Source organism: Duganella radicis (genome assembly GCF_009720825.1).
Classification (GTDB): Bacteria; Pseudomonadota; Gammaproteobacteria; order Burkholderiales; family Burkholderiaceae_D; genus Rugamonas; species Rugamonas radicis.
Window position 1 is genome coordinate 55,231 of record NZ_WNKY01000010.1, and the last position, 109,789, is coordinate 165,019.

117 protein-coding genes, 1 pseudogene and 1 riboswitch (2 of these 119 running past the window's edge) are annotated in these 109,789 nt (G+C 63.2%); of the genes and pseudogenes, 77 read left to right on the forward strand and 41 right to left on the reverse strand.

Annotation, left to right across the window (positions count from 1 at the left end; all coding sequences use genetic code 11):
- Window positions 1–605, forward strand: partial view of a 2-polyprenyl-3-methyl-6-methoxy-1,4-benzoquinone monooxygenase gene (gene coq7, locus GM676_RS11605; protein WP_155463728.1) — the 3' portion only. It extends 37 nt beyond the left edge of the window; 605 of the gene's 642 nt are visible here — the last part of the coding sequence; its start codon lies off the left edge, out of view; it ends in the stop codon at window positions 603–605.
- Here coq7 and GM676_RS11610 read toward each other — a convergent pair.
- Complete coding sequence (locus GM676_RS11610) at window positions 596–922, reverse strand: hypothetical protein (protein ID WP_155463729.1); 327 nt, start codon at window positions 920–922, stop codon at window positions 596–598. The two genes, coq7 and GM676_RS11610, sit on opposite strands and share 10 nt — an antisense overlap.
- 6 nt (window positions 923–928) lie before the next feature.
- Entirely contained in the window at window positions 929–1,354 is a 426-nt protein-coding gene (locus GM676_RS11615) for an OsmC family protein (RefSeq protein WP_155463730.1), read from the reverse strand.
- 221 nt (window positions 1,355–1,575) lie between these two features.
- Here GM676_RS11615 and rplM point away from each other — a divergent pair, with 221 nt between their 5' ends.
- The 4 genes from rplM to erpA all read left to right on the forward strand — a co-directional run bounded on the left by rplM (window position 1,576) and on the right by erpA (window position 4,042).
- Complete coding sequence (rplM, locus tag GM676_RS11620) at window positions 1,576–2,004, forward strand: 50S ribosomal protein L13 (protein WP_056157909.1); 429 nt, start codon at window positions 1,576–1,578, stop codon at window positions 2,002–2,004.
- Between the two features lie 9 nt (window positions 2,005–2,013).
- Window positions 2,014–2,406: a 30S ribosomal protein S9 gene (rpsI, locus tag GM676_RS11625; RefSeq protein WP_092279325.1), complete on the forward strand. Its 393-nt coding sequence runs from the start codon at window positions 2,014–2,016 to the stop codon at window positions 2,404–2,406.
- Between the two features lie 162 nt (window positions 2,407–2,568).
- Window positions 2,569–3,606: an N-acetyl-gamma-glutamyl-phosphate reductase gene (gene argC / locus GM676_RS11630; RefSeq protein WP_155463731.1), complete on the forward strand. Its 1,038-nt coding sequence runs from the start codon at window positions 2,569–2,571 to the stop codon at window positions 3,604–3,606.
- A gap of 85 nt (window positions 3,607–3,691) precedes the next feature.
- Window positions 3,692–4,042, forward strand: a complete 351-nt coding sequence (erpA, locus tag GM676_RS11635) for an iron-sulfur cluster insertion protein ErpA (RefSeq protein ID WP_155463732.1) — start codon at window positions 3,692–3,694, stop codon at window positions 4,040–4,042.
- 61 nt (window positions 4,043–4,103) lie between these two features.
- Here erpA and GM676_RS11640 read toward each other — a convergent pair whose 3' ends face one another.
- On the reverse strand, window positions 4,104–4,622 hold the full coding sequence (locus GM676_RS11640; protein WP_229262643.1) for an FAD-dependent oxidoreductase: 519 nt from the start codon (window positions 4,620–4,622) through the stop codon (window positions 4,104–4,106).
- 51 nt (window positions 4,623–4,673) lie between these two features.
- Between GM676_RS11640 and GM676_RS11645 the strand changes: the two genes are divergently transcribed.
- Window positions 4,674–5,249 (forward strand): TetR/AcrR family transcriptional regulator, encoded by a 576-nt coding sequence (locus GM676_RS11645; RefSeq protein ID WP_371866202.1) that lies wholly within the window; start codon window positions 4,674–4,676, stop codon window positions 5,247–5,249.
- A 30-nt stretch (window positions 5,250–5,279) separates the two neighbouring features.
- Here GM676_RS11645 and GM676_RS11650 read toward each other — a convergent pair whose 3' ends face one another.
- The gene (locus GM676_RS11650) at window positions 5,280–6,377 is read right to left on the reverse strand and encodes an anhydro-N-acetylmuramic acid kinase (protein ID WP_155463735.1); all 1,098 of its coding nucleotides are present in this window, start codon (window positions 6,375–6,377) and stop codon (window positions 5,280–5,282) included.
- Window positions 6,378–6,482: 105 nt separating this feature from the next.
- Here GM676_RS11650 and GM676_RS11655 point away from each other — a divergent pair, with 105 nt between their 5' ends.
- The gene (locus GM676_RS11655; RefSeq protein WP_155463736.1) at window positions 6,483–7,556 is read left to right on the forward strand and encodes a DUF4351 domain-containing protein; all 1,074 of its coding nucleotides are present in this window, start codon (window positions 6,483–6,485) and stop codon (window positions 7,554–7,556) included.
- A gap of 32 nt (window positions 7,557–7,588) precedes the next feature.
- Here GM676_RS11655 and GM676_RS11660 read toward each other — a convergent pair whose 3' ends face one another.
- Complete coding sequence (locus tag GM676_RS11660; protein WP_155463737.1) at window positions 7,589–8,980, reverse strand: M23 family metallopeptidase; 1,392 nt, start codon at window positions 8,978–8,980, stop codon at window positions 7,589–7,591.
- 159 nt (window positions 8,981–9,139) lie between these two features.
- Here GM676_RS11660 and tyrS point away from each other — a divergent pair, with 159 nt between their 5' ends.
- The 9 genes from tyrS to ruvA all read left to right on the forward strand — a co-directional run bounded on the left by tyrS (window position 9,140) and on the right by ruvA (window position 16,282).
- Complete coding sequence (tyrS, locus tag GM676_RS11665) at window positions 9,140–10,393, forward strand: tyrosine--tRNA ligase (protein WP_155463738.1); 1,254 nt, start codon at window positions 9,140–9,142, stop codon at window positions 10,391–10,393.
- Window positions 10,390–10,836 (forward strand): D-aminoacyl-tRNA deacylase, encoded by a 447-nt coding sequence (gene dtd / locus GM676_RS11670; protein WP_155463739.1) that lies wholly within the window; start codon window positions 10,390–10,392, stop codon window positions 10,834–10,836. The genes tyrS and dtd overlap by 4 nt, the downstream gene beginning before the upstream one ends.
- 1 nt (window position 10,837) lies before the next feature.
- Window positions 10,838–11,257 carry a YbhB/YbcL family Raf kinase inhibitor-like protein gene (locus GM676_RS11675; RefSeq protein ID WP_155463740.1) on the forward strand — a complete coding sequence of 140 codons (420 nt, stop codon included), beginning with the start codon at window positions 10,838–10,840 and terminating at the stop codon, window positions 11,255–11,257.
- On the forward strand, window positions 11,254–11,904 hold the full coding sequence (locus tag GM676_RS11680; RefSeq protein ID WP_155463741.1) for a histidine phosphatase family protein: 651 nt from the start codon (window positions 11,254–11,256) through the stop codon (window positions 11,902–11,904). Before GM676_RS11675 ends, GM676_RS11680 begins: the two co-directional genes overlap by 4 nt.
- A 122-nt stretch (window positions 11,905–12,026) precedes the next feature.
- Complete coding sequence (gene dusB / locus GM676_RS11685; RefSeq protein ID WP_371866203.1) at window positions 12,027–13,043, forward strand: tRNA dihydrouridine synthase DusB; 1,017 nt, start codon at window positions 12,027–12,029, stop codon at window positions 13,041–13,043.
- Window positions 13,044–13,152: 109 nt separating this feature from the next.
- Complete coding sequence (locus GM676_RS11690) at window positions 13,153–13,386, forward strand: helix-turn-helix domain-containing protein (protein WP_072788986.1); 234 nt, start codon at window positions 13,153–13,155, stop codon at window positions 13,384–13,386.
- A gap of 94 nt (window positions 13,387–13,480) precedes the next feature.
- Entirely contained in the window at window positions 13,481–15,067 is a 1,587-nt protein-coding gene (gene purH, locus GM676_RS11695; RefSeq protein WP_155463743.1) for a bifunctional phosphoribosylaminoimidazolecarboxamide formyltransferase/IMP cyclohydrolase, read from the forward strand.
- A gap of 70 nt (window positions 15,068–15,137) precedes the next feature.
- Complete coding sequence (gene ruvC, locus GM676_RS11700; protein ID WP_155463744.1) at window positions 15,138–15,689, forward strand: crossover junction endodeoxyribonuclease RuvC; 552 nt, start codon at window positions 15,138–15,140, stop codon at window positions 15,687–15,689.
- A gap of 14 nt (window positions 15,690–15,703) precedes the next feature.
- Window positions 15,704–16,282 (forward strand): Holliday junction branch migration protein RuvA, encoded by a 579-nt coding sequence (ruvA, locus tag GM676_RS11705; protein WP_155463745.1) that lies wholly within the window; start codon window positions 15,704–15,706, stop codon window positions 16,280–16,282.
- A 116-nt stretch (window positions 16,283–16,398) separates the two neighbouring features.
- Here ruvA and pdxR read toward each other — a convergent pair whose 3' ends face one another.
- Window positions 16,399–17,895 (reverse strand): MocR-like pyridoxine biosynthesis transcription factor PdxR, encoded by a 1,497-nt coding sequence (gene pdxR / locus GM676_RS11710; protein ID WP_155463746.1) that lies wholly within the window; start codon window positions 17,893–17,895, stop codon window positions 16,399–16,401.
- 98 nt (window positions 17,896–17,993) lie between these two features.
- On the opposite strand from pdxR, the gene GM676_RS11715 reads away from it, so the two are divergent.
- Genes GM676_RS11715 through GM676_RS11730 form a run of 4 tightly spaced genes read left to right on the forward strand, consistent with a single transcriptional unit; the run spans window position 17,994 to window position 22,274 of the window.
- A complete protein-coding gene (locus tag GM676_RS11715) occupies window positions 17,994–19,259 on the forward strand; it encodes a 4-aminobutyrate--2-oxoglutarate transaminase (RefSeq protein WP_155463747.1) in 1,266 nt (421 codons plus the stop codon).
- 13 nt (window positions 19,260–19,272) lie between these two features.
- Window positions 19,273–20,724, forward strand: coding sequence for an NADP-dependent succinate-semialdehyde dehydrogenase (gene gabD, locus GM676_RS11720; protein WP_155463748.1), 1,452 nt, complete (start codon window positions 19,273–19,275; stop codon window positions 20,722–20,724).
- 42 nt (window positions 20,725–20,766) lie between these two features.
- Complete coding sequence (gene ruvB / locus GM676_RS11725; protein WP_155463749.1) at window positions 20,767–21,822, forward strand: Holliday junction branch migration DNA helicase RuvB; 1,056 nt, start codon at window positions 20,767–20,769, stop codon at window positions 21,820–21,822.
- Window positions 21,822–22,274, forward strand: a complete 453-nt coding sequence (locus GM676_RS11730; protein ID WP_155463750.1) for a YaiI/YqxD family protein — start codon at window positions 21,822–21,824, stop codon at window positions 22,272–22,274. Before ruvB ends, GM676_RS11730 begins: the two co-directional genes overlap by 1 nt.
- 71 nt (window positions 22,275–22,345) lie before the next feature.
- On the opposite strand, the gene GM676_RS11735 is transcribed toward GM676_RS11730, so the two are convergent.
- Window positions 22,346–23,332 carry an aldo/keto reductase gene (locus tag GM676_RS11735; RefSeq protein WP_155463751.1) on the reverse strand — a complete coding sequence of 329 codons (987 nt, stop codon included), beginning with the start codon at window positions 23,330–23,332 and terminating at the stop codon, window positions 22,346–22,348.
- 94 nt (window positions 23,333–23,426) lie between these two features.
- Here GM676_RS11735 and GM676_RS11740 point away from each other — a divergent pair, with 94 nt between their 5' ends.
- On the forward strand, window positions 23,427–24,353 hold the full coding sequence (locus GM676_RS11740) for a LysR family transcriptional regulator (protein ID WP_155463752.1): 927 nt from the start codon (window positions 23,427–23,429) through the stop codon (window positions 24,351–24,353).
- On the opposite strand, the gene GM676_RS11745 is transcribed toward GM676_RS11740, so the two are convergent.
- Window positions 24,298–24,684, reverse strand: coding sequence for a YbaN family protein (locus GM676_RS11745; protein ID WP_155463753.1), 387 nt, complete (start codon window positions 24,682–24,684; stop codon window positions 24,298–24,300). The genes GM676_RS11740 and GM676_RS11745 overlap by 56 nt on opposite strands.
- Before the next feature lie 69 nt (window positions 24,685–24,753).
- On the opposite strand from GM676_RS11745, the gene GM676_RS11750 reads away from it, so the two are divergent.
- The gene (locus tag GM676_RS11750) at window positions 24,754–25,515 is read left to right on the forward strand and encodes a ThuA domain-containing protein (protein ID WP_155463754.1); all 762 of its coding nucleotides are present in this window, start codon (window positions 24,754–24,756) and stop codon (window positions 25,513–25,515) included.
- A gap of 76 nt (window positions 25,516–25,591) precedes the next feature.
- Window positions 25,592–25,960: a DUF3060 domain-containing protein gene (locus GM676_RS11755; protein WP_155463755.1), complete on the forward strand. Its 369-nt coding sequence runs from the start codon at window positions 25,592–25,594 to the stop codon at window positions 25,958–25,960.
- A gap of 42 nt (window positions 25,961–26,002) precedes the next feature.
- Here GM676_RS11755 and GM676_RS11760 read toward each other — a convergent pair whose 3' ends face one another.
- Entirely contained in the window at window positions 26,003–26,443 is a 441-nt protein-coding gene (locus GM676_RS11760; RefSeq protein ID WP_155463756.1) for a DUF2147 domain-containing protein, read from the reverse strand.
- Window positions 26,444–26,602: 159 nt separating this feature from the next.
- On the opposite strand from GM676_RS11760, the gene GM676_RS11765 reads away from it, so the two are divergent.
- From GM676_RS11765 to GM676_RS11775, 3 genes are read left to right on the forward strand one after another with little or no spacing between them, the layout of a single operon-like run.
- Window positions 26,603–26,860, forward strand: coding sequence for a hypothetical protein (locus GM676_RS11765; RefSeq protein ID WP_155463757.1), 258 nt, complete (start codon window positions 26,603–26,605; stop codon window positions 26,858–26,860).
- Between the two features lie 37 nt (window positions 26,861–26,897).
- Window positions 26,898–27,524 carry a helix-turn-helix transcriptional regulator gene (locus GM676_RS11770; RefSeq protein WP_155463758.1) on the forward strand — a complete coding sequence of 209 codons (627 nt, stop codon included), beginning with the start codon at window positions 26,898–26,900 and terminating at the stop codon, window positions 27,522–27,524.
- 17 nt (window positions 27,525–27,541) lie between these two features.
- Window positions 27,542–28,507, forward strand: a complete 966-nt coding sequence (locus tag GM676_RS11775; RefSeq protein ID WP_155463759.1) for a threo-3-hydroxy-L-aspartate ammonia-lyase — start codon at window positions 27,542–27,544, stop codon at window positions 28,505–28,507.
- A 92-nt stretch (window positions 28,508–28,599) separates the two neighbouring features.
- Here GM676_RS11775 and GM676_RS11780 read toward each other — a convergent pair whose 3' ends face one another.
- Entirely contained in the window at window positions 28,600–31,395 is a 2,796-nt protein-coding gene (locus tag GM676_RS11780; RefSeq protein WP_155463760.1) for a valine--tRNA ligase, read from the reverse strand.
- 115 nt (window positions 31,396–31,510) lie between these two features.
- Here GM676_RS11780 and GM676_RS11785 point away from each other — a divergent pair, with 115 nt between their 5' ends.
- The 4 genes from GM676_RS11785 to GM676_RS11800 all read left to right on the forward strand — a co-directional run bounded on the left by GM676_RS11785 (window position 31,511) and on the right by GM676_RS11800 (window position 34,025).
- Entirely contained in the window at window positions 31,511–31,732 is a 222-nt protein-coding gene (locus tag GM676_RS11785) for a hypothetical protein (protein WP_155463761.1), read from the forward strand.
- A gap of 163 nt (window positions 31,733–31,895) precedes the next feature.
- On the forward strand, window positions 31,896–32,711 hold the full coding sequence (locus GM676_RS11790; protein WP_155463762.1) for a crotonase/enoyl-CoA hydratase family protein: 816 nt from the start codon (window positions 31,896–31,898) through the stop codon (window positions 32,709–32,711).
- A 3-nt stretch (window positions 32,712–32,714) separates the two neighbouring features.
- On the forward strand, window positions 32,715–33,392 hold the full coding sequence (locus GM676_RS11795) for a hypothetical protein (protein ID WP_155463763.1): 678 nt from the start codon (window positions 32,715–32,717) through the stop codon (window positions 33,390–33,392).
- A 99-nt stretch (window positions 33,393–33,491) separates the two neighbouring features.
- Window positions 33,492–34,025, forward strand: a complete 534-nt coding sequence (locus GM676_RS11800) for a TetR/AcrR family transcriptional regulator (RefSeq protein ID WP_371866205.1) — start codon at window positions 33,492–33,494, stop codon at window positions 34,023–34,025.
- On the opposite strand, the gene GM676_RS11805 is transcribed toward GM676_RS11800, so the two are convergent.
- Window positions 34,026–37,094, reverse strand: coding sequence for a ligand-binding sensor domain-containing diguanylate cyclase (locus GM676_RS11805; protein WP_170304280.1), 3,069 nt, complete (start codon window positions 37,092–37,094; stop codon window positions 34,026–34,028). It abuts the gene before it with no gap.
- A 90-nt stretch (window positions 37,095–37,184) separates the two neighbouring features.
- A riboswitch (TPP riboswitch) is annotated at window positions 37,185–37,287 on the forward strand.
- A gap of 74 nt (window positions 37,288–37,361) precedes the next feature.
- On the opposite strand from GM676_RS11805, the gene thiC reads away from it, so the two are divergent.
- From thiC to GM676_RS11860, 11 genes are all read left to right on the forward strand, one after another.
- Complete coding sequence (thiC, locus tag GM676_RS11810; RefSeq protein ID WP_155463765.1) at window positions 37,362–39,245, forward strand: phosphomethylpyrimidine synthase ThiC; 1,884 nt, start codon at window positions 37,362–37,364, stop codon at window positions 39,243–39,245.
- Between the two features lie 5 nt (window positions 39,246–39,250).
- Entirely contained in the window at window positions 39,251–39,454 is a 204-nt protein-coding gene (gene thiS, locus GM676_RS11815; protein ID WP_155463766.1) for a sulfur carrier protein ThiS, read from the forward strand.
- A 12-nt stretch (window positions 39,455–39,466) separates the two neighbouring features.
- Window positions 39,467–40,246 carry a thiazole synthase gene (locus tag GM676_RS11820; protein WP_155463767.1) on the forward strand — a complete coding sequence of 260 codons (780 nt, stop codon included), beginning with the start codon at window positions 39,467–39,469 and terminating at the stop codon, window positions 40,244–40,246.
- Window positions 40,243–41,061: a bifunctional hydroxymethylpyrimidine kinase/phosphomethylpyrimidine kinase gene (thiD, locus tag GM676_RS11825; RefSeq protein WP_155463768.1), complete on the forward strand. Its 819-nt coding sequence runs from the start codon at window positions 40,243–40,245 to the stop codon at window positions 41,059–41,061. The genes GM676_RS11820 and thiD overlap by 4 nt, the downstream gene beginning before the upstream one ends.
- 18 nt (window positions 41,062–41,079) lie before the next feature.
- A complete protein-coding gene (thiE, locus tag GM676_RS11830; protein ID WP_155463769.1) occupies window positions 41,080–41,697 on the forward strand; it encodes a thiamine phosphate synthase in 618 nt (205 codons plus the stop codon).
- Window positions 41,698–41,767: 70 nt separating this feature from the next.
- Complete coding sequence (locus tag GM676_RS11835) at window positions 41,768–42,400, forward strand: ANTAR domain-containing response regulator (protein ID WP_155463770.1); 633 nt, start codon at window positions 41,768–41,770, stop codon at window positions 42,398–42,400.
- A gap of 206 nt (window positions 42,401–42,606) precedes the next feature.
- Window positions 42,607–43,059 carry a response regulator gene (locus GM676_RS11840; protein WP_155463771.1) on the forward strand — a complete coding sequence of 151 codons (453 nt, stop codon included), beginning with the start codon at window positions 42,607–42,609 and terminating at the stop codon, window positions 43,057–43,059.
- Between the two features lie 100 nt (window positions 43,060–43,159).
- Window positions 43,160–44,092: a Gfo/Idh/MocA family protein gene (locus tag GM676_RS11845; protein WP_155463772.1), complete on the forward strand. Its 933-nt coding sequence runs from the start codon at window positions 43,160–43,162 to the stop codon at window positions 44,090–44,092.
- Between the two features lie 36 nt (window positions 44,093–44,128).
- Window positions 44,129–45,235, forward strand: a complete 1,107-nt coding sequence (locus GM676_RS11850; protein ID WP_155463773.1) for an S-(hydroxymethyl)glutathione dehydrogenase/class III alcohol dehydrogenase — start codon at window positions 44,129–44,131, stop codon at window positions 45,233–45,235.
- 81 nt (window positions 45,236–45,316) lie between these two features.
- A complete protein-coding gene (locus tag GM676_RS11855; protein ID WP_155463774.1) occupies window positions 45,317–47,395 on the forward strand; it encodes a M56 family metallopeptidase in 2,079 nt (692 codons plus the stop codon).
- 27 nt (window positions 47,396–47,422) lie between these two features.
- The gene (locus tag GM676_RS11860; RefSeq protein WP_155463775.1) at window positions 47,423–49,717 is read left to right on the forward strand and encodes a UvrD-helicase domain-containing protein; all 2,295 of its coding nucleotides are present in this window, start codon (window positions 47,423–47,425) and stop codon (window positions 49,715–49,717) included.
- Here GM676_RS11860 and GM676_RS11865 read toward each other — a convergent pair.
- Genes GM676_RS11865 through GM676_RS11875 form a run of 3 tightly spaced genes read right to left on the reverse strand, consistent with a single transcriptional unit; the run spans window position 49,714 to window position 51,868 of the window.
- Window positions 49,714–50,484, reverse strand: coding sequence for a BPSS1780 family membrane protein (locus tag GM676_RS11865; protein ID WP_155463776.1), 771 nt, complete (start codon window positions 50,482–50,484; stop codon window positions 49,714–49,716). The genes GM676_RS11860 and GM676_RS11865 overlap by 4 nt on opposite strands.
- Window positions 50,484–51,440, reverse strand: coding sequence for a homoserine kinase (locus tag GM676_RS11870; RefSeq protein ID WP_155463777.1), 957 nt, complete (start codon window positions 51,438–51,440; stop codon window positions 50,484–50,486). The genes GM676_RS11865 and GM676_RS11870 overlap by 1 nt, the downstream gene beginning before the upstream one ends.
- A 26-nt stretch (window positions 51,441–51,466) precedes the next feature.
- Window positions 51,467–51,868, reverse strand: a complete 402-nt coding sequence (locus GM676_RS11875) for a hypothetical protein (protein WP_155463778.1) — start codon at window positions 51,866–51,868, stop codon at window positions 51,467–51,469.
- Between the two features lie 108 nt (window positions 51,869–51,976).
- On the opposite strand from GM676_RS11875, the gene polA reads away from it, so the two are divergent.
- Both polA and GM676_RS11885 read left to right on the forward strand, forming a co-directional pair.
- On the forward strand, window positions 51,977–54,742 hold the full coding sequence (polA, locus tag GM676_RS11880; protein ID WP_155463779.1) for a DNA polymerase I: 2,766 nt from the start codon (window positions 51,977–51,979) through the stop codon (window positions 54,740–54,742).
- A 177-nt stretch (window positions 54,743–54,919) separates the two neighbouring features.
- Window positions 54,920–55,672, forward strand: coding sequence for a ZIP family metal transporter (locus GM676_RS11885; protein ID WP_371866209.1), 753 nt, complete (start codon window positions 54,920–54,922; stop codon window positions 55,670–55,672).
- Between the two features lie 6 nt (window positions 55,673–55,678).
- On the opposite strand, the gene GM676_RS11890 is transcribed toward GM676_RS11885, so the two are convergent.
- Together GM676_RS11890 and GM676_RS11895 are read right to left on the reverse strand one after the other, a co-directional pair.
- Window positions 55,679–57,043: a fibronectin type-III domain-containing protein gene (locus tag GM676_RS11890; protein WP_155463781.1), complete on the reverse strand. Its 1,365-nt coding sequence runs from the start codon at window positions 57,041–57,043 to the stop codon at window positions 55,679–55,681.
- Complete coding sequence (locus GM676_RS11895; RefSeq protein ID WP_155463782.1) at window positions 57,040–58,818, reverse strand: S8 family serine peptidase; 1,779 nt, start codon at window positions 58,816–58,818, stop codon at window positions 57,040–57,042. Before GM676_RS11895 ends, GM676_RS11890 begins: the two co-directional genes overlap by 4 nt.
- A gap of 297 nt (window positions 58,819–59,115) precedes the next feature.
- Between GM676_RS11895 and GM676_RS32175 the strand changes: the two genes are divergently transcribed.
- Both GM676_RS32175 and GM676_RS32180 read left to right on the forward strand, forming a co-directional pair.
- Window positions 59,116–60,030, forward strand: coding sequence for a PEP-CTERM sorting domain-containing protein (locus tag GM676_RS32175; RefSeq protein WP_229262645.1), 915 nt, complete (start codon window positions 59,116–59,118; stop codon window positions 60,028–60,030).
- On the forward strand, window positions 60,027–60,890 hold the full coding sequence (locus GM676_RS32180; RefSeq protein WP_155463783.1) for a PEPxxWA-CTERM sorting domain-containing protein: 864 nt from the start codon (window positions 60,027–60,029) through the stop codon (window positions 60,888–60,890). Before GM676_RS32175 ends, GM676_RS32180 begins: the two co-directional genes overlap by 4 nt.
- Here GM676_RS32180 and GM676_RS11910 read toward each other — a convergent pair.
- The 3 genes from GM676_RS11910 to GM676_RS11920 are packed head-to-tail and all read right to left on the reverse strand — an operon-like array spanning window position 60,887 to window position 63,784.
- On the reverse strand, window positions 60,887–61,741 hold the full coding sequence (locus GM676_RS11910; protein ID WP_155463784.1) for a sulfurtransferase: 855 nt from the start codon (window positions 61,739–61,741) through the stop codon (window positions 60,887–60,889). The two genes, GM676_RS32180 and GM676_RS11910, sit on opposite strands and share 4 nt — an antisense overlap.
- 9 nt (window positions 61,742–61,750) lie before the next feature.
- Window positions 61,751–62,674 (reverse strand): DMT family transporter, encoded by a 924-nt coding sequence (locus GM676_RS11915; RefSeq protein ID WP_155463785.1) that lies wholly within the window; start codon window positions 62,672–62,674, stop codon window positions 61,751–61,753.
- Window positions 62,675–62,683: 9 nt separating this feature from the next.
- Window positions 62,684–63,784 (reverse strand): aromatic ring-hydroxylating oxygenase subunit alpha, encoded by a 1,101-nt coding sequence (locus GM676_RS11920; RefSeq protein ID WP_155463786.1) that lies wholly within the window; start codon window positions 63,782–63,784, stop codon window positions 62,684–62,686.
- Window positions 63,785–64,014: 230 nt separating this feature from the next.
- Between GM676_RS11920 and GM676_RS11925 the strand changes: the two genes are divergently transcribed.
- The 3 genes from GM676_RS11925 to dxs are packed head-to-tail and all read left to right on the forward strand — an operon-like array spanning window position 64,015 to window position 67,031.
- Window positions 64,015–64,272 carry an exodeoxyribonuclease VII small subunit gene (locus tag GM676_RS11925; protein ID WP_155463787.1) on the forward strand — a complete coding sequence of 86 codons (258 nt, stop codon included), beginning with the start codon at window positions 64,015–64,017 and terminating at the stop codon, window positions 64,270–64,272.
- A complete protein-coding gene (locus GM676_RS11930; RefSeq protein ID WP_155463788.1) occupies window positions 64,269–65,159 on the forward strand; it encodes a polyprenyl synthetase family protein in 891 nt (296 codons plus the stop codon). The genes GM676_RS11925 and GM676_RS11930 overlap by 4 nt, the downstream gene beginning before the upstream one ends.
- A complete protein-coding gene (dxs, locus tag GM676_RS11935) occupies window positions 65,160–67,031 on the forward strand; it encodes a 1-deoxy-D-xylulose-5-phosphate synthase (protein WP_155463789.1) in 1,872 nt (623 codons plus the stop codon). It abuts the gene before it with no gap.
- Here dxs and GM676_RS11940 read toward each other — a convergent pair.
- Window positions 67,018–67,191: pseudogene (locus GM676_RS11940) on the reverse strand (SGNH/GDSL hydrolase family protein); the annotation flags it as partial. The gene dxs and the pseudogene GM676_RS11940 sit on opposite strands and share 14 nt — an antisense overlap.
- A gap of 158 nt (window positions 67,192–67,349) precedes the next feature.
- Here GM676_RS11940 and GM676_RS11945 point away from each other — a divergent pair.
- Window positions 67,350–68,087 carry a M48 family metalloprotease gene (locus GM676_RS11945; RefSeq protein ID WP_371866206.1) on the forward strand — a complete coding sequence of 246 codons (738 nt, stop codon included), beginning with the start codon at window positions 67,350–67,352 and terminating at the stop codon, window positions 68,085–68,087.
- On the opposite strand, the gene GM676_RS11950 is transcribed toward GM676_RS11945, so the two are convergent.
- Both GM676_RS11950 and GM676_RS11955 read right to left on the reverse strand, forming a co-directional pair.
- Window positions 68,084–68,638, reverse strand: a complete 555-nt coding sequence (locus GM676_RS11950; protein ID WP_155463790.1) for a cob(I)yrinic acid a,c-diamide adenosyltransferase — start codon at window positions 68,636–68,638, stop codon at window positions 68,084–68,086. The genes GM676_RS11945 and GM676_RS11950 overlap by 4 nt on opposite strands.
- A 6-nt stretch (window positions 68,639–68,644) precedes the next feature.
- The gene (locus tag GM676_RS11955; RefSeq protein WP_155463791.1) at window positions 68,645–69,202 is read right to left on the reverse strand and encodes a suppressor of fused domain protein; all 558 of its coding nucleotides are present in this window, start codon (window positions 69,200–69,202) and stop codon (window positions 68,645–68,647) included.
- Window positions 69,203–69,303: 101 nt separating this feature from the next.
- Between GM676_RS11955 and GM676_RS11960 the strand changes: the two genes are divergently transcribed.
- From GM676_RS11960 to glcF, 3 genes are read left to right on the forward strand one after another with little or no spacing between them, the layout of a single operon-like run.
- The gene (locus GM676_RS11960) at window positions 69,304–70,782 is read left to right on the forward strand and encodes an FAD-linked oxidase C-terminal domain-containing protein (RefSeq protein WP_155463792.1); all 1,479 of its coding nucleotides are present in this window, start codon (window positions 69,304–69,306) and stop codon (window positions 70,780–70,782) included.
- 2 nt (window positions 70,783–70,784) lie between these two features.
- Window positions 70,785–71,840, forward strand: coding sequence for a glycolate oxidase subunit GlcE (gene glcE, locus GM676_RS11965; RefSeq protein WP_155463793.1), 1,056 nt, complete (start codon window positions 70,785–70,787; stop codon window positions 71,838–71,840).
- Entirely contained in the window at window positions 71,830–73,047 is a 1,218-nt protein-coding gene (gene glcF, locus GM676_RS11970) for a glycolate oxidase subunit GlcF (protein WP_155463794.1), read from the forward strand. The genes glcE and glcF overlap by 11 nt, the downstream gene beginning before the upstream one ends.
- On the opposite strand, the gene GM676_RS11975 is transcribed toward glcF, so the two are convergent.
- From GM676_RS11975 to GM676_RS11990, 4 genes are all read right to left on the reverse strand, one after another.
- Entirely contained in the window at window positions 73,039–75,534 is a 2,496-nt protein-coding gene (locus GM676_RS11975; RefSeq protein ID WP_229262646.1) for a putative bifunctional diguanylate cyclase/phosphodiesterase, read from the reverse strand. The two genes, glcF and GM676_RS11975, sit on opposite strands and share 9 nt — an antisense overlap.
- A gap of 164 nt (window positions 75,535–75,698) precedes the next feature.
- On the reverse strand, window positions 75,699–76,184 hold the full coding sequence (locus tag GM676_RS11980; protein WP_155463795.1) for a glutathione peroxidase: 486 nt from the start codon (window positions 76,182–76,184) through the stop codon (window positions 75,699–75,701).
- The gene (locus GM676_RS11985; protein ID WP_155463796.1) at window positions 76,184–77,320 is read right to left on the reverse strand and encodes a PilT/PilU family type 4a pilus ATPase; all 1,137 of its coding nucleotides are present in this window, start codon (window positions 77,318–77,320) and stop codon (window positions 76,184–76,186) included. Before GM676_RS11985 ends, GM676_RS11980 begins: the two co-directional genes overlap by 1 nt.
- 150 nt (window positions 77,321–77,470) lie before the next feature.
- On the reverse strand, window positions 77,471–78,514 hold the full coding sequence (locus GM676_RS11990; protein WP_155463797.1) for a type IV pilus twitching motility protein PilT: 1,044 nt from the start codon (window positions 78,512–78,514) through the stop codon (window positions 77,471–77,473).
- A 60-nt stretch (window positions 78,515–78,574) separates the two neighbouring features.
- Between GM676_RS11990 and GM676_RS11995 the strand changes: the two genes are divergently transcribed.
- The gene (locus tag GM676_RS11995) at window positions 78,575–79,279 is read left to right on the forward strand and encodes a YggS family pyridoxal phosphate-dependent enzyme (protein WP_155463798.1); all 705 of its coding nucleotides are present in this window, start codon (window positions 78,575–78,577) and stop codon (window positions 79,277–79,279) included.
- 3 nt (window positions 79,280–79,282) lie between these two features.
- Window positions 79,283–80,107, forward strand: coding sequence for a pyrroline-5-carboxylate reductase (gene proC / locus GM676_RS12000; RefSeq protein ID WP_155463799.1), 825 nt, complete (start codon window positions 79,283–79,285; stop codon window positions 80,105–80,107).
- On the opposite strand, the gene GM676_RS12005 is transcribed toward proC, so the two are convergent.
- The 6 genes from GM676_RS12005 to GM676_RS12030 form a co-directional block, all read right to left on the reverse strand.
- Window positions 80,108–81,247 (reverse strand): SO2930 family diheme c-type cytochrome, encoded by a 1,140-nt coding sequence (locus GM676_RS12005; protein WP_155463800.1) that lies wholly within the window; start codon window positions 81,245–81,247, stop codon window positions 80,108–80,110.
- Complete coding sequence (locus tag GM676_RS12010; protein WP_155463801.1) at window positions 81,244–82,506, reverse strand: parallel beta-helix domain-containing protein; 1,263 nt, start codon at window positions 82,504–82,506, stop codon at window positions 81,244–81,246. Before GM676_RS12010 ends, GM676_RS12005 begins: the two co-directional genes overlap by 4 nt.
- A 68-nt stretch (window positions 82,507–82,574) precedes the next feature.
- Window positions 82,575–83,069: a hypothetical protein gene (locus GM676_RS12015; RefSeq protein WP_155463802.1), complete on the reverse strand. Its 495-nt coding sequence runs from the start codon at window positions 83,067–83,069 to the stop codon at window positions 82,575–82,577.
- Window positions 83,070–83,119: 50 nt separating this feature from the next.
- A complete protein-coding gene (locus GM676_RS12020) occupies window positions 83,120–83,458 on the reverse strand; it encodes an ElaB/YgaM/YqjD family protein (RefSeq protein ID WP_155463803.1) in 339 nt (112 codons plus the stop codon).
- A gap of 73 nt (window positions 83,459–83,531) precedes the next feature.
- Window positions 83,532–84,386, reverse strand: coding sequence for a 4-hydroxybenzoate octaprenyltransferase (gene ubiA / locus GM676_RS12025; protein ID WP_155463804.1), 855 nt, complete (start codon window positions 84,384–84,386; stop codon window positions 83,532–83,534).
- A 55-nt stretch (window positions 84,387–84,441) separates the two neighbouring features.
- Entirely contained in the window at window positions 84,442–85,377 is a 936-nt protein-coding gene (locus GM676_RS12030; protein ID WP_155463805.1) for a hydrogen peroxide-inducible genes activator, read from the reverse strand.
- Window positions 85,378–85,486: 109 nt separating this feature from the next.
- Between GM676_RS12030 and GM676_RS12035 the strand changes: the two genes are divergently transcribed.
- The 5 genes from GM676_RS12035 (at window position 85,487) to GM676_RS12055 (ending at window position 89,262) form a co-directional block, all read left to right on the forward strand.
- Entirely contained in the window at window positions 85,487–86,668 is a 1,182-nt protein-coding gene (locus GM676_RS12035) for a PilT/PilU family type 4a pilus ATPase (RefSeq protein WP_155463806.1), read from the forward strand.
- Between the two features lie 2 nt (window positions 86,669–86,670).
- Complete coding sequence (gene rfaE2, locus GM676_RS12040) at window positions 86,671–87,150, forward strand: D-glycero-beta-D-manno-heptose 1-phosphate adenylyltransferase (protein WP_155463807.1); 480 nt, start codon at window positions 86,671–86,673, stop codon at window positions 87,148–87,150.
- On the forward strand, window positions 87,147–87,434 hold the full coding sequence (locus tag GM676_RS12045; RefSeq protein WP_155463808.1) for a hypothetical protein: 288 nt from the start codon (window positions 87,147–87,149) through the stop codon (window positions 87,432–87,434). Before rfaE2 ends, GM676_RS12045 begins: the two co-directional genes overlap by 4 nt.
- Window positions 87,435–87,506: 72 nt before the next feature.
- Window positions 87,507–88,244 carry an AraC family transcriptional regulator gene (locus GM676_RS12050; protein WP_155463809.1) on the forward strand — a complete coding sequence of 246 codons (738 nt, stop codon included), beginning with the start codon at window positions 87,507–87,509 and terminating at the stop codon, window positions 88,242–88,244.
- A 58-nt stretch (window positions 88,245–88,302) separates the two neighbouring features.
- Entirely contained in the window at window positions 88,303–89,262 is a 960-nt protein-coding gene (locus tag GM676_RS12055; protein WP_155463810.1) for a DMT family transporter, read from the forward strand.
- Here GM676_RS12055 and trmL read toward each other — a convergent pair.
- Both trmL and GM676_RS12065 read right to left on the reverse strand, forming a co-directional pair.
- The gene (trmL, locus tag GM676_RS12060) at window positions 89,244–89,714 is read right to left on the reverse strand and encodes a tRNA (uridine(34)/cytosine(34)/5-carboxymethylaminomethyluridine(34)-2'-O)-methyltransferase TrmL (RefSeq protein WP_155463811.1); all 471 of its coding nucleotides are present in this window, start codon (window positions 89,712–89,714) and stop codon (window positions 89,244–89,246) included. The two genes, GM676_RS12055 and trmL, sit on opposite strands and share 19 nt — an antisense overlap.
- A gap of 16 nt (window positions 89,715–89,730) precedes the next feature.
- Entirely contained in the window at window positions 89,731–90,657 is a 927-nt protein-coding gene (locus GM676_RS12065) for a ComFC family protein (RefSeq protein WP_229262647.1), read from the reverse strand.
- 96 nt (window positions 90,658–90,753) lie between these two features.
- Between GM676_RS12065 and GM676_RS12070 the strand changes: the two genes are divergently transcribed.
- From GM676_RS12070 to GM676_RS12095, 7 genes are all read left to right on the forward strand, one after another.
- Window positions 90,754–91,677: a methyltransferase domain-containing protein gene (locus tag GM676_RS12070; protein WP_155463812.1), complete on the forward strand. Its 924-nt coding sequence runs from the start codon at window positions 90,754–90,756 to the stop codon at window positions 91,675–91,677.
- 343 nt (window positions 91,678–92,020) lie between these two features.
- Window positions 92,021–93,244 (forward strand): cytochrome c oxidase subunit II, encoded by a 1,224-nt coding sequence (coxB, locus tag GM676_RS12075; RefSeq protein WP_155463813.1) that lies wholly within the window; start codon window positions 92,021–92,023, stop codon window positions 93,242–93,244.
- A 16-nt stretch (window positions 93,245–93,260) separates the two neighbouring features.
- Window positions 93,261–94,850, forward strand: coding sequence for a cytochrome c oxidase subunit I (gene ctaD, locus GM676_RS12080; protein WP_155463814.1), 1,590 nt, complete (start codon window positions 93,261–93,263; stop codon window positions 94,848–94,850).
- A 2-nt stretch (window positions 94,851–94,852) separates the two neighbouring features.
- Window positions 94,853–94,960: a cytochrome oxidase small assembly protein gene (locus GM676_RS31815; protein ID WP_211923214.1), complete on the forward strand. Its 108-nt coding sequence runs from the start codon at window positions 94,853–94,855 to the stop codon at window positions 94,958–94,960.
- A 1-nt stretch (window position 94,961) separates the two neighbouring features.
- Complete coding sequence (locus tag GM676_RS12085) at window positions 94,962–95,498, forward strand: cytochrome c oxidase assembly protein (RefSeq protein WP_155463815.1); 537 nt, start codon at window positions 94,962–94,964, stop codon at window positions 95,496–95,498.
- Window position 95,499: 1 nt separating this feature from the next.
- Window positions 95,500–95,694: a DUF2970 domain-containing protein gene (locus GM676_RS12090; RefSeq protein WP_155463816.1), complete on the forward strand. Its 195-nt coding sequence runs from the start codon at window positions 95,500–95,502 to the stop codon at window positions 95,692–95,694.
- 21 nt (window positions 95,695–95,715) lie between these two features.
- Window positions 95,716–96,585 (forward strand): cytochrome c oxidase subunit 3, encoded by an 870-nt coding sequence (locus tag GM676_RS12095; RefSeq protein ID WP_155463817.1) that lies wholly within the window; start codon window positions 95,716–95,718, stop codon window positions 96,583–96,585.
- Between the two features lie 41 nt (window positions 96,586–96,626).
- Here GM676_RS12095 and GM676_RS12100 read toward each other — a convergent pair whose 3' ends face one another.
- The gene (locus GM676_RS12100) at window positions 96,627–96,833 is read right to left on the reverse strand and encodes a twin transmembrane helix small protein (RefSeq protein WP_155463818.1); all 207 of its coding nucleotides are present in this window, start codon (window positions 96,831–96,833) and stop codon (window positions 96,627–96,629) included.
- A 33-nt stretch (window positions 96,834–96,866) separates the two neighbouring features.
- Between GM676_RS12100 and GM676_RS12105 the strand changes: the two genes are divergently transcribed.
- From GM676_RS12105 to GM676_RS12125, 5 genes are read left to right on the forward strand one after another with little or no spacing between them, the layout of a single operon-like run.
- A complete protein-coding gene (locus tag GM676_RS12105; protein WP_371866210.1) occupies window positions 96,867–97,595 on the forward strand; it encodes an SURF1 family protein in 729 nt (242 codons plus the stop codon).
- Window positions 97,579–98,196, forward strand: coding sequence for an SCO family protein (locus tag GM676_RS12110; protein WP_371866207.1), 618 nt, complete (start codon window positions 97,579–97,581; stop codon window positions 98,194–98,196). Before GM676_RS12105 ends, GM676_RS12110 begins: the two co-directional genes overlap by 17 nt.
- A gap of 4 nt (window positions 98,197–98,200) precedes the next feature.
- Window positions 98,201–99,355, forward strand: coding sequence for a COX15/CtaA family protein (locus GM676_RS12115; RefSeq protein WP_229262648.1), 1,155 nt, complete (start codon window positions 98,201–98,203; stop codon window positions 99,353–99,355).
- Window positions 99,356–99,368: 13 nt separating this feature from the next.
- A complete protein-coding gene (cyoE, locus tag GM676_RS12120) occupies window positions 99,369–100,265 on the forward strand; it encodes a heme o synthase (RefSeq protein WP_155463820.1) in 897 nt (298 codons plus the stop codon).
- 13 nt (window positions 100,266–100,278) lie between these two features.
- Window positions 100,279–100,842: a hypothetical protein gene (locus GM676_RS12125; RefSeq protein ID WP_155463821.1), complete on the forward strand. Its 564-nt coding sequence runs from the start codon at window positions 100,279–100,281 to the stop codon at window positions 100,840–100,842.
- Here the strand turns inward: GM676_RS12125 and GM676_RS12130 are convergent, their stop codons facing one another.
- Complete coding sequence (locus GM676_RS12130) at window positions 100,843–101,166, reverse strand: hypothetical protein (RefSeq protein WP_155463822.1); 324 nt, start codon at window positions 101,164–101,166, stop codon at window positions 100,843–100,845.
- A gap of 1 nt (window position 101,167) precedes the next feature.
- Window positions 101,168–101,434 carry a hypothetical protein gene (locus GM676_RS12135; protein ID WP_155463823.1) on the reverse strand — a complete coding sequence of 89 codons (267 nt, stop codon included), beginning with the start codon at window positions 101,432–101,434 and terminating at the stop codon, window positions 101,168–101,170.
- 76 nt (window positions 101,435–101,510) lie between these two features.
- Here GM676_RS12135 and GM676_RS12140 point away from each other — a divergent pair, with 76 nt between their 5' ends.
- Together GM676_RS12140 and GM676_RS12145 are read left to right on the forward strand one after the other, a co-directional pair.
- Window positions 101,511–102,104, forward strand: a complete 594-nt coding sequence (locus tag GM676_RS12140) for an SCO family protein (RefSeq protein ID WP_155463824.1) — start codon at window positions 101,511–101,513, stop codon at window positions 102,102–102,104.
- A gap of 3 nt (window positions 102,105–102,107) precedes the next feature.
- Window positions 102,108–103,145, forward strand: coding sequence for an AI-2E family transporter (locus tag GM676_RS12145; protein ID WP_155463825.1), 1,038 nt, complete (start codon window positions 102,108–102,110; stop codon window positions 103,143–103,145).
- Here GM676_RS12145 and GM676_RS12150 read toward each other — a convergent pair.
- The 3 genes from GM676_RS12150 to nhaR all read right to left on the reverse strand — a co-directional run bounded on the left by GM676_RS12150 (window position 103,142) and on the right by nhaR (window position 106,378).
- Window positions 103,142–103,942 carry a substrate-binding periplasmic protein gene (locus GM676_RS12150; RefSeq protein ID WP_155463826.1) on the reverse strand — a complete coding sequence of 267 codons (801 nt, stop codon included), beginning with the start codon at window positions 103,940–103,942 and terminating at the stop codon, window positions 103,142–103,144. The genes GM676_RS12145 and GM676_RS12150 overlap by 4 nt on opposite strands.
- A 29-nt stretch (window positions 103,943–103,971) precedes the next feature.
- Window positions 103,972–105,309 (reverse strand): hemolysin family protein, encoded by a 1,338-nt coding sequence (locus GM676_RS12155; RefSeq protein WP_155463827.1) that lies wholly within the window; start codon window positions 105,307–105,309, stop codon window positions 103,972–103,974.
- A gap of 166 nt (window positions 105,310–105,475) precedes the next feature.
- A complete protein-coding gene (gene nhaR, locus GM676_RS12160; RefSeq protein ID WP_155463828.1) occupies window positions 105,476–106,378 on the reverse strand; it encodes a transcriptional activator NhaR in 903 nt (300 codons plus the stop codon).
- A gap of 102 nt (window positions 106,379–106,480) precedes the next feature.
- Between nhaR and GM676_RS12165 the strand changes: the two genes are divergently transcribed.
- From GM676_RS12165 to GM676_RS12180, 4 genes are all read left to right on the forward strand, one after another.
- A complete protein-coding gene (locus GM676_RS12165; RefSeq protein WP_155463829.1) occupies window positions 106,481–107,530 on the forward strand; it encodes a DUF475 domain-containing protein in 1,050 nt (349 codons plus the stop codon).
- Window positions 107,531–107,614: 84 nt separating this feature from the next.
- A complete protein-coding gene (locus GM676_RS12170; protein WP_155463830.1) occupies window positions 107,615–108,190 on the forward strand; it encodes a TerD family protein in 576 nt (191 codons plus the stop codon).
- Window positions 108,191–108,213: 23 nt separating this feature from the next.
- On the forward strand, window positions 108,214–108,912 hold the full coding sequence (locus tag GM676_RS12175; RefSeq protein ID WP_155463831.1) for a TIGR00266 family protein: 699 nt from the start codon (window positions 108,214–108,216) through the stop codon (window positions 108,910–108,912).
- Window positions 108,913–108,921: 9 nt separating this feature from the next.
- A complete protein-coding gene (locus GM676_RS12180) occupies window positions 108,922–109,503 on the forward strand; it encodes a TerD family protein (protein ID WP_155463832.1) in 582 nt (193 codons plus the stop codon).
- Window positions 109,504–109,567: 64 nt separating this feature from the next.
- On the opposite strand, the gene GM676_RS12185 is transcribed toward GM676_RS12180, so the two are convergent.
- On the reverse strand, window positions 109,568–109,789 hold the final stretch of the coding sequence (locus GM676_RS12185; protein WP_155463833.1) for a porin. It continues 1,098 nt past the right edge of the window; only the last 222 of its 1,320 coding nucleotides appear in the window; its start codon lies beyond the right edge, outside the window; the stop codon is at window positions 109,568–109,570.

The window sequence follows — 109,789 nt, forward strand, 5'->3', positions numbered from 1 at the left end:
TTGCCAGCGCCGACAAAGCGTTGCGCGTGGTGGCTGGCGTCGCCTCCGCCTCGCGACCGACGCCGGCGGCGCACGCGGCCGATGCGGAGATGAGCGAGACCGAACGCCGCCATGCGGCCGGCCTGATGCGCGTGAACCATGTAGGTGAAGTGTGTGCGCAAGCGCTGTACAACGCGCAGGCCCGCTTCGCCCGCACCGGGCAGATCCGTGAGCAGTTCGAGCATTCAAGCCGTGAGGAAGAAGACCATCTGGCGTGGACCGCGCAGCGGCTGGAAGAACTGAACTCGCACATCAGCGTGCTGAATCCCTTGTTCTATGCCGGCGCTTATGCGCTGGGCACGGTCGCCGCCGTGCTGGGCGATGCACGCAGCCTGGGTTTTGTGGTGGAGACCGAGCGCCAGGTGGAAGCGCATCTGGAAAGCCATCTGGACAAGCTGCCGCCGCAGGACGCCAAGTCGCGCGCCATCGTCGACCAGATGCGCATCGATGAAATCGAACACGGCGCCGCCGCCCAGCGCCTGGGCGCCGCCCATGTGCCGGCGCCGGTGCAGCAGGCGATGTCGGTCATGGGCAAGGTCATGACCAGCACCGCCTACTACATCTGAACCTTGAGCTTGTGCAGGACCAGTTGGGCAATCGGGTGGGGCCATGACTCAAAGTTGTCGGCCGTGCTGCCATCGGCCACGTACGCGAGCGATTTCACGGTGCCGTCTTCGACCTGCACGCGCAAGCCGAAACTGTCCCCTTTATACAGGTAGACGGCGCCGTTATGCACAAACGGCACCTTGCCGATGGGGTACTCCGCGTAGTGCTCCTTATCGACATGCAGCCGCAAGGTAAACGGCTCGCGGAACACAACCTCATCGGCCGCCAGCGCAGTACCGGCAGTGGCAGCAAGCAGAATGGCGCATGGCAGCTTCATTCGGGATCAGACGACGTCGACGATTTCGAAGGAGTGGGTGATTTCGGCGGTCTTGCCCAGCATGATCGATGCGGAGCAGTATTTGTCGTGCGACAGGGTGATGGCGCGTTCGACTTGTTCCGGTTTCAGGCCTTTGCCGGTTACCACGAAGTGGAAGTTAATCTTGGTGAACACTTTCGGTTCGGTGTCGGCGCGTTCGGCTTTCAGCACGCATTCGCAGCCGCGAATGTCGGCGCGGCCTTTTTTCAGGATCAGTACCACGTCGTAGGCGGTGCAGCCGCCGGTGCCCAGCAGTACCATCTCCATCGGACGCGGCGCCAGGTTGTTGCCGCCGCCCTCGGGCGCGCCGTCCATGTTGACCAGGTGGCCGGAGCCGGTCTGGGCCAGGAAACTCATGCCCGACGGGCCATTCCAGCTAACTTTGCATTCCATTGCATTCTCCGTGTGAAAAACTTTGTCCATATTGTAATGGACCGCGCAAACCCTGTGTTTGCGCGGTCCCGATGCCAAACCAGGCTTGACGCGCAGCCGCCGGGGCTGTTATGATCGTGGGCTTTCCATTCGCTCAGGAAAGTAAATAAAAAGGCCGAGTCCGCTGTTTCTGTGGCGGAACCACCATATGAGCGGTAATTTCTAATTTAGAAAGTCATCACATGAAAACTTTTTCCGCTAAAGGACATGAAGTCCAGCGCGACTGGTTCGTGATTGACGCGACGGACAAAGTCCTCGGACGTGTTGCCAGCGAAGTGGCACTCCGACTGCGCGGCAAGCACAAGCCTGAGTTCACCCCTCACGTCGATACCGGCGATTTCATCGTCATCATCAACGCAGGCAAACTGCGCGTGACCGGCACCAAAGCAACCGAGAAGACCTACTACCGTCACTCGGGCTACCCAGGTGGCATCTACGAGACCAACTTCCTGAAAATGCAACAGCGTTTCCCAGGTCGTGCTCTGGAAAAAGCCGTCAAGGGCATGCTGCCAAAAGGCCCACTGGGCTACGCAATGATCAAGAAGCTGAAAGTGTACGCCGAAGGTTCGCACCCGCACGCTGCTCAGCAACCTAAAGCACTCGAAATCTAAGGAACTGACATGATCGGTAACTACAATTACGGCACCGGCCGTCGCAAGAGTGCAGTAGCTCGTGTGTTCATCAAAGCTGGCACTGGCCAAATCATCGTCAACGGCAAACCTGCGTCGGAATACTTCTCGCGCGAAACCGGCCTGATGGTTATTCGTCAACCACTGGAACTGACCGGCAACGTTGAACGTTTCGACATCAAAGTCAACGTCCACGGCGGCGGCGAGTCCGGCCAGGCAGGCGCAGTTCGCCACGGCATCACCCGTGCTCTGATCGACTACGATTCGGGCCTGAAAGGTGACCTGGCACGCGCTGGCTTCGTCACCCGCGATGCACGTGAAGTTGAACGTAAAAAAGTTGGTCTGCGCAAAGCACGTCGCGCAAAACAATTCTCGAAGCGTTAATTTTCACGCTCTGGTGCGCTGCTTGCGGCGCACTGCAAAAAAAGCCGCCGGCCTTGTGTCGGGCGGCTTTTTTTCCATCTGGCAGGCGTAATACGCCTGTAGCCATTGCCTGATAAAATGGCACCCATTTCTCCACGCATCCCCTCACTTCAAGGAAAGAACATGATCAAAGTTGGCATCGTCGGCGGCACCGGATACACCGGGGTGGAACTGCTGCGTTTGTTGGCAGTCCACCCGAATGTGGAACTGACGGCAATCACCTCGCGCAAAGAGGACGGCTTGCCAGTGGCTGATATGTTCCCATCGCTGCGCGGCCGCGTGAACCTGAAATTCTCCTCGCCGGAAAACGCCGACCTGACCCAGTGCGACGTGGTGTTCTTCGCCACCCCGCACGGCGTCGCCATGGCACAGGCGCCTGAGCTGCTGAAAGCCGGCGTCAAAGTCATCGACCTGGCGGCCGACTTCCGCATCAAGGACAAGGCCGTCTTCGAGAAATGGTACAAGATCGACCACACCTGCCCGGAACTGCTGGAAGAGGCGGCCTACGGTCTGGCCGAACTGAACCGCGATAACATCAAGAACGCCCGTCTGGTGGCCAATCCGGGTTGCTACCCGACCACCATGCAGCTGGGTTACTACCCGCTGCTGAAAAACGGCGTGGTCGATGCCGGCTCGCTGATCGCCGACTGCAAGTCGGGCGTGTCGGGCGCCGGCCGCAAGGCGGAAATCGGCACCCTGTTCTCGGAAGCCTCGGACAACTTCAAAGCTTACGGCGTGGCAGGTCACCGCCACACGCCGGAAACCTCGGCCCAGCTGCAAAAGTTCACCGCCGACAAGGTCGGCCTGATCTTCACGCCGCACCTGGTGCCGATGATCCGCGGCATGCACTCGACCCTGTACGCGCGCCTGACCAAGGACATCAGCAACGAAGACTTGCAGAAACTGTTTGAAGACCAATATATGGACAGCGCCTTCGTCGACGTGATGCCGTTCGGCTCGCATCCGGAAACCCGCTCGACCCGTGGCTCCAACATGCTGCGCCTGGCGCTGCACCGTCCGGACAACGGCAACACCGTGATCGTGCTGGTGGTGCAGGACAACCTGGTCAAGGGCGCGTCTGGCCAGGCTGTGCAGTGCATGAACCTGATGTTCGGTCTGGAAGAAACCCTGGGCTTGACGCAAATCGCCCTGTTGCCGTAAAACCCGCTGTTTTTGCGGGGTGCGGAGCATAAATCACACCAAGGGTCTATAATGGACCCTAACTGTTTTCTCGTAGGAGTTAGAAATGAATGCTGTTGCCGAAATGCCAGCACCTATCGTCTTCACCGATAGCGCTGCTGAAAAGGTCGCCCAACTGATCGAAGAGGAAGGCAATCCCGACCTGAAACTGCGCGTATTCGTGCAGGGCGGCGGCTGCTCCGGCTTCCAGTATGGCTTCACCTTCGACGAAATCGTCAACGAAGACGACACCACCATGGTCAAGAACGGCGTCCAGCTGTTGATCGATTCGATGAGCTACCAGTACCTGGTCGGCGCGGAAATCGATTACAAGGATGACCTGGAAGGCGCCCAGTTCGTGATCAAGAACCCACAGGCCACCTCGACCTGCGGTTGTGGTTCCTCGTTCTCGGTATAAGTTTTCGGATGCGTCCCCAAAAACGGCGGCCTGCGGGCCGTCTTTTTTTTATGGATCGCAGCTACTGTGTGAACATTTTCACCAGACTGTGCTGGGACTGCGCGCCGTAGAGGATGTCGTTGACTTCCTCGGCTTCCTGCGCGGCCTTGGTGCTGCGGGGGAAGAGCTGTTGTTCGTAGACGGTCAAAGCGGCTTCGAGGTCGTCAGGATGGGCGATGATGGCTTTGGCCAGTTCGGCGCCGTCGTACATGGCGAGGTTGGCGCCTTCGCCGGAGGGCGCCATCAGGTGGGCGGCGTCGCCCAGCAGCGTGACGCCCGGCACGCGCGGCCTGCAATGTTCTTGCGGTAGCGAATGGATCAGGCGCAGTACCGGGGCGCTGTCGCTGTCGGCGATGAACGCGGTCAGCGCTGGCGCCCACCCTTCAAATTCCGCCGCGATACGGACCTTGGCGGCTGCTGCATTGTTGAAGTCGATCTCTCCCAGCCATTCCTCAGACCGCCGCAATGCGATGTAAGCGTGCACCACGCCGCCCGGCTCACGGTGCGACAGGATGCCTTTGCCCGGCGCCAGGGCGAACATTGAGCCGCCGCCTGCCGCTGCCGCGCTGGCAGGATGGCGCAGGTCGGCGTCGTGCAGCCAACTTTCCGCTCCCTGTCCGAACGGCTGGCGACCGGGGCGGGGGCGATCTACTGGCATGTCGCCAACAAGAACGATTTGCTGACCGCCGCCTGCGACGCCATGGTGGGGCACGCGCTCGGCCAGCCGGTGACCGACGCCTCGCCGCACGAGACGATCCGCGCACTGGCCCTGAGCTTGTTCGATACCATCGATGCCCATCCGTGGGTAGGCTCGGCGCTTACGCGCTCGCCCTTGCAAATGCCGGTGGTGCGCATCCTGGAGCGGTTAGGCCAGCAGGTGAGGGCGATGGGGGTGGCGGAGGCTGGGCAGTTTGCGGCCGTGTCGGCGCTGCTGAGTTACATCGTTGGGGTCAGCGTGCAGAACGCGGCCAACGCGCAGATGGGCCGCGCGCTTGGTGGTGATCGTGAGGCGATTCTGGCGGAGGCTGCGCAGGCATGGTCGGCGCTGGATGCGGATGCGTTCCCGTTCGTGCGCAGCATTGCCGCGCAGTTCCCGGCGCATGATGACCGCGCGGATTTCCTCGCCGGGATCGACTTGATCCTGCGCGGCTTGTCGTCAAGGGTCTGAGACGAAAGCGATGCCGATCGCTCGCCGATCTTAGCGAGGGTAGAGCGCGCCGAGGACCCGCCCCCCGCTGGCGCCGGTGACGGCTGGCAGATTGCCCGCCAGCCGTTCGCTGAAGCGGTATCCCAGCCACGCAAACGCCAGCGCCTCCACGCGGTTGGGCGCCACGCCCAGCGCCTGTGTGGACGCGACCAATACCTGCTTGCCCAGTTCCTGCGCCAGCGCGTCCATCAGCATGCTGTTGTAGGCGCCGCCGCCGCAGATGTAGACCGCATCCGCGCCGCCCCCGCAGGCCTTGATCGCATCGGCCAGCGTGACGGCCGTGTACTGCGTCAAGGTGCGTTGCACATCCTCCGGCGCGGCCGTCGCGTGCACAGCGAGGCGTGCATCCAGCCAATCCAGATGGAAAAAATCGCGCCCCGTGCTTTTGGGCGCGGGCAGCGCCAGATAAGGTTCCTTGAGCAGCTCGGCCAGCAAATCGGGAAGCACCTTGCCGCTGGCGGCCCAGGCGCCATCGGCATCGTATTCCTGCTGGCGGTGGCGGCCGATCCAGCCGTCCATCAGCACATTGCCCGGCCCCGTATCGAAACCAGTTACGCGGCCATCGCCGCTGAGCACACTGATGTTAGAGATGCCGCCAATATTGGCCACCACGCGCGCCTGCCCGGGCTTGCCGAACAATGCCTGATGAAACGCCGGTACCAGCGGCGCACCCTGGCCGCCGGCCGCGATATCGCGGCTGCGGAAATCCGCGATCACATCGATGCCGCACAGCTCGGCCAGCAAAGCGGGATTATTGGTCTGGCGCGTGAAGCCCAGTTCAGGACGATGGCGTATGGTCTGGCCGTGCACAGCAACGGCGCGCACATCCTGCGGCTGCTTGCCCGATTCGCGCAGCAGTTCCGCCACGCAGTGTGCGTAATGCTGCGCCAATTGGTTGGCAGCCAACGCCTCGCGCTCGATCTCATTGACGCCGGCCGCCTGCAACGCCATCAATTCCGTGCGCAGCGACGGCGGGAACGCAACGTAGGCGGCTGCAATCGTGGTGATGCTGTCGCCAGTGAACTGCGCCAGCGCACCATCCACACCATCCAGGCTGGTGCCCGACATTAAACCGATATACAAAGCCATAGCGCCCCCCCCCAATGATTCACGAATTATAGTTCAGAGCATAACAAGGAGAGCGCTTGCATTTCCTCAATACGGCAGAGCAGGAGGGAACGGTAAACTGCAACGATGTCGAACATCGCCTATCCTGCCCGCTACGACTTGCCTTGGAAGACCTTACTGTCGCATGCCTTTCGGCCGTTCCTGGATTTCTTCTTTCCTGGTTTTAGTTCTCATATCAACTGGAAGCAGCGGCCTCGCTTCCGCGACAAGGAATTGGCGGGCGTTGGCTTAGGCGCCGGGCCGGACGTCATGGTGGTCGACAAGCTGGTCGAGGTTGGCCTTTGCAAAGGTCGTGTGCGCTCGGAGTTGATACACATCGAAATCCAGGCGCAGCGTGACCCGGCCTTGGCGCGACGCGTCTTTGACTATAACTGCCGGATTTGCAGGGAGTCCGATCTGCCCGTGGTCAGTCTCGTCGTACTGGCAGACGATGACCCGAACTGGCGTCCAACGGCTTATCGCAAGCGTGCTTGGAGCACGATGACGACGTTTTCCTTCCGCATGGTCAAGCTGCTTGACTATGCAGCTGACCTGGATGCATTGGAGGCCTCGCACAATCCCGCCGCCTGGGTCACGTTGGCCCATGTGCGTACATTGCTGGCCTGTCATGATCCGGACAAACTCTTTGCAGCCAAACTTCATTTGGCCCGGTTACTGTTCAAACATCGTTGGAGCAAGAAGCGCATAATCATTTTATTCAATGTGCTTAACTGGATGATGGTCCTGCCTGAGCTGTTACAGGAACGCTTTTTGGAGCAAGTTTTCCAGCAAAATAAGGAGAACGAGATGGCAGAGAAAGAACTCACTCCGTTTGAAGAATTAGAACAATGGTTTGCCAGAAAAATGGAGAAGCAATACAGGGAAAAATACCTGGGCGAAGGTCTTCTACAACGTGAGGAAAGTCGCCGACAAGGTCTTGAACAAGGTCTTGAACAAGGTCTTGAACAAGGCCGGGATGAAGGCCGGGAGGAAGGGCGCAAAGAAGGCGCGACCGCGTTGTTGGAGAGGCAGTTGGTTCGGCGCTTCGGGCCGTTGCCGCAAACGGTTCGGAAGAAGCTGGCCAAGGCCAGCCTGTCACAAGTGGAGGCCTGGAGCGATGCGCTTCTCGAGGTCACATCCTTGAAAGAAGTGTTCAAATAAAAAACAGGCCAGTCTAAGCTGGCCTGTGATGTTTATTTCGCTGCGACGCGGGTTGGTGTGCCGCCTCCGCCTGCCGGACGCAACAGCGCGAAGCGGTGCATCATGTCGTTGGCGTAGACTTTGAAGCGGCTCATCTCGGCCGCCGTCAGCGGCGCCTGGGCCTGCACGTTCATCGTGCTTGGGTCCCTGGCCTCGCCGCCCACGCGGAACTCGTAGTGCAAGTGCGCGCCGGTCGACCAGCCGGTGGTGCCGACGTAGCCGATCACATCGCCCTGGCTTACCTTGGCGCCTTTTTTCATGCCATTGCCAAAGCGGCTCATGTGCGCGTAAGCCGTGGTGTAATTGTTCCAGTGCTTGATGATGATGAAGTTGCCGTAGCCGTTCATGGTGCCGGCGAAATCGATCACGCCATCGCCCGCCGCGCGGATCGGGGTGCCGGTCGGCGCCGGGAAGTCGATGCCCTTGTGCGCTTTCCACTGGCCCGAGATCGGGTGCACGCGCATCGCGAAGCCGGACGAAATCCGCGAGAACTCCACCGGCGATTTCAGGAAGGCTTTTTTCAGCGACTTGCCGTCGAAGCTGTAGTAGCCGCCGCCTTGCTTGCTTTGCGGATCTTCAAACCACACGGACTGGTAGGTGGTGCCCTTGTTGGTGAACTCGCCCGCCAGCACGCGGCCGGCGCGCACGAACTCGCCGTCCTGCCAGAAGGTTTCGTACACCACGTTGAAGCTGTCGCCGCGTTTCAGGTCGCCGCGGAAGTCGATGTTGGTCGAGAACATCTCGATGATCTGCTTGACGATAGTGTCCGGCAGCTTGGCGCCGTCTTCGCTGGAGTCGGTGGCCGCGTACAGCGAACCCGAGCGGATGGTACGGGCGTGCATCTCGACGCGGCGTTCCAGCTTGGCCGGTTCGGCGGTCGCGACAAAGCCGTCGCCCTTGCGGGTGATCTTGATGTTGGTGACGGGATCGTCCTTGCCATCGACCACGGTGGCGCGCAGCCATTGCAGGTTGCCCTCATCGTCGGTCTGGGCTTGTACGCGCTTGCCGGTCTTGAGCTGCATCACGCCTTTCGCAACCTTATCTTTTTTGATAAAGTTCTCGGCTGCCTCGTCATCCACACCCAGGCGCGTCAACAGCGTCGCCAGCGTGTCGCCAGCGCGGATCTTCTCCTCGTGCACAAAATGCTCATTGGAAGACTGTTGTTCCAGCACATTGATCTGTGCGCTCAGGTCGGGTGCGACCACCGCTTCCTGTACCGTTTTCACTGGCAAATCAGACGCGTCAGGGGCGAGCGGAGCTACGCCGGCGGCACCAAAAGCACATACTGCGAGAAACAGGGCAGACGCGCTGATGATGCGCGCCTTGCGCGTAGAACCTAGCAGACTGAACAAGCGTGAGCTTGTGAATTTATGTATTTGGTTCATGCAATCAGTTAAAATTTGCCGCTTGAACTATTCAGGAACGTTTTATTTTTTCTAATTATGTGTTTGGTTAGTTTTCGTGCGGCAAGATTGATCGATCGAGGATTATATCAAACTCCTGAAGCTGTCCCCCTTTTTCTGAAAAAAACCGTTTAAAAAATGATGACTACCTCTTCTTCGATACCGCCGGCTCCCTCCAAAGCGTTGCCGTTATCCGACAACGTGCAAGAGGCGCTCGCCATCACCAAACGCGGTGTCGACGAGTTGCTGATTGAAAGCGAGTTCGCCCAGAAGCTGGCGCGCTCGGAACAAAGCGGCGTGCCGCTGCGCATCAAGCTGGGCCTGGACCCGACCGCGCCCGACCTGCACCTCGGCCACACCGTGGTGCTGAACAAGATGCGCCAGTTGCAGGACCTCGGCCATCAGGTGATCTTCCTGATCGGCGACTTCACCTCCATGATCGGCGACCCGTCGGGCCGCAACGCCACCCGTCCGCCGCTGACCAAGGAACAGGTCGAGCAAAACGCCATGACCTACTTCAAGCAGGCCTCGCTGGTGCTGGACCCGGCCAAGACCGAGATCCGCTACAACTCCGAGTGGTGCGACCCGCTGGGCGCGCGCGGCATGATCCAGCTGGCCTCGCGCTACACCGTGGCGCGCATGATGGAGCGCGACGACTTCACCAAACGCTTTAAAAACGGCACGCCGATCGCCGTGCACGAATTCCTCTATCCGCTGATGCAGGGGTACGACTCGGTGGCCCTGAAGTCGGACCTGGAGCTGGGCGGCACCGACCAGAAGTTCAACCTGCTGGTCGGCCGCGAGCTGCAAAAGGACTACGGCCAGGAGCCTCAGTGTATTTTGACCATGCCGCTGCTGGAAGGTTTGGACGGCGTGGAAAAAATGTCCAAGTCGAAGAACAACTACATCGGCATCACCGAGCCGGGCAACACCATGTTCGCCAAGATCATGAGCATCTCGGACGACATGATGTGGAAATACTTCGATCTGCTGTCGTTCCGTTCGATCGCCGAGGTCGCCGCGCTGAAAGCCGAAGTGGCCGGCGGCCGCAACCCGCGCGACGCCAAGGTCGCCATCGCGCAAGAGATCGTGGCGCGCTTCCACTCGCAGCAGGCGGCGGAAGATGCGCTGGCCGACTTCGTCAACCGCTCCAAAGGCGGCATCCCGGACGACATCCCGGAAGTGACGCTGGCCGGCGCGCCGCTGGGCATCGCCCAGTTGCTCAAGCAAGCCAACCTGTGCGCCTCGACCTCGGAAGCGATGCGCATGGTGGAGCAGGGCGGCGTACGCCTCGACGGCACCGTCATCAGCGACAAGGCGCTGAGCGTGCAGGCCGGCACCTTCGTGCTGCAAGTGGGCAAGCGCAAGTTCGCGCGCGTGACCCTGTCCGCATGATCGGCCTGCTGCAACGCGTAAGCAGCGCCAGTGTGGTGGTCGATGGCGTTACCATAGGCGCCATCGACGCCGGCTTGATGGTGCTGGTGTGCGCCGAGCGCAACGATACGGAAAAGGATGCGGACGCGCTGCTCACCAAGCTGCTCGGTTACCGCGTGTTCGCCGACGATGCCGGCAAGATGAACCGCAGCGTGACCGATACGCAAGGCGGCCTGCTGCTGGTGCCGCAGTTCACGCTGGCGGCCGACACCAAGTCCGGCACCCGTCCGTCGTTCACGCCGGCGGCCGCGCCTGCCGACGGCCTGCGCCTGTTTAATTACTTTGTCGAACAGGCGCGACTGAAACATGCAACGGTGCAGACCGGCCAGTTCGGCGCCGACATGAAAGTTTCGCTGACCAACGACGGACCGGTCACCTTCTGGCTGCAAACCAACGCGAAATAAGATGAATCTCACCAGCGACAGTTTCCGCGAGCATGGCGCCATCCCGGCGGTCCGCAGCCCGCAACTGAGCTGGGACGAGGTGCCGGCCGGCACCGGCTCGCTGGCGCTGGTCTGCCTGGACGCCGATGCGCCAGCCGATTTCTTCCTGTGGTGCGTGGCCGACATTCCGCCCATGCTGACCTGGCTGGACGAGGGCACCGGCCTGGCGCTGCGGCACGGCCTGAACGATTATGGCGGCTTCGGGTATCATGGCCCCCGGTTGGCGCCGAACCAAACGCATCAGTATATTTTCCGCCTCTACGCGCTGGATGTGGTGCGGCTGGAGTTACCGGCGCGCTTCACCGGCGGCCAGTTGTTGGACGCCATTTACGGCCATATCATCGACGAAGCGCAGCTGATAGGCGCTTATACGCAAACATGAATCACACCACAATTTTGCTGATCCGCCATGGCGAGACGGCCTGGAACGCTGTGCGCCGCCTGCAAGGCCACATCGACATCCCGCTGAACGCCGAGGGCGAGCGCCAGGCCGCCGCGCTGGCGCGCGCGCTGTCCGCCGAGAAGCTGGACGCCATTGTCTCCAGCGACTTGCAGCGCGCCATGCAGACCGCGCAGGCGGTGGCCGCCCAGCATCGCACGCTGACCCTGCGAACCGACGCCCAGTTGCGCGAGCGCGCCTACGGCGTGTTCGAAGGCATGCTCTACCAGGACATTCAGCAGCAATACCCGGACGACTTCGCCCGCTGGCAGGCGCGCGATATCGAAGCCGTGATGCCGGCCGGCGAGCGCGTGGCGGAAAGTTTTCACCAATTCTATGACCGCGCCATCAAAGGCTTGCACGCGGTGGCCGCGCGCCATCCGGGCCAGACCGTGGCGGTGGTGGCCCATGGCGGCGTGCTGGAGTGCGCCTACCGCGCCGCGCGCGGCATCCAGCTCGACAGCCCGCGCGACTTCCAGGTCAAAAACGCCAGCATCAACCGTTTTACCGTCGCCGGCGGCAGACTTGTGCTGGACAGCTGGGGCGAGGTCGATCACCTGGCACTGGCGGCCATGGACGACGTCATTTGAACGCCGCCGTTCATAACGACCAGAATGCACATTTGCCGAATTCATAAAAAATAGTGCTTATTAATTGAGCAGGGCTTCGGTTAAAATAGAAGGTTCCTTCTCACCCCTTTCAGGTATTGCCAGTGCAAATCGGCCCTCATTTACTGCGTAACAACGTTTTCGTCGCTCCCATGGCGGGCGTCACGGATCGTCCCTTCCGCCAGCTGTGCAAGGAGCTGGGTGCGGGTTACGCGGTGTCTGAAATGGCGGCTTCCAACCCGCGCCTGTGGGCCACGGAAAAGAGCTCGCGCCGCACCGACCACACTGGCGAGATGGAGCCGAAAGCCGTGCAGATCGCCGGCGCCGACCCGCAAGACCTGGCCGACTGCGCGCGCTTCAACGTCGAGCGCGGCGCCCAGATCATCGACATCAACATGGGCTGCCCGGTCAAGAAAGTCTGCAACGCCTGGTGCGGTTCGGCCCTGCTGCAAGATGAAGAACTGGTCAAGCGCATCGTCGATGCGGTGGTGGGCGCGGTGGACGTGCCGGTCACGCTGAAGTTCCGCACCGGCTGGGACCGTGAGCATAAAAACGCCCTGAACATCGCGCGCATTGCCGAAGACGCCGGCATCGCCATGCTGACCCTGCATGGCCGCACCCGCGCCGACGGCTACAAGGGGGACGCCGAGTACGACACCATCGCCGCAGTAAAGAAATCGGTTTCAATTCCAGTGGTGGCCAACGGCGACATCACCTCGCCGGAAAAAGCCAGATACGTGCTGGACTACACCGGCGCCGACGCCGTCATGGTGGGCCGCGCCGCCCAGGGCCGACCGTGGATCTTCCGCGAGATCGACCACTACCTGCGTACCGGCAAGCACTTGCCGGCCCCGTATGTGGACGAAGTGCGGGCGCTGATGGATGAACACCTGCGCGCCCACTACGCCTTCTACGGTGACTACCTCGGCGTGCGCACCGCCCGCAAACACATCGGCTGGTATGTGCGCGACCTGCAAGGCGGCGAGGAATTCCGACAGCGCATGAACCTGCTGGAATCCACTGAGGAACAACTGCTTGCCGTGGACCAATTCTTCGAATCCCAGTGGCGTTACGGCGAACGGTTACAATACCGCCTCGCCGAAGAATTGCAGGCCGCTTAGGGCGGCACGAGAGAGTACTAAAAAAGTTACATTATCAGAAGGGCAAACGTTTCCAGCCACAAGCCGGAACGATTTGCCAGCTTCATAGAACACAAAGCGAACGACAAAAATGAGCAAAGAAAGTATCCAGGAAGTAGTCCAGAAGAGCCTCGAAGAATACTTCGCAGACCTGGGCGAGCAACAGGCATCGAACATCTACGACATGGTTGTGCTGACCGTTGAAAAACCGATACTGGAAGTGGTCATGACCCGTGCCGACGGCAACCAGTCGCACGCCGCGCAGATGCTGGGCATCAACCGCAATACCTTGCGCAAGAAGTTACAAGAACACGGCCTGCTGTAAAAGCGCCCGTACCATCCGGCAATGAAGTGGCTGGGGACGGCCGCTGTTGTTGGCCGGCCGACCGAATATTCAACCACCTAGTCTTTTCATCGCCATGATTAAACAAGCTCTCATCTCCGTATCCGACAAAACCGGTGTGCTGGACTTCGCGCGCGCGCTGTCCGCCATGGGCGTCAACATCCTGTCGACTGGCGGCACTGCCAAACTGCTGGCCGACAACGGCGTGCCCGTGACCGAGGTTGCCGACTACACCGGTTTCCCGGAGATGCTGGATGGCCGCGTCAAGACCCTGCACCCGAAAGTCCACGGCGGCATCCTGGCCCGCCGCGACTTCCCGGAGCATGTGGCCAAGCTGGAAGAGCACAACATCCCGACCATCGACATGGTGGTGGTCAATCTGTACCCGTTCCAGGCCACCGTTGCCAAGGACACCTGCACCCTGGACGACGCCATCGAGAACATCGACATCGGCGGCCCGGCCATGCTGCGTTCGGCTGCTAAAAATCACAAGGACGTGGTGGTGATCTGCGATCCATCGGACTACGGCGTGGTGCTGGCGGAAATGAAAACCACCGACAACGCCCCGGGCTACGTCAGCTACGACACCCGCTTCACGCTGGCCACCAAGGTCTACTCGCACACCGCGCAGTACGACGGCGCCATCGCCAACTACCTGACCAGCCTGGACGCGACCCGCGCGCACGGCAGCCGCAGCGCCTATCCGGCCAAGCTGAACGTGGCCTTCGAAAAAGTGCAGGACATGCGCTACGGCGAAAACCCGCACCAGTCGGCCGCCTTCTACCGCGACGTGGTGACCACCCCGGGCGCGCTGGCCAACTACAAGCAGCTGCAAGGCAAGGAACTGTCGTTCAACAACATCGCCGACGCCGATGCGGCATGGGAATGCGTGAAGAGCATGGGCGGCTTCGACCAGAGCGCCGCCTGCGTGATCGTCAAGCACGCCAACCCGTGCGGCGTGGCCCTCGGCGCCAACGCGGCCGATGCCTACCAGCGCGCGCTGCAAACCGATCCGACCTCGGCGTTTGGCGGCATCATCGCCTTCAACGTCGACGTGGACGCGGCGGCCGCCACCGAACTGGCCAAGCTGTTCGTGGAAGTGCTGATCGCGCCATCGTTCACCGCTGAAGCCAAGCAGATCCTGTCGGCCAAGCAGAACGTGCGGTTGCTGGAAATCCCGCTGGGCGACGGCGTCAACGCCATGGACTTCAAGCGCGTGGGCGGCGGTCTGCTGGTGCAGTCGGCGGACTCCAAGAACGTGCTACTGAACGACGTGCGCGTGGTCAGCAAGAAACAGCCTACCCAGCAGGAACTGCAAGACATGATGTTCGCGTGGCGCGTGGCCAAGTACGTCAAGTCGAACGCCATCGTCTTCTGCGGCAACAACATGACGCTGGGCGTGGGCGCGGGCCAGATGAGCCGTATCGACTCGGCGCGCATCGCCTCGATCAAGGCGCAGAATGCCGGCCTGTCGCTGGCGAACTCGGTGGTGGCGTCGGATGCGTTCTTCCCGTTCCGCGACGGCCTGGACGTGGTGGTGGATGCGGGCGCTACCTGCGTGATCCACCCGGGCGGCTCGATGCGCGACCAGGAAGTGATCGACGCGGCGGACGAGCGTGGCGTCGTGATGGTGTACACCGGTACCCGTCACTTCCGTCATTAATCTGCGCTTTCTTGCCGATTAAAACGCCCGCTCGCTTGCGGGCGTTTTCTTTAGTGCATACAATTCCCCAATGATAATTCTCGGCATCGACCCCGGCTTGCGCACCACTGGCTTTGGCGTCATACAAAAGCATGGCGGCAAGCTGCGCTACATCGCCTCGGGCACCATCAAGAGCGGCGAGGGCGACTTGCCGACGCGGCTCAAGGTGATACTCGACGGTGTGGGCGAAGTCGCCCGAACCTACGGCCCGGACTGCGCCGCGATTGAACAAGTGTTCGTTAACGTCAACCCGCAATCGACCTTGCTGCTGGGGCAGGCGCGTGGCGCGGCCATCTGCGCCCTGGTGTCGGCCGAGCTGAGCGTGGCTGAATATTCCCCTACCCAGATCAAGCAAGCCGTGGTCGGCACCGGCCGCGCCGTCAAGGCGCAGATGCAGGACATGGTGGCGCGTCTGCTGCAACTGCCGGGCCTGCCGGGCACCGATGCGGCCGATGCGCTGGGCATCGCCATCTGCCACGCGCACAGCCGCGAAACCCTGACCCTGATTGCCGGCGGCACCAATGCCACGGCCAACGGCCCGCTGGCCGGCCTGCGCATGAAGCGCGGCCGCCTGGTCGGCTAACTTAAAGGAACAACATGATCGGACGTCTCTCCGGCATCCTGCTGGAAAAAAATCCGCCGCAACTGCTGGTGGACGTGGGGGGCGTCGGCTACGAAGTCGACGTCTCGATGAGCACCTTCTACAACCTGCCGGGGGTGGGCGAGAAAGTGGTGCTGTTCACGCACCAGGCCATCCGCGAAGACGCACACCTGCTGTACGGCTTCGGCAATGCCGAAGAGCGCGCCGTGTTCCGCCAGCTGATCAAGATCACCGGCGTGGGCGCGCGCACCGCGCTGTCGATTTTGTCCGGCATGTCGATCGCCGACCTGGCGCAAGCGGTCACGCTGCAAGAGGCCGGGCGTCTGGTGAAAGTTCCCGGCATCGGCAAAAAAACCGCCGAACGCCTGCTGCTGGAACTGAAAGGCAAGCTGGGCGCGGACATCGGCGCGGGTGGCGCGCATGCCGCACCGGACTCGCAGTCCGACATCCTCAACGCCCTGCTGGCGCTGGGCTACTCCGACAAAGAAGCGCTGCTGGCCCTGAAAACCGTCCCCGCCGGCGCCTCGGTGTCGGACGGCATCAAACAAGCCCTCAAAGCCCTCTCCAAAGGCTAAAGTTCAGGGTCAGCTCTGTCATTTGGACACGCAGTGTCAAAGTTTGATCTTGCTCAAGACATTGCGCGGCCGGCGTCGTTGCAGCCTTACTTTTGCGTATTGAGCTTCGTCAAAGGTCAAGTGTGTGTGTCCGAATGACAGAGCTGACCCCGAATTTCTTCGGCGAGTTGGCCAAAGAGGACGGGGATGCGCTCGGTCGGGACGGCGGCGTAGCCTAGCATCAGGCCGGGGCGGGCGGAGCTTGGTTCGGCGTAGTAGGCCGACAGCGGCCGGGTCAGGATGCCTCGGGACTTCGCGGCCTGGCTGATGGCGGTGTCGTTGGCGCCAGCTGGCAGGCCGAGCGCCAGGTGCAGGCCGGCGTCGCCGCCGGAGGGGAGGGCGATGCCGCCCAGCTCGGTGTGGATGGCGGCTTGCAGGCAGGCCAGCCGTTCGGCGTACAATTGCCGCATTTTGCGCACGTGCGATGAGAAGTGACCTTCGTGCATGAAGTCCGCCAGCACGGCGTGCAGGAAGCTTTGGCCGTCGCGGAACAGCTCGGCATTGGCGCGGGCGAAGCGCGAGGCCAGCGCCGATGGCACCACCATGAAGCCAATCCGCAAGCCAGGGAATAACGTTTTGCTGAACGTGCCCAGATAGATCACCCGCTCATGGCTGTCCAGCCCTTGCAGCGATGCCAGCGGCGGGCCGCTGTAGCGGAATTCCGAATCGTAGTCATCCTCGATCACCCACACTTGGTTCCGCGCCGCGTACTCCAGCAGCAGGCGCCGTCGTGCCAGGCTCATCACCGGCCCCAGCGGGTACTGGTGCGATGGCGTGACGAAGATAAAGCGCGGTGGCGTGCGCAGCGCTTCTTCGGGCATCTGCATGCCTTCCTCGTCCACCGGTAGCGGCAGCGGTGCCAGGCCGCTGGAACGGATTACGTTGCGCGTGCCCCAGTAGCACGGGTCTTCGATCCACGCCGTGTCGCCCATTTCGCCCAGCAGGGTAGACGCCAGTTGGATCGACTGGTGCGTGCCTGAGGTGACGATGACCTGTTCCGCCGTACAGTTGACCGAGCGGGCGGTGCGCAGATGGCCGGCTATGGCTTCGCGCAGCGGCTGGTAGCCGGCGCCGTCGCCGTAGGTCAGCAGGCCGGGCGCGATGCGCCGCCAGTGCCGCGCCTGCAATTTGCTCCACACCTCGTTCGGAAAACGCGTGATGTCCGGGATGCCCGGCATAAAGGCGCCCCATTGCGCCGAGCTGGCCCCGGTGCCCGACAGCAGCCGCTCGCCGCGCCCGCTCAGCAGCGACGACTCCGCCGCCTCAGCGGCATCGCCAGCCGCCGCCGGCAGCCGCGCCACGTCCGGCTCGGTATCCGCCACATACGTGCCGTCCCCAGTGCGCGCCTCCAAATAGCCTTCCGCGATAAGCTGGTCATACGCGTAGGTGACGGTGTTGCGCGACACCGCCAGATCCACCGCCAGCGCGCGCGACGGCGGCACCCGCAAGCCCGGCAACATCGCTCCGCCCAGGATGCCGTCCCGTAGCAGCCCGTACAGTTGGCGGTTCATCGGCACGCCGCCGCCGCGCTCCAGATGCGTCAACAGGTAGTCCGAAATGGAAACTTCGCTCATCAGAATTGGCTCTATCAGATAATTAGGAATGGCTCTATGCCATGAGTCCGCCCTATTTTACAGTGGCCACACTGAGAACACCGATGGGAGACCCCAAAATGAAAAACGCCGACCTGCAATCCCGCAAAAACGCCGCCACCCCGCGCGGCGTCGGAGTGATGTGCGACTTCTACGCCCAGCGCGCCAACAACGCCGAACTGTGGGACGTCGAAGGCCGCCGCTTCATCGACTTCGCCAGCGGCATCGCCGTGCTGAACACCGGTCACTGCCACCCGCGCCTGGTCGCCGCCATGCAGGAGCAGTTGCAGAACTTCACCCACACCGCCTACCAGATCGTCCCCTACGAAAGCTACGTGCGCCTGGCCGAGCGCATCAATGCGCTGGCCGCCGGCGATTTCGCCAAGAAGACGGCCTTCTTCACCACCGGCGCGGAAGCGGTCGAAAACGCCATCAAGATTGCCCGCGCCCATACCGGCCGCAGCGGCGTGATCGCCTTCAGCGGCGCTTTCCACGGCCGCACGTTCATGGGCATGGCGCTGACCGGCAAGGTGGCGCCCTACAAACTCGGTTTCGGCCCGTTCCCCAGCGAGACTTACCACGTGCCGTTCCCGATCGCAGCCCACGGCACCACGGTGCGGGATGCGCTGGACGCCATCGCCCAACTGTTCCGCGTCGATATCGATCCGAGGCGCGTGGCGGCCATCATTCTGGAGCCGGTGCAAGGCGAGGGCGGCTTCTACATCGCGCCGCCTGAGCTGATGCGCGCCCTGCGCAAGATCTGCGACGAGCACGGCATCCTGCTGATCGCCGACGAAGTGCAAACCGGCTTCGCCCGCACCGGCAAGTTGTTCGCCATGCAGCACTACGACGTTGCGCCCGATCTGACCACCATGGCCAAGAGCCTGGCCGGCGGCATGCCGCTGTCCGCCGTCTGCGGCCGCGCCGAGGTGATGGACGCGCCGGCGCCGGGCGGCCTGGGCGGCACCTACGCCGGCAACCCGCTGGCCGTGGCCTCGGCCCACGCCGTGCTGGACGTGATCAACGACGAGAACCTGCTGGAGCGCTCCAACCAACTGGGCGGCCAGCTGCAATCCATGCTGCGCGAAGCCAAGGCCAGCGTGCCGCACATCGCCGACATCCGTGGCCTCGGCTCGATGGTGGCGGTGGAATTCAACGATCCGGCCAGCGGCAAGCCCGACCCGGATTTCACCAGAAAAGTCCAGCGCGTGGCGTTGGAAAAAGGCCTGCTGCTGCTGACCTGCGGCGTGCACGGCAATGTGGTGCGCTTCCTGTTCCCGCTCACCATCGAAGACCACGTGATGACCGAAGCGCTGGCGATTCTGGACGCCGCCCTGCGCGCCTGACAAGGAGAAGAAGATGCAATTGAAAGACAGCAGCCTGCTCAAGCAGCAAGCCTTTATCGACGGCGCGTTCTGCGATGCGCAGGATGGCCGCAAGGTGGAAGTCATCAACCCCGCCACCGGCGAACTGATCGGCACTGTGCCGAAGATGGGCGCCGAGGACACCAAACGCGCCATCGCCGCCGCCGACCGCGCCTGGGCCGGCTGGAAAGCCAGGACCGGCAAGGCGCGCAGCATCGTGATGCGCAAGTGGTTCGACCTGATCATCGCCAACACCGATGACCTGGCCGCCATCATGACGGCCGAGCAGGGCAAGCCCCTGGCCGAGTCCACCGGCGAAATCGCCTATGCCGCCTCCTTCATCGAATGGTTCGCGGAAGAGGCCAAGCGCGTCGCCGGCGACACCTTGCCATCGCCATGGGAAGACCGCCGCATCGTGGTAACCAAGGAAGCCATCGGCGTCTGCGCCGCCATCACGCCGTGGAACTTCCCGGCCGCGATGATCACCCGCAAGGTCGGCCCCGCGCTGGCCGCCGGCTGCCCGATCGTGGTCAAGCCGGCCGAAGCGACACCGTTTACCGCGCTGGCGCTGGCTGAACTGGGCCAGCGCGCCGGCCTGCCGAACGGCCTGCTGAACGTGGTGACCGGCGACGCGCGCGCCATCGGCGGCGAGCTGTGCGCCAATCCGCTGGTGCGCAAGCTGAGTTTTACCGGCTCCACCGCCATCGGCAAGCTGCTGATGGAGCAGTGCGCGCCGACCGTGAAGAAAGTCTCGCTGGAACTGGGTGGCAACGCTCCCTTCATCGTGTTTGACGATGCCGATCTGGACGCGGCAGTGCAGGGCGCGCTGGCCTCGAAGTTCCGCAACGCCGGTCAGACCTGCGTCTGCGCCAACCGCATCTACGTACAGGATGGCGTGTACGACGCCTTTGCCGTCAGGCTGGCCGACGCCGTCAACGCGCTCAAGGTCGGCAACGGCATGGAGCCCGGCGTCACGCAAGGTCCCCTGATCGACGAGAAGGCCGTGCACAAGGTGGAAGAGCATGTGGCCGACGCGCTGTCCAAAGGCGCCAGGCTGGTTGCCGGCGGCGCGCGCCAAGCGCTCGGCGGCTCGTTCTTCCAGCCGACCGTGCTGGTGAATGTGACCAAGGACATGCAGGTCGCCGGCGAAGAAACCTTCGGCCCGCTGGCGCCGTTGTTCCGTTTCCACACCGAAGCCGAAGTGATCCAGCAAGCCAACGACACCGAATTCGGCCTCGCCAGCTATTTCTACTCGCGCGATATCGGCCGCGTGTGGCGCGTGGCGGAAGCGCTGGAATGCGGCATGGTCGGCGTCAACACCGGCATTATTTCCAATGAAGTGGCGCCGTTTGGCGGCGTCAAGCAGTCGGGCCTCGGCCGCGAGGGCTCGAAGTACGGCATCGAGGATTACCTCGTGGTGAAGTACATCTGTCTCGGCATCCAGTAATATCGTCGGCTGGTGGGGGCGGCGGCAGGGTAAAATAACTGTATGAGCATACAGACCGACAATTTTACCGAACAGCGCATCATCGACGCTGCGCCGTCCTCTCCCAACGAAGAGGCCATCGAACGCGCCCTGCGTCCCAAGCACCTGGATGAATATGTCGGGCAGGCCAAGATCCGCGATCAGCTGGAGATTTTCATCTCCGCCGCCCGCAAGCGTAGCGAGGCGCTGGATCATACCCTGCTGTTCGGCCCTCCGGGCCTCGGTAAAACCACGCTGGCCAACATTATCGCGCGCGAAATGGGCGTCAACCTGCGCCAGACTTCCGGCCCGGTGCTGGAGCGTCCGGGCGACCTGGCCGCCATCCTGACCAACCTGGAAGCCAACGACGTCCTGTTCATCGACGAAATCCACCGCCTGTCGCCGGTGGTGGAAGAGATCCTGTACCCGGCGCTGGAAGACTACCAGATCGACATCATGATCGGCGAAGGCCCGGCGGCGCGCTCGGTCAAGCTGGACCTGCAACCGTTCACTTTAGTTGGCGCCACCACGCGTGCCGGCATGCTGACCAATCCACTGCGCGACCGCTTCGGCATCGTGGCACGGCTGGAGTTCTACACCACCGAAGAACTGACCAAGATCGTCACCCGTAGCGCCGCCTTGTTGAAAGCCCATATCGACGAAGACGGTGCGCGCGAAATCGCCCGCCGCGCGCGTGGCACGCCGCGTATCGCCAACCGCCTGCTGCGCCGCGTACGCGATTACGCGGAAGTGAAGAGCGACGGCGAAATCACCAAAACCGTGGCCGATGCCGCGCTGGTGATGCTGGATGTGGACACCGTCGGTTTCGACGTCATGGACCGCAAGCTGCTGGAGGCGGTGCTGTACAAATTCGGCGGCGGTCCGGTCGGCATAGGCAACCTTGCCGCCGCCATCGGTGAAGCGGCCGACACCATCGAAGACGTGCTGGAGCCCTACCTGATCCAGCAAGGCTTCCTGCAACGCACGCCGCGCGGCCGCGTGGTCACACCGGCCGCGTACAAGCACTTCGGCATCAACCCGCCGCGCACCAATCCCACCGGCGATTTGTGGGACCAGTGATGCAGATCTGGGTCGATGCTGACGCCTGTCCCGCCGTCATCAAGGAAATTCTCTATCGGGTGGCGGACCGCATGCAGATGCAGGTCACGCTGGTGGCCAACCAGCTGCTGCGCGTGCCGCCATCGCGTTTCATCCGCTCGGTGCAAGTGCCGTCCGGCGCCGACGTGGCGGACAAAGAGATCGTGCGTCTGCTGGAAGCGGGCGATCTGGTGGTGACTGGCGACATCCCGCTGGCGTCGGATGTGCTGAAAAAGGGCGGCTACGCCCTTAACCCACGCGGCGAGTTCTACACCAACGACAACATTGCCCAAATGCTGACCATGCGCGCCTTCATGGATGAATTGCGTGGCAGCGGCGTGGACACAGGCGGCCCGGCCGCTTTCAGCCAAGCCGATCGCCAGCACTTCGCCAATAGCCTCGACCGACATCTGTCGCGCCAAAAGCGCTCGTAAATTCAGGGTCAGCTCTGTCATTTGGACACGCAGCGCGCCCGTTTGATCTAGCTCAAGACGCGCTCCGCTGATTACCAGCTGTGATGGACGTACTGCGCGATGCGGTTGCGGTAGATCTCGCGCAGTGCATCCATGGTTTGCGCTGGCAGGGCCGGCAGCGCGCTGGCGCGGCTGTTGGCTTGCGCTTGTGTCGCGTTGCGCGCACCAGGAATCACGGTGCTGACGGCGTCTTCCATCAAAATCCAGCGCAGCGCGAATTCCGCCATGGTGGTGTTGGCCGGCACCAGCCTGCGGATTTCTTCCACCACTTCCAGCGCCACGTCATACGGCACGCCGGAGAAAGTTTCACCCTTGTCGAAGGCTTCGCCATTGCGGTTGAAGGCGCGGTGGTCGTCGGCCGCGAAGACGGTGTTGGCGCTCATCTTGCCGGTCAACAGGCCGGACGACAACGGCACGCGCGCGATCACGCCGACCTGGCGCTTTGTCGCCTCCGCGAAAAACAGTGAGGCAGGGCGTTGACGGAAGATGTTGTAGATGATCTGGACCGACTGCACGTTCGGGTATTCGATGGCCTTCAGCGCTTCTTCCACTTTTTCCACCGATACGCCGTAATGGCGGATTTTGCCGGCGGCGACCAGATCGTCCATGTGGCCGAACACTTCCTGCTGGTAGTAGACGGCCGGCGGTGGGCAATGCAGCTGCACCAGATCGAGGCGGTCGGTTTGCAAATTGACCAGCGAGCGCTCGACGAAGGTGGTCAGGTTTTGTTTGGTGAAGCCTTCCGCCACGTGCGGCGACAAGCGGCGGCCAAGCTTGGTGGCGACGTATGGCCTTTCGCCGCCGCGTTCCTTCAGCACTTCCGCGATGAGTTGTTCCGAGCGGCCGTCGCCATACACGTCGGCGGTGTCGATGAAGGTGACGCCGGAATCCAGCGTCGCGTGCAGCGCGGCCTTGGCGTCGTCCTTGCTCACGTCACCCCAGGCGCCGCCGATGGCCCATGCGCCGAAGCCGATTTCCGATACGGTCTTGCTGGTGCGTCCGAATGTTCTCTGTTTCATGGTTTTGCCCGATGGTGTTCAAAGACCGCAGTTATAACACTGCATGGTAGGATTCCAGGTTGATCCAGATTCATCGTCAGATTGAACTATATTCATGTCCATTTTCGACCGCGTCGACCTTAGCGATCTGAGGGTTTTCCTCACCATCATGCGCACCGGCAGTTTCAAGGGCGCGGCGATTCAGTTGGGGCTGACACCGTCGGCGGTCAGCCATGCCATGCGCCGGCTGGAGGAACGGCTCGCCGCCAAGCTGCTCAACCGCTCCAGCCGCGCCGTGTCGCCCACCGATGTGGGACGCGAACTGGCGCAGCGCATCGAGGAGGGCTTCGACAAGATTGGCGATGCGCTGGCCGGGCTGGATGCACCGGGTAGCGGCCGCTTTGGCGAACTGCGTCTCAATGTATTTTCCGATGCGGCGCATTTGCTGATCGCCCCCGCGCTGCCGGAGTTCGCGCGCCAGTGCCCGCAGGTTCGGCTGACGGTGGTGGTGGAAGACCGTCCCATCGATATCGTCGCGGAAGGCTACGACGCCGGCATCCGCTATGGCCACTATGTGCCGGAAGACATGATCGCCGTGCCGCTCAGCAAAGCGCAGCGCTGGGTGATTGCCGCCGCGCCGTCCTATCTCGACGCGCACGAACCGCTAAAGCACCCGGACGATCTGCTGCGCCACACCTGTTTGCAGCTACTGCTCGGCGATAATTCAAGCTACAAATGGGAACTCAGTCGCGGACGCCGGCTGCGTGTGCCGGGCGCGATCACCATCAACGATACCGCCACCACCATCGCCGCCGCCAAGGCCGGCATGGGCCTGGCCTACCTGCTGGAGCAGCGCATCGCCGACGAGCTGAAACAGGGTAGCCTGCGCATGGTGCTGGCGGAGCACGCCGCCAAGGGCGCGCCCTTCCACATGTACTACAGCAGCCGCCGTCACAAGCATCCGGCGCTGCGCACGCTGATGAACATCATTCGCCGTCAGCAGGGGCTGGCGGAGTACGCATGGTCGGCACGAAACGCGTGAGGTAGAGGGTGACGCAGGCACCGATCGCGACGATCAGCAGGCGTACCCACAAATGGTCGGTGCGCCAGATCGAGTAGCTCATCGAGCCCCACATGAAAATCAGAATCCACACCTTGCCGCGCAGGGGGATGCCGGCGCCGTTTTCGTAATCGCGCAGGTATTTCCCGAACACGCGGTTGGTGCGCAGCCAGTTGTGCATGCGCGGCGAGGCGCGCGCGAAGCAGGCTGAAGCCAGCAACAGAAAAGGCGTGGTCGGCAGCAGCGGCAGGAAGATACCCAGCACGCCCAGGATCACCGCCACGATACCGATGAAGTTGAGAATTATTTTCATTTGGCCAAATCGTATCACCTTGGGTTAGACTATGACAAAATGTTAGCGCTAACTTTAATGGAGGGGACGATGAAGAAACTGGTGCTGGCCGCTGCGGCGGGTTTGGCGATGACGTCGGCGGCGCAGGCCGATACGCAGTACAAAATCCTGGTGCTGGCCATGCCGAGCAAGTACCACTACGAATACATCCCGATCGCGCGCGAGAGTTTCGAGCGACTCGGCAAGCTGCATGCGTTCGAGATGACCTACACCAACAAGCCGGAAGTCTTCGACGGCGATCTCAAGCAGTACGCTGCCGTGATGTTCCTGAACACGCCGCCGGAAGAACTGAACGAGGCGCGCCGCAAGAAGTTCGAGGACTACATGAAGGACGGCGGCAACGCCATGCTGGTGCACCGCTCGCTGATCATTCCGCCCAACACCTGGCCGTGGTACGAAAAGCTGATCGGCCGCCGCACCGGCAATCACCCGATGCTACAGACCGGCGTGGTCGATGTGGTCGACCACAAATTCCCCGCCACGTTCGGCTTGCCGGAGCATTGGATCTGGAGCGACGAATTCTATGTGTTCGACAATCCCTACCAGGTCAGGATCAACCCGGTGCTGAATGTGGACGAGAGCAGCTACGACCCCACCAAGATCTGGCCGGGGCAAGTGTCACACGGCATGGGCAAGGAACACCCGCTGAGCTGGTATCACTACGCCGAAAAGGGCCGTGTGTTTGTCACGGCCCTCGGTCATGACGGCAATATGTATCGCGATCCGCAGTACCTGTCCCATTTGATGGGCGGCATCTACTGGACCGCCACCGGGAGAGGTATGCGGCCTTGACCGTGGCGCTTGCGTGCGCCTAACTCTGCCTTTAATTCCTACAATGGACGGAACTTAACCAGATAGGGGAGACAGCATGCTCGCATTACGAACGATCGCGTTGGCAGGCGCTCTGGGCCTGCCAGTCCATGGCGCCGTGGCCGACGACGCAGTGGGCGAAATCATCGCCGATAAGGATCAGATTGCCATCTCCGGCAACGGCTATGTGCGCAGCTTTCCGTGCGATGGCCGGCGCGTGACCATCGACGGCACTCAGCACAATATTACGCTGACCGGCACTTGCGCCAGCCTGGAAATGAACGGTGCGGAAAACAAGGTGGCGCTGACCCTGGCGCCCAAGGCCGTCATGGTCGTGGCCGGCATCCAGCAAACCGTCAACTGGCGCTCGACTGGCGAGCCGCGGCAGCACATCAGCGGCGTCGGCCACAAAATACAGCGCAACTAGCGGTGCATCCAGCCAGCGCCATGCCGGCGCTGGTGCCCGGCCTCAGTCCTGACGCACCCAGGTTTGCGAGCGGCCCAGCATCGGTACGCCGATGTAGCCGCGCACGTTCAACTTCTTGCCGCCGTCGGCCAGGCGCAGCTTGCTCTTGTAGACCTTGCCGTTGTTCGGATCGAGGATCTCGCCGCCGTTGTATTCATCGCCGTCCTTCTTCAGGTTGGACAGGATGGTCATGCCGACGATGGGCTGGTCCTTGCGCGCGCCTTCGCATTTTTCGCACTTGGGCGCCTGGTCTTCGTTGGGTTCGCGGAACAGCTTTTCGATCTGGCCGGTCAGCACGCCGTTGTTTTCGGTAATGCGGATCAGGGCTTTCGGCTTGCCGGTTTCATCGTCGATGTTTTTCCACAGGCCGGTAGGCGAGGTGTTGTCGGCGAAGGCCGGGGCAATGCTTAGCGTAGCTGCGGCGATGAATGCGAGAAATTTCATTTTGTTGTCTCCTGAGTTGTCGTAGTCTGCCGATTATACGAACGTCCAGCAGAGCGAAATTAGAGCATGCCGTCCAAAATCCTACATCGCCACGGGACACAGGCTGATGGCTGAGTTCATCGGGCATTTCTAAGATGGGAGCTCAGGGAGGAAACAGCCATGAGCACACATCACGATCAATCCATCGGCGGCCCCGGCGCAGTGGACGGTATTGCAGGCAGCCGCTCCGGCACTGAAGGTGCGACCAGCGGGCAAGGCGTGGACAAGGGCGGGGCACCCGCTCATCCACGTGTGCAGGAGCGCAAACCAGCGCCTGCGCTGGGCGGCAACAGTTCGGATAGCCGCCAGTCGGACGACCCCGGCGTTATGCAGACTGAGCCTCGCGAAAATCAGCAAGAGCGCAAGCCCGGCCCCTGATTTGCACAAAAAATCCAAAATCAGATAATATGTTCAGATGCGGAAAACATCTGAACATGAAAACTTGCTGGAACAGTTACGCCATGTCGCGGACGGCCTGGGCAAGACCCTGGCGCCGTTCTGCGAAGTGGTGCTGCACGATCTCAACGAGCCGGAACACGCCATTCTGGCCATCCACAACAATCTGTCCGGCCGCAGCGTCGGCGCGCCGGCCACGGAATTGGGATTGGCGCGTGCGGCCGATCCTGCCTTCGAGCAGGTCATCGCCAACTATCCCAACACCTTTCCGGACGGCCGTCTGGCCAAGAGCACCTCGATCGGCATCAAGGACAGCCACGGACAATACGTGGCCGCGCTGTGCCTCAATGTCGATCTGACCGTGTTCCGCAGCCTGAACACCATGCTGACGCAATTCGGCAGCGTGGACGCGGCGGCGGCCGTCAGCGAAACCATGGCGCCGGCCGGTGCGGACGCCATCCGCCTGCGCATCGACCAGTTTGCGGCCCGCCTCGGCACCACGCCGCGCGCCTTGAAGGCGGACGAGCGCAAGGCCCTGATGCGTGAATTGAAAGAGTCCGGCCTGAGCGAGGTGCGGCGGGCGATGGACATCGTCGCCGCCTACCTCAACGTATCCCGCGCCACCGTGTACAACGACGCGCGCTAATCACCAAGGAATCCCTTATGAGCGAACTGAAACTCCCTACCTTTGCCGACGTGGTTGCGGCATCCGAACGCATCGCCGGCGTGGCGCATGCGACGCCGGTGAAAACCTCGCGCACCCTCAATGAGGCGCTGGGCGCGGAAGTATTTTTCAAGTGCGAGAACATGCAGCGCATGGGCGCGTTCAAATTCCGCGGTGGCTACAACGCGCTGGCCAGGTTCACGCCGGAGCAGCGCAAGGCCGGCGTGGTCGCGTTCTCATCGGGGAACCATGCGCAGGCGATTGCGCTGTCGGCCAGGCTGCTGGGCGTGCCGGCCACCATCGTCATGCCGCACGATGCGCCGGCGGCCAAGATCGCCGCCACCAAGGGCTACGGCGCGCAGGTGGTGATCTACGACCGTTACCAGGAAGACCGTGAGCAGATCGGCCGCGATCTGGCCGCGAAGCATGGCCTGACACTGATTCCGCCGTATGACCATGCCGACGTGATTGCGGGGCAGGGCACGGCGGCCAAGGAGCTGTTTGAGGAAGTGGGCGCCCTGGACTTCGTGTTCGCCCCACTGGGTGGCGGCGGTCTGCTGAGCGGCACGGCGCTGGCGACGCGCGCCTTGTCACCGGCGGCCAGGCTGTATGGTGTGGAACCGGAGGCGGGCAACGATGGGCAGCAATCGTTACGCAGCGGCAGCATCGTCCACATCGATACGCCCAAGACGATTGCGGATGGCGCGCAGACGCAGCATCTGGGCAACCTGACGTTCCCGATCATCAAACGCGATGTGGACGATATTCTGACGGCCAGCGACGAACAGCTACGCGCCGAAATGCGCTTCTTTGCCGAGCGCATGAAGATGGTGGTGGAGCCGACCGGCTGCCTGGGCCTGGCCGCCGCGCGCGCCATGAAAGCGCAACTGCAAGGCAAGCGCGTCGGCATCATCATCAGCGGCGGCAACGTCGACATCCCGCGCTACACCGAACTGCTGGCGTAAAAAAACCGGGGTCAGTTCTTGCAATCGCACATGAGCTCGTGTGCGATTGCAAGAACTGACCCCGGTTGGAGCCCGGTTTGCGGGCGAAGAGTTTAAGCTGCTGGCAGCTTGGCGATTTGTTCGCGCATTTTCTCCAGCGTGGCGCTGAAGTTGGCGACGCGTTCTTTTTCCTGCGCCACCACTTCGGCCGGCGCGCGCGCCACGAAGCTTTCGTTTGACAGCTTGCCGTTGGCCTTGTTGATCTCGCCTTCCAGACGGGTGATCTCCTTGGTCAGACGCTCACGCTCGGCCTTGACGTCGATTTCCACCTTCAGCATCAGCTTGGTCGTGCCAACGATGGCCACGGCGGCCGGCGAATCCGGCAGTACGTCGACGATCTGCACTTCCGCCAGCTTGGCCAGCGATTGCACGTACGGCGCAAAGCCTTCCATCGCGGCCTTTTCTTCCGCATTGCCCGGTTCGACGATCAGCGGCACGCGCAGCGATGGCGCCAGTTGCATTTCGCCGCGCAGATTGCGGGTGGCGTCGGTCAGCGCCTTCAGCTGCTGCATCCACGCCTCTGCCGATTCGTTGATGTTGGCGCTGTTGGCGATCGGGTACGGTTGCAGCATGATCGAGTCGCCCGTCTTGCCGGCCAGCGGGGCCACCGCTTGCCACAGCGCCTCGGTCACGAACGGGATCACCGGATGCGCCAGGCGCAGCACCACTTCCAGCACGCGCAGCAGGGTGTGGCGGGTGGCGCGTTGCTGGCCTTCGGTGCCGCTCTGTACCTGCACCTTGGCCACTTCCAGATACCAGTCGCAGTACTCGTCCCACACGAACTTGTAGATGGCCGAGGCGATGTTGTCGAAGCGGTAGTCTTCGAAGCCCTTGGCCACCTCCAGCTCGGCCTTTTGCAGCAGCGAGATGATCCACTTGTCGGCCATCGACAGGTCGGCTTCCGAGGCCGAGCAGTCCTTGCCTTCGGTGTTCATCATCACGAAGCGGGTGGCGTTCCACATCTTGTTGCAGAAGTTGCGGTAGCCTTCGCAGCGGCCCAGGTCGAAGTTGATGTTGCGGCCCAGCGAGGCGTACGACGCCATGGTGAAGCGCACCGCGTCGGTGCCGTAGGCGGCGATCCCTTCCGGGAATTCCTTGCGGGTGGCCTTGGCGATTTTCTCGGCCGCTTTCGGGTTCATCAGGCCGGTGGTGCGTTTCTCCACCAGCGCGTCGACGCCGATGCCGTCGATCAGGTCGATCGGGTCCAGCGTGTTGCCCTTGGACTTGGACATCTTCTGGCCTTGCGAATCGCGCACCAGGCCGTGCACGTACACGGTTTCGAACGGCACCTTGCCGGTGAAGTGCGCGGTCATCATGACCATGCGCGCCACCCAGAAGAAGATGATGTCGAAGCCGGTCACCAGCACCGACGATGGCAGGAAGGCTTTGATGTCAGGCGTTTCCTCCGGCCAGCCCAGCGTGGAGAACGGCACCAGCGCGGACGAGAACCAGGTGTCCAGCACGTCGTTGTCGCGGCTCAGCGGCGCGGTGATGCCTTTGGCGGCGGCTTGCGCCTTGGCTTCTTCCTCGGTGCGGGCGACGAACACGTTGCCGGCCTCGTCGTACCATGCCGGGATCTGGTGGCCCCACCACAGCTGGCGCGAGATGCACCAGTCCTGGATGTTGTTCAGCCACTGGTTGTAGGTGGTGGTCCAGTTCTCCGGCACGAACTTGATTTCGCCCGACGACACTTTTTCCAGCGCCACTTCGGCGATCGATTTGCCCGGGTTGAAGGTGCCCTCCGGCGCCGGCTTGCTCATGGCGACGAACCACTGGTCGGTCAGCATCGGTTCGATGACCACGCCGGTACGGTCGCCGCGCGGCACCATCAGCTTGTGCTTTTTGACTTCTTCCAGCAGGCCTTGCGCTTCCAGGTCGGCGACGATTTTCTTACGGGCTTCAAAGCGGTCCAGGCCACGGTAGGCTTGCGGCGCGTCGTCGACGATTTTCGCGTCCAGCGTCAGGATGGACGGCATGTCCAGCTTGTGGCGCTGGCCGACGGCGTAGTCGTTGAAGTCGTGCGCAGGGGTGATCTTCACGCAGCCGGTGCCGAAGGCCTTGTCGACGTATTCGTCGGCGATGATCGGGATTTCGCGGCCGACCAGCGGCAGCGTCAGCATCTTGCCGACCAGCGGCTGATAGCGTTCGTCGGTCGGGTCCACCGCCACGGCGACGTCGCCCAGCATGGTTTCAGGACGGGTGGTGGCGACGGTCAGCGAACCGCTGCCATCGGCCAGCGGGTACTTGATGTACCACATCGAACCGTCTTCCTCTTCCGACACCACTTCCAGGTCGGACACGGCGGTGCCCAGCACCGGGTCCCAGTTGACCAGGCGCTTGCCGCGGTAGATCAAGCCTTGTTCGTGCAGGCGCACGAACACTTCGGTGACCACCTTGGAGCGCTCGGCGTCCATGGTGAAGTATTCGCGTTTCCAGTCCGGCGAAGCACCCAGGCGGCGCATCTGGCCGGTGATGGTGGAACCGGATTTCTCTTTCCACTCCCAGACTTTTTCAATGAATTTTTCACGGCCGAGGTCATGGCGCGAGACTTTCTGCGCGTCGAGCTGGCGTTCCACCACGATCTGGGTGGCGATGCCGGCGTGGTCGGTGCCGGGGATCCAGGCGGTGTTGTGGCCGCGCATGCGGTAGTAGCGGGTCAGGCCATCCATGATGGTCTGGTTGAAAGCATGGCCCATGTGCAGGGTGCCGGTGACGTTCGGCGGCGGCAGCTGGATGCTGAAAGAAGGTTTGCCGGCGTCGAGGGTGGCGGTGTAGTAACCGCGCGATTCCCACTCGTTGCGCCAGAACTGTTCAATGTCGGCAGGCTCGAAAGACTTGGCTAATTCCATGATATGGCAGAAGTATGTTGTAAATTCGTTTGCGAAAACAGCCATTATAGATGACGCAGCCCCTGCTGCGCATTATTGCAGCAGCTAGAATGAGGCTAACCAGCGGGAGGATCTTATGGCGATGACTTTGGCCGAAATAGAGGAAAGTATCAAATCATTAAGCTTGACGGATAAGCAGCGCATCCTTGATGCTTTAAGCCGGGAGCTAGCGGACGCGCGCCATGCGATGACGGTCGAGGCGCTGAGCGACGTTGATGGCGACCGCTTTGTGGATCACCAGGATGTAAAAAAATGGGCAGACAGCCTGGGTACGGATACGCCGCTGCCCCGGCCATAGCCATGGACGTCTTTTGGACCAGTAAAGCGCTGTCCGACCTTGAGCGACTGTACGAGTTCCTCGTGGTGATCGATCACGAGGCCGCTGATGAGATAAAAAACACGGCGATTTACATCCTGCGTGTCTGGCACACGAGGAAGCGTCGCTGACAGGAGACCTGCGTATGCCAAACTTTGAAACGCTCGCGTTGAGTGTGGAGAGCCATGTTGCGACGGTGCGTTTGAATCGGCCGGAGAAGTTGAATGCGATGAATGCGGCGATGTGGAACGATATCCGCTCGGCGTTCCGCTATGTTGACGAGACGCCGGAGATTCGTGTGGCGATCCTCGAAGGCGAGGGCAAGGCTTTCACCGCCGGTATCGATTTGCAGATGATGATGAGCGTTGGCGCGCAGGTGCGCGACGATTGCGATGGCCGCACGCGCGAGAATCTGCGCCGCGTGATTCTGGATCTTCAAGATACGCTGACCAGCCTCGAACGCTGCCGTAAACCGGTGCTGGCGGCCGTGCACGGCGCCTGCGTGGGCGGCGGCATCGATTTGATCTGCTGCGCCGACATGCGCTATTGCTCGGCCGACGCCTGGTTCACCATCAAGGAAATCGATATCGGCATGGTGGCCGATGTGGGTACTTTGCAACGTTTGCCACGCCTGATCGGCGAGGGCATGACGCGCGAGTTGGCCTACACCGCCCGTCAGTTCGACGCCGCCGAGGCCAGGGAGATGCGCCTGATGAATCGCGTGTTCGATACGCCGGAAGCCCTGCGCGAAGGTGTGCGCGCCATCGCCGCCGACATCGTGGCCAAGTCGCCACTGTCGGTGCGCGGCGTGAAGGAAATGATCTCCTATGCCCGCGACCACTCGATAGCCGATGGCCTGAACTACGTCGCCACCTGGAACGCCGCCATGCTGATGTCAGCCGACCTGCAAGCGGCCATGATGGCTGGCATGAGCAAGTCGGCGCCAACCTTCAAGGACTGAGGCGTGGAAAGCGATTATCTCGATACGCAGTTCGATGCCGGCTTTTCCGATTTGCGGTGGCTGCCTTGGGTAGGCAGCGCTTTCGCCACGTCGCCCAAGCGGACCATGGTGCTGGGGGAGAGCATTTACGACTACAGCGAGGGCCGGGCCGCAAAGCGCGAGCGGATTGAGGACCGGAACAGCCTGCGCGAACGGCAACTGGTGCATGGCATTCATGAGACTTACCGCAGCAAATATCTGCGTAACTTCGGCAAGGCCTATTACCTGAAAGATAAGGTCAGCAAGGCAGAGCGGGAGGTGTTGTGGCGGCAGATGGCGTATCACAATCTCGTGCTGCGCATGATGGATTCGGTGAAGGAGCGGCCGCGCCGTAGCGATTATCTGCATGGCTGGAAGAGCTTGATAGAGCTTGCGCAGTCGTTGGCGTTGCAGCGCTGCGTCGTCTACGGGCTTGATCCGGTCAAGCTGGCGGCACTCAGGGATTTGCTGGATCAGCCGGGCGCACCGGTATTGGTTGAGCGCAAGCGCTTGCCCGTCATCGGCCGGAGCAAGCCACTGCGGATGACGCTCGAACTGCGTGGCGGGCAATCGCTGGCATTGCTGTTCATTCGCCATCCCAGCGCTTACTTCAGTTGGGATAAATGGGGAGTCGTGCTGGGGGAGTTCTTGGGTGTATCGTGATGGGGCGCGGCTGCTACGAGAAGGTGCTGACCTTTGACGGCTGGTGTCCAGCCGCGCCTTTGCCTCCGGCCTGGTGCAATCGACTTATCTGGTGGCGCCGTGAATCGCCAGCGCGGACGGCCGGCGCCGGGCAGCGGCGTGTCGCGGGACGAGATTCTGGATGCGGCGCTGGCGCTGCTGGACGAAGGTGGCGGCCAGGGTTTGACGATGCGCGCGCTGGGCCGGCGGCTGGGAGTGACGGCCATGAGTTTCTACCGTCACGTTGGCGATCACACGGGTTTGCTGCGCGCGCTGTCCGACCGCGTGTATGCGACGGTGCTGGAGCAGCCGGCCGGAGAGCAGGACGCCCTGGCGGAAATGCGCGGACTGCTGACACGCTATCACCACGCAGTCGCAAGCCATCCGCAACTCACGCTGGCGATCTTCGCCACACCGGAGGCTTTTGCCAGCGTGACGCGCCACATCACCGACCGCCTGACGGCGCTGCTGGCCAGCGTGACGGATCAGCCGCTGCTCTGGCGCGACATTCTGGTCGACCACGCCCACGGCGCCGGCCTGGCGCAGGGGCAGACCATGACAGCGCAGTATCAGCAAGCGCTGGATTGCTTGCTGGCGCGCCTGGCCGCGAAGTAGTCAGGTTTCGTCGTCCGCCTGGCGCCAGGTGTTGCGTCCGGCGGCCTTGGCGTGGTACAGGGCGATGTCGGCCCGCTTGTACAGTTGTTCATGGCTGTCGCCCTGGCGGTGGAGGGCGGCGCCGACACTGGCGCTGATCTCGATCACGGCCTCGCGGTGCCCCAGCGGGGCGGCCAGGTTGGCCAGGATGCGGGTGCAGACCGCGGCCGGGGTGCCGCTTTCCAGCGGCTGGTGCAGCAGCACGGCAAACTCGTCCCCGCCCAGCCGGAACACGCGGTCCGATTCGCGCACCGCGGCCCGCAGGCGCTCGGCGGCGGCCACCAGCAGGGCGTCGCCGGCGTCATGGCCCAGGGTGTCGTTGATTTGCTTGAAGCGGTCGAGGTCGATCAGCAGCAGGGTGAAGGCGGCGCCGCCGCGCTCGGTCTGCGCCACCAGGTGGCGCAGTTCGTCGTTGAACAGGCGGCGGTTGGCCAGGCCGGTCAGCGGGTCGCCATAGGCCAGCGTCTCCAGCTGCGACTGGATGACGCGCAGTTCGGCGGTGCGCGTCTGCACCATGCCTTCCAGTTCGCGCTGGCGGCGGCGCAGGTAGGCGGTGCGCGCGTGCAGCAGGCCGGCGCCCAGCAGGAGGGCGGCCACGCCCATGGCCAGGCGCGCCAGCGCCTGCTGGTGCCACGCCGGCAACACATGCACCGGCACCTCGATCGGCGCCGACCAGTCGCCATGGCGGTTGGTGCCGCGCAGTTGCAGCACATAGTCGCCGGGCGGCAGGTTGTTGTAGCTGGCGCGGCGCGCGCTGGCGTCGGTTTCCACCCAGTTGGGGTCGAAGCCCTTGAGCTGGTAGGCGTAGCGGTGGCGCTCCGGCGTGGCGTAGTCGAGGGCGGCAAATTCCAGCGAGAAGCCGCGTTCGCGCGCGGCGGTAGTCACGGTCACCGGCGGGGCCTTGCTGCCCAGGCCGCTGTTGTAGGCGGCGGCCGGGATTTCCTTGTCGTTGAGCAGCAGGCGCGTCACCACCACCGGCGGCGCGTAGTGCGACACGCTCAGCGCCTGCGGCCTGACCACGCTGACCCCGGACAGGCCGCCAAACACCAGTTCGCCTTCGGCGGTGATGGCGCCCGAGTTGGTCCAGTAGGTGGGCACCTGCACGCCATCGCTGGCGCCCAGCGCGCGGATGGTCAGCGCCTCGGGGTCGATGCGGGCCAGGCCGGCGTCGGTGCTGGCCCACAGCATGCCTTCGCGGTCGAGCAGCAGCTTGTTGGCGCCGCTGTCGGGCAAGCCCTGCTGCATGCCGAGCCGGCGGAAACGGCGCCGGCCGTCGGCATCGGTGCGTTCCAGCATGACCACGCCGGTGCCGAAGTTGGACATCCATAGACGGCCCCGGCGGTCCATCGCGAGCGAGGAGACGTAGCCGGGCGGCAGGCGGTCGGGCGCGGCCAGGTCGGTCGGGATGCGCTCGACCTTGTCGGGGCCGAGCCGCGCCAGCCCGCTGCGCGTGCCGACCCAGACCTCGTCACCCACCGGCAGCAGGGCGGTCACGCGCGAATCGCCCAGTTGCTGGTCTTCATGGCGCAGCAGGCGCGGCGTCCCGGCGGGCGGCAGTTCCAGCACCCACAGGCCATCCAGCCCGCCCACCCACAGCGTGCGCCCGGCCTGTGCCAGCGCCCATACCTCCTCCTCGTCGCCGCGGGTGGGAACCGCGACGCGATGCAGGTGGCGGCCATCGGCGTCGGCGCGGTACAGACCGTGCTGGGTGCCGATATACACCTCGCCATCCGGCCCCGGCATCATCGCCAGCACGCGCCCCGGCGGCAGGCCGGAGGCGGTGGTCAGGCGGCCGGTCAGGCCGCGGTACGGATCGATGATTTCGATGCCGCCGCTGGTACTGCTGAGCCATAGCTGGCCGTCGGGCGCCACCAGCACGCTCGGCACGCTCAGGATATTGCCGCGGCCGGACTCGGCGTGGCGGATGGTGGTGATGGCGCGCGGCTGCGGATCGTGCTGGCTGATGCCGGCCATGTACGAGATGAAGATGATGCCGCTGCGCTCGCGGAACATGGCCATGATGTCGTTGTCCGGCAGGCTGTCCGGCGCGTCGGCGCGGTGGCGGATGCGGTGCGTGGCGCCGGCCTGCACGTCCAGCGCGACGATGCCGCCGTTGGCGCCATTGGTGCCCAGCCAGATCTCGCCCGGCGCCACCTCGGCGATGGCGGAAACGCGCTCCGATGGCAGCGTGGGCTGGCGCCCGCTCTCGTGCACCGCCGCCGCGTTGCGGGTGTCGGCGCCGGCAGCGATGCCGAACGCGCCGCTGGTGCGGGTGCCGATCCACAGTCGCCCGGCGCTGTCCTGGAACAGCGTGGTGATCGACAGGCCGGTCTTGCCGCCGAGGGCGATCTGTTGCGCCGGCTGGTTGGGCTTGAGCCGGAACAGCCCGCGGCGGGTGCCGATCCACAGGGTGCCGTCGGCCTCGCGCAGCAGGGCGTCGATGCCGCCCTCGGGCAAGTCGGCCAGATCCTCCTGGCGCTGGCGGCTGAAGCGGCCGTCGGCGCCCAGATGATCGAGGCCGCGGCCGGTAGCAAGCCACAAGCCGCCCTGGCCGTCATCGGCAATCGCGCTCACGCGCGGATCGCGCAGGCCGTCCGCGCCGGCGCGGTAGCGTACAAAACTGTCGCGGGCGGCATCGTAGCGGGCCAGGCCGCCGGAACTCATGCCGATCCACAGGCGGCCCTGCGGATCGATGTGCAGGCTCATGATGTAGCTGTCCGGCAGGGCTTCGTCGCGGGCGGCGTCGGCCACGTACTTGACGTGGCGGTTGCCATCCCAGCGCACCAGGCCGGCCTGGGTGCCGATCCAGAGAAAGCCCTGGCGATCCTGGATAAGGCACACACCGCTGCTGACATCGATGTGCATATTGTGTTTGAAGCTGGTATTCGCCTGGCCGGCCCAGCGCTCGCCATTGGCCGCATGCAGCGGCCGGGTCAGCATGAGCAGGCACAGCAACAGGCACAGGACGGCGGCGACGCGCGACGGGCGCGCCAGGGCGGCAGGGCGAGGTGGAAAATTGCTGTGTGGCATGAGGACACTATACCTGACTAGTCTGACAAGCATGTGGGTTTTTTGCTACTGGGTGCGGATGCGGTTATAATCGGCGCGCCACCGCAAGGTGGCACACGCTAGGGGTCCTGCGGCGCGCGAGCGCGGCGGGTGAGAAATACCCTCCGAACCTGATCTGGATAATGCCAGCGAAGGGAAGCTTAGGATGACGCCGCGCCACCATGCCATCGGACGCGGGCCGTGGTCCAACCTCCTTTGCTGGCTCCTGTAGCCCAACAAAGGAGCCAAATGAACGCCAATCCGAAATTCATGTCCGCCACCGCTACGGTGGACGAGGCAGCCATCAAACCACTCCCCAATTCCCGCAAGGTCCACGTGCAAGGCAGCCGCGCCGATCTCCGCGTGCCGATGCGTGAAATCTCGCAGGCCGATACGCCGGCATCGTTCGGCTTCGAGGCCAATCCGCCGGTCTATGTCTACGACACTTCCGGCCCGTATACCGATCCGCAAGCTCGGATCGATATCCGCTCCGGCCTGGCCGACACGCCACGCCTGCCGTGGATACTGGAGCGCGACGATACCGAGGAGCTGGACGGCCCGACCTCGGTCTATGGCAAGGCGCGTCTGGCCGATCCGGCGCTGGAAGAGCTGCGCTTCAACCTGCACCGCAAGCCGCGCCGCGCGCGCGAGGGCAAGAACGTCACGCAGATGCACTACGCACGCCAGGGCATCGTCACGCCGGAGATGGAGTTCGTCGCCATCCGCGAGAACCTGCGCCGCCAGGAGTACATCGAGAGCCTGAAGGCGTCCGGCCCCAATGGCCAGCGCCTGGCCGATCTGATGGGCCGCCAGCATCCGGGACAGGCTTATGGCGCAAGCATCCCCGCCGAGATCACGCCGGAATTCGTGCGCGATGAAATCGCCCGTGGCCGCGCCATCATCCCGGCCAACATCAACCACCCGGAAGTGGAGCCGATGATCATCGGCCGCAATTTCCTCGTCAAGATCAACGCCAACATCGGCAATTCGGCGGTGACCTCCTCCATTGGCGAGGAAGTGGAGAAGATGACGTGGTCGATCCGCTGGGGCGGCGATACGGTGATGGATCTCTCCACGGGCAAGCATATTCACGAGACGCGCGAATGGATCATCCGTAATTCGCCGGTACCGATCGGCACGGTGCCGATTTATCAGGCGCTGGAAAAGGTCAACGGCAAGGCCGAAGACCTGACATGGGAGATTTTCCGCGACACCCTGATCGAACAGGCGGAGCAGGGCGTCGATTACTTCACCATCCACGCCGGCGTGCTGCTGCGCTATGTGCCGCTGACGGCCAGGCGCATGACGGGCATTGTCTCGCGCGGCGGTTCGATCCTGGCCAAGTGGTGCCTCGCGCATCACAAGGAGAATTTCCTGTACACGCACTTCGAAGAGATTTGCCAGATCATGAAGGCGTATGACGTGTCGTTCTCGCTGGGCGATGGCCTGCGTCCGGGCTCGATTTACGACGCCAACGACGAGGCGCAGCTGGGCGAACTCAAAACGCTGGGCGAGCTGACCCAGATCGCCTGGAAGCACGATGTGCAGGTGATGATCGAAGGTCCGGGCCACGTGCCGATGCAACTGATCAAGGAGAACATGGATCTCCAGCTTGAGCAGTGCCACGAGGCGCCGTTCTACACGCTGGGCCCGCTGACCACCGATATCGCGCCGGGCTATGACCACATCACCTCCGGTATCGGCGCCGCGCAGATCGGCTGGTATGGCACGGCGATGCTGTGCTATGTCACGCCGAAGGAGCACCTTGGCCTGCCGGACAAGAATGACGTCAAGGACGGCATCATCACCTACAAGATCGCCGCGCATGCGGCCGATCTGGCCAAGGGTCATCCGGGCGCGCAGATACGCGATAACGCCTTGTCCAAGGCACGCTTCGAGTTCCGCTGGGAGGATCAGTTCAATCTCGGCCTCGATCCGGACAAGGCGCGTGAATTCCACGACGAGACGCTGCCCAAGGATTCCGCCAAGGTGGCGCATTTCTGCTCCATGTGCGGCCCGCATTTCTGCTCGATGAAGATCACGCAGGAAGTGCGCGCTTACGCCGAAGACGGCATGAAGGTGAAGGCGGTGGAGTTCATCAAGAACGGCGCCGAGTTGTATAGCAAGGCCTGACGATCATGATTGAGATTGAATTGAACGGCGCACCGCACCGGGTGCCGCCGCGGCAGACCCTGTATCAGCTGATCGATGCGCTGGAGTTGACCGGGCAGGCGCTGGCGCTGGCGGTCAACCGCAATGTGGTGCCGCGCCAGCAGTGGCCGGAGCGCGTCCTGCAAGCGCAGGACAAGGTAGACATTGTGCGCGCCATCGGCGGCGGTTAATTGGAGACGAATATGAGTGATGTGTTGAAAATCGCAGGCAAGGAATATAAATCGCGCCTGCTGGTGGGCAGTGGCAAGTACAAGGATTTGCAGCAGACGCGCGAGGCGACCGATGCGGCCGAGGCAGAGATTATTACGGTGGCGATCCGGCGCGTGAATATCGGCCAGGACCCGAAGGCGCCGTCGTTGCTGGATGTGCTGCCGCCCTCGCGGTATACCATCCTGCCGAATACCGCCGGCTGCTATACGGCCAGGGATGCGGTCTACACTTTGCAGATGGCGCGTGAGCTGTTGAACGGCCATAAGCTGGTGAAGCTGGAGGTGCTGGGGGATGAGAAAACGTTGTTCCCCAATATGCCGGAAACGCTGGTCGCCGCGCGCGAGCTGGTGAAGGATGGTTTTGACGTGATGGTGTATTGCAGCGACGATCCGATTCAGGCGCGCATGCTGGAGGATATCGGCTGCGTGGCGGTGATGCCGCTGGCGTCCCTGATTGGTTCGGGCATGGGCATTCTCAATCCGTGGAATCTGTCGCTGATTATCGAGCAGGCCAGGGTGCCGGTGCTGGTGGATGCCGGGGTGGGCACGGCGTCCGATGCGGCGATCGCGATGGAGCTGGGTTGTGACGGGGTGTTGATGAACACCGCCATCGCCGGCGCGCAGGACCCGGTGCGCATGGCGCGGGCCATGAAGCTGGGCGTGCAGGCCGGGCGCGAGGCTTATCTGGCGGGCCGGATCGCGCGCAAGTTTGCGGCGTCGCCGTCGTCGCCGATGGCGGGCCGGCTGGCATGAGGCCATGTGTTCTGGTGTTCGCGGGGCTCGATCCGTCCGGCGGCGCCGGGCTGTCGGCCGATTTGCAGGCGGTGGCGGGGCAGCGGGCGCATGCGCTCACTGTCTGCACCGCGCTGACGGTGCAGGACAATGACCGCGTGTACGGCGTGCAGCCGGTGGACGCGGGCATGGTGCTGCGGCAGGCGCAGGCGTTGGCCGGCAAGTGCGCCATCAGCGCGGTGAAGATCGGGATTACCGGCAGTGCCGCCAACGCGCTGGCGATTGCGGAGGTGATCATGCGCTTGCGTGAACGGCGGCCGGATTTGCCGGTCGTGCTGGATCCGGTGCTGGCCAGCGGGCATGGCGATGTGCTGTCGCGCGATGATGCGGTGCGGGCATTGGCGCCCTTGCTGCCGCTGGCCACGTTGATCACGCCGAATGGTCCGGAGGCCCAGGCGCTGAGCGACGCCACGCGGCCGGACGCGCAGGCGCATGCCCTGCGCGCGCGCGGCTGCCGGCACGTTCTCATCACAGGCGGCCACGCCGGGGGCAACGACGTGCTCAACCGCTGGTACGGCCCCGCCGCGCCACCGCCGCCCGCCACGGCGCTTGAGGGCGCGGACGCGCAGGCGGCCGGCCTGCTGGGCGAGTGGCGCTGGGAGCGCCTGGCGGGGGAGTTTCATGGCAGCGGCTGCACGCTGGCTGCCGCCATCGCCGGCCAACTGGCGTTGGGCGTGCCGACCGCTGTCGCGCTGGAGAACGCCCAGCTGTACACCTATCACGCGCTGCGCGACGCTTACGCCATCGCTCCCGGCCAGCGCATCCCTTTGCGATAAACAGAAGAGAGCACAATCATGCAAGGACTCTACCTCGTCACCCCCAACTGGGACGACACCAGCCGCCTGCTGCAAGTCACCGGGCAAGCCCTGCAAGCCGCGCCGATCGCCCTGCTGCAATACCGCCACAAGGAAGCCGGCCCGGTGCTGCGCCACGAGCAGGCTGCCGCGCTGCTGGCCCTGTGCCGCCGCCATCGCGTGCCCTTCATCGTCAACGACCACGTCGACCTGTGCACCGAGCTCGATGCGGACGGCGTCCACCTCGGCGGCACCGATGCCGAGGTCGCGCAAGTGCGGGCCAGACTCGGCAAGCGGAAAATCATCGGCGCCTCCTGCTACGGCGACATGTCGCGCGCCGTGCACGCGCAACAGGCCGGCGCCAGCTACGTCGCCTTCGGCGGTTTCTACCCGTCGCGCGTGAAGAAATACGCCGTCACCACACAGCCCGCCATCCTCGACCGCGCGCGCGAAGTGATCCGCGTGCCGACCGTGGTGATCGGTGGCATGACGCCGCAAAACGCCGCGCCGCTGGTGGCGCGCGGGGCGCACATGGTGGCCGCCATCAGCAGCGTCTATCAAGCTGAAAGTGTGGCGCAGGCCGTCGGCGAATTCCAATCGCTTTTCGCTCAGCAATAAAAACGCTTGAGGTATGGAGGGTTTTCAGTCTTATAATGGGGCGTTAGCAATCGCCCAAGGTTTTCGCCCCATGACCGCATCCATCCCAGCACAGAAACGCCTGATCCTGATCGTTGACGACGACCCGCTGCTGCTCGACTTCCTTGGCGAAGTGCTGGGCCATGCCGGCTATGAAATTGCCAAGGCTTCTTCGGCCGAGCAGGCCCTGCAAGCCATCGCCCAGCGCGAGCCGGACCTGGCGCTGCTGGACATCCACATGCCGGGCATGAACGGCCTGGAACTGGCCAAGCAGTTGCACGCCACCAGCTCGGTGCCGTTCATGTTCCTGTCCGGCCGCGGCGATGCGGACGCCGGCAAGCAGGCCGCCTCCTACGGCGCGGTCGGCTTCCTGGTCAAGCCGGTCGATGAAAAACACCTGATGCCGGCCTTCGCCGCCGGCCTGGCGCGCGCCGACGAAATCCGCCAGCTGCGCCGCACCGAACTGAACCTCAACGCGGCGCTGGCCGCCGGCCGCGAAACCAGCCTGGCCGTCGGTCTGCTGATGTGCAAATTCCAGACCGACCGCAACACCGCCTTCGAGGTGCTGCGCGATCATGCGCGCTCCAACCGCCGCAAGGTGAACGAGGTGGCGGACCAGCTGCTGTCGGCCGAAGAGACCCTGAACAGCTTGCATGCCGCATTCAACAACCGTCTGAAAAAGTAAACGCTACAGGCAAAATTTCTTGTCTTACGGCATTTTTGTTATACACTATCATCTGAGCGGCGGATAACAGCTATCCGCCCGCCCCAATCGCGGCAGGGCCTCAATCTGCACCTGCCGCTTCAATGGCCGCCCGCACCCTGCGCCACGCCCGATCCTTCGGCCCAACTCCGCCGAGCTTGCATTCAGCTTATTCAGCGGAGAATTTCATGACCAACGATTTCCCTGGTAACACCTTCCGTCCGTTCACCGACGACAGCGGCGGCGCCATCGGTTTTTCCATTTTCGCCGCCGCCCCGCGCGTGCTGCACGTCGACAGCGACCATGACGCGGCGCTGGTGCTGGCCGCGCTGCTGGTGCCGGAAACGCAAGTGACCCACGTGCCGACGCTGGCGGCCGCGCAGGAATTGCTGCAAAACGAGAAGTTTGCGCTGGTGGTGCTCGACCCCGACCTGCCGGATGGCGACGGCGTCGACCTGCTGGCCGAGCTGCGCGGCGGCCAGCACGGCGCGCGGGTGCTGATGTATTCGGCCCGCCATCCCGAGCAGCACCAGTCCGGCCACGCCTTCCTGCCCAAGCCATGGACCTCGCCGCGCCAGCTGTGGCGCACGGTGTCCAATCTGCTGGGCATTGGTCCTGTGATGCCGGTTGACCCCCAATAATCGCAATATTGATAATAAATACTCGGTGACGCCGGACCGCGCTTGTTGCGCGGCTGGTTGAGGTGATACGCTGCCGGATCAACTCAATCAGGACCTCAAGATGACGTCACCAATCAAACTCGCCATCGTCGGCGTGGGCAAGATCGTTTACGACCAGCACGTGCCGGCGATTGCCGCCAATGCCGGCCACTTCACGCTGGTGGCGACCGCCAGCCGCAACAACACCATCGAGAATATCCCCAGCTTCCCGACCATCGAGGCGATGCTGGAAGCGCGTCCGGACATTGAAGCCGTGTCGCTGTGCATGCCGCCGCAATACCGCTACGCCGCCGCGCACAAGGCGCTGGCCGCCGGCAAGCATGTGTTCATGGAAAAGCCGCCGGGCGCCACGCTGTCGGAAGTGGCCGACCTGGAAGCCTTTGCCGCCAAACAGGGCGTCAGCCTGTTCGCCAGCTGGCACTCGCGCTACGCGCCGGGCGTGCAGCCGGCCAAAGCCTACCTGGCCGCCAATGCGACAACCGCCATGCACGTGATCTGGAAAGAAGACGTGCGCCACTGGCACCCGAACCAGGACTGGATCTGGCAAGCGGGCGGCCTGGGCGTGTTCGATCCGGGCATCAACGCGCTGTCGATCGTGACCGAAATCCTGCCGTCGGCTGTGTTCCTGACCAAGGCCGCGCTGGAATTCCCTGAAAACCGCGACGCACCGATCGCCGCCGATCTGCACTTCCAGGACGCGGCCGGTATCAAGGTGCATGCCGAGTTCGACTGGCGCCAGACCGGCCCGCAAAGCTGGGACATCATCGTCACCACCGCCAATGGCGAAGTGCGCCTGGCGAATGGCGGCGCGCGCCTGTGGATCAACGGCGCCGAGCAGCAGCTGGAGAAAGAGGCCGAGTACCCGTCGTTGTACCAGCGCTTCGCCGACATCATCCGCGCCGGCAAGTCGGACGTGGACGTGGCGCCGCTGCGCCATGTGGCCGACGCCTTCATGCTGGGCCGCCGCAAAGTGGTGGACGCCTTCCACGACTGATGCGCTATCATGGTGCTCCATTGCGAAAGGAGCATCATGAAAACCAAAGCAGCCGTTGCATGGCAAGCGGGCAAGCCGCTGACGATTGAAGAAGTCGAACTGGGCGGCCCGCGCGAAGGCGAGGTGCTGGTGGAAATCAAGGCCACCGGCATTTGCCACACCGATTACTACACCCTGTCCGGCGCCGATCCGGAAGGGATCTTCCCGGCCATTCTCGGCCATGAGGGCGCGGGCGTCGTGGTGGATGTCGGTCCCGGCGTCAAGTCGCTGAAAAAGGACGACCACGTCATTCCGCTGTACACGCCGGAATGCCGCCAATGCAAATTCTGCCTCTCACGCAAGACCAATCTGTGCCAGGCCATCCGTGGCACGCAGGGCAAGGGCCTGATGCCTGACGCCACCAGCCGTTTCTCGCTGGACGGCAAGCCGATCTTCCACTACATGGGCACCTCCACCTTCTCCAACTACATCGTGGTGCCGGAGATCGCCTTGGCCAAAATCCGCCCCGATGCGCCGTTCGATAAAGTTTGCTATATTGGTTGCGGCGTGACCACCGGCGTGGGCGCGGTGCTGTTCACCGCCAAGGTGGAGGCGGGCGCCAATGTGGTGGTGTTCGGCCTGGGTGGCATCGGCCTGAATGTCATTCAAGCGGCCAAAATGGTGGGCGCGGACAAGATCATCGGCGTTGATATCAATCCGGCGCGCGAAGCGATGGCGCGCAAGTTCGGCATGACGCACTTCATCAATCCGGACCAGGTGGAGAATGTGGTGGACCACATCATCCAGCTGACCGACGGCGGCGCCGACTACAGCTTCGAGTGCGTCGGCAACACCACGCTGATGCGCCAGGCGCTGGAGTGCTGCCACAAGGGCTGGGGCAAGTCCATCATCATTGGCGTGGCGGCCGCGGGGCAGGAGATTTCCACCCGTCCGTTCCAGCTGGTGACCGGGCGCGAGTGGAAGGGCTCGGCTTTCGGCGGCGCGCGCGGCCGCACCGATGTGCCGAAGATCGTCGACTGGTACATGGAAGGCAAGCTCAACATCGACGACCTGATCACCCACCGTTTGAAACTGGACGACATCAACCAAGGCTTCGATCTGATGAAGAGCGGCGAATCGATCCGCTCCGTCGTGCTGTATTAAGCCCGGATGGATGTAGAAAAAAAGTTCTAGACAGCGCGATCTAGATAACTTATTCTACATCCATCATTTGGGAGTGCGGCAATGGAACTACAACTCGCTACTTTGGTGCCAGCCACCGGCTGGGCGCTGCTGCATTTCGTCTGGCAGGGCTTGCTGATCGGCTGGGCCGTCACGCTGGCCATGCATGTGCTGCGCAAGGCGCGTCCGCAGACGCGCTACGCCATCGCCTGCGGCGCCATGCTGCTGTGCGCGGCGCTGCCGTTGTCGAGCATTCTGACGCAGTTGGCGGACGGGCGCGCCGCCGTCCACGAGACCGTTACCACCACCATCAGCACCGATGCCGACGGCCAGCGCTCGATTGCGCTGTCGATCGTCGCGCCGGCCGCGCAAGCGGTCATCGGCAATGCCACGCTGGAGGCGGGGTATGGCGTGCTGCGCCGGCAACTGCCGTGGATCGTCGGCCTGTGGCTGGCGGGAGCGGCGCTGATGGCGCTGCGCCTGGCGATCGGCCTGAAGTGGGTGGCCGACCGCACGCGGCAGGACGAATACAGCACCAATCCCTACTGGCAGCGCCGCTTGTCCGAACTGGCGCGCCGCTTTGGCATCGAGACGCACGTGCGGCTGGGCGTGGCCGGGAAACTCGACAGCCCGATCACCGCCGGCTGCTGGAAACCCATCGTGCTGGTGCCGGCCGCGCTGGTCACCGGCATGCCGGCCGATTTGCTGGAGGCGCTGTTGGCGCATGAACTGGCGCACATCAAGCGTCACGACTACTTCGTGAACCTCATACAAAGCGCGATCGAAATCGTGCTGTTCTATCACCCTAGTGTTTGGGCTATATCGCGCAGGATACGGATCGAGCGGGAACAAATCGCCGACGACCTGGCAGTCGAGATGGTCGGCCAGCCGCACAAGCTGGCGCAAGCCCTGTCGCAACTGGATCGCTTTCAGTTCGACACTACACAACTAGCCCATGCGGCTCACGGAGGAAATCTCATGTCTCGTATTAAACGCCTGCTGCGTCCCGATGTTGAACCGGTTAGCTGGAAGATGGCCATGCCGCTGGCCGGCCTGCTGGCGGCCGGCGCTGTGCTGTATGCCCACGCCGCCCCGCAGCCGCCGGAACCGCCAGCCCCGCCGGAACCGCCTGCTCTGGTAGAGCCGGCCGCGCCACCAGCCCCGCCGGCGGCGCCGGCATTGCCGAAGACGCCCGAACCGGAAGCTGTGCCTGCGCTGCCGGCCGTGCCTGCGCTGCCGGCGGTACCCGCGCCGCCAGCGCCGCCGTCGCCGATGGCGCACCCGGCGCCAATGGCTGCCCCCGCTCCGATGGCCGCACCGGTGCCGGCAGCGGTGCCTGCCCCGCCGGCCGAGCCGGTCCGCGTCAATTACGACCGCGCCACTATCACACAGATCTCGGACCATAAAGGCAGCTATGCCATCGTGCACGCCAACCGCGACGCCATCACCGTGTCGGCCGACACCAGGGATATTCGCAAAGTGGCGGAACTGCGCAAAACCGTGAAGGGCGATTTCCTGTGGTTCCGCGAGGGCGGCAAGACCTACCTGATCCAGGACGCGGGCGTGCTGGCCAAGGTGGATGCCGCCTGGGTGCCGGTCAACAATATCGGCGAGCAGATGGATGCGCAGGGCAAGAAAATGGAAGCGCAAGGCAAGATCATGAACGCCATCGGCGAAGAGATGAACACCGCCGCCAACCAGTTCAGCAAGCAGGCCGAGCGCGAAGCCTCGGTGCACCAGCGCCAGATGGAGCAGGTGGGGCGCGAGCAGGAAAAAGTCGCCCGCCGAATGGATCAGGCCGCGCGTGAAGTGGCCGCTGACAATACGCCTGAAAAAGCGCGTGAATTCGCGAAGAAAATGGCGCAGCTGCAAGCGGAAATGGCGCCGCTGCAAAAGCAGATGGCGGAATACCAGCGCGAGCTGAGCAGCAAGATGGCCAAGCTGCACGGCCAGGATGGCCCGATGACGGCGCTGAACCAGAAAATGGCCGAAGCCAGCCGTCCGATGGGCGAACTGAACCTGCGCATGGGCGAGCTCAACCTGAAACATGCCGACGCCGTGCGCGAGGCCGAGCGCGTGCTGAAATCGCTGATGCAGGAGAGCTTGCAAAACGGTAAAGCCGTTCCCGCACCGTCGGCCTGATGACACGCATCCCGGTATAATCACGGGATGCACAATCTTCTTCACAATCTCAACGACGAGCAGCTTGCCGCCGTCACCTTGCCCGCCCAGAGCGCCCTGATCCTGGCGGGCGCCGGTTCCGGTAAAACCCGCGTCCTGACCACCCGTATCGCCTGGCTGATTCAAACCGGCCAGGTGTCGCCCTCCGGCATCCTGGCGGTGACCTTTACCAACAAGGCCGCCAAGGAAATGCTGACCCGCCTGTCCGCCATGTTGCCGATCAATACGCGCGGCATGTGGATCGGCACCTTCCACGGCCTGTGCAACCGCCTGCTGCGCACCCATCACCGCGACGCCGCGCTGCCGCAGACCTTCCAGATTCTCGACACGCAAGACCAGTTGTCCGCCATCAAGCGCCTGCTGAAAGCGCACAACGTCGACGACGAGAAGTTCCCGCCGAAAGACGTGATGTACTTCATCAACGGCGCCAAGGACTCGGGCCTGCGCGCGCACGATATCGAGCCGTACAACGCCGACGAGCGCAAGAAGGTGGAACTGTACCAGCTGTACGACGAGCAATGCCAGCGCGAAGGCGTGGTCGATTTTGCCGAGCTGCTGCTGCGCACCTACGAGCTGCTGAGCCGCAACCAGCCGCTGCGCGAACACTACCAGCAGCGCTTCCAGCACATTCTGGTCGACGAGTTCCAGGATACCAACGACCTGCAATACAAATGGCTCAAGCTGATGGCCGGGCAGGGCGGCCACAACGGCGGCGTGCTGTTTGCCGTCGGCGACGACGACCAGTCGATCTACGCCTTCCGCGGCGCCAACGTCGGCAATATGAGCGCCTTCGAGCGCGAGTTCAACGTCAGGAATCTGATCAAGCTGGAGCAGAACTACCGCTCGCACGGCCACATCCTGGACGCCGCCAACGTGCTGATCGCCAACAACAGCAAGCGCCTCGGCAAGAACCTGCGCACCGACGCCGGCCATGGCGAGCAGGTGCGTGTGTACGAGGCCAACTCGGACCTGTCCGAAGCGTCGTGGATCATCGAGGAAACCAGGAACCTGATCCATGACGGCGCCTCGCGCAGCGAAATCGCCGTGCTGTACCGCTCGAATGCGCAATCGCGCGTGATCGAGCATGCGCTGTTCTCGGCCGGCATTCCGTACCACGTGTACGGCGGCCTGCGTTACTTCCAGCGCGCCGAGGTGAAGCACGCCATCGCCTATTTGCAGCTGATGGACAATCCGCACAACGATTCCGCCTTCCTGCGCGTGGTGAATTTCCCGGCGCGCGGCATCGGCGTGCGGTCGATCGAGACGCTGCAAGCGGCCGCCGACCAGTACGGCATTTCGCTGTACGCGGCCGTGCCTTACGTCACCGGCAAGGCCGGCACGGCGCTGTCCGGTTTCGTCAAGCTGATCGAGGGCACGCGCTTTGAAACGCAGCAGATGTCGTTGCCGGAACTGGTGCGCGTGGTGCTGGAACAGTCCACCCTGCTGGCGCACTACGCCACCGAAAAAGAAGGCGCCGACCGCATCGAAAACCTGGAGCAGATGGTCAGCGCCGCCACCCAGTTCCTGTCGGAAGAGGGTTACGGCCAAGGCGCGCCGGCGCATCTCGGCCCGCAGGCGCAGGCTTCGGCCGGCGCGGCGGTGGTCAACCAGGATGGCTTGGAAATCATCGACGCCGATGCGCCGCTGTCGACCGTGATGTCACCGCTGTCGGCCTTCCTGTCGCACGCCTCGCTGGAGGCCGGCGACAACCAGGCCACCATTGGCCAGGAAGCGGTGCAGATGATGACGGTACACTCGGCCAAGGGGCTGGAGTTCAACAATGTCTTCATCACCGGGTTGGAGGAGGGCTTGTTCCCGCACGAGAGCAGCTCGCGCGAGCACGATGGCGTGGAAGAGGAACGCCGCCTGATGTACGTGGCCATCACGCGCGCGCGCCAGCGCCTGTACCTGAGCTTTGCGCAAACGCGCATGCTGCACGGCCAGACCCGCTACAACATGAAGTCGCGCTTCTTTGACGAGTTGCCGGAGGATGCGCTGAAATGGCTGACACCGAAAGTGCAGCCGAGCTGGTTCGGCGCGAAGAAATCGGCGTGGGACGAGGCGCCGCTGGTCGGTTCGGACCGGGCGCTGGCGCAGCAGATTGCCAACAAATCGTCCGGCAGCGGCTGGCGTATCGGTGAATCGGTGGCGCACGCCAAGTTCGGCGAGGGCGTGATTGTCAACATCGAGGGCAGCGGCAACAACGCCCGCGCCCAAATCAACTTCGGCAGCTCAGGCATGAAGGTGCTGGACCTGAGCATCGCCAAACTGGATCGCCTTTAAACTTTGGGTGGCTGGTCCGCCGTCCGCGGCGGACCAAAAATCTGCACGTAGGCCGAGTACAGCGTGCAGTGAACCAGTACCAGCGAGATCAGGAACAGGGTGAAAATGCCAGCCACGCCCAGTTGCGTCACGCCCAGCACCAGCACCACGATCTGCACGCCGATGAAGTAGATCAGGTGCAAAATCGCCACCGCGCTGAAAAACGGCTTGAGCGCGCGCAACACCGCCACCACGCTGAAGAACAGCGCCTTGTTCAGCACCATCTTCTGCCAGAAAATCAGTGGCGCCGCCAGCGAGGTCAGCATCCATCCCGTCATGTACAGCAGCGAGCCGGTCAGCAAGCCGCCGAACAGGCCTTCCACATCGCCCGGCTTGAGCACACCCTTGACCTGCGCCGCGCCCAGCGCTTCGAGCGCGTCGCCGGAGATGGCGTAGATCGCCAGCATGGCCAGCAGCATCAGCAGCAGATTCACCGCACCCACGCCCAGCAGATGCTTGCGCATCGGCGACTGAAAGCCGGCCAGCAGGAATTGCGGCATGGCGCGCCGGCCCTGATCGATCTCCGCACAGCCTTGCAGCAGGGCGACGCTGAACATCGGCATCAGCACGCACCACAGGATCTGGCCCAGGCCCGGCAGCAGCATGATGAACAGCGAAGCGAACATGCAGACGAACAGCAGCGCCATCATGCCGCCGGGCTGCTTGCGAAACAGCATCCAGCCTTGCTTGATCCAGTGCCAACCGGCGCGTGCGGGGAGTTTTTCCATCAGAACAATCCAGGTGCCGGGGTGGCGATACGTTCGCGCAGGATGCGCTCAAAGTGGGTCGGGTCGTGCGGGGTCAGCATTTCTGCCTCACGCGGCATGTAGTAGTCGTACAGGCGCGACAGCCAGAAGCGCAGGGCGCCGGCGCGCAGCATGGTTTGCCATGCGTGCGCTTCAGCGTCCGTGAACGGCCGCACGGCGTGGTAGGCGTCCAGCATGGCGCGCACGCGCGCTGCGTCCAGCACGCCGGTTTCGAGGTCGATGCACCAGTCGTTGACGGTGACGGCCACGTCGAACAGCCAGGTGTCGCAGCCGGCGAAGTAGAAGTCGAAGAAGCCGGTCAGTTTTTCGCCGACGAACATCACGTTGTTGCGGAACAGGTCGGCGTGTACCGGACCCGTTTGCAGCTGCTTGTAATGCTCGCAGGCGGCAAAGGTTTCCTGATAGTGCACTTCCGACTTGAGCAGCTGGGCCTTGTCTTCCGGGATGTAGGGCAGCACTTGCGGCGTGGTTTCATGCCACCAGTCGAGGCCGCGCAGATTGGGCTGGTGCAGCGGGTAGTCCAGGCCGGCGATATGCATCCTGGCCAGCATGGCGCCCACGGCCGCGCAATGCACCGGTTGCGGCGCCATCTGCGAGCGGCCTTCCAGCTTGCTGACGATGGAGGCCGGCTTGCCTTGCAGCGTGGTGACCAGCTCGCCTTTGTCGTTGGCGACCGGGTCCGGCACCAACACGCCGTGGCCGGCCAGGTGGCGCATCAATTTGAGGTAAAACGGCAGTTGCTCAAACGACAGGTTTTCAAAGATGGTAAGCACGTATTCGCCGCGCTCGGTCGTCAGGAAGAAATTGCTGTTCTCGATGCCGGAACTGATGCCTTGAAGCCCGAGCGCTTTGCCGAGCGGGAATTGGGTAATCCACTGGGTGACATCCTCCAGCGATACCGGGGTAAAGACTGCCATGTGAAAGTTTGATGAGTTCGGTTTGGTTATTTAACGGTGGGCGGAGGCGGTGGCGGCGTGTTGTCCTGCACGGCTTCTTCGTCCGGGGTTTTCTTTTTCTTCTTGCCGATGTCGAACTCCAGCACTGTCCATTGCGGACCGCGGTTGTTACCGCTCATGGCGTCGCCAGGCAGGGCAGTGCCGACCGGATGGTTGGGACGCAGGGTATAGGTGCTCGGACCGCTTTTGACGGTCGCTTCGGTGACATTGCCGCTGTTGTCGCGTTTTTCGGTGATTTTGCCTTCGGTTCCCGGTTTTGCCGTGACGGTGATCGGGTCTTCGGCGATTTCTTCGATCTTTTCCAGCTTGGGCGGCGCCTGGCTGGGCGTCGACTGGGCAAACGCCGCCTGGGCGGCCAGCGTCAGGAGGATGAGGGAAATGCGCTTCATAATGATCGCCTTTAGCAGGGAGGAGAACCTTGGAATTTTTTGTGTATGATCCATTGTAACACCTGCGATAATGTTGCATTCACGCCCAAGCACCCTCACTTAGTACTTATGCAAAATACCCTGTTGTTAGTCGACGGCTCCAGCTACCTTTACCGCGCCTTCCACGCGCTGCCCGACCTGCGCAGCCCGGACGGCCATCCGACCGGCGCCATGCACGGCATGGTCAATATGCTGCGCCGCCTGCGCGCGGATTTCCCGGCCGCCTACATCGCTTGCGTGTTCGACGCCAAGGGCAAGACCTTCCGCGACGACATGTATCCCGAATACAAGGCCACCCGCGCCTCGATGCCGGACGACCTGCGCTTGCAGATCGAGCCCATCCATGAGGCGGTCAAGGCCATGGGTTGGCCCATCCTGATGGTGGAGGGCGTGGAGGCCGACGACGTGATCGGCACCCTGTCGGTCGCGGCGTACAAGGCCGGCATGAACGTGGTGGTGTCGACCGGCGACAAGGACCTGGCGCAGCTGGTCAACGACAAGGTCATGCTGATCAACACCATGACCAACGAAAAGATGGACGAGGCCGGCGTGCTGGCCAAGTTCGGCGTGCCGCCGAACCGCATCATCGATTACCTGACCCTGATCGGCGATACCGTCGACAACGTGCCGGGGGTGAGCAAGTGCGGCCCGAAGACCGCCGTCAAATGGCTGAGCGCGTATGACTCGCTGGACGGCATCATCGCCAATGCCGACAAAATCGGCGGCGCGGTCGGCCAGAACCTGCGCGACGCGCTGGCATGGCTGCCCAAGGGCCGTGAGCTGATCACCGTCAAGCTGGACTGCGACCTGAGCGGCCACATGGTGTCGATCAGCGAATCGCTGATCGCGCGCGAGGAAGACAAGCCGGCGCTGCTGGACTTCTTCAGCAAATACGGCTTCAAGACGCTGTTGCGCGAGCTGGGCGCGGCGGCCGCCACCAGCGGTCCGGCCGCCACCGTCAAGGTGTCGCTGGATGCGCCGGTGGGTGGCGCGGCCTCGGTCAACGGCGACCTGTTCGCCGAGCCGGTCATCGCCACCTACGAAACGGTCACCACCGAGGAACAGCTGGACCAGTGGATCGCCCGCATCAACGCCGCCGGGCTGACCGCGGTCGACACCGAAACCACCTCGCTGGAGCCGATGACGGCACAGCTGGTCGGCATTTCGCTGTCGGTGAAGGCGGGCGAGGCCTGCTATATCCCGGTGGCGCACGCCTACCAGGGCGTGCCGGCGCAACTGGAACGCGAGCATGTGCTGGCCAGGCTCAAGCCCTGGCTGGAGGACGCGACCAAGCTGAAAGTCGGCCAGAACCTCAAGTACGACAGCCACATCTTCGCCAACCACGGCGTGTCGCTGCAAGGCATCCATCACGATACCCTGCTGGAATCGTATGTGTTCGAATCGCACCGTTCGCACGATATGGACTCGCTGGCGCTGCGCCACCTGAATCACACCACCATTCCATTCTCGGACGTGTGCGGCAAGGGCGCCAGCATGATCACGTTCGACCAGGTGGCGATCGACCGCGCCACCGAATACGCGGCCGAAGACGCCGACATCACGCTGCGCCTGCACCAGAACATGATCGGTGAAGTCGAGAAGGACGAGAAACTCAACTTCATCTACCGCAACATCGAGCTGCCGACCGCCGTGGTGCTGCAAAAGATCGAGCGCAACGGCGTGCAGATCGACGCCGCCCTGCTGGAGCAGCAATCGGCCGAACTGGGCGCGCGCATCGCCGAGCTGGAAGCCAAGGCGCACGAGCTGGCCGAGCAGCCGTTCAACCTCGGCTCGCCGAAGCAGATCGGCGAGATCTTCTTCGAGAAGCTGAAGCTGCCGGTGGTGAAAAAGACCCCGAGCGGCGCGCCGTCGACCGACGAGGAAGTGCTGCAAAAGCTGGCCGAAGACTATCCGCTGCCGAAAGTGCTGCTGGAATACCGCAGCCTGTCCAAGCTGAAATCGACCTACACCGACAAGCTGCCGAAAGGCATCAACAAGCAGACCGGCCGCGTGCACACCAACTACGCGCAGGCGGTGGCGGTGACCGGCCGCCTGGCGTCCAACGACCCCAACCTGCAAAACATCCCGATCCGCACCAAGGAAGGCCGCCGCATCCGCGAAGCGTTCGTGGCGCCGGCCGGTTCGCACATCGTCTCGGCCGACTATTCGCAGATCGAACTGCGCATCATGGCGCACATTTCGGAAGATGAGAACATGCTGCGCGCGTTCGCGGAAGGTGTGGACATCCACCGCGCCACCGCCGCCGAAATCTTCGGCGTGGCGCCGGAAGCGGTGGAAAGCGAGCAGCGCCGCTACGCCAAGGTGATCAACTTCGGCCTGATCTACGGCATGAGCGCGTTCGGCCTGGCGAGCAACCTCGGCATCGAGCGCGGCGCGGCGCAGAGCTACATCGAACGCTACTTCGCGCGTTTCTCGGGCGTGAAGCAATACATGGACGACACCCGCCTGCAAGCCAAGGCGCGCGGCTACGTGGAAACCGTGTTCGGCCGCCGCCTGTGGCTGCCGGAAATCAATTCGCCCAACGGCCCGCGCCGCCAGGGCGCCGAACGCGCGGCGATCAACGCGCCGATGCAGGGCACGGCGGCCGACCTGATCAAGCTGGCCATGGTGGCGGTGCAGAATTGGCTGGAAGCCGAAAAGCTGGGCACGCGCATGATCATGCAGGTGCACGACGAGCTGGTGCTGGAGGTGCCGGACGCCGAGCTGGCGCTGATCAAGCAAAAGCTGCCGGAGCTGATGGCGGGTGTGGCCAGGCTGAAGGTGCCGCTGATTGCCGAGGTGGGCGTCGGGCCGAACTGGGATCAGGCGCACTGATCAGGCGCGTTGCATCCGCCACCCGTCCTCGGCCTGTACGGCGCCAGGGATGGCTGGAACCGGACTTTGGCAGGGTTAATGCAACACTGTGTCATTTGAGGGTAAAATAGCGCCCCCGGCCGCCGTGCCGGACCAGGTACCAGAGGCTATAACATCGATCCCGTACTCATATCCATCATCTTGGCAACCACACTGGCTGGCGTAGTGAGCATCACTGCGGCGGCCGTGTTCTCGTTTACGCTGCTGTCCAAGGTGGTGGAGCGCATGGTCAGCCTGTCGGTCGGCATCATGCTGTCGACCTCGCTGTTGCACGCCTTGCCGGAAGCGTTTGAATCGCAGGCCAGCGCGCGCAGCCTGTTTGCCACCTTGCTGGGCGGGCTGCTGGCCTTCTTCCTGCTGGAAAAGCTGGCCATCCTGCGCCATTCCCACCATCACGAGCATGACGGCCACCACCACCACCATGGCCACGACAAGCGCGAAGCGGGCAAGGCCGGCTGGATGATTCTGGTGGGCGACGGCATGCACAACTTCACCGACGGCATCCTGATCGCGGCAGCCTTCCTGGCCAATCCGGAACTGGGGCTGGTGACCGGCCTGGCCATCATCGCCCATGAAATCCCGCAGGAAATCGGTGACTTCATCGTGCTGCTGAACGCCGGCTTCTCGCGCACCCGCGCCTACGTCTACAACCTGCTGTGCAGTCTGCTGGCGATTGCCGGCGGCCTGCTGGGCTACTACACCCTGGACCGCGCCAGCGGCCTGATCCCCTACGTGCTGGTGTTTGCCTCGTCCGGCTTCATCTACATCGCCGTGAGCGACCTGATGCCGCAAATGCAGCGCCGCGCCACCCTGCGCGAATCGGTGCCGCAAGTGCTGCTGATCGCGGCCGGCGTCGCCATCGTCGTCTTCCTCACCGGCGGCCACCACTAAGGCGGCTTAGCGCGCGCTGACGCGGCGCTTGTCCGTGGCCGTCGCCGGCGCGACGTCGCGCGTGTCGAGATTGATTTCGGTGAGCGTCACCGCGCGGCCGTCCGGATTCAGCAAGCGCACCCCGCCCAGATAGCGCTTGCCTTGCTCCAGGCCGCTCCAGCTGACGCCGACGCTGGCCGTGCCGCCTTGCCTGACTTGTCCCGGCAACGCCACCTTCAGATTGCCCTTGGTGTCGTTGGGAATGGCGGTGGCGTAGGACAGCGTGTAGCTGGTGCTGGCGCCGTTCTTCAGCTGATAGCCCAGCACGCAGACCTTGACCACGCCCATCGGCAAGTTGGTCAGGGTGACGCTCTCGTTGGCGCCGGCATGGGCGCTGTAGGCGATCAGGTTGTTGCGCTGGTCGAGCACGGCGAGATCGAGGTCGTCATCATCGCCGCCGGCGCTGTCGCGGCTGGACAGTTCGAAGCGCGCGATCATGGTCTGGTTGGGGATGCCCAGCGTCACGGCCTTGACGCCGGCGCCACGCGCGGTGCAGGCCGCCACCACGCCATCCATGGTTTCCAGCGAGCCCGGCGCGGCTTGCGTGACCGTTTGCGCCAGACGCGTGTATTCGCGCATGCCGGCCTTGAGCGCGCCCAGCATGCCGTTGAAGCCGGTCACCACGTCCAGCTGCCGGCTGCCGCTGACGGTGCTGGCCGATACCAGCGCCGGCGCATAGGCGCCGCTGTTGTAGCGCGCCAGCAGTGGGCTACGCACCTTGTGTTCACTGTCGTTCCACACCAGCTCGCCGACTTGCCAGACGCCGTCGTCGGCGGCGGTGCGCTCCAGCGCCACCGTGTAGCTTTGGGTTTCGCCGGGCGCCAGGCTGAGTGTGAACGGCGTGACCGTGACCGCGAAGCCATCCAGGCTGGCGCTGGCGGTATAGACGGCGGCCTTGTCGCCAACGTTGGTGACGCGGCGTTGCACGCTCTGGTTGCCGACCACGGCGGGCAGGGTGATCGAGGCCAGGTTGAGCGCATGGCCGGGCAGGGCGTCGCTGGCGCAATCGCGGCTGTCGGTGGTGATGCCGCAGATGTAGCGCTGGTAGTCGGACGCGGCGACGTCGTACACCAGGCCGGGATCGGCGGCGTTGTTCGGCACCACCAGTCCGGCGCCTTGGCCCCACGGCAGGGCGCCGTCTTCATCGCCGCCGGGCGCGGTGGGCAGCACGCTGCGGGTGCTGGTCATCAGCGCCGACTTGATGGCGGCTGGCGACCAGTCGGGATGGCGCTGTTTCAGCAGCGCCGCCAGCCCCGCCACATGCGGCGTGGCCATCGAGGTGCCGGTCAGGTAATTCGAGACGCTGTAGGCCGGCGCGCCGCCGGCGATCACGGCGCATGCTGCGCGCTGTCCAGACTGGGCGAGATGCCGGCCAGGATGCCGACCCCGGGCGCGCCCAGGTCCGGCTTGAGCACGCCCGGATCGAACTGGTTGGGGCCGCGCGAGGAAAAGTCGGCCAGCACCGGGCCGGTCATCGGCGTCAGCGCGCTGGCGCTCAGCGCGGCGGTGGCGCCGGCGGTGGCCGCGTAGGCGTCGATCAGGGCGCCATCGGCCTGGCTGACGTGGATGGTGGGCAGCGGATAGATGTCGAGCATCGGGCCGTTGCCATCGTCCAGCACGATCATGCCAACGCCGCCGGCGGCCGCCACCGCCGCCGCCTTGGCGGACAGCGCGTTGTCGCCGCGCTGGCAGGCGACGATCTTGCCGGCCACCTTGGCCGGGTCGAGCTGGGCGATCGGATGGACCGCGTCGTAGACATCCTCGCGCCGCAGGCAGTGGGCGGCGCGGCTGATGTCGGCACCGGCCGCCACCGCGTCTTCGCCGCGGACCAGGGCGGTGCGCGGCAGCGGCGTGACGCCCAGCGAGTCGCCGCTGAACTGGCGGCCGTCGCCCAGTGTGACGCTGGCGCGGTAGGTCTTGTCGTGGCTGGTCGCGGCCACCGTCGCCAGCCAGGGACTGATGTGCGACACGGTGTTGCCGGGGCCGTCATTGCCGGCGGCCGCCGCGATGAATACGCCGGCCTCGGCCGCGTGGCGGAAGGCTTGCGCCACCGGGTCCAGCGGGCTGCTGCCGCCGCCGATCGAGTAGTTCAGCACGTCGACGCCATCGCTCACGGCCGCCTCGATCGCCGCCAGGCTGTCGCTGCTGTAGCAGGTGTTGTCGATGCCGCTGGGAGAGGAGCCGCCGACGTTGAAGCTCCAGCAGATCTTGTACACGGCAAGGCGCGCGCGCGGGGCGATGCCGCTGCGCCGTCCCAGCAGCTCGCCATTGCTGGCCTGGGCCGGCACGTTGCGGTTGCCGGCCGCGGTGGACGAGGTATGCGTGCCGTGGCCGCCTTCGCCGGCCGGGCGCGACAGCGAGTCGCGCGGCGAGCGGAATTCGCTCCAGTGGATGGGCGCGCCGCCGGCGCGGAAGCCCTGGTCGAAATAGCGCGCGCCGATCAGCTTGTTGTTGCAGTGGGCGGCGTTGAAGCCTTCGCCGGTCTGGCACACGCCATGCCAGCGCGCCGGCGGCGGACCGTAGGCCGGCGTGCCGCTGCTGGCGAAAGTGGGCTGGCCGGCGTCATCGACGCGGTCGGCGTAGGACAGGTTTTCCGGCCAGACGCCGGTATCGATGACGCCAACGATCACGTCTTCGCCGGCATGGACCTGGCCGCCGAGCTGGTCCCACAGGCCGCCCGGTTGGTCCAGGCCGAGGAAGGTGGGCGTGTAGTTGGTGACCGGGTGCTGGCGTTGGTCGGGCGTGATGCGCAGCGTCTTGCCGCTGGCTTTCAGGGTGCGCACCTCGGCATCGGTCAGGTGCGCGGCAAAGCCGTTGAACACTACCTGGTACTGGTGGGTGATGGCGGTCGCCGGCAGCAGCGCGGCCAATTGCGCTTGCTGGGTGCCAAGATAACTGCGGTAGCGGGTGGCGTCATTGCCGGCCAGCTCGAGGCGCTGGCCGGGAGAGGCCTTGGTGGCGCGCAGCCCGGCAAGATTGCCGCTGTAGGCCGCCAGCGGCTGGTCGGCCAACTGCACGATGTAGGACCGGCGCAGCTCGTCGGCATGGACCGGGCCGGCGGTGGCCAGCAGTGTCATCGTCGCCAACAGTACTTGCTTCGTTGCCATAAAGCGCTCCCATGAGGTTGATGAAAGATAGCCATTTAATCAAGAAACATGGAAAAGAATTCAATCGAAATTGTTACATGGTTAAAAAAATACAACGATTTATGATCAATTTAATGTGACTAAGTAATGATAAAAAGTCACTGAATAATCGTGATTTTCATAGGTGGAAGCGCTACCGTAATACAGGCTAAATTGTGTTGAAATTTTTACTTTTGGAAAAAATAAAAAATTTCAATTGTATAGACGAACCAAATCGTGCTGTGCATACTTGGTTTCCTGCTAATTCAAGGAGGAGCCATGAAAATTGCCGCAATCAATGCAGTGGCAGCCTGTCTGGCGCTGGTCGCCAGTCCGGCTTTTGCCGCTGCCTACAGCAGCGCCACCCTCGGCACCGTGACGGTGACGCTGATCGATCTGGACCCCAATGACGGCGTGGCCGCCAGCATTTCCTTCCTGCCCAACGAGATCAAATACGCCGGCGGCGCCTACCTCTACGGCGAAGCCGAGACCGGCCTGACCGGCGGCTACGATCCCGGCCATCAGCTCGCGCGCTATGAAAAAACCGGCGCCTGGCAAACCACCAATGTCAGTGCCAGCGCCCACACCAATCTGGCCACGTCCTCGGCCAGCGTGACCGGTTCCGCCGCCGGCCCGGGTTTCAGCGCGCTGAGCTTGTCGGGCGCGGCCCAGAGTTCCAGCACCGACCATGCGCGCTATTACGCCTACGCCGGCGTGCCGGCCTCGCATCTGAACACCGGCTTCATCCTTTCGGCCAACACCATGGTGACCTTTTCCTTCGACGCCGCTGTGAGCGCTAACACCACGCTGGGCTACACGCCGGGCGCGCTGGAAGGGGAGGCCGCCTCGGCCACGTTGCGCCTGTACGCGGGCGCGTTCGGCGCCGACGATGCCGCCGTGCTGGCCGGCACGCACGAGCACAGCGTGAGCGTGATGTATCAGGACGGCGATGTGCCGGGCGGCGCCAGCGACAGCTGGAGCGGCCTGATGTCGGCCAGCTTCAGCAACCTGGGTCATCAAAGCGGACGCGGCGAATTCTGGGCCGAGGCCAGCATCGGCGGGCGCTCGGTGATCTCGGCGGTGCCGGAACCCGGCGCCTGGGGCATGCTGCTGGCCGGCCTGGGACTGCTGGGCGTGGTGGCGCGCCGCGCCAGCGCGCAGGCTAATCGTTGCTTATCAAGGAGAATGTCATGAAGCGTTTTTTGATGCATATCCTGGCGGCCGCCTGCCTGGCCGCGAGCGCCGGCACGGCCTGCGCCAACGCCAGCAGCAGCGCCACTTTCGGCAGCCTGGTGATCACCCTGACCGACCTGAATCCGCACGACGGCATCGCGCCGTCGTTGTCATTCAGCGCCAATGGCCATGCCTATGTGCTGGGCGAAACCCTGGGCTGGGGCGAGACCGAGGAAGAAAGCATTTACGCCTACACCGCCGCGCAGCAGCAGGGCGTGCTGTCCGGCCATACCCATGGCGACTGGTCGTCGGCCAGTTCCAGCGTCGCGGCGGCCGATACGCTGGCTGGCTTCACCGCGCTGTCGGCGAGCGGCGGCGCGGCCAGCGGGCTGGATGGTCATGGCGCCTACCGCAGCCACGCCACCGGGTCCGATCCCTTCCTCAACAGCTTTATCTTGTCGGCCAACACCCGGGTGACGTTCAGCACCACGGCCGCCATGTCGGTGCAGACCAGCATGGGCTACAACCTCGACGCCGATCAGGACGAGTACGCCAATGCCCACATGCTGCTGGCGGTGAATGGCAGCGTCGACGGCATCGACCAGAGCGACGTGCAGGAGCGCCAACTGAGCGCCACCTTCGCGGTGCGCGACGACGGCAGCACCATGGGCGTGCGCGACAGCTGGAGCGGACTGTTGACGGCCAGCTTCTCCAACACCAGCGCGCTGGACGCCTACGGCACCATGCAAGCCTTTGTCTCGACCGAGGGCTGGTCGGCCAACTGGGACGGCGTGACGCCAGTGCCGGAACCGGAAACCTGGGCCATGCTGCTGGCCGGACTGGCGTTGGTTGGCGCCGCCAGCCGCCGCAAGGCGATCTAGTTCGAACCGGTGGCGACCGGGCGGCCCGGATCGGCCACCCACTCGCTCCACGAGCCCGGGTACAGGGCGGCGCCGGGCAGGCCGGCTACTTCCAGGGCCAGCAGATTGTGGCAGGCGGTGACGCCGGAACCGCATTGCATGATGGCCTTGGCCGGTTCGGCAAACAGCGGCGCGAATTCGGCTTTCAGTTGGGCGGCATCCTTGAAGCGGCCCTCGGCCGTCAGGTTGTCCTTGAAGAAGCGGTTTTTGGCGCCCGGGATGTGGCCGCCCACCGGATCGATGGTTTCGTTCTCGCCGCGATAGCGGTCGTTGGCGCGGGCGTCGACCACGGTGCGCGCCTGCGCCGCCAGGTTGGCCACCACTTCGTCCACCGACACCGTCGCCACCAGCGACGGCTGCTCGCTGATGTTGCCCGGCGCGCGGCCCGCGGTCTGCGTCACCATGGCCTGACCGGCGGCCTGCCATGCCACCAGGCCGCCGTCCAGCACCGCCACCGCCGGATGGCCCACCCAGCGCAGCAGCCACCACAGGCGCGCCGCGAACATGCCGCCGTGCGCGTCGTAAGCCACCACCTGCGTGTCGTCATCGATGCCCCAGCCACGCAGGGTTTCGATCAGGGCCGCGCGGCCCGGCAGCGGATGGCGGCCACGGAACTTGCCGTCCGCACCCACCTTGGCGCCCGACAGGTCCGTGTCCACATTGGCGAACTGCGCGCCGGCGATGTGGCCGATGGCGAAGCTGTCGCGCCCCGCGTTCGGGTTCATCAAATCGTGGCGGCAATCGAGAATGACCCACTTCGGATCGTTCAGGTGCTGGGACAGGGTGGCGGCGTCGATCAGGGTAGTGTGCATGGATGGTCCTTATACTTCGCTGGCGATAGGATCGGTAGAGGCAATGGCCTTACCGCGTTCGGTATTGCGGGTATTGTAGAACGTCGCGGCCATGCCGGACGCGAGAATGATACCGATGCCGGCCCAGCTATGCCAGTCGAACACGTCGCCGAAGATGAACACGCCCCACAGGCTGGAGAACACGATGCCGGTGTACTGCAAATTGGCCACCACCAGCGTGTTGCCCAAGCGGTAGGCGCGCGTCATGGCGATCTGCGCGCTGGTGGCGCACACGCCGATGGCCAGCAACAGCAGGCCGCTGCGCCAGCTGCTGATCGGATGGAACACCGGACCGTCGCCGCCGCCGGTGAGGAACACGCCGACGATGCCGGCCGCCAGATTCATCACGGTGAAATAGAACACCACGCGGTTTTCCGGCTCGCCGGCCAGCCCCATTTTGCGGACCTGCATGTAGGCGGTGGCGGTAATCACGCTGGAGCCGAGCGCGATCAGGGCCGGCGTCAGCTGGTTGGCGTGGAAGGCGGGGCGCAGCAGCAGGGTGACGCCGACAAAGCTCAGGCCGACCGCCACCATCAGCGGCCATTTGACGTCATTCCTGGCATGCCACCAGCCAAGCGCGAACAGCCACGCGGCGATCCAGATCGGCGACATGTAGTTGAGGGTCATGGCGGTGGCCAGCGGCAGCTCGCCGATCGAGTAGTACCACAGCCACAGCGAAGTCACGCCGATCAGGCCGCGCCACAGGTGGGCGCCCGGCATGGCGGTACGGAAGGTTTCGCCGGACAGCTTGATAATCATGCCGAGGGCGATCACGCCGACCACGCCCCGGTACAAGACTAACTCGGATGTTGAAAACTCTGCGGAGGCCAGCTTGACGCACACCCCCATTACCGCAAACATGAAACTAGCAAACAACATCCAGAGTGACTGCATCGTGAAACCTTATAAACTCATTTTGCGTTGATACCACTCGTGGAAGTGCTGCATGCCGTCTTCCATCGGTGACTGATACGGCCCACCGTCCGTTTCGCCGCGTTCCATCAGGGCTTTGCGGCCGGCGTCCATGCGCTGGCCGATCTCATCGTCCTCGATGCAGGTTTCCATGTAGGCCGCGCGTTCGGCCTCGATGAATTCGCGCTCGAACAGCACGATTTCTTCCGGATAGTAGAACTCCACCACGTTTCTGGTGCGGTTCGGGCTTTCCGGCCACAGGGTCGAGACGATCAGCACGTGCGGATACCACTCGACCATGATGTTCGGGTACAGGGTCAGCCAGATGGCGCCGTACGGAGGCGGTTCGCCGCCGCGGAACTTCAGCACCTGCTCCTGCCAGTGCTTGTAGACTTCCGAGCCGGATTTCTTCAGCCCCTTGTGCACGCCCACGGTCTGCACGCTGTACTCGCGGCCGAATTCCCAGCGCAGGTCGTCGCAGGTGACGAAGCTGCCCAGGCCGGGGTGGAACGGCTCGACGTGGTAATCCTCCAGATAGACCTCGATGAAGGTCTTCCAGTTGTAGTCGCAGTTGTGCACCTCCACGTGGTCCAGCATGTAGCCGCTGAAATCCAGATCCTTGGTCACGGACAGGTTATTGAGCTGCTCCATCACGTTGTAGCCGTTTTGCTCGAACAGCAGGCCGTTCCAGCTTTGCAGCTTGGTTTTGGGCAGGTTCAGGCACGGCGTTTCCGGAAAGTGCGGCGCGCCGATCAGTTCACCTTTGAGGTCGTACGTCCAGCGATGCAGCGGGCAGACAATGTTGTTCGCATTGCCACGGCCGTTGAACATCAGCGCCTGGCGGTGGCGGCAAACGTTGGAGAGCAACTCCAGCCCGTTGGCGTTACGCACCAGCATGCGTCCTTCGTTCTCTGCGGCAAGGGTGGCAAAGTCGCCGATATTCGGCACCATCAGCTCGTGTCCGACATAACGCGGACCGGCCTTGAAGAGTTGCTGGATTTCGCGCTCCAGTAGCGCTTCGTCGAAATAGACGTTAACCGGAAGTTGCGCGGTTGGCCGCGCTAGCTTGGCGTGGGTACCCAGATCGGACATCCAAACCCCCCTTAATTAAAAATTCAAACCAAGAAGAGACAGAATCCGTAAAGACGACCCGCATTCTTATGCGTTGAGGTGGTATTTAGGACAGAACCGGCGATTATACCGTCTTTTGCACAATTCGGGGGCGTGCCCGGTAATTGCGATAAAATCCAGAGTTGGCCTCTAATGTTCCACCGGATCAGGTGGTTTGCTCTAAAATATCGGGCTAAGATAACTGAGTGACTATGTCTAAGAAATTAACTGCTGACGCGACTGCCGCCGCCCCCGTCTCGTTTGAAGAAGCCATGGCGGAACTGGCGCAACTGGTCGCACAGATGGAGGCCGGCCAACTGCCGCTGGAAGCCTCGGTTGCCGCCTACGCGCGTGGTTCGGAGCTGGTGAAGTTCTGCGCCGCCCAGCTGGAAAAGGTGGAATCGCAGGTCAAGGTACTGGAGGGCGAAATGCTCAAGCCTTTCGTGGTCACCGGCGAGGGCGAACAATGAACGCCGCTTTCGAAGACTGGATGAAAACCGTGCAGGCCGGATCGGAAAACGATTTATCCGGTTATCTGCCTGACGCCGAAGTTATCCCGGCCAAGCTGCACGAAGCCATGCGTTATGCGCTGCTGGGCGGCGGCAAGCGTGTACGCCCGCTGCTGGTGTACGCGGCCGGCGCCCTGTTCGGCGCCGATGCCGCCACGCTGAGCCGCGCGGCGGCGGCGGTGGAAATGATCCACGCCTATTCGCTGGTGCACGACGATATGCCGTGCATGGACGACGATGAACTGCGCCGCGGCAAGCCGACGGTGCACGTGGCCTACGACGAGGCCACCGCGCTGCTGGTCGGCGACGCGCTGCAATCGCAGGCTTTCCTGGTGCTGTCCGAGGCGACCACGGTGCCGCCGGCGCGTCTGGTGGCGATGCTGCGTTTGTTGGCGCATGCCTCCGGCTCGGCCGGCATGTGCGGCGGCCAGGCCATCGATCTGGATAGCATCGGCATCAGCCTGACGCTGGAGCAGCTGGAACAGATGCACCAGCTGAAAACCGGCGCCTTGCTGCGCGCGTCGGTGGTACTGGGCGCCCTGGCCGGCAAGGATCTGAGCGAACAAGAATTGAACGCGCTGAATGTGTATGCGCGCGCCATCGGCCTGGCGTTCCAGGTGGTGGACGATGTGCTCGACGCGACGGCCGATTCGGCCACGCTGGGCAAGACCGCCGGCAAGGACGCCGCCGATAACAAACCGACCTATGTATCGATACTGGGTCTGGAGCCATCGCGCGCGCTGGCGGAAAAATTGCGGCTCGACGCGCACGCAGCGCTCGCACCGTTTGGAGAAAAAGCTCTGCGATTACGCGAACTCGCGGATTTGATCGTGCAGCGGAAGGCTTAAATGAACTTGCTCGAAAAAATAGATTCCCCGGCCGACGTACGCAAACTGCCGTACAGCCAACTGACGCCGCTGGCGCATGAACTGCGCGCTTACCTGCTGGATTCCGTGTCCAAGACCGGCGGCCACCTGTCGTCCAATCTGGGCACGGTGGAGCTGACGGTGGCGCTGCACTATGTGTTCAACACGCCGCACGACCGCATCGTGTGGGACGTGGGCCACCAGACCTATTCGCACAAGATTCTGACCGGTCGCCGCGACAAGATGTCGACGCTGCGCCAGCTGGGCGGCATTTCGGGCTTCCCGAAGCGCGACGAATCCGAGTACGACACCTTCGGCACCGCTCACTCGTCGACTTCGATTTCGGCGGCGCTGGGCATGGCGCAGGCGGCCAAGATCAAGGGTGAACATCGCCACGCCATCGCCGTGATCGGCGACGGTTCGATGACGGCCGGTATGGCCTTCGAAGCGCTGAACAACGCAGGTGTGCAGGACGACGTCAATCTGCTGGTGATCCTGAACGATAACGACATGTCGATCTCGCCGCCGGTGGGCGCGCTGAATCGCTATCTGGCGCGCCTGATGTCGGGCCAGTTCTACGCCGCCGCCAAGAACGTTGGCAAGTCGATGTTGCCGGCACCTGTGCTGGAGCTGGCGAAGAAGCTGGAAGAACACGCCAAGGGCATGGTGGTTCCGGCCACCATGTTCGAGGAATTCGGCTTTAACTACATCGGCCCTATCGACGGCCACGATCTGGACTCGCTGATCCCGACGCTGCAAAACATCAAGCAGCTGAAAGGCCCGCAGTTCCTGCACGTGGTGACCAAGAAGGGCCAGGGCTACAAGCTGGCCGAGGCCGAGCCTATCCTGTATCACGGCACCCCCAAGTTCAATCCGGCCGAGGGCATCAAGCCGGCCGCCGCGCCATCGAAGAAGACTTACACCGAGGTGTTTGGCGACTGGCTGTGCGACATGGCGGCCGCCGACAAAAAGCTGGTCGGCATCACGCCGGCCATGCGCGAAGGCTCGGGCATGGTGCGCTTCGATCAGGAATACCCTGATCGCTACTTTGACGTCGGCATCGCCGAGCAGCACTCGGTGACCTTTGGCGCCGGCCTGGCATGCGAAGGCCTCAAGCCAGTGGTGGCGATTTACTCGACTTTCCTGCAACGCGCTTACGATCAGCTGATCCATGACGTGGCGCTGCAAAACCTGGACGTGACCTTTGCGCTGGACCGCGCAGGCCTGGTCGGTGCGGACGGCGCCACCCATGCAGGTAACTACGATCTGGCTTATCTGCGCTGCATCCCTAACATGGTGGTGATGGCGGCGTCGGACGAAAACGAATGCCGCCAGATGCTGACCACCGGCTATCACTACAACGGCCCGGCCGCGATCCGCTATCCACGCGGCGCCGGCGTTGGCGCGGCGATTGCGAAGGAGCTGACGTCGATTAAAATCGGCAAGGGCGAGATCAAGCGCCAGGGCCAGAAGATTGCGATCCTGGGGTTTGGCTCGATGGTGGCGCCTTCGGTGGCCGCCGGCGAGACTTTGAACGCCACCGTGGCCAATATGCGCTTCGTCAAGCCGCTGGACGTGGAGCTGGTGAAGCAGCTGGCTGCCGATCACGATTACTTCGTGACGGTGGAAGAGGGCTGCATCATGGGCGGTGCTGGCGCCGCCGTGGCGGAAGCGCTGGCCGCCGAGGGCATCATCAAGCCCATGCTGATGCTTGGCCTGCCGGACAAGTTCATCGATCATGGCGATCCGGCCAAGCTGCTGGCCAGCGTGGGCCTGGATGCCGCGGGCATCACGGCTTCCATCAAACAGCGTTTTGCCGGCGACGAGCCGCGCCTGGTCGTTAATAACGGCTGATTACACGCGCCGCTTCGGCGGCGATTGCTTGGTAGCCGGCGTCGCCCGGGTGCAGGTGGTCGCCGCTGTCGTAGCGTTGTTGCATGCGTGACGGATGGTCTTTGTCGCGCAGCAGCGCATCCACATCGGCCACCGCGTCGAACTCCTTGCTCTCCCTGATCTGCGGTCGGCAGTCATCGGCGCTGCGCGCACGGCTGCTGCTGGATTATCTGACTGCCAAGATTGCCGCCCTGCCGGGCTACGCCGCCACCTGATTTTCCTTGCCTCCGCCGAGGTGTGACCTATATTGATATAAATAGTTTATATCAGGGGGGCGCGGTGAAAGCGTTACTCGCCAGTTTGCTGCTATCGACGGCCGCCGCTTCGGCGCAGGTGCCGGAATCCGGGCGTGTTCAGGAACTGAACTTCAGCGCCGAAGAGGTGGATGCCCGCATGGAAGACCGCTATATCGACCGCACCGTCGGGCTGGCGGCTGCCGGCAAGCTGGATGAGGACCGCGCCCTGCTGGCGCGCCTCCGCTACATCAGCACCCAGCTGATACGCGAAGCTATCGAGTTGAAACCGGAAGCCGCCGCATGGCAATGGGAAGTGCACACCACCAGCGATCCTGAAGTTGACGCGATCTGCATGGCCGGTGGGAAGATCCTGGTCGGCAGCGCTTTTGTGCGCCAGTTGGCGCTTACCGACGGCGAACTGGCGACCTTGCTGGCACACGAAGTGGCGCACGTGGTGGCCGAACATGCGCGCGAAACCTTTTCCGAAGCGATGCTGCTGAACCGTTTGCCGGCGGTGCCGCTGGAGGTGGTGATGGCGCGGCTGGACAGCGATTTGTCGCTGCAAATCCGCCTGTCGAAATTGTCCAGCCTACAGGAATCCGAGGCCGACCAACTAGGTATGGTACTGGCGCACCGCGCCGGCTGGGCGGCGGATGATATGGTGAGTTTCTACCGCAAGCTGGCCGCCAGCGAACAATCGGCGCTGGTGTCCGGCGCTTACCCGGCCACCGCCTCGCGCCTCAGCATGGCGCGCGGGATGACCCTGCTATTCGACTACTAGCCGCGCTTGCGCTCGTGCTGCCACAGCACGTCGCTGCCGCCGGCGTAGCGGTTCAACACGCGGGACAGCACAAACAACAGATCCGACAAGCGGTTCACATACTGGCGCGGATGCTCGTGGATGGTCTCGGCCTTGCCCAGCGTGACGATGGCGCGTTCGGCACGGCGGCACACGGTACGGCAGACGTGCGCCTGCGCCGCCGCGCGCGAGCCGGCCGGCAGGATGAATTCCGTCAGCGGCGGCAGGGTGGCGTTGTACTTGGCCAGCAGCTCGTCCAGGCGCTCGACATGCGCTTCCTTGATCATCTGATAGCCCGGGATGCACAACTCGCCGCCCAGATCGAACAGATCGTGCTGGATGGTGACCAGTTCCTCGCGCAGGTCGGCCGGCATGTCTTCGCACAGCAGCAGGCCGATATGCGAATTCAGTTCATCCACCTCGCCGATGGAGGTGATGCGCACGCTGTCCTTGTCGGTGCGGCTGCCGTCACCGAGGCCGGTGGTGCCGCCGTCGCCGGTGCGGGTGGCGATTTTAGAGAGTCGGTTGCCCATGATGGATCAGCCTTTCGGCGCGATGCTGGCGCGGCGTGGGTTATAGGGATCGAAGCCCGGCGTGTTCCAGAAATCCTGGATGCCCTTGGATTCGTACATCGGCACTTCCTCGTCGTACATCGGGAACAGGCCGGCCAGGAAGATGGTGCGGTCCGGCAGTTCGAATTTGATCTGCTCTTCGTTCATGAACTGCGGGCGATAGACGAAGCAGGCGTTCATGGCGCTGTCCTTCGACATCGGCTGATCCAGCTTGAACGAGGCCTGATAATGGAACGAGCTGTCGTTAAAGAAGGACTGCGCGATGTAGGCGGCGGCGCTGCCCCAGCCGGTGTCCTTGGTATGCAGCGTGAAGCTGAGTTCCGGCTTGCCCTGTTTCCAGTTGGGGTGATTGGCGTTGGACAGGCCGCAAGTGACGGCGGTGAGCATGTCCTGCGCCGGGAAGTCCTCAAAATAAAAGATCAGCATGCGTGGAAGGTTATCCAGCGCCACCTGACCAATCCTGGCCTGCACGCCGAACCGTTCTTCCAGCGCCAGGAGCCAAGCCTGTTCGAAATTGTATTCCATACTCGTGTTCCAGTAGTTGTAGTAGCTGCGCCCGAAAGAATACAACAAATCAGCGTTTGTGCTTACAATTGTTCCAATCCGTGTTTTCAGGCGCATAACCCATGAACACTGTTTCTGATCTTGTCGCGCGGCGGGCGCAGGTGGCGGCGGCTTTGCAGCAAGTGCTGCCGGCGCGTGCTGTGTTGTCGGCGTTGGAGGATACCCGTCCGTATGAATGCGACGGGCTGGCGGCCTATCGCCAATTGCCGATGATTGTGGTGCTGCCCGATAGCGAGGAGCAGGTGGTGGCAGTGCTCAAGGTCTGCCGCGAGCTGGGTGTGCCGGTGGTGCCGCGTGGCGCTGGCACGGGCCTCTCCGGTGGCGCGATGCCGATAGCCGATGGCGTGGTGCTGTCGACGGCGAGGCTCAATCGCATCGTGCGCATGGATGCGTTTTCGCGTACAGCGGTGGTGCAGCCGGGCGTACGCAATCTGGCGATATCGGAAGCGGCGGCGCAGTATGGCTTGTACTACGCGCCCGACCCGTCGTCGCAGATCGCCTGCACCATCGGCGGCAATGTAGCCGAGAATTCGGGCGGTGTGCATTGCCTCAAATACGGCCTGACAGTACACAACGTGCTGCGTGTACGCATGGTGACCATGGATGGCGAGGTGGTGGAGCTGGGCAGCGAGGCGCTCGATGCGCCGGGACTCGATCTGCTGTCGGTGTTTATCGGCTCCGAGGGGATGCTGGGCATCGTCACCGAAGTGACGGTGAAGCTAGTACCCAAGCCAGCCACCGCGCGCGTGATCATGGCGTCGTTCGATGAGGTGGTGAAGGGCTGTCATGCGGTGGCGGCGCTGATCGCCGCCGGCATCATTCCGGCCGGACTGGAGATGATGGACCAGACTTCCTCGCGCATGGTGGAGCCGTTCGTGAAGGCCGGCTACGATACCGATGCCGCCGCCATCCTGCTGTGCGAAGCCGACGGCACGGTAGAGGAAGTGGAAGAGGAAATCGCCCGCATGTCGGCGGTGTTGAATACGGCCGGTGCGATCGCCATCGCCGTGTCGCAGTCGGAGGCGGAACGTCTGAAATTCTGGTCTGGCCGCAAAAACGCTTTCCCGGCCGCTGGCCGCATCTCGCCGGATTACTACTGCATGGACGGCACCATTCCACGCAAGCGCCTTGGCGAAGTATTGGCCGGCATCGCGGCGATGGAGGTCAAGTATGGCCTGCGCTGCGCGAATGTATTCCATGCCGGTGATGGTAATCTGCATCCGCTGATCCTGTTCAATGCGAATATCCCGGACGAATTCCACCGCGCCGAGGCGTTTGGCGCGGAGATCCTGGCGCTGTGTGTGGAAGTCGGTGGCACTATCACCGGCGAGCATGGCGTCGGTATCGAGAAGATCGATTCGATGTGCGTGCAGTTCAAACCTGCCGAGCTGGAAGCGTTCTTCTCGGTGAAGCGCGGTTTCGATCCGCATGGATTGCTCAATCCCGACAAGGCGATCCCCACGCTGAACCGCTGCGCCGAATTTGGCAAGATGCGCGTCAGCGGCGGCGCACTGCCATTTTCCAACCTTCCGCGTTTTTGAAGATGACTGTCTACGACGATTTCGCCGCCCGCATCCGCAGCACGCAAACGCCATTGCGCATACGTGGCGGCGGCACCAAGGACTGGTATGGCCAGGCGCTGAGTGGCGACGTGCTGGATACGCGCCTCAACAGCGGCATCATCTCTTACGAGCCGACGGAACTGGTGATTACCGCGCGTTGCGGCACGCCGCTGGCGGAGATCGAGGCTTTGCTGGCGCAGCACAACCAAATGCTGGCGTTCGAGCCGCCGCGCTATGAAGGTTCGACCATTGGTGGCGTGGTGGCCAGCGCGCTCTCCGGCCCGCGCCGCGCCAGTGCCGGCGCGGTGCGCGACTTTGTGCTGGGGGCAGTGCTGATGGATGGCCGCGGCGAGATTCTGCGCTTTGGCGGGCAGGTGATGAAGAACGTCGCGGGCTACGACGTGTCGCGCTTGCTGGCTGGTTCGCTGGGCACGCTGGGCTTGATATTGGAAGTGTCGCTCAAGGTGCTGCCTGTGCCGCTGCGCGAGGCCAGCCTGCGTTTCGAGATGAGCGAGATCGAGGCGTTGCGGCGCTTGAATGAATGGGCAGGGCAGCCGTTGCCGGTATCGGCCAGTTGCTGGCATCAGGGCGTGTTGTCGTTGCGCTTGTCGGGTGCCGGGGCGGCGGTGGAGGCGGCGCAGCGCAAGCTGGGCGGGCAGGCGCTGGATGATGGCGAAGCTGCGACATTCTGGGCCTCCCTGCGCGACCAGACGCACACATATTTCGATGGCGGCAGCTTGTGGCGCTTGTCGGTGCCGTCACATGCCAGCGCGCTCATTTTGGGTGGCGAGCAGTTAATTGAGTGGGGTGGTGCACAACGCTGGCTCAAGCTGGCGGATGATGGCGCCGGGCGCGCTGGCGCGATACGCCGCAGTGCGGCCGCCGCGGGCGGGCATGCGACCCTGTTCCGTGGAGGTGACAAGGGCGTTGGCGTGTTCCATCCGCTGGCGCCGGCGGTGGCGAAAATTCATGAGCGGCTCAAGCAGTCGTTCGATCCGGCCGGTATCTTCAATCCTGGGCGCATGTATGCAAACTAATCTGGCGGACTTCATCAAGAACACCCGCGAGGGCGAGGAGGCCGAGGCCATCTTGCGCGCCTGCGTGCACTGCGGCTTTTGCACGGCGACCTGTCCGACCTATCAGCTGCTGGGCGATGAATTGGATGGGCCGCGTGGACGCATCTATCTGATCAAGCAGGTGCTGGAAGGCGCGGAGGTAACGGCGAAAACGCAGACGCACCTGGACCGCTGCCTGACCTGCCGCAATTGCGAAACCACCTGTCCGTCGGGCGTGAAGTATGGGCGGCTGGTGGATATTGGCCGCAAGGTGGTGGAAGAACGCGTGCCGCGCCCGCTGGGTGAGCGCATCAAGCGCAAGGTGTTGGCGGAGGGCTTGCCGCGCAAGGCTTTGTTTGGCGCGGCATTGAAGACAGGGCAGATATTCAGGCCGCTGCTGTCGCCGGCCTTGCAGGACAAGGTGCCGGGGCGGCAGAATGCCGGCGTGTGGCCGGCGCGCGAGCATGCGCGCAAGATGCTGGTGCTGGATGGCTGCGCGCAGCCGGCCATGGCGCCCAACATCAATGCCGCCACCGCGCGCGTGCTGGATGCGCTGGGTGTGCAGCTGATTGTCGCGCCGCGCGCAGGGTGCTGCGGTGCGCTGCGCCACCACTTGAACGAGCAGGAAGCGGCGCTGGATGACATGCGCCGTAATATCGACGCGTGGTGGCCGTACGTGGGCACGGTCGAGGCGATTGTCATGACGGCGTCGGGCTGCGGCGCGACGGTGAAGGAATATGGCCACCTGCTGGCGCACGATCCGTCGTATGCGGAAAAGGCGGCGCGCGTCTCGGCGCTGACCAAAGACCTGAGCGAGATCATGCCGCAGTTCGAGGCGGAACTGGCGCAGAAGGCTCGCAGCGGCGCCGGGCGCGTGGCCTTCCATCCCCCTTGCACACTGCAACACGGCCAACAGATTCGCGGCAAGGTCGAATCCGTGCTGCGCGCGGTGGGCGTGGACGTGGTGCTGTGCGCGGACAGCCATCTGTGCTGCGGCTCGGCTGGCACCTACTCGCTGCTGCAACCGGAACTATCGCTGCAACTGCGCGACCGCAAGCTGGCCAACCTGCAAGACACCGGCGCCCAAACCATCGTCTCCGCCAACGTCGGCTGCACCGCCCATCTGCAATCGGGCACCGAAACGCCGGTCATGCACTGGATAGAACTGATCGACAAAGCCTTAAATTAAAGCCAGCTGCGAAGTGCCGCCTGCCGGTTCGCCGTGCAGGCTGACGATAGGTGGCAGGCTGGCGGCAGCCTGCCACACGGCCGCCTTGTCAAAACTGGCGACCCATGACAACACCTCATCGGCCGGCATCGGCCGCGCAATGCCGTAGCCCTGGGCCAGATCGCAGCCAAGGCGCATCAGCATGGCGCCGTGTTCGATGGTCTCCACGCCCTCCGCAATCACGCCCAGGCCGAACGAGCGCGCCAGTCCGATCACCGCGCTGACCAGATGCAGGTCATCACGGTCCACCAGCATATTGCGCACGAAGCTCTGGTCGATCTTCAGCATATCGGCCGGTAGCCGCTTCAGGTACGACATGGACGAATAGCCGGTGCCGAAATCGTCCAGCGCAAAGCTGATGCCCAGCGCCTGGCAATCGAGCATGATGCTGCGCACATGTGCGATGTCGCTCAGCGCCGACGATTCCAGTATCTCCAGCTCCAGCATATGCGGCGGCACGTCCGGATACTCGGCCAGTATCGCCGTCAGCCGCTCGACGAAATCGTGGCGCTGGAAATGGCGCGCGGCGATATTCACGCTGATCACCCAGTTGGCGTCAAACACGCGCCACGATTGCAGCTGGCGCAGCGCCTCGCGCAGCACCCATTCGCCGATATCGATGATCACATCGCTGTGCTCCACGATCGGCAGGAACTCGCCCGGGCCGATGATGCCGCGTTGCGGATGCGCCCAGCGCAGCAGCGCCTCCATGCCGATGATGCGGCCCTTGCGCATGTCCAGCTTGGGCTGGTAGTACAGCGCCAGTTCGTTGGCGCGCACCGCCGCCCGCACCTCGGTGCGGCGGTTGTAATGCGTGCGCACCTGCTCGTCCAGGTCCGCGTCGAAGAAGTGATAGCGGTTGCGGCCCGTGATCTTGGCCTGGTACAGCGCCTGGTCGGCGTGGCGCAGCAGGCTGTCGGCGCTGATGTCGTTGCCGGTATAAACCGCGATGCCGGCGCTGGCCGACATGCTGACCGCCTCGCCCTCGCACACGTAATCGCGCGCCAGCGCCGCCAGCAGCTTGCTCATGGCATGATCGATGGCGCCGCGGTCGTACAGCTCGGGCAGCAGCAGCACGAATTCATCGCCGCCCAGGCGCGCCACGTAATGACGCTGACCGGCGAAGTCGTGCAGGCGGCTGGCGGCCTGCTTGAGTATCTCGTCGCCCACCACCTGGCCCAGCGACTGATTCACATGCTGGAAGTGATCGAGGTCGAACAGGCACACGGCCAGCAGGTGGCCATGCTCGCGCGCGCGCTGTACTTCCTGCTCGAAGCGCTGCGCCAGCGCGCTGCGGTTGGGCAGTCCGGTCAGAATATCGTGATTGCTCTGCCAGGAAATCTGCTGCATCAGCTGGCGGCGCTCGGTCACATCGCGGAACACCAGCACCGCGCCTTGCACCTCGCCCTCGCGCGTGCGGATGGCGTTGGCGGTGTATTCAACGGTGCAGGTCTGGCCCATCCGGCTGCGCAGGCTTTGGTTGCCAACCTTGACCACCTCGCCCCCGGCGGTAACCGCCCGCATGGATTTCAGCAGCGAGTGCTGGCCGAAGTTATTCGCCAGGATGAACACCTGATGCAGCTCCATGCCGCGCGCGCGCGACTCGTGCCAGCCGGTCAGTTGCTGCGCCACGTCGTTGATGGTTTCGATGCGTCCGGTCAGGTCGGTGGTGATGACGGCATCGCCGATGGAGGCCAGCGTCACCTCGATGCGGTCCTTCTCCGCTTGCAGCTGCTGTTGCGCCAGCAAGGTGCGGGTCAGCTGCGCGCTCAGGTCATTCTGGCTTTGCTGGAGCTTGTGCACCAGCGCCTGCACGCGTTGCGCCATGTTGTTGAAGGTACTGGCCAGCATGCGTCCCTCCAGCGTGCCGCGCACCGGCAGGCGCACCGCATGGTCGCCGTTCTGGAAGCGGTTGGTGGCCTCGGCCAGGCGGCGCAGCATGCGCTTGTTGGCGAAGATGATAATCCCCAGCAGCGTGTAGATGATGGTGACGTTGAGCGCCGAGATCAGCGCCTGCTGGTGCACGCTGCGCCACACCTGCGCCAGCGGCAGCACCGGCTCGAAGCTGAGCACCAGCGTGGCGCTGCCGATATCCACGGTGCGGTTGAAGCTTTCGATATGGCTGAAGCGCGGGAACCAGCCGGGATAAGGCGGCGTCGCGCGCGTGGTGCGCAGCGCCTCCAGATGGCCGCCGGCGTAATCGAGCCGCGCGGCCGACAGGTCGGCGTTCAGCAGCAGGGCAGAGGACAGGGTGGCGTCGATGCTGCCGCGATCCGGCGTGGCCAGGGCCGGTTGCAGGGTCTTGCGCAAATGCGTGGCCAGTTCGCCGGCGTCTTTCAGGTAGCGCGCCTGGGCGTAGCTGGTTTCGGATGCCAGCATCAGGTGATAGCGCACTCCCACCACCACCGCGATGATCACGAAGATAGGCAGGAACAGCCGCGAATACATCCCCATTCGCAGCCAGGGCCCCACTATTTTTCCTAACAAGGACATAGGCAACTGAGATGATCGGAACCAAAGCCCATTATTACTTAAAAGTTAAACTTCATGATGTTTTTTCGGAAAACGTTTTCGATATTTTTCCTATTGTCATGGACATATTGTTGCGGCATTTATTCAGCCAGCAGCTTTTCAATGTCCGCAATCAGTTCCGCCGGCTTGGTGGTGGGGGCGTAGCGGTCGTAGACGGTGCCGTCCTTGCGGATCAGGAACTTGGTGAAGTTCCACTTGATGCCCTCGGTGCCGAGGATGCCGGGCGCATCTTTCTTGAGTTTCTGGAACAGCGGGTGGGCGTGCTCGCCGTTGACATCGATTTTGGCGAACAGCGGGAAGCTGACGCCATAGTTCTTTTCGCAGAAGGCGCCGATCTCGTCGGCATTGCCCGGTTCCTGCGCGCCGAACTGATTGCAGGGGAAGCCCAGCACTTCCACGCCGCGCTCCTTGAACTGCTGGTACACCTGCTCCAGGCCCTGGTACTGCGGCGTGAAGCCGCACTTGCTGGCGGTGTTGACGATCAACAGCACCTTGCCCTTGTACTGGCTCAGGTTGACGGGCTGGCCGGACAGGCTGTCGGCGGAAAGGTCGAAAATCGTGCTCATTAAACGATCCCCAAATGTTCGGTGCCGGCCGACAGGTCGCGGTTTTTCGCGGCCTTGCCTTCCAGCTTGATCGCCAGGCGCAGATCGTTGACGGAATCAGCGTTGCGCAGGGCGTCTTCGTAAGTGATGAGGTCGGCTTCGTGCAGGTCGAACAGCGACTGGTCGAAGGTCTGCATGCCGAGCTCGCGGGATTTCTTCATCAGCTCCTTGATCTCGTGCACCTGGCCCTTGAAGATCAGGTCGGAAATCAGCGGCGAGTTCAGCATGATCTCGATGGCGACCGCGCGGCCCTTGGATTCCTTCTTCGGAATCAGGCGCTGCGAAATCATGCCTTTCAAATTGAGCGACAAGTCCATCAGCAGCTGTTGGCGGCGCTCCTCGGGGAAGAAGTTGATGATGCGGTCGAGCGCCTGGTTGGAACTGTTGGCGTGCAGCGTGGCCAGGCACAGGTGGCCGGTTTCGGCGAAGGCGATGGCGTGGTCCATGGTCTCGCGGTCGCGGATCTCGCCGATCTGAATCACGTCGGGCGCCTGGCGCAGAGTGTTTTTCAGCGCCACTTCCCAGTCGTCGGTATCGACGCCCACTTCGCGCTGGGTGACGATGCAGTTCCTGTGCGGGTGAACGTATTCGACCGGATCTTCAATCGTGATGATGTGGCCGTAGCTGTTTTCATTGCGGTAGCCGAGCATGGCGGCCAGCGTGGTCGACTTGCCGGAGCCGGTGGCGCCGACCATGATCACCAGGCCGCGCTTGGACATCACCACCTCCTTGAGCACCTCGGGCAGGCCGAGGTCTTCCAGTTTCGGGATTTCCGAGGTGATGGTCCGCAGCACCATGCCGACCGAGCTCATCTGCACAAAGGCGGAGACGCGGAAACGGCCGATATCGCCGGGGCTGATGGCGAAATTGGCTTCCTTGGTCAGCTCGAAATTGGCGGCCTGCTTATCGTTCATGATGGAGCGGGCCAGGTCCAGCGTGTGGGCCGAGGTCAGCACCTGCGAGGACACCGGCGTCATCTTGCCATCGATCTTGATGGCGGGCGGGAAGCCGGCGGTGATGAACAAGTCCGAACCCTTCTTCGCCAGCATCAGGCGCAGCAGGTCGAACATGAATTTGGAGGCCTGGTCGCGTTCCATGATCAATCCTTAAATTCGGGGTCATAAATTCGGGGTCAGGTCCTCCATTTCTACACGGCCTCTGCGGTAGCGCTGCTAGCGCAGAGGCCGTGTAGAAATGGAGGACCTGACCCCGGAGTTTAGCCGAAATGGAGGACCTGACCCCGGAGTTTAGCCGGGGAAGTTTTCCGGCGTCTTGGCGGCGCTGCGGGCGGCGGCGCTGCTGATGATGTTGCGGCGGACCAGGTCGGTCAGGTTCTGGTCCAGTGTCTGCATGCCCACGCCGCTGCCGGTCTGGATCGCCGAGTACATCTGCGCCACTTTCGCTTCGCGGATCAGGTTGCGGATGGCCGGCGTCGCCACCATGATTTCGTGCGCCGCCACGCGGCCGGCGCCGTCCTTGGTCTTCAGCAGCGTCTGCGAGATCACGGCCTGCAACGATTCCGACAGCATGGCGCGCACCATTTCCTTTTCATCGGCCGGGAACACGTCGACAATACGGTCGATGGTTTTCGCCGCCGACGAGGTGTGCAGGGTGCCGAACACCAGGTGGCCGGTCTCCGCCGCCGACAGCGCCAGGCGGATGGTTTCCAGGTCGCGCAGCTCGCCCACCAGGATCGCATCCGGGTCTTCGCGCAGCGCCGAACGCAGCGCGTTGTTGAACGACAGCGTGTGCGGCCCCACCTCGCGCTGGTTGATCAGGCATTTCTTGGACTCATGCACGAACTCGATCGGGTCCTCGATCGTCAGGATGTGGCCGTACTCGTTTTCGTTGAGGTGGTTGATCATGGCCGCCAGCGTGGTCGATTTGCCGGAACCGGTCGGCCCCGTCACCAGCACCAGCCCGCGCGGTTTCAGCGCAAATTCGGCAAACATCTTGGGCGCGTTCAGGTCTTCCAGGCTGAGGATCTTGGATGGAATGGTCCGCAACACCGCCGACGCGCCGCGCTCCTGGTTGTAGGCGTTGACGCGGAAACGCGCCAGCCCCGGGATCGCGAACGAGAAGTCGATCTCCAGCATTTCCTCGTACACCTTGCGCTGGCCGTCGTTCATGATGTCATAGATCATGCCGTGCACGTCCTTGTGCTCCAGCGGCGGCAGGTTGATGCGGCGCACGTCGCCGTGCACCCGTATCATCGGCGGCAGGCCGGCCGACAGGTGCAGGTCCGAGGCCTTGTTCTTGACAGAGAATGCGAGTAGTTCGGAGATGTCCATTTATAATCCCTGCTGAATATTGCCCGAGTGGCCAGTTTTAACGCTTTTGACTCGATGATTATGTCCCCGATCCGCCAAAACTTGCAAGCAATCACCGCGACAATTGTTGCCTCAGCCCAAGAATCGGGCCGGCAGCCGGACGCGGTGCGGTTGCTGGCCGTGTCCAAGACCTTTGGCCCGGAGGCCGTGCAGGAGGCCGTGGCGGCCGGCCAGCGCGCCTTCGGCGAAAATTATTTGCAGGAGGGGCTGGATAAAATCCGTGCACTGAATGATGCCGGCGCGCCGGCGCTGGAGTGGCATTTCATCGGTCCGATCCAGAGCAACAAGACGCGCCCGATCGCGGAGAACTTCGCCTGGGTGCACACGGTCGAGCGCGAGAAGATCGCGGCGCGGCTGTCCGAGCAGCGGCCGGCCGGCTTGCCGCCGTTGCAGATTTGTTTGCAGGTGAATATCAGCGGCGAGGCCAGCAAGAGCGGTGTCGCCCCGGAGCAGGTGGCGGCGCTGGCCCACAAGGTCGCCGCGTTGCCGAATCTGACCTTGCGCGGCTTGATGGCGATCCCCGAGCCGGCCGTGGAATTTGAGCAGCAGCGCGCGGCCTTCGCCCGCCTGCGCGCTTTGTACGAGCAACTGCGGGCCGACGGGCTGGCGCTCGATACGCTGTCGATGGGCATGTCGGCCGACATGCGGGCGGCGATCTTCGAAGGCGCAACCATGGTGCGCGTCGGCAGCGCGATTTTTGGCGCACGAAATTACAACAAGGCTTGAGACATGAAAATTGCATTTATCGGCGGCGGCAATATGGCCGCCGCCTTGATCGCGGGACTGGCGGATAAGTTGACGGCTGGCGCCAACATCCACGTGGTCGATCCCAACGTGGACGCGCTGGCGCGCCTGCGCCTGCAGTACGGCGTGGCCACCGCGCCGGCGGCCGACGCGGCCGTGTCGGCCGCCGATGTGATCGTGCTGGCGGTGAAGCCGCAAAGCATGCGCGAAGTGACGGCGCAGCTGCTGCCGCTGATCGATCAGCGCAAGCAGCCGCTGGTGATTTCGATCGCCGCCGGCATCCGCAGCGCCGATCTGTCGCGCTGGCTGGGCGGCTATGGCGCCATCGTGCGCTGCATGCCGAACACGCCGGCGCTGATCGGCAAAGGCATCACCGGCATGGCGGCCACCGCGGGCGTCAGCGCGGCGCAGGTCAAGGCGGCGGACGATATCCTGCGCGCCGTCGGTCCGACCGTGTGGCTGGACGATGAATCGAAAATTGACGCGGTGACGGCGGTATCCGGCAGCGGCCCGGCCTATGTGTTTTACTTCATCGAAGCGATGCAGCAGGCGGCAGAAGAAATGGGCCTGACGGCCGAGCAAGGCAAGCAGCTGGCGCTGGCGACCATGGCCGGCGCGACGCAGCTGGCCGAGCAGTCGAACGAGGCTGTGCCGGTGCTGCGCGAGCGCGTCACCTCGAAAGGCGGCACCACCTACGCCGCGCTGACCAGCATGGAAAACAGCGGCGTCAAGGCTGCCATCATCACCGCCATGAAGGCGGCCGCCGCGCGCGGCAAGGCGCTCGGCGACGAGCTCGGCGCCGCAAGCTAGCTAGGTCTTGCTGTCGCAGCCTTGTTTCATGGCTGCGATCCATGCGCGGATCAGGGCCACGCCTTCCTGGTGGACGGAGTTGCGCCCCAGTTCCGGCATCATCACGCCCGGCTCGGCGGAATTCAGGCGGTACAGCATGATGGAGTCGTCCGGCAGGCCGGGAGCGATGTCGTGGCTGCGGCCGCCCGTTCCGGCGCCGGCCGCGACCGGCGGCTTGCACAGGCCCAGATGCAGGTCGGCCGGCGCGCCCATTTGCAGGTGCAGCGCGGTGGTGTTGGCCGCGCCCTTGTCGTTGTGGCAGTGGGCGCAGTTGATGTCGAGGTAGGCACGGGCGCGCGCGTCGATGCTTTGCGTGTTGTCGCGCCAGTTGGCGTTGTGCGGCGCGGTTGTCGCGGCGCTGGCCGGCAGGCCGCTCAGGTAGCCCACTTTCGCCAGGTATTCCAGCTGGTTGGTGCTGACGCCTTCATACGTGTAATTGCGGTTCAGATGGCGCGCTTTCGGGCCGATGGGCTGGAACTGGCGCGACTTCACATCGGCCACGTGGCAGGAGGCGCACTGGTTCACGTTCGGCACCACGTAGGTCAGCTTGTTGCCGCTGTTGTCTTGGTGGACCACGTCCAGTGCGATCTGGTCGCCGGTGCGTGACAGCACGGCGTCGGTCTGCCCGGCATTCCACACGTAGGGCAGGGCGATCCAGCCGCCGGCGCGCCTGACCAGCAGGCGCGTTTCGATCAGGCGCACTTTGCTGGTGTCGAGTTGGTCGCCGTCACCATCGTAGTTGGCCAGCACGGTTTTGCCGTCCGCGCCCTTGGGATAGTAGAAGGTCTTGCTGATGATGGTGCCGACCGGGAAATCAAACGTGGTGTCGGCGTTGTAAGCGGCGCTGCTGCCCTTCGGCATCCACACCGTGCGCAGCTTGTGCGCGTAATCCGTGAACAGCGGCGTGTTCAGGTCGTACGGCACCACATCCTTGTTCAGATTGAGCTTGCCGCTGGCGACCGCCATCAAGTGCCAGTCGCTGAGTTTTTCCGGATTGCCTTCGGCGATGAAGCTGACCGGCGCCTGGCTTTGCGTGCACGCCGCGAGGACGAACGCGCACGCCGCCGCCAGCAGCGGACGGGTGACAAATGTAGGCGTCATGACTGGGCGGCGAGTTGGGCGATGGTGACAGGCGGCAGCTTGGCCAGTTCGCAGCGGAATGGCGCGGCGTCCTTGCTCGGGTTCTTGTATTTGTTCGGGCCGTCGGCGTTGAGCACGTCGGCGTCTTTTTGCACGCAGATGCGCTGGTCGGCCGGCAGCACGCCTTTCACCATCAGCCTGGTGTCGACATAGCCATCCCACAGCACGTCCGGCAGGTGGCCGCTCAGGCCGTACATGGCGATCTTCAACGCTTTCAGATCCAGCCCGTCAGGCGAATCGCCGCCGCCCTTGAAGCGGTTGTCGTAGACGTAGATCGCCTTGGGATACGGATCGTAGCCGGCCGCCACGCCTTTTTCGGTGTAGTAGCCGGTGGAGTGGTAGCTGGAGATGATGACGTTGGCGGTCTGGTTCTCGATCACGTCGTTATCGAAGATCTCCACCTTGGAATTGGAGTTGATGACGATGCCGGAGCCCGCCGGCACGCTGGCCACCGCCGTGCCCTTGGCGGCGAAGTTGCCGAGATTGTTTTTCTCGACCTTGTTCTTGTACACGCGGGTGCTGTGCCCGGCTTGCGACAGGTTGGGCATGTTGAACACCAAAATACCGCCGGTGTTGTTGGTGGCGACGTTCTCGTAGACGTCGGCGTTGACGGTGTTCTCGATCTCGATGCCGGCCACGTTGCCCTCGGCGCGCGAGCGGCGCACGATCACGCCGTTGGACTGGCCGACGTAGATGCCGGCGTCGGAAGCGCCGATGGCCACGCTGTCCTCGATCAGCACGTTTTTGGTTTTGACCGGGTAGATGCCGTAGGCGCCGTTGGTCACTTTCGGCCCGCCGGTCCATTGCACCTTGACCTTGCGCACGGTGATGGTGTCGCCGTCGTTGATCTTCAGGCCATCGCCCTTGGAGTCCTCGATGGTGAGGTTTTCGATGGTGAAGCCGTTGCCGTAGACCAGCAAGCCCTCGGGTCCGGTGACTTGTCCCTTGAAGGAAAGGATGGTTTTGTCCATGCCGGCGCCGCGGATGGTAACGCCGTCGCCGCGCAGAGTGAGGCCGGAGCTGAGGTGATACGTGCCGGCCGGGATCTCGATCACGCTGCCGGGTTTGGCGTCCAGCAATTGCTCTTGCAGCTTCTTCTGGAAGGCCGCGTCGGCGCTGGCTTTCTCCGCCGATGGCGCCGGCCCGTCGGTCTTGGTGCAAGCGCTTAACAGCACGCCGATGGAACCACATAGTGCGACTACGCGTAACGCCTTGTTCATCTGCTGTCTCCCGATTGTCGGTTTTTATGAAACGAGTATAGCAGTATGTTTTGCGCGGATTACTTCAACTAGATGCTTTTGCTGCGCTTGAGGTCGAGGGCGAGGGCAGCTTCGCGCAGGCGGCCGTGGCGGCGCAGATAGGCGAAGGCGGCGCGGGTGTCGTACATCAGCTGGTAGTGATAGTAGTTGATTTGTTCCGCCACCACGAGCGTTAGCACGCAGCCAGCCCACCACAGGTCTTCGTTGGTGACGGCGGCGCTACGGCTGCCGATCAAGGCCAGCACGGCGCCGATGCCAATGACGTTGGAATACTGGAAGGCTTTATATAGCCCCGGGAACCAGGCTGGCATGGACCGGTGCCGCGTGAAGGTTTGCAGCTTCAAATGCCAGTACAGCGCGCCTTGCAGCAGGATGTAGCTCATCAGCGCGGTGGCGGCGATGCGCAATTCCCAGGCGACAACCTCTGATTTGCGCCAGTCGTTCCAGAACAGCAGCGGCAAAAACACGGCGCAAAACGTTTCCGCATTGCGCAGGTATTTCATCCGGGACTGTATCGCTTGCATGCAGCCATTCTCGCTGTGGTGATTTCAGCGAGCATAGCATGCTGGCGCTGCTATTTGCGCGACAGCAGCATGCCGAGCACCACGCCAACGGCGGCGCCGATGCCGACCGCTTGCCACGGGTTGTCGCGCACGAAGACGTCGACCGTCTCGGCGGCGTCGCGGCTGTGGGCCAGGAAGCTGTCTTCCAGTTTGCGCAGGTCGCTCCTGGCGGTGCGCAGGGTGTCGTCGAAGCGGGCGCGGGTTTCGCTGCTGACGCCGGCGTGTTCGCTGGCGCTGTCTTCCAGCCACTTTTCCGCTTCGTCGATGGTGTGCTGCAAATCGTCCATCAGGCGGTCGCGCACGGTGGCGCTGGCGGCTTGGGCTTCCGCGATGGTGTTGTTGGTGTCCATGGTGGTGACCTCGTTAGAAATTAGCCAGTGTAAGTATCGGCGATGTCGCCACTTTGTGCTGGCTCAATTGTGCTTAGCGCAGCGCGTAGTCGAGCGCCACGCCGAGGAAGATCACGCCGCCCAGCCAGTTGTTGTGATTGAAGGCGCGGAAGCAGGCGTCACGCTCGCGGTGGCGGATCAGGGTGTAGTGGTAGCAGGCGATGCCGGCCGCCGCCGCCAGTCCGGCCACGAACCAGAAGCGCAGGCCTTGCTGCCATCCGCACACCAGCAGGATCGCCAGGTGCAGCGCGTAGCACAGCATGATGATGGCGACGTCGTAGCGGCCGAAGGTGATGGCCGAGGTCTTGATGCCGATCTTCAGATCGTCGTCGCGGTCGACCATGGCGTACTCGGTGTCGTAGGCCAGAGTCCAGAAGATATTCCCGATCAACAGCAGCCACGCCAGCGGCGGCACCTGGTTCTGGATGGCGGCAAACGCCATCGGGATGCCGAAGCCGAAGGCGATCCCCAGGTAGGCCTGCGGGATGGCGAAGAAGCGCTTGAAGTAGGGGTAAGTGCCGGCGATGATCAGGGCCGCCACCGACATCTGCCTGGTCAACGCATTCAGCGGCAGGATCAGGCAGAAGGCGACGATGGACAGGATGGCCGCGATCGCCACCGCTTCCTTGCCGCTGATGCGGCCGCTGGTGATCGGCCGCTGCGCGGTGCGCTTGACGTGCTTGTCGAAATCCCGGTCGGCGTAATCGTTGATGGCGCAGCCGGCCGAGCGCATCAGGAAGGTGCCGAGCGTGAAGATCACCAGCAGACGCCAGTCCGGCACACCGCCGGCCGCCAGCCACATGGCGTACAGCGTGGGCCACAGCAGCAGCACCGTGCCGATGGGTTTGTTCAGCCGGATCAGGCGGAAGTAGAGCTGCAACTTGTTCATGGGCGATTTCGGATGACAGGAAAGCGATGATTATCGCAAATCCTGCACCAGCGCGTCACTGATGGTCGCAGAGCGTGGTGATGCCGGGCAGGTTGCACGACGCCACCACCTCGCACACGGCGTCGATGGCGGCCTTGCGGGTGAAGCTTTTACGCCACACGATGACCACGCGGCGCGATGGCGACGGTTGGTCGAAGGGGCGGAATTGCAGCATGCCGTCCTTGGCGTCCATGTCCGGGACAGAAGCGCGCGGCAGCACGGTCAGGCCGATGCCGCTCGCCACCATGTGGCGGATGGTTTCCAGCGACGAGCCTTCAAAGGTGCGCTGCATGCCGTTGCCGGGCGCCGAGAAGCGCGCCATTTCGGGACAGACTTCCAGCACCTGGTCGCGGAAGCAGTGGCCGTTGCCGAGCAGGAGCATGTTCTCGGTCTTGAGATCGTCGGCCGGGATGGTCTTGCGCTTGGTCCACGGGTGCGCCGTCGGCATGGCGACCACGAACGGTTCGTCATACAACACTTGCATGGCCATACCGTGCTCCGGCAGCGGCAGCGCCATGATGGCGGCGTCCAGCTCGCCCTGACGCAGCATCTCCAGCAGCTTGACGGTGAAGTTCTCTTGCAGGATCAAGGGCATCTGCGGCACTTTGGCTATCATGCCCTTGACCAGCGGCGGCAGCAGGTAAGGGCCGATGGTGTAGATCACGCCGAGGCGCAGCGGGCCGGCCAGCGGGTCCTTGTTCTGCTTGGCCAGTTCCTTGATGGCGGCGGTTTGTTCGAGCACGCGCTCGGCCTGGGCGACGATTTGCGCGCCCAGCGGCGTGACGGAGATTTCGGCGCCGCCCCGTTCAAACAGGACCACGCCCAGTTCATCTTCGAGTTTCTTGATGGCGACCGACAGCGTCGGTTGAGCGACATAGCAAGCTTCGGCGGCGTGTCCGAAGTGCTTCGCTCTTGCAACGGCGACAATGTATTTCAGTTCGGTCAGTGTCATAAATGTATTTGAACACAGGCGATGCTGGGATGCAATAATGGTACGCCAAGTTGAGCTATTGTAGCGGAATGCTGTCGATATAATGCAGCGTATTCTTGAAAGGCGATGTATGTCCTCCACATTTGGTCCGGAAGAAGCGCAGGCTTATCTGCACAAGCTGCTCAAGGTGATGCACCACACGGGCGGTTCGGATTTATTCATTTCGGCGGATTTCCCGCCCAGTATGAAGTCGCAAGGCGCGATGAAGCCGCTGAGCCAGCAGAAGCTGAGCGGCGGCGTGACGCGCGCGCTGGCGCTGTCGATCATGAACGAGAAGCAGCAGGCCGAGTTCGAGGCTGAACTGGAATGCAACTTTGCCATCTCGCTACCGGATGTGTGCCGCTTCCGCGTCAACGTCTTCGTGCAGCAGCAGAATGTGGCGATGGTGATACGCACCATCGCCTCCGAGATTCCATCGCTGGAAAAGCTGGAATTGCCGGAGGTGCTGAAAGAGATCATCATGACCAAGCGCGGCCTGGTCCTGGTGGTGGGAGGCACCGGTTCCGGCAAGTCGACCACGCTGGCGGCGATGATCGATCACCGCAACGCCAATTCGGCCGGGCACATCATCACGGTGGAAGACCCGGTCGAGTATGTGCACAAGAACAAAGGCTGCCTGATCACGCACCGCGAGGTCGGCGTGGACACGCGCTCCTGGCACAACGCCTTGAAGAACACGCTGCGCCAGGCGCCGGACGTGATCCTGATCGGCGAGATCCGCGACACCGAAACCATGGAGCACGCGATCGCCTTTGCCGAGACCGGCCACCTGTGCCTGGGCACCCTGCACGCCAACAACGCCAACCAGACCATGGACCGCATCATCAACTTCTTCCCGGAGGAGCGGCGCAACCAGCTGTTGATGGACCTCTCCTCGAACCTGCGCGCCATCGTCTCGCAGCGGCTGATACGGACCGAGGATGGCAAGGGCCGCAAGGCGGCGATTGAAATCCTGTTGAATACGCCGACCATCGCCGAGATGATCTTCAAGGGGAACTTCCAGTCGATCAAGGAAATCATGCAGAAGTCGCGCGAGCTGGGCATGTGCACCTTCGACCAGGCGCTGTACGAACTTTATAATAAGGGCTACATTGCGTACGAAGAAGCGCTGCGCAATGCCGATTCGGCGAATGGGCTGCGCTTGCAGATCAAGCTGCAAGGCGGCCGGCCCGAGCCGGGCGAGGGCGGCGGCGCGTTTGGCGCGCTGAGCATCGAACAAGACCAACCTGAAGACGAACAACCCAAGACCTGACCATGCCTCAATTTGAAGACAAGATTTGCCCCCGCGCCGAACTGGCCGCACGCGTGGCCGCATTGCCCAAGCCGGTGGTGCTGACCAACGGCGTATTCGACATCCTGCACCGCGGCCATGTGACCTACCTGGCGCAGGCGCGCGCGCTGGGCGCCTCGCTGGTGGTGGCGGCCAACACCGACGCCTCGGTCAAGCGGCTGGGCAAGGGCGACGACCGTCCGCTGAACACCTGCGGCGACCGCATGGCGGTGCTGGCGGCGCTGGAAGCGGTCAGCCTGGTGGTGGACTTCGACGAGGACACCGCGCTGGAAGTGGTGCAGGAAGCGCGTCCGGAAATCTACGCCAAGGGCGGCGACTACCAGATGGACGCCATCCCCGAAGGCAAGGCCGTGATTGCGTACGGCGGCGAAGCGGTGGCGATCGACTTCGAGCATGACCGCTCGACCACCAAACTGCTGGCCAGGGTGCGGTCGTTCAAATGAGGATCATCCTGATACTGGTGGCGGTGCTGGCGTTCCTGATTGCGCTGTGGGGGCCGCCGCTGATGGTGGCGCGCAAATACTGGCTGCGCGAGAATCCGTGGGCGTTCCGCAACCTGCGCTTCGTGCTGCCGGCGCAGCTGATCACGGCGGTGACGCTGGCGTTCGCGGCCGAATTCTCCGGCCTGCGCAACCCGGCCGCCATCATGGCCGCCACCACCATATTGACCGGCCTGCTGGGCGCCGGCCTGCTGGCGCTGCTGGCCGTCTGGTCCGCCCGCCGTTAATTTACAATTCGCAATTTAGGGTCAGCTCTGTCATTCGGACACGAGCTGGACTTTAGCGCTACACTGGCGGGCATGGCTTCCACCGAAATCGATTTGCGCAGTTATGACGTTCCGTTCTCGGACGCGCACGATTTCGCCCAGATGGTGCTGCCGCTGAGCGGCAAGTTGACGCTGGATATCGACGGCCATGGCGAGGTGCTGCATCCGCTGCGCGCCGCCTTCATCGCGCCCGGGCTGGTGCATACGCAGTTTTCGCGCGAGCCGAACGCCTCGCTCATACTGGACTTTGATCTGGCCGCCGTGCCGGCCGAGACGGTGGATTTGCTGGCGGCGCGGCCATTTGCGCCGGTGAGCGCCGCCACCGCCAAGCTGATCGACTTCATGGGCATGATGCAAGGGCAGGGCGCGGCCGGCGCCGGCGTGCTGTCGCATTGGACGCCGTTGCTGCTGGAGTCGCTGACGCGGCAGCCAGTGCGTCCGGCCTCGCGCCTGCAAGCGGCGCTGACGCAGTTTGAAGCCGCGCCCGGCCAGCCTTGGCGCACGGAGAGCATGGCCAAGGTGGCTTGCCTGAGCGTGAGCCGCCTGCATCGCGTGTTCCGCGAAGAGCTGGATACCACGCCGCTGGCCTGGCTGAACGCCATGCGTCTGCGCTTCGTATGCCGCCAGCTGGTGGAATCCTCGCTGCCGATCGCACAGTTGGCTATCTTGGCCGGATACGCCGACCAAAGCGCGCTGACCCACGCCATGCGCCGCGCCATGGACACCACGCCGTTCGCCTATCGACAGCAGAACCAAACAACAATCCGCTAGTCCTGCACAATCCTTGCCGCGCGCCTGAAGCCACACTGTCTGCCGAAAGGAGACTGACATGTGGTACGGAGTTTTATGCGGCCTGACGGCCGGCGCCTTCTGGGGCATGATTTTTGTGATGCCGCGCTGGCTGGCGGAGTTCTCGCCGGTGGAGCTGGCGCTGGGACGCTATCTGGCCTATGGGCTGATCACGCTGGTGCTGCTGTTGCCGCGTTTGCGTCCGCTGCTGCGCCGCCTCACGCGCAATGACTGCCGGGTGCTGCTGCGGCACGCGCTGGCGGGGAATATCGTCTACTACCTGCTGCTGTCGACTGGCGTGCAGCTGGCCGGCGTGGCGGCGGCTTCCTTGATTATCGGCTTGCTGCCCTTGAGCGTGACTTTGCTGGGACGACGCGATCACGGCGCCTTGCCGCTGCGTCAGCTGGCGTGGCCGCTGGCGCTGGTGGTGGCCGGCATCGCCTGCATCAACGTCGACGTGCTCACCCACGCGGTGGCGCAACAGCGGGCGTGGCCGCTGGTGGCAGGGGGCATGCTGTGCGCGTTCGGCGCGCTGCTGTGCTGGACGTGGTACGCGGTCGACAACGCGCGCTTCTTGAAGCGCAATCCGCATTTCAGCGGTGCCGAATGGTCCGGCCTGTACGGCATCAGCACCGGCTTGGTGGCGCTGTCGATGGGCGCGGTGGTGCTGGCGCTGGGCGGCGCCGGCGGCCCGGGCGAGGGCGATCTGCCGCGCAACTGGCTGCGCTTCTGGAGCATCGTCAGCATTGTCGCGCTGGGGGCGTCGGTGATCGGCAACCAGCTGTGGAATCTTGCCAGCCGGCGCGTGCCGGTCACACTGTCCGGCCAGTTGCTGCTGTTTGAAACGCTGTTCGGGCTGCTGTATGGCTTTATCTACCAGCGGCAAATGCCGCGCCCGCTGGAGCTGGCCGCGATTGTGCTGCTGATCGCCGGGGTGGCGGGCTCGGTGTGGCTGCATGCGCGTCCGCCAGCCGCGCAGCTTCAGGCGCCGCCGGCGTAGCCGTTCTGGCGCCAGGCTTCGAACACGACCACGGCGACGGTGTTGGACAGATTCATGCTGCGGTTGTCGGGGCGCATCGGCAGGCGGATGCGTTGCGCGGCGGGAAAGCTTTCGCGCAGCGCCACCGGCAGGCCGGCGGTTTCGGAGCCGAACACGAACACATCGCCCGGCTGGAAGCTGCATTGCGCGAACGGCGACGAGCCGTGCGTGGTCATGGCAAACATGCGCGCTGGGTCGGGCTGGGTTGCGGCCAGGAAGGCATCCCAGTTCTTGTGCACTTTCATGCGCGCGTATTCGTGGTAGTCGAGGCCGGCGCGCTTGAGCTTGGAGTCTTCCAGCGGAAAGCCCAGCGGTTCGATCAGGTGCAGCTGCGCGCCGGTGTTGGCGCACAGGCGGATGACGTTGCCCGTGTTCGGCGGGATTTCTGGATGGGCCAGGACGACGTGGAACATGTTCTTTTCTCTTTCTTTAATGTGGCGGCGTGCGCGCGAACACGAGGTTGCTCACGCACGCGGCGCCGTGGCGTTTCAATGTGGCCGCCAGTTCGTTCAATGTCTGGCCGCTGGTCATCACGTCGTCGACGACGCCGATGTGGCGGCCTGCCACCAAAGCGGCGTCCGGCACCACGAAGGCGCCGGCGATGTTTTGCCGGCGCTGTTCGGGCGTCACGCTGCTCTGGGCGGCGGTTTCGTTCAGGCGCATCACCAGTTGCGCGTGCAGGGCCACGCCCATGCTGCGCGCCAGTGGCCTGGCGATTTCCAGCGCCTGGTTGTAGCCGCGCTCGGCCAGCCGGCGCGGTCCCAGCGGCACCGGGCAAAGCAGGGCGGGCAGCGTGTAGTCCGGGTGGGACAGCACAGCATCGCGTAACAGCCGGGCGCACAGCGGGGCCAGCGCCAGGCGGTGGCCGAATTTTAGCTGCAATACCAGTTGGTCTACAGGTATTGCATAGTCGGCGGCGACCAGCGTGCGGTCGAAGGCCGGCGGGTCGGCCAGGCATTTGCCGCACAGCCGACGGTCGAGGCCGTGTCCGAATGACAGAGCTGACCCTGAATGACCGCCGAGGTCGTGTCCGAATGACAGAACTGACCCCGAATTGGTCGCCGCCGCGGTGGCTTGGTCGATGGCTGCGCCGGCGTCGCTCGCTGCGGCCGGCAGCGGGTTGGCGCAGCGTTGGCAGCGGGCGATGGCGGCGGCCGGGCCGAAGAATTGCGCCGCGCAGCCCGGACACAAGGCCTCGTCGCTGTCGCCGCCGCACAGGGCGCAGCTGTTCGGCAGCAGGTGGCGCAGCAGCGTGTTGCCCCAACGGCCCAATCGCGTCCGCAGCGGTGCGTCGTGCTGGCCGCGCTCCGGCGGCTCACCGGGCACCGTTGCCGGCCGCCTTATCTTGTCATTCATGCCACGCCTCCGCGCTGAAAACCGGGCCGGCGGCCGTCGCGATGGCGTGCAACCATGTACACTGCCGACATTATCGCATTACATTGACTCATCACCATGCAAGTCCCCGCTAATCCGCCCAAATTGAGCGCGCCCATCGATCTGGAGCGCGTCCGCCAGCTGTTTTCCCGCCCTGAACGCGTCGCGCCCGCCGATTTCCTGCGCCGTGAAGTATCTTCCCGCATGTTCGATCGGCTGGAATTGATTAAAATAGCGCCACAGCGCGTTTTGGATGCCGGTTGCGGCACCGGCGCCGATCTGCCGTTGTTGCAAAAGGCCTATCCCGCCGCCCAGGTCCTGGGCCTGGACGCCGCCGAAGCCATGCTGCACGCCGCCCAGGGGCCGAGCGTCAGGTCGTCCTCGCTGAATCAGCTGCTGAGCAAGCTGCTGCCGTCGAAAAGCGGCGTCGATCTGCTGTGCGGCGATTTCGCCGAGCTGCCGCTGGGACCGAACTCGCTGGATCTGGTCTGGTCCAATCTGGCCCTGCACTGGCACCCGCAGCCGGACCGCGTGTTCGCCGAATGGCGCCGCGTGCTGCGCGTGAACAGTCTGCTGATGTTTTCCTGCTTCGGCCCCGATTCGCTGCGCGAGGTGCGCGCCGCGTTCGCCGAGGCCGATCTGGCCCCGCACGCGCTGCCCTTCGTCGATATGCACGATTTCGGCGATCAGCTGGTCGAAGCCGGGTTTTCCACTCCGGTGCTGGACATGGAAACCATCACGGTCACCTACGACACGCCGCAAGCGTTGTTGTCAGATGTCCGCGCGCTGGGCGGCAATCCGCTGACGACGTTGCGCCGCAGCATGATGGGCAAGGCGGCCTGGCAGCGCATGCTCGATACGCTGGAGCGTGGTCGTCGTTCCGACGGGAAACTCGGCCTGACCTTTGAAGTTATCTACGGTCACGCCTTCCGGCCCGCCCCCAAGGTGACTTCCAAGGGCGAAGCGATTATCCGTTTCGATCCGCCGCGCAAGCCGCGCTGAGAGGGAATTGTATGTTGCCATGCGGCGTAAGGCCCATGGCAACACCATAGTTGCGAAATCGATTATTTCTTGATGCGCCTCGTTTTTGTTCTATATAATCATTCACTAATTTTGCCAGCATGTCACGTCGCCAGCTATAAACCCGCGACCCCAGGCGAAATCAGGTTACATCGAGCACGAACGAGCAGTTGAATTAAGCAGAATCGAGCGTCGGCGTTGTTCCGCGGCAGTTTGCGGAACCGGGCCGATGTCAGTTGTTTAAGGAGCGTCGCCGGTTCAGTTCACCGATCAGCCGGTAAGACGTTAAAAAAATATTTTAATTTCTTGGGCAGTTGGGGAAAACATGAAACATGCGAAGCGACTTCAAGCGTTGATGCTCGGATTGTCGATGCTGGCGGCCGGTATGCCAGCGTGGGCGGCCGAGACCGCAGCAAGCACTGGCACTTACGCCGCAGCCACCGGCGGCACTGGCGGCCCGGTCGCCAATGAATTGACACTGCAACCTCCCGCCACCCAAATCGCCACCGAAGTCTACAGCCTGCACAACTGGATGATGGGCGTCTGCCTGGTCATCTTCATCGCTGTGTTTGGCGTGATGTTCTATTCCATTTTCAAGCACCGCAAGTCGCTCGGCCACAAGCCGGCCACCTTCCACGAATCCACCGCCGTCGAGGTGGCCTGGACCATCGTGCCGTTCCTGATCGTGATCGGCATGGCCCTGCCTGCCACCCGCACGGTGGTCGGCATGAAGGACACGTCCAACGCCGACATCACCATCAAGGTCACCGGCATGCAGTGGAAGTGGGGCTACGATTACCTGAAAGGCGAGGGCGAGGGCATTTCCTTCCTGTCCAACCTGTCCACCCCGCGCTCGCAGGTGGGCGCGCCGGGCTTCGAGCCGACCGAGAAGCGCGGCGACAACTACCTGATGGAAGTCGACAATGAGGTGGTGGTGCCGGTCCATCGCAAGATCCGCCTGATCACCACCGCCAACGATGTGATTCACTCGTGGTCGATCCCGGCCTTCGCCGTCAAGCAGGATGCGATTCCGGGCTTCGTGCGCGACACCTGGTTCAAGGCCGAGCACACCGGCACCTTCCGCGGCTACTGCTCGGAACTGTGCGGCAAGGAGCACGCCTTCATGCCGATCGTGGTGCGCGTGGTGACCGATGCCGAGTACAAGACCTGGGTCGACGGCAAGAAGAAGGAAATGGCCGCGCTGGCCGATGATCCGAACAAGACCTGGACCATCGATGAGCTGAAAACCAAGGGCGAAAAAGTCTACAACACCAACTGCGTGGTCTGCCACCAGGCCAACGGCAAGGGTGTGCCGGCCGCCTTCGCGCCGCTGGACGGTTCGGAAGTGGTCAACGGTCCGAAGGCGGAGCAGATCAACGTTCTGCTGCACGGTAAGAAGAGCGGGAAATATCCCGCCGAAATGCCAGCTTGGAAGCAACTGTCGGATACGGATATCGCGGCTGTGATTACTTACACCCGCAATAGCTGGTCGAACAAGGCCGCCGAGAACATCGTTCAACCAGCCGAAGTCGTGGCTGCACGTAAGTAATCAGGAGCGTTACAACATGAGCACGAGCACTTTGGATCACGCACACGACCACGATCACGCACACGACCATCCGCATGGCCTGTCGCGCTGGCTGTTCGCTACCAACCACAAGGATATCGGCACGCTGTACCTGTGGTTCTCCTTCGTCATGCTGCTGTCGGGCGGCGTGCTGGCGCTGGGCATCCGCACCGAGCTGTTCAAGCCGGGCCTGCAATTCTTCCAGCCGGAGTTCTTCAACCAGCTGACCACCATGCACGGCCTGGTGATGGTGTTCGGCGCCATCATGCCGGCCTTCGTCGGCTTCGCCAACTGGATGATCCCGCTGCAGATCGGCGCTTCGGACATGGCGTTCGCCCGCATGAACAACTTCTCGTTCTGGCTGCTGCCGCCGGCGGCGCTGCTGCTGGCCACCTCCTTCCTGGTGCCGGGCGGCGCCACCGCGGCCGGCTGGACGCTGTACGCGCCGCTGTCGACCCAGATGGGCGCCGGCATGGACATGGGTATCTTCGCCATGCACCTGATGGGAGCGTCGTCGATCATGGGCTCGATTAACATCATCGTCACCATCCTCAACATGCGCGCCCCCGGCATGACCCTGATGAAGATGCCGATGTTCTGCTGGACCTGGCTGATCACCGCCTACCTGCTGATCGCCGTGATGCCGGTGCTGGCAGGCGCCATCACCATGACGCTGACCGACCGCCACTTCGGCACCACCTTCTTCAACGCGGCCGCCGGCGGCGACCCGGTCATGTACCAGCACATCTTCTGGTTCTTCGGCCACCCGGAGGTGTACATCATGATTCTGCCGGCGTTCGGCATCGTGTCGCAGATCCTGCCGGCCTTCGCCCGCAAGCAGCTGTTCGGCTACGCCTCGATGGTGTACGCGACCGCCTCGATCGCGATCCTGTCGTTCATCGTCTGGGCCCACCACATGTTCACCACCGGCATGCCGGTGACCTCGCAGCTGTTCTTCATGTACGCCACCATGCTGATCGCGGTGCCGACCGGCGTGAAGGTGTTCAACTGGATCGCCACCATGTGGCGCGGTTCGATGACCTTTGAAACCCCGATGCTGTTCGCGGTCGGCTTCATCTTCGTGTTCACCATCGGCGGCTTCACCGGCCTGATCCTGGCCGTGACCCCGATCGACATCCAGCTGCAGGACACCTACTACGTGGTGGCCCACTTCCACTACGTGCTGGTGGCCGGCTCGCTGTTCGCACTGTTTGCCGGTTTCTACTACTGGTCGCCGAAATGGACCGGCCACATGTACAACGAAACCATGGGCAAGGCGCACTTCTGGCTGTCGCTGATCACCTTCAACGTCACCTTCTTCCCGATGCACTTCCTGGGGCTGGCCGGCATGCCGCGCCGCTACGCCGACTACTCGGCGCAGTTCACCGACTTCAACATGATTGCCACCATCGGCGCCTTCGGTTTCGGCCTGTCGCAGGTGTTCTTCCTGTTCGGCGTGATCATCCCGACCATCCGCGGCGGCAAGAAAGCCGAAGCCAAGCCATGGGATGGCGCGGAAGGCCTGGAGTGGACCGTGCCGTCGCCGGCGCCGTTCCACACCTTTGAAACCCCGCCACAGTTCAAATAATCATGACCAGCCAGAAAAAGCCGAACAATCTGCGCACCGCCCTGATCCTGGGCGGGCTGGCCTTGTTCTTCTTTGTATCGGTGTTTGTCAAACGGATCTGGTTGAGCTGAGATGGATAACCGCATTCTGTTGCGCAAGTTGCTCGTCATCGCTGTCGTGATGTTCGGCTTTGCGTATGCGCTCAACCCGTTCTACCGCCAGATCTGCGAAGCGCTGGGGCTGAACGTGTTGACGCAGAAGGATGGCACGGTCGAGCGCCCGGCCAACACGCAGGTGGATTTGAACCGCAGCGTGACGATCGAGTTCGACGGCAATGCCCAGGGACCGTGGCGCTTCCGCCCCACGGTCAACAGCATGAGTGTGCATCCGGGCGAGCTGACCACGGTGATGTATGAAGTGGTCAACACGCAAAAGCGCGAGATGAATGCGCAGGCGATACCGAGCTACGCGCCGCAAAGCGCCACGCCGTATTTCCTGAAAGTGGAGTGTTTCTGCTTCAAGCAGCAGACCTTGAAAGCGAATGAAGCGCGGCAGATGCCGGTGGTGTTTTACATCGACCCGAAGCTGCCGAAGGACGTCAAGACGATCACGCTGTCGTACACCTTCTTCGAGGTGGGCGGCGGCCTGGTCAAGACGGCGGCCAACTGAGATGAGCAAAAAGCCCGGCTTCCTGTATTCGGTCAAAGCCGTGCTGTGGTCGTTTGTCGGCCTGCGCCGCAAGCGCGATTTTGATGAGGACCAGCAGGGCTTGAACCCGCTCCACATCATCGTCGCGGCCTTGCTGGCGGTGGCTGTGTTCATAGGTTTACTGATAACTATCGTCAAACTCGTAGTAGCTAAATAAAAGTTGATTAGGGAGATGAAGATGAGTTCCACACATACGCACGGCGGCACCGCACCGTACTACTTCGTGCCCGGCCCATCGCGCTGGCCGCTGCTGGCGGGCATATCCCTGCTGGTGACCATGGCCGGCGCGTCCGGCTGGGTCAACGACGCATCGTGGGGACCGGTGGCCAACCTGCTTGGCATCGTGGCCACGCTGATTGTGCTGTATTTCTGGTTTGGCGACGCCATCAAGGAATCCGAAGGCGGCTTGTACAGCCAGCGCATCGACCATTCGTATCGCTGGTCGATGAGCTGGTTCATCTTCTCGGAGGTGATGTTCTTCGGCGCCTTCTTCGGCGCGCTGTTCTATGCGCGCACCATCTCCATGCCTTGGCTGGCCGATCTGGACCACAAGTTCATCTGGCCGGACTTTGCCGCGCACTGGGGCGGTGTCGGCCCGGCGGGCACGGTGGAAGAGTTCAAGACCATGGGGCCGTTCCCTATCCCGACCATCAACACCGCGCTGCTGCTGACCTCGGGCGTGACCCTGACCATCGCCCACCACGCGCTGCGTGCCGGCCACCGCGCGCAAACCGCGATCTGGCTGTTCGCCACCATTCTGCTGGGCGCGGTCTTCATGGGCTTCCAGGCGTATGAATACCACCACGCTTACACCGAACTGAACCTGAAGCTGACCTCGGGCATCTATGGCTCCACCTTCTTCATGCTGACCGGCTTCCACGGCTTCCACGTGACCATGGGCGCGATCATGCTGTCGGTGGTGTTGTACCGCGTGCTGCGCGGCCACTTTACGCCAGACAACCACTTCGCGTTCGAAGGCGCGGCCTGGTACTGGCACTTTGTGGACGTGGTCTGGCTGGGCTTGTACGTCGTGGTCTACTGGTTGTAAACTCCAGCGTCATAAAAGCCGCACTCCGGTGCGGCTTTTTTTTATCCCGCGCGGATGCCGGTCGGGTGGATGTAGCCGAGCCGGTAAGCCAGCAGGATCAGCAGGAACAGGGTGATCGACAGCGCCACGCGCACCGCCAGCGCGCGCACGGTGTTGTTGCTGCGGCCCTTGTCGCGCATCAGGAAGAACAGCGCTGATCCCAGGCTGCCGATGATCAGGATGAACGCGATGGCAACGGCAATTTTCATGGCATTGAGGAGCGGTGATTTGATCGAGGTTCCATTGTAATGGCGTTCCGCTTTAAATTGATTCCTTTCGTGGCCACGGTGCTGGTGGTGGTCCTCGGCGTACAACTCGGCAACTGGCAAACGCGCCGGGCCGAACAGAAAATCTCGCTACAGCAAAAGCTGGCGCTGGGTGCCCAGGCGGCGCCGCTGGCGCTGGACGGCGCGCCGGTGGCGGCCGATGCCGCCGCCTGGCGCCGCGTCACCATGCGCGGCACGTTCGTGCGCGGCTGGCCGGTCTATCTCGACAACCGTCCGTATCAGGGCAAGGCCGGTTTCTACCTGTTGATGCCGTTTAAAATATCGGGCTCGAACATGCATGTGCTGGTGGCGCGTGGCTGGCTGCCGCGCGATCCGGCGGTGCGCGACAAGCTGCCGGCTTACGCCACGCCCGAGGGCGAGGTCACGCTGCAAGGCGTGGCGCGCCTGAACGCCGGCCATGTGATGGAGCTGGGCAGCGCGCCGCCGCTGACGCCCAACGCCATCGTGCAGAACGCCGATCCCTTGCAGCTGGCCAAGGACAGCGGCCTGACCATGCAGCCTTTCGTGGTGGAGCAGGGCGCGCCAGTCCCGGCCGGCGACGACGCGCGCATGGTGCGCGACTGGCCGGCGCCGGCGCTGGGCGTGGAAAAACATCAAGGTTACGCCTTCCAGTGGTATGCACTGTCGGCGATGGCCGTTATCTTTTTTGTAGCGAACGGATTCAGACGTGGAAAAACCAAATAACAAGGGCCTGGGCCGCTGGAAACTGTTTGCGGTGCTGGCCGTGTGCGCGGCGCCGCTGATTGCGTCATACTTCACCTATTACGTGATCAAGCCGAAAGGCGGCGTCACCAATTACGGCGCCCTGATCGATCCGCGCCAGTATCCGATCCCGGCCATGGCCAGCACCACGCTGGACGGCAAGCCGGCGCGGCTGGAGGATTACAGGGGCAAGTGGATTATGCTGAAGGTGGGGCCGTCCGATTGCCAGCAGGCGTGCCAGGACCAGCTGTTCGCCATGCGCCAGCTGCGCACCATGCAGGGCAAGGAGATGGAGCGCATCGAACGGGTCTGGATGATCACCGACGACCAGCCGCTGGACACCATGCTGCTGCGCGTGAACGACGGCACCCGCATGCTGCGCGCGCCGGCGGCGGTGCTGGAGAAATGGCTGCCGCTGGAAAGCGGTGTGCCGGACCGGGCGTCCGATCATGTGTACTTGATCGATCCGCTGGGCAATCTGATGATGCGTTTCCCGAAAGGGGCGGTGTCCAGCGATATCGAGAAGGTCAAGCGGGTCCACAAGGACATCGCCAAATTGTTGAAAGCATCCGCAATAGGTTAGTTTTATGCATCTCACACTTGCTCAAATGGCCATCACAGCGCTGCTGATCGCGCTGCTGCCGGCCGCCATCGTCTGGACGTCCTCGGACGCCAATAAATACCGCAAGCTGGTGTGGGTGAGCGTATTCCTGACGTTTGACCTGATCGTGTTCGGCGCCTTCACGCGCCTGACCGATTCCGGCCTCGGCTGCCCGGACTGGCCGGGCTGCTATGGCGCCGCCAATCCCTTCATTGCGCACGAGCAGATCGTCGCCGCCGAAACGCTGATGCCGACCGGCCCGGTGACGGTGGTGAAGGCGTGGATCGAGATGATCCACCGCTACCTGGCCATGACCATCGGCGTGCTGATCGTGGCGATGATGGCGCAATCGTGGAATCAATGGCTGAAAAGCCGCCGTGCCGAATACGCGCCATGGATGCCGACCGCGCTGTTCCTGGCGGTGTGTCTGCAGGGCGCGTTTGGCGCCTGGACCGTGACCTTGAAACTGCAACCGGTGATCGTCACCATCCACCTGCTGCTGGGCATGGGCTTGCTGTCCATGCTGGTGTGGTATGGCGGCCGCCAGAACCACCTGAGCGCGCCGCGCACGCTGGTGAGCGCCTCGCCGCCGGCCATGCGCAACATCCGCATTCTGGCGGGCGTGGCGGCAACCTTGCTGCTGGTGCAACTGGCCTTGGGTGGCTGGACCAGCACCAACTACGCAACCCTGGCGTGCACCGATTTCCCGCTGTGCGGCGGCAAGGCGATCCCGGAGATGGACTTCGAGCACGGCTTCACCCTGTGGCGCGAGCTGGGCAAGACGGCGGCCGGCCATTATCTGCCGTTCTCGGCGCTGACGGCGATCCACTGGGTACACCGCAATTTCGGCTTCATCGTGGCGTTGGTGGCGGGCTATGCGGCGTGGCGCGCGTGGGGCCATGACGCCCTGCATAAAACCGCGCGTTACATCGCCCTGACGCTGGCGGCGCAGATCCTGACCGGGGTGGCCACCATCTACCTGAGCTTCCCGCTGACCATCGCGGTGCTGCACAATGCCGGGGCGGCGATGCTGGTACTTTTGCTGACCATGTTAAACTACAAGGCTAAGTACCAGTACGACATTGCAAAAAAAGCAGCTTCAAGCGCTTCGCATCCTCCCACGTCGACGGTACGGCATTGACTAAGTTTCCCTCATGACCACGCAAACCGTAACCACCAAACACCAGAGCCGCGCCGCGCAATTTTGGGCGCTGACCAAACCGCGCGTCACCCAGCTGGCCGTGTTCTGCGCCGTCATCGGCATGTTCCTCGGCACGCCGGATGGCCTGCCGGACTGGCGTCTGGTGCTGTACGCGACCGTGGGCATCTGGCTGTTGACCGGGGCGGCGTTTGCCGTCAATTGCCTGGCCGAGCGTGAGATCGACGCGCGCATGGCGCGTACCGCGCGCCGTCCGATGGCGCTGGGCGACATTTCCGTGCCGCAGACCGTGGTGTTTGCGCTGGTGATCGGCGGCGCCGGCATGTGGGTGTTGTACACGCTGGTCAACCCGTTGACCATGTGGCTGACCTTTGTCACCTTCCTTGGCTACGCGATCATCTACACCATGATTCTGAAACCGGCCACGCCGCAGAACATCGTCATCGGCGGCCTGTCGGGCGCGATGCCGCCGGCGCTGGGCTGGGCGGCCGTGGCCAACGATGTGCCGATGGAAGCCTGGCTGCTGGTGCTGATTATCTTCGTCTGGACGCCGCCGCACTTCTGGGCGCTGGCCTTGTACCGCCGCGACGATTACGCCAAATCGGGCCTGCCGATGCTGCCGGTCACGCACGGCATGCAATTCACCCAGTTCCACGTCTGGCTGTACTCGATCGCGCTGGCGGCCACCACGCTGCTGCCGTACGCGGTAAAAATGAGCGGTCTGATCTACCTGCTGAGCGCGATCGTGCTGAACGCCGTGTTCCTGCGCCACGCCTGGAAAATCTACCGCCACTACAGCGACCAGATCGCCCGCAAAGCCTTCGCCTGGTCGATCATCTACCTCGGCCTGCTGTTCCTGGCCCTGCTGGTCGACCACTACTTCAAAATCTGACGCGGGAGGCGGTATGCCGGCTAACCACGCTATCGATACCGCCGCCCCGATCTACGTCCCGCGAGCCTTTCCGGCCGCACAGTCGCTGCACGCGGCGGACATAGCCCGCCTGATCCCTGACTATCCATATCGTCTATGGGGATACGATGTGCTGCTGAACGGCGAGCAACTGGAAATCCCGCTCCGCCTCTACTTCCCGCCCGAGCTCCTGGCCGGGCCGGACGACGACACCTTGCTGCTCTGCCTGGGCACCCGCCACCACAACGGCTACCTGCGCCAGAAATGCGTGACGCAATTACTGGAGCGCGGCGACGAATTCGCGGTGCCCTATATCGTGCAACTGCTGGGCGAATACGTGGTCGAGATCGCCCAGGTCATCAACGACGCACTCCCCAACATCAACGTCGAGCCCTACCGCCGCTTTCTGGCCGACAACCCGCGCTACCTCGCCACCACGCAACGTCGAGTCATCAGCTACTGGTCCTGCTACTACCGCACAAGCTATCCCGACCTCAAGGCCTACCCACCCTATATTGCGCTGCTCCATCTCAGTCCTCGCCAGAACTTTAAACTCTGATTACTCCGATGGTGATTGCGGCTGCGGGGCCGGAGCGGTTGCAGACCTTGAAATCATCGCTTGCAAGGTGGCTGGTGCGCTAAGGCCGACTGAAAAAGCCAAAAGCGGGCGCAGCGTTGAGCCGTCCACAATGTAGAGCCAAGCCAGGCCTGCGCCAGCGAATGGCCAGAAGATAAAGAAAACCCAGAAGACCAAATTTTTCTGCGTCTGGTCTGCTTTCTTTTTCTTACTGTCTTCCCATAGAGTCATCATGTCTAAAACCAGACCTCCTGCCCCAGCAATTAAGACAAGCTGAGTGGTTGCATTGGAATCGATGGGAGGCATGTTATACCCCGACTTTGTTTGTGATTGCGTCCAATATCTTTTGCTTCCATGTGGCATCTCTGCGATATTTTTCTGTGGTCGAATAAAGCGTTTGTCCCAGTGGATTGCGGCGATAGGCCCGTAAGAATCCATCGGCCGTCTCAAGAATTTGCAAGACTGTTTCTTCGGTGATTCCTGTATCAGCCGAGATTCCTCGTACCGTGCGCCATACGTATTTGGATTCGCGGATGGCGGCGCGGATCTTTTCTTTCGCTTCGCGTTCGTCCATGATGGCCTCCTCTGGCGGTATCATGCTGCTTAGACTAAGTTCAAGCCCAACAAGTTCAACCGAAAGACTCCTGTCGATGAAAAAAGTTCTCGCATTTGCTTTGATCGCTGTTTCCTTGCTGACCGGCTGCGGCGAGAAGAAGGCGGAGGCGCCCAAGCTGGCGTTTCAGAGTACCGACCTGACCGGCGCGGCCTTTGCCAGGGATTTTGCGCTCACCGACCATCACGGCAAGCCGCGCACCATGGCCGATTTCAGGGGCAAGGTGGTGGTCATGTTCTTCGGCTACACCCAGTGCCCTGACGTTTGCCCCACCACCATGGCGGAAATGTCGGAGGTGATGAAGCAGCTCGGTCCGCAAGCCGATCAGGTGCAGGTGCTGTTCGTCACCGTCGACCCTGAGCGCGATACGCAAAAGCTGCTGGCCGAGTACGTGCCGGTGTTCGACAAACGTTTCCTCGGCCTGTACGGCACACCGGAGCAGACCGCCGCCGTCGCCAAGGAGTTCAAGGTGATGTACAACAAGGTGCCGGGCAGCAGCAAGGATAGCTACACCGTGGACCACACCGCCGCCAGCTACGTGTTCGACAAGCAGGGCAAGCTGCGTCTGCTGCTGCGCTCCGGCCAGGGCGTGGCGCCGGCCGTGCATGACATCAAGCTGTTGCTGGGCTGATCCATGCAGCAGCGCTTCCAGCCCTTTACCCGCCTGGCCGCCATCATCCTGCTGGTGATCGGCTGCCTGATCGTGCTGCGGCCTTTCCTGGCCGCCATCCTGTTCGCCGCCGCCATCACCATCTCCAGCTGGCCGCTGTATCTGCGCCTGCTGGCGCGCCTCAAGCAGCGCCGCACCATGGCCGCGCTGGTGATGAGCATCGGCCTGACACTGCTGATCATCGTGCCGCTGACGCTGGTGACCTGGAACATCGCCGACAACGCCTCCGATTTCTACGACCAGATCAAGGCCGGCCTGGGCAGCGGCACGCTCGATCCGCCCGCCTGGCTGAAAGATATCCCGGTGGTGGGAGAGGCCGCCTATACCTACCTCGGCAAGCTGCTGCACAGCCGCGAGGAACTGCTCAACGTCGCCAAGAACATGCTGGAGCCGGGCCGCCGCATCCTGCTCGGCGGCGGCATGGTGCTGGGCAGCGGCGTGGCGCAGGTCAGCCTGGCCGTGTTCGTCAGTTTCTTCCTGTACCGCGACGGCCGGGCCATCCTGCAAGCACTGGCCAACGGCATGGACAAGCTGATCGGCGAACAAGCCGTCACGGTGGCCGACACCGTCAGCCGCACCGTGCGCGGCGTGATGTACGGCCTGCTTGGCACCGCGCTGGCGCAAGCGGTGGTGGCAGCCATCGGCTTCCTGATCGCCGGCGTGCCGGCGGTGGCGCTGCTGTCGGTGGCCACCTTCCTGTTCTCGCTGATCCCGGTCGGCCCGCCGCTGATCTGGGGCGGCGCCACCATCTGGCTGTTCAATGAGGGCCGCACCGGCTGGGCCATCTTCATGTTCGTGTGGGGCATGTTCGTGATCAGCGGGGTCGACAACGTGGTCAAGCCGATGCTGATCTCGCGCGGCAGCAGCCTGCCGTTCATCCTGGTGCTGCTGGGCGTGATGGGTGGCGTGCTGGCGTTCGGCTTTGTCGGCCTGTTCATCGGCCCGACCCTGCTGGCGGTTGGCCTCGGCCTGCTGCGCAACTGGACCGGCAACGCGCTTTAAAAATTCAGCAGTTTGGCCGCCAGCTCGGGATCGAGATGGCGTTCGAAGATGCGCTTGAGCGTGCCGTCCTCGCGCATGGCGCGGATGGTCTGGGCGAAGCGCACCGCCAGCGCCTCGTCCACATGCTGGCGCGACAAAATCAGCCCGCCCACCACCGCATCCTTGGGCGGCGCCCAGTCCATGATGCGGTAATTGCCGGCCATGTGCTCCTGCTTGAGCAGCGGATACCAGCCCGAGCTGATCGCCATCACCGCCTGCACCCGGCCCACCTTGAACAGGCGCAGCATGGCCTCGTAGTCGGGCGCTTCATACACGCGGCCCTTGGCGCGCAGGCGCTCCAGCCACGCATCGTACACCTTGCCATGCTTGAAGGATTTGATGACGCCGATCTTGATGCCGGGATCGGCGATGAAGTCTTCCATGCTGCGGATATTCGGATTCACATCCTTTTGCAGCAGCACGTAGTTGCGTTCGGACAGATAGGGCACCACGCGGCCAAACTTCTCCCGCTCCGGCGTCGACACCGCCGACACCGACATATCGATGGTGCCGCCGCTCAGCCCGGCCCAGATGCGCACCCGCGAATCGGTGCTGGGCTCGATGGTGCAGCCCATGCGGCGCGCCACCTCGTCGACCACGTCCTTGTCGATGCCGGTCCAGCGGCCGTCGGCGGCCTTGTAGTAGAGCGCGCCGTATTCGTAGAAAGCGCTGCGCAGGTGGCCGCAGGCGTGGTGCTCGGCGGCGGCCGTGCCGCTCAGGGCGAGCAGGGCGCCGCACAGGATCAATCGGGGTAACATGTCTCCTCCCTGGCGTCCCGGGACGCCGGTCAGTCCTGGTCGGCGTTATCCTCGGTATCGTCCTTCGGGATGACCTTGACCAGCAGGATACGCGGACCGTTCATTTTCTTGGCGACGATATCAAAGCCGCGGAAGCTGATGCGTTGGCCCTGTTTCGGGATATCGCCCAGTTTCAGCATGATCAAGCCGCCTACGGATTCTACCTCTTCCAGGCCCAGCTCTTCATTTTCGATATCGATGCCGAGGGTGCGTTCCAGCGAGAAGATCGGCAGGCTGGCCTTGCCGATCAGGGTGCCGTCCGGCTGCTTGAGCCAGTCGTTTTCGTTGAGGCGGAATTCGTCGTGGATCTCGCCCACCATGGCGCCCAGCAGATTGTCCAGCGTGATGAAGCCGACCGGGCGTTTGCCTTTTTCGCCGATCAGAGCGAAGTGCGGTGCGCCGTCGCGGAAGCGGCGGAACTGTTCCAGCGCGGGCGTGCGGGCGGAAATCGTTTCGACCGGACGCAGGAAGGGCACCAGGTCGGTGATCGGTTTGCCGGACTGCATGGCAAAGAACAAGTCCTTCAGGTGCACCACGCCCAGCACGGTTTCGCCATCCTTGTCGTAGTAGGGATAGCGGCTGAAGCGGTTGCGCAGCATGGTGTCGAGATTGTCGTTGAGCGGACGGGTGGCGTGCAGGCTGATCACCTCGTTAATCGGGCGCATCAGGTCGGACACCGACAGGTCGCTGAAATCCAGCGAGTGGGCCAGGATATTGCGCTCGTCCTGATTGAATTTCTCGCCCGGCTGGCTGGTGCGCAGGATCAGCTTGAGTTCTTCCACCGAGTAGTGGCTGTCATGGCTGCCCTTGCCCGCCAGGCCGGCTAGGCCCAGCACCATATTGGCGCTGGCGTTCAGCAAATAAATGAATGGGTACATCGCCCAGTAAAAGCCGTACAGCGGAATCGCGCTCCACAGGCCGACCACTTCCGGCATGCGGATCGCCATCGATTTGGGCGCCAGTTCGCCCACCACGATGTGCAGGAAGGAGATCACGCCAAACGCGAACACGAAGGCGATGCCGTGCACCAGCTCGGGCGAGGTGATGCCGATAAAGGTCAGCAGCGGCTCCAGCAGGCTGGCGAAAGCCGGTTCGCCGACCCAGCCCAGGCCCAGCGAGGCCAGCGTGATGCCCAACTGACAGGCCGACAGATAGGCATCCAGCTCGCCGTGCACCTTGCCGAGTATCCGCCCCTTGAGTCCCTGTGTCTTGGCGATGGCGCGTACGCGCGTTTTTCGCAGCGTGACGATGCCGAATTCGGCCGCCACGAAGAAACCGTTCAAAGCAACCAGGAAGATGGCGAGAACGACAAGCAGGAAGTTTTGCATAGGGGCCGAGCGGCACTTTACGTAGTTGAAAGCTGCATCTTAAACGATAATCCGGGGTCAGGTCCTCCATTTCTACACGTGCTCTGCCGTAGACAGCCCACGGCAGAGCACGTGTAGAAATGGAGGACCTGACCCCGGAGTTCTGAGCCCGGAGTTTGACCCCGAGTCAGGCGAACAGGCCGGAGTGCACTTCGTTGAGAATGGCCTCGATCGCCGGGTGGGTGATCTTGCGGGCGTTGGAGATGGCGTAGAAGTGTTCACGTAGTTCAGGTGCGTTGCCTACCAGCACGGCACCGAACTGGTCTTCGATGTCCTGCGCCAGCGCCGAGGGCGCGAAGAATAAGCCGAGGCCATTGCGGCCGAAGGTGTTGAGCATGGCGTTGTCCTCGAACTCGCCGACGATCTCCGGCCGCACCTCATGTTGCACCAGCCAGGCGTCGATGCGGCCGCGCAGGGCGTTGTTGCGGGTCGGGACCAGCAGTGGCGCGCCGTCCAGGCTGGCCGGGAAGTTGCGCCGGTATTTGCGCGCCAGGCGCGGCACGCCGAACAGTTTCATGTCGCTTTCGCCCAGCAAGTGGCTGAATACTTTCAGGCTGCCACCGGCGCGCACGGTGCGGTCGGTCAGCACCACGTCCAGCTTGCCCAGCGCCAAGTCGGCCAGCAGGTTTTCAAATTCATCCTCCATGCACACCAGCCGCACTTGCGTGCCCATGCGCTGGGTCGCTTGCAGCAGGCGGTAGGCGATCAGTTTGGGCAGCGAGTCGGAGATGCCTACCGTCAGCCGCATTTTGCCGGTTTCCGCTTCTTCCAGCGCATCCTGCAACTGGTCGCCAAGCGCGAAGATCTGGTCGCAATAGCTGAGCGCCAGGCGGCCCGCTTCGGTCGGCACCAGCCGCCGTCCCTGCGGTTCAAGCAGTTGCTTGCCGATCGATTGTTCCAGCGAGGCCAGTTGCATGCTGATGGTCTGCACAGCGAGTCCCAGCTTCTCCGCCGCCCGCGTGACGCCGCCTTCTTTCGCCACCATCCAGAAGAAATACAAGTGCCTGAAATTCAATCCGCTGTTTTTCATTGTTCTATTTTTACGAAGTAATACTTCAATTATCTTCTATTTTTCAAAATGTCGGTTTTCTTTACACTGCGTTCCATCGATTGATAACCACGAGAGAATACGATGCAGCATTTCAGAATATCTTTCCTCGTCAGCCTTATCTGCCTTGGGTTGGCGGGCTGGTGGGGCTATGAGCTGGCAGGGTGGGGCGGCGCTTTGTCCGCCTTTGGCGTGGCGCTGATCCTGGCCGCCATGGAAGTGTCGCTGTCCTTCGACAACGCGGTGGTGAACGCCTCGGTGCTCAAGGGCTGGGATGAGTACTGGCAGAAGCTGTTCCTCGGCGTCGGCATCATCATCGCGGTGTTTGGTATGCGCCTGGTGTTCCCGCTGGTGATTGTGGCGGTGGCCGCCGACATGAATGTGTTGGATGTGTGGACCCTGGCGCTGAACGATCCGAAGACGTATTCGACGCACCTGACCAATCACCACGCCGAGGTGGCGGCATTTGGCGGCATGTTCCTGCTGCTGGTGTTCCTGAACTTCCTGCTGGATGCGGAAAAGGAAACCCACTGGCTGGGTAACTTCGAGAAGAAGCTCGGCTCGCTGGGCAAGATGTCTTCGATCTCGGTGATGATCGCCATCGGCGTGCTGCTGGGCTGCATGGGCCTGGTGGAGGAAGGCCAGAAGCTGGTGGTGCTGATTAGCGGCCTGTGGGGCATCCTGATCTACGTCGGTGTCGACGGCATCAGCAGCCTGCTGGAGAAGGAAGAGGAAGGTGGCGGCAATGTGGGCGACATGGTCAAGCGCGGCGGTATCGGCGGCTTCCTGTACCTCGAAGTGCTCGATGCCTCGTTCAGCTTCGATGGCGTGATTGGCGCCTTCGCGATCACCACCGACGTTGTGATCATCATGCTGGGCCTGGCGATTGGCGCGATGTTTGTCCGCTCGATGACGATTTACCTGGTGAAGAAAGGCACGCTGGACAAGTTCCTGTACCTGGAGCACGGCGCCCACTACGCGATCGGTATCCTGGCCGCGATTATGTTGGCAAGCATGAAGTTCCATGTGCCCGAGATCTTCACCGGCCTGATTGGCGTGGCGTTCATCGCGGCCTCGGTGTGGTCCTCCGTGCGCCACCGCCGCCAGCAGGAAACCCTCGCCGTCACGGCGTAAAGAATTCGGCGGGCCGTTCATTACGGACAACGGCCCGCCGCCTGGTAGTACCCAAGTCCGGTTTTCATTTAAGGAGCATTACAAATGGCAATCAGTCTGCAAAAAGGTGGCAACGTTAATCTGAGCAAGGAAGCTCCCGGCCTGACCAAAATCGTGGTCGGTCTGGGTTGGGATGTGCGCAGCACCGACGGCAGCCCGTTCGACCTGGACGGCTCGGCCTTCCTGCTGAAGGTGGATGGCAAGGTGCGCAACGACAGCGACTTCATCTTCTACAACAACCTGAAATCGTCCGACCAGTCGGTGGCCCACTCGGGCGACAACCGCACCGGCGCCGGCGATGGCGACGACGAAACCGTCACCATCGACCTGACCAAGGTGCCGTCCGACGTGGAGCGTATCGCCATCTGCGCCACCATCCACGAGGGCGACGCCCGCCGCCAGAATTTCGGCATGGTGCAGAAGGCCTTCATCCGCACGGTCAACGCCGGCAGCAACGCCGAGATCGCCCGCTACGACCTGTCGGAGGACAGCTCGACCGAGTCGGCCATGATCTTCGGCGAGGTGTACCGCAACAACGGCGACTGGAAGTTCAAGGCCGTCGGCCAGGGCTTCAAGGGCGGCCTCGGTCCGCTGGCCGGCTCGTTCGGCGTCGGCGTTTAATTCACGGGAAAGGACTCGCAATCATGCCTGTATTTTCGATCACTGGTGATGTCGATCCATTCCTGCATGTCTCGATGCGGCAGGGAGAAAAAATCTACTGCGAATCGGACGCGATGGTGATGATGGAAGCCGCGCTCGATTTGAAGGGCAAGGTCACCGGCGGCATCGGCGCGGCCATCATGCGCCGCTTTGCCAACGGCGAGTCCTTCTTCCAGCAGCACATCGAGGCGGTGCGCGGCGACGGCGATTGCCTGCTGGCGCCGACCCTGCCCGGTGCGATGCAGCTGCTCGACGTCGGCCAGCAGCAGTACATGCTGAGCGACGGCGCCTTTGTCGCCGCCACCTCCGGCGTCGAGCTGAAGGTGCGCACGCAAAGCCTCGGCAACGCCTTGTTCGCGCAAAGCGGCGGCTTCTTCATCACCGAAACCAGCGGTGTGGGCCAGGTGGCGGTGTCCGGCTTCGGCGGCATCTCGCAGCTGGAAGTGGAGCCGGGCCGCGACATCATTATCGATAACTCGCACGTGGTGGCATGGGATAGCGCGCTGCGCTACGAAATCTCGGTCACCACCGGCGGCAACAGCGGATTCCTCAGCAATCTGGTGAACAGCCAGACCAGCGGCGAGGGCATGGTGCTGCGTTTCTCGGGCAAGGGCAAAGTCCTGATCTGCTCGCGCAACAGCACCTCGTTCCAGGCCTGGCTGCTGCGTCAATCCGCGCAATAAGGAGTAACTATGTCAGTCAATTTAAGCAAGGGCCAGAAGATCTCGCTGGAGAAGGAAGCCGGCGGCGCGCTTGGCCGCGTGACCATGGGCCTGGGCTGGGACGCCATCAAGAGCAAGGGCTTCCTCGGCTTTGGCAGCAAGACCGAGGCGGTCGATCTGGACGCCTCGTGCGTGCTGTTCGATGAAGGCCACCGTCCGGTGGATGTGATTTTCTTCCGCCAGCTGAAGAGCAAGGACGGCAGCGTGGTCCACACCGGCGACAACCGCACCGGCGCCGGCGACGGCGACGACGAGCAGATCAACGTCGACCTGAACGCCGTGCCCTCCAACATCAAGAGCCTGGTGTTCACGGTGAACAGCTTCACCGGCCAGACCTTCGCCCAGGTGGAGAATGCGTATTGCCGTCTGCTCGACGCGGCCAACGGCAGGGAAGTGGCGCGCTTCAACCTGTCGGTGCAAGGGCCGCACTCGGCACAGATCATGGCCAAGGTCTATCGCCACAATGGCGAGTGGAAGATGCATGCAATCGGTGAGAACGGCAACGGCCGTACCTTTGACGATCTGCTGCCGCAGATAGCCACTCACCTGTAAAACAAGTTTCGCGCTGTGTGTTTTGGCGGAGCACTGTACCGGCAGTGCCCCGCCTTTTTTTTCGTCAGAACGAGTGACGGATGCCCAGGCTGAGCATGGTGGTGCGGGCGTCGATGTTCTGGCCGGCGCCGGAGAACAGCGGCACTTCCTGGGTGCCCAGCGGGATCAGGATGGAGCCGGGGCCGCCGGCCAGCGGCAGCGGGGTGGCGCTGCTGACCACCACGTTGCCGCGCTTGTCCTTGATGCCGCCAAAGCGCGTGTACAGGGCGGTGCGCTTGGAGAAGTT

Bases quoted from the DNA above. Each gene is read 5' to 3' on its own strand.
- trmL (WP_155463811.1), bottom strand. From the start codon at position 89,714: ATGTTCCACGTCGTCCTGGCCCATCCAGAAATCCCGCCGAACACGGGC.
- proC (WP_155463799.1), top strand. From the start codon at position 79,283: ATGAAAATTGCATTTATCGGCGGCGGCAATATGGCCGCCGCCTTGATC.
- GM676_RS12065 (WP_229262647.1), bottom strand. From the start codon at position 90,657: ATGAATGACAAGATAAGGCGGCCGGCAACGGTGCCCGGTGAGCCGCCG.
- thiC (WP_155463765.1), top strand. From the start codon at position 37,362: ATGAACGCCAATCCGAAATTCATGTCCGCCACCGCTACGGTGGACGAG.
- thiE (WP_155463769.1), top strand. From the start codon at position 41,080: ATGCAAGGACTCTACCTCGTCACCCCCAACTGGGACGACACCAGCCGC.
- GM676_RS11765 (WP_155463757.1), top strand. From the start codon at position 26,603: ATGAGCACACATCACGATCAATCCATCGGCGGCCCCGGCGCAGTGGAC.
- GM676_RS12180 (WP_155463832.1), top strand. From the start codon at position 108,922: ATGTCAGTCAATTTAAGCAAGGGCCAGAAGATCTCGCTGGAGAAGGAA.
- polA (WP_155463779.1), top strand. From the start codon at position 51,977: ATGCAAAATACCCTGTTGTTAGTCGACGGCTCCAGCTACCTTTACCGC.
- GM676_RS11870 (WP_155463777.1), bottom strand. From the start codon at position 51,440: ATGGCAGTCTTTACCCCGGTATCGCTGGAGGATGTCACCCAGTGGATT.
- coxB (WP_155463813.1), top strand. From the start codon at position 92,021: ATGAAACATGCGAAGCGACTTCAAGCGTTGATGCTCGGATTGTCGATG.
- GM676_RS11855 (WP_155463774.1), top strand. From the start codon at position 45,317: ATGGAACTACAACTCGCTACTTTGGTGCCAGCCACCGGCTGGGCGCTG.
- GM676_RS11985 (WP_155463796.1), bottom strand. From the start codon at position 77,320: ATGGAACGCGACCAGGCCTCCAAATTCATGTTCGACCTGCTGCGCCTG.
- GM676_RS12005 (WP_155463800.1), bottom strand. From the start codon at position 81,247: ATGACGCCTACATTTGTCACCCGTCCGCTGCTGGCGGCGGCGTGCGCG.
- GM676_RS11640 (WP_229262643.1), bottom strand. From the start codon at position 4,622: ATGTTCGCCCTGGCGCCGGGCAAAGGCATCCTGTCGCACCGTGAGCCG.
- GM676_RS12100 (WP_155463818.1), bottom strand. From the start codon at position 96,833: ATGAAAATTGCCGTTGCCATCGCGTTCATCCTGATCATCGGCAGCCTG.
- erpA (WP_155463732.1), top strand. From the start codon at position 3,692: ATGAATGCTGTTGCCGAAATGCCAGCACCTATCGTCTTCACCGATAGC.
- GM676_RS12070 (WP_155463812.1), top strand. From the start codon at position 90,754: ATGCAAGTCCCCGCTAATCCGCCCAAATTGAGCGCGCCCATCGATCTG.
- GM676_RS12150 (WP_155463826.1), bottom strand. From the start codon at position 103,942: ATGTTACCCCGATTGATCCTGTGCGGCGCCCTGCTCGCCCTGAGCGGC.
- GM676_RS11680 (WP_155463741.1), top strand. From the start codon at position 11,254: ATGAATCACACCACAATTTTGCTGATCCGCCATGGCGAGACGGCCTGG.
- GM676_RS12055 (WP_155463810.1), top strand. From the start codon at position 88,303: ATGTGGTACGGAGTTTTATGCGGCCTGACGGCCGGCGCCTTCTGGGGC.
- tyrS (WP_155463738.1), top strand. From the start codon at position 9,140: ATGACTACCTCTTCTTCGATACCGCCGGCTCCCTCCAAAGCGTTGCCG.
- dtd (WP_155463739.1), top strand. From the start codon at position 10,390: ATGATCGGCCTGCTGCAACGCGTAAGCAGCGCCAGTGTGGTGGTCGAT.
- GM676_RS12125 (WP_155463821.1), top strand. From the start codon at position 100,279: ATGCCGGCTAACCACGCTATCGATACCGCCGCCCCGATCTACGTCCCG.
- glcE (WP_155463793.1), top strand. From the start codon at position 70,785: ATGACTGTCTACGACGATTTCGCCGCCCGCATCCGCAGCACGCAAACG.
- GM676_RS11930 (WP_155463788.1), top strand. From the start codon at position 64,269: ATGAACGCCGCTTTCGAAGACTGGATGAAAACCGTGCAGGCCGGATCG.
- GM676_RS11925 (WP_155463787.1), top strand. From the start codon at position 64,015: ATGTCTAAGAAATTAACTGCTGACGCGACTGCCGCCGCCCCCGTCTCG.
- GM676_RS12030 (WP_155463805.1), bottom strand. From the start codon at position 85,377: ATGACACTGACCGAACTGAAATACATTGTCGCCGTTGCAAGAGCGAAG.
- ruvA (WP_155463745.1), top strand. From the start codon at position 15,704: ATGATCGGACGTCTCTCCGGCATCCTGCTGGAAAAAAATCCGCCGCAA.
- GM676_RS11735 (WP_155463751.1), bottom strand. From the start codon at position 23,332: ATGAAACAGAGAACATTCGGACGCACCAGCAAGACCGTATCGGAAATC.
- GM676_RS31815 (WP_211923214.1), top strand. From the start codon at position 94,853: ATGACCAGCCAGAAAAAGCCGAACAATCTGCGCACCGCCCTGATCCTG.
- GM676_RS11690 (WP_072788986.1), top strand. From the start codon at position 13,153: ATGAGCAAAGAAAGTATCCAGGAAGTAGTCCAGAAGAGCCTCGAAGAA.
- GM676_RS11770 (WP_155463758.1), top strand. From the start codon at position 26,898: ATGCGGAAAACATCTGAACATGAAAACTTGCTGGAACAGTTACGCCAT.
- GM676_RS12175 (WP_155463831.1), top strand. From the start codon at position 108,214: ATGCCTGTATTTTCGATCACTGGTGATGTCGATCCATTCCTGCATGTC.
- GM676_RS11850 (WP_155463773.1), top strand. From the start codon at position 44,129: ATGAAAACCAAAGCAGCCGTTGCATGGCAAGCGGGCAAGCCGCTGACG.
- GM676_RS12170 (WP_155463830.1), top strand. From the start codon at position 107,615: ATGGCAATCAGTCTGCAAAAAGGTGGCAACGTTAATCTGAGCAAGGAA.
- GM676_RS11840 (WP_155463771.1), top strand. From the start codon at position 42,607: ATGACCAACGATTTCCCTGGTAACACCTTCCGTCCGTTCACCGACGAC.
- GM676_RS11615 (WP_155463730.1), bottom strand. From the start codon at position 1,354: ATGGAATGCAAAGTTAGCTGGAATGGCCCGTCGGGCATGAGTTTCCTG.
- GM676_RS11860 (WP_155463775.1), top strand. From the start codon at position 47,423: ATGCACAATCTTCTTCACAATCTCAACGACGAGCAGCTTGCCGCCGTC.
- GM676_RS11650 (WP_155463735.1), bottom strand. From the start codon at position 6,377: ATGGCTTTGTATATCGGTTTAATGTCGGGCACCAGCCTGGATGGTGTG.
- GM676_RS12085 (WP_155463815.1), top strand. From the start codon at position 94,962: ATGGATAACCGCATTCTGTTGCGCAAGTTGCTCGTCATCGCTGTCGTG.
- GM676_RS12050 (WP_155463809.1), top strand. From the start codon at position 87,507: ATGGCTTCCACCGAAATCGATTTGCGCAGTTATGACGTTCCGTTCTCG.
- GM676_RS11915 (WP_155463785.1), bottom strand. From the start codon at position 62,674: ATGCAGTCACTCTGGATGTTGTTTGCTAGTTTCATGTTTGCGGTAATG.
- GM676_RS11805 (WP_170304280.1), bottom strand. From the start codon at position 37,094: ATGCCACACAGCAATTTTCCACCTCGCCCTGCCGCCCTGGCGCGCCCG.
- GM676_RS11750 (WP_155463754.1), top strand. From the start codon at position 24,754: ATGAAGAAACTGGTGCTGGCCGCTGCGGCGGGTTTGGCGATGACGTCG.
- GM676_RS11655 (WP_155463736.1), top strand. From the start codon at position 6,483: ATGTCGAACATCGCCTATCCTGCCCGCTACGACTTGCCTTGGAAGACC.
- GM676_RS11820 (WP_155463767.1), top strand. From the start codon at position 39,467: ATGAGTGATGTGTTGAAAATCGCAGGCAAGGAATATAAATCGCGCCTG.
- GM676_RS12020 (WP_155463803.1), bottom strand. From the start codon at position 83,458: ATGGACACCAACAACACCATCGCGGAAGCCCAAGCCGCCAGCGCCACC.
- glcF (WP_155463794.1), top strand. From the start codon at position 71,830: ATGCAAACTAATCTGGCGGACTTCATCAAGAACACCCGCGAGGGCGAG.
- GM676_RS12165 (WP_155463829.1), top strand. From the start codon at position 106,481: ATGCAGCATTTCAGAATATCTTTCCTCGTCAGCCTTATCTGCCTTGGG.
- rpsI (WP_092279325.1), top strand. From the start codon at position 2,014: ATGATCGGTAACTACAATTACGGCACCGGCCGTCGCAAGAGTGCAGTA.
- GM676_RS12035 (WP_155463806.1), top strand. From the start codon at position 85,487: ATGTCCTCCACATTTGGTCCGGAAGAAGCGCAGGCTTATCTGCACAAG.
- ctaD (WP_155463814.1), top strand. From the start codon at position 93,261: ATGAGCACGAGCACTTTGGATCACGCACACGACCACGATCACGCACAC.
- pdxR (WP_155463746.1), bottom strand. From the start codon at position 17,895: ATGAGCGAAGTTTCCATTTCGGACTACCTGTTGACGCATCTGGAGCGC.
- GM676_RS11895 (WP_155463782.1), bottom strand. From the start codon at position 58,818: ATGGCAACGAAGCAAGTACTGTTGGCGACGATGACACTGCTGGCCACC.
- GM676_RS11950 (WP_155463790.1), bottom strand. From the start codon at position 68,638: ATGGGCAACCGACTCTCTAAAATCGCCACCCGCACCGGCGACGGCGGC.
- dxs (WP_155463789.1), top strand. From the start codon at position 65,160: ATGAACTTGCTCGAAAAAATAGATTCCCCGGCCGACGTACGCAAACTG.
- GM676_RS12115 (WP_229262648.1), top strand. From the start codon at position 98,201: ATGCATCTCACACTTGCTCAAATGGCCATCACAGCGCTGCTGATCGCG.
- GM676_RS32175 (WP_229262645.1), top strand. From the start codon at position 59,116: ATGAAAATTGCCGCAATCAATGCAGTGGCAGCCTGTCTGGCGCTGGTC.
- GM676_RS11760 (WP_155463756.1), bottom strand. From the start codon at position 26,443: ATGAAATTTCTCGCATTCATCGCCGCAGCTACGCTAAGCATTGCCCCG.
- GM676_RS11755 (WP_155463755.1), top strand. From the start codon at position 25,592: ATGCTCGCATTACGAACGATCGCGTTGGCAGGCGCTCTGGGCCTGCCA.
- GM676_RS11835 (WP_155463770.1), top strand. From the start codon at position 41,768: ATGACCGCATCCATCCCAGCACAGAAACGCCTGATCCTGATCGTTGAC.
- GM676_RS11955 (WP_155463791.1), bottom strand. From the start codon at position 69,202: ATGGAATACAATTTCGAACAGGCTTGGCTCCTGGCGCTGGAAGAACGG.
- GM676_RS12155 (WP_155463827.1), bottom strand. From the start codon at position 105,309: ATGCAAAACTTCCTGCTTGTCGTTCTCGCCATCTTCCTGGTTGCTTTG.
- GM676_RS11790 (WP_155463762.1), top strand. From the start codon at position 31,896: ATGCCAAACTTTGAAACGCTCGCGTTGAGTGTGGAGAGCCATGTTGCG.
- GM676_RS11845 (WP_155463772.1), top strand. From the start codon at position 43,160: ATGACGTCACCAATCAAACTCGCCATCGTCGGCGTGGGCAAGATCGTT.
- GM676_RS11780 (WP_155463760.1), bottom strand. From the start codon at position 31,395: ATGGAATTAGCCAAGTCTTTCGAGCCTGCCGACATTGAACAGTTCTGG.
- nhaR (WP_155463828.1), bottom strand. From the start codon at position 106,378: ATGAAAAACAGCGGATTGAATTTCAGGCACTTGTATTTCTTCTGGATG.
- thiD (WP_155463768.1), top strand. From the start codon at position 40,243: ATGAGGCCATGTGTTCTGGTGTTCGCGGGGCTCGATCCGTCCGGCGGC.
- GM676_RS11980 (WP_155463795.1), bottom strand. From the start codon at position 76,184: ATGAGCACGATTTTCGACCTTTCCGCCGACAGCCTGTCCGGCCAGCCC.
- GM676_RS11875 (WP_155463778.1), bottom strand. From the start codon at position 51,868: ATGAAGCGCATTTCCCTCATCCTCCTGACGCTGGCCGCCCAGGCGGCG.
- GM676_RS11775 (WP_155463759.1), top strand. From the start codon at position 27,542: ATGAGCGAACTGAAACTCCCTACCTTTGCCGACGTGGTTGCGGCATCC.
- GM676_RS32180 (WP_155463783.1), top strand. From the start codon at position 60,027: ATGAAGCGTTTTTTGATGCATATCCTGGCGGCCGCCTGCCTGGCCGCG.
- GM676_RS12015 (WP_155463802.1), bottom strand. From the start codon at position 83,069: ATGCAAGCGATACAGTCCCGGATGAAATACCTGCGCAATGCGGAAACG.
- GM676_RS11660 (WP_155463737.1), bottom strand. From the start codon at position 8,980: ATGAACCAAATACATAAATTCACAAGCTCACGCTTGTTCAGTCTGCTA.
- GM676_RS12095 (WP_155463817.1), top strand. From the start codon at position 95,716: ATGAGTTCCACACATACGCACGGCGGCACCGCACCGTACTACTTCGTG.
- GM676_RS11910 (WP_155463784.1), bottom strand. From the start codon at position 61,741: ATGCACACTACCCTGATCGACGCCGCCACCCTGTCCCAGCACCTGAAC.
- GM676_RS11785 (WP_155463761.1), top strand. From the start codon at position 31,511: ATGGCGATGACTTTGGCCGAAATAGAGGAAAGTATCAAATCATTAAGC.
- GM676_RS12130 (WP_155463822.1), bottom strand. From the start codon at position 101,166: ATGCCTCCCATCGATTCCAATGCAACCACTCAGCTTGTCTTAATTGCT.
- GM676_RS11675 (WP_155463740.1), top strand. From the start codon at position 10,838: ATGAATCTCACCAGCGACAGTTTCCGCGAGCATGGCGCCATCCCGGCG.
- GM676_RS12010 (WP_155463801.1), bottom strand. From the start codon at position 82,506: ATGAACAAGGCGTTACGCGTAGTCGCACTATGTGGTTCCATCGGCGTG.
- rfaE2 (WP_155463807.1), top strand. From the start codon at position 86,671: ATGCCTCAATTTGAAGACAAGATTTGCCCCCGCGCCGAACTGGCCGCA.
- cyoE (WP_155463820.1), top strand. From the start codon at position 99,369: ATGACCACGCAAACCGTAACCACCAAACACCAGAGCCGCGCCGCGCAA.
- GM676_RS11960 (WP_155463792.1), top strand. From the start codon at position 69,304: ATGAACACTGTTTCTGATCTTGTCGCGCGGCGGGCGCAGGTGGCGGCG.
- GM676_RS11730 (WP_155463750.1), top strand. From the start codon at position 21,822: ATGCAGATCTGGGTCGATGCTGACGCCTGTCCCGCCGTCATCAAGGAA.
- GM676_RS11995 (WP_155463798.1), top strand. From the start codon at position 78,575: ATGTCCCCGATCCGCCAAAACTTGCAAGCAATCACCGCGACAATTGTT.
- GM676_RS12045 (WP_155463808.1), top strand. From the start codon at position 87,147: ATGAGGATCATCCTGATACTGGTGGCGGTGCTGGCGTTCCTGATTGCG.
- GM676_RS12135 (WP_155463823.1), bottom strand. From the start codon at position 101,434: ATGGACGAACGCGAAGCGAAAGAAAAGATCCGCGCCGCCATCCGCGAA.
- GM676_RS11865 (WP_155463776.1), bottom strand. From the start codon at position 50,484: ATGGAAAAACTCCCCGCACGCGCCGGTTGGCACTGGATCAAGCAAGGC.
- GM676_RS11990 (WP_155463797.1), bottom strand. From the start codon at position 78,514: ATGGACATCTCCGAACTACTCGCATTCTCTGTCAAGAACAAGGCCTCG.
- ubiA (WP_155463804.1), bottom strand. From the start codon at position 84,386: ATGAACAAGTTGCAGCTCTACTTCCGCCTGATCCGGCTGAACAAACCC.
- ruvB (WP_155463749.1), top strand. From the start codon at position 20,767: ATGAGCATACAGACCGACAATTTTACCGAACAGCGCATCATCGACGCT.
- rplM (WP_056157909.1), top strand. From the start codon at position 1,576: ATGAAAACTTTTTCCGCTAAAGGACATGAAGTCCAGCGCGACTGGTTC.
- argC (WP_155463731.1), top strand. From the start codon at position 2,569: ATGATCAAAGTTGGCATCGTCGGCGGCACCGGATACACCGGGGTGGAA.
- gabD (WP_155463748.1), top strand. From the start codon at position 19,273: ATGCAATTGAAAGACAGCAGCCTGCTCAAGCAGCAAGCCTTTATCGAC.
- GM676_RS11920 (WP_155463786.1), bottom strand. From the start codon at position 63,784: ATGTCCGATCTGGGTACCCACGCCAAGCTAGCGCGGCCAACCGCGCAA.
- GM676_RS11715 (WP_155463747.1), top strand. From the start codon at position 17,994: ATGAAAAACGCCGACCTGCAATCCCGCAAAAACGCCGCCACCCCGCGC.
- GM676_RS12145 (WP_155463825.1), top strand. From the start codon at position 102,108: ATGCAGCAGCGCTTCCAGCCCTTTACCCGCCTGGCCGCCATCATCCTG.
- purH (WP_155463743.1), top strand. From the start codon at position 13,481: ATGATTAAACAAGCTCTCATCTCCGTATCCGACAAAACCGGTGTGCTG.
- ruvC (WP_155463744.1), top strand. From the start codon at position 15,138: ATGATAATTCTCGGCATCGACCCCGGCTTGCGCACCACTGGCTTTGGC.
- GM676_RS12140 (WP_155463824.1), top strand. From the start codon at position 101,511: ATGAAAAAAGTTCTCGCATTTGCTTTGATCGCTGTTTCCTTGCTGACC.
- GM676_RS12090 (WP_155463816.1), top strand. From the start codon at position 95,500: ATGAGCAAAAAGCCCGGCTTCCTGTATTCGGTCAAAGCCGTGCTGTGG.
- GM676_RS11745 (WP_155463753.1), bottom strand. From the start codon at position 24,684: ATGAAAATAATTCTCAACTTCATCGGTATCGTGGCGGTGATCCTGGGC.
- GM676_RS11610 (WP_155463729.1), bottom strand. From the start codon at position 922: ATGAAGCTGCCATGCGCCATTCTGCTTGCTGCCACTGCCGGTACTGCG.
- thiS (WP_155463766.1), top strand. From the start codon at position 39,251: ATGATTGAGATTGAATTGAACGGCGCACCGCACCGGGTGCCGCCGCGG.
- GM676_RS11975 (WP_229262646.1), bottom strand. From the start codon at position 75,534: ATGTATTCGCGGCTGTTCCTGCCTATCTTCGTGATCATCGCGGTGGTG.
- GM676_RS11740 (WP_155463752.1), top strand. From the start codon at position 23,427: ATGTCCATTTTCGACCGCGTCGACCTTAGCGATCTGAGGGTTTTCCTC.